Annotated in this window: 72 protein-coding genes (1 of these 72 cut by a window edge); 36 read left to right on the forward strand and 36 right to left on the reverse strand. The window is 40.8% G+C overall.

From position 1 onward, the window contains the following. The 3 genes from V7783_RS10340 to V7783_RS10350 form a co-directional block, all read right to left on the reverse strand. Positions 1-476 carry the 5' portion of an acyltransferase family protein gene (locus V7783_RS10340; RefSeq protein ID WP_335678635.1) on the reverse strand. The gene continues 565 nt to the left of window position 1, outside the view, so 476 of the gene's 1,041 nt are visible here — the first part of the coding sequence; it begins with the start codon at positions 474-476; its stop codon lies beyond the left edge, outside the window. Positions 477-605: 129 nt separating this feature from the next. Beyond that, entirely contained in the window at positions 606-1,817 is a 1,212-nt protein-coding gene (gene dapE, locus V7783_RS10345) for a succinyl-diaminopimelate desuccinylase (protein ID WP_335678636.1), read from the reverse strand. Positions 1,818-1,873: 56 nt separating this feature from the next. After that, on the reverse strand, positions 1,874-3,292 hold the full coding sequence (locus V7783_RS10350) for an MATE family efflux transporter (RefSeq protein WP_335678637.1): 1,419 nt from the start codon (positions 3,290-3,292) through the stop codon (positions 1,874-1,876). Between the two features lie 240 nt (positions 3,293-3,532). Between V7783_RS10350 and V7783_RS10355 the strand changes: the two genes are divergently transcribed. Next, entirely contained in the window at positions 3,533-4,186 is a 654-nt protein-coding gene (locus V7783_RS10355; RefSeq protein WP_335678638.1) for an OmpW/AlkL family protein, read from the forward strand. 37 nt (positions 4,187-4,223) lie between these two features. On the opposite strand, the gene V7783_RS10360 is transcribed toward V7783_RS10355, so the two are convergent. Continuing rightward, a complete protein-coding gene (locus tag V7783_RS10360) occupies positions 4,224-4,760 on the reverse strand; it encodes a thioesterase family protein (protein WP_064665825.1) in 537 nt (178 codons plus the stop codon). A 109-nt stretch (positions 4,761-4,869) separates the two neighbouring features. Here V7783_RS10360 and V7783_RS10365 point away from each other — a divergent pair, with 109 nt between their 5' ends. Next, positions 4,870-5,364, forward strand: coding sequence for a hypothetical protein (locus V7783_RS10365; protein ID WP_335678639.1), 495 nt, complete (start codon positions 4,870-4,872; stop codon positions 5,362-5,364). Between the two features lie 26 nt (positions 5,365-5,390). Here V7783_RS10365 and tyrR read toward each other — a convergent pair whose 3' ends face one another. The 3 genes from tyrR to bcsE all read right to left on the reverse strand — a co-directional run bounded on the left by tyrR (position 5,391) and on the right by bcsE (position 10,427). Continuing rightward, the gene (gene tyrR, locus V7783_RS10370; protein ID WP_335678640.1) at positions 5,391-6,947 is read right to left on the reverse strand and encodes a transcriptional regulator TyrR; all 1,557 of its coding nucleotides are present in this window, start codon (positions 6,945-6,947) and stop codon (positions 5,391-5,393) included. Positions 6,948-7,042: 95 nt separating this feature from the next. Further along, on the reverse strand, positions 7,043-8,626 hold the full coding sequence (gene bcsG / locus V7783_RS10375; protein WP_335678641.1) for a cellulose biosynthesis protein BcsG: 1,584 nt from the start codon (positions 8,624-8,626) through the stop codon (positions 7,043-7,045). Positions 8,627-8,795: 169 nt separating this feature from the next. Beyond that, the gene (bcsE, locus tag V7783_RS10380; RefSeq protein ID WP_335678642.1) at positions 8,796-10,427 is read right to left on the reverse strand and encodes a cellulose biosynthesis protein BcsE; all 1,632 of its coding nucleotides are present in this window, start codon (positions 10,425-10,427) and stop codon (positions 8,796-8,798) included. Between the two features lie 119 nt (positions 10,428-10,546). Here bcsE and bcsR point away from each other — a divergent pair, with 119 nt between their 5' ends. The 12 genes from bcsR to V7783_RS10440 all read left to right on the forward strand — a co-directional run bounded on the left by bcsR (position 10,547) and on the right by V7783_RS10440 (position 30,685). After that, entirely contained in the window at positions 10,547-10,762 is a 216-nt protein-coding gene (bcsR, locus tag V7783_RS10385; protein ID WP_301561929.1) for a BcsR/BcsP family cellulose biosynthesis protein, read from the forward strand. Positions 10,763-10,765: 3 nt separating this feature from the next. Next, complete coding sequence (gene bcsQ, locus V7783_RS10390) at positions 10,766-11,488, forward strand: cellulose biosynthesis protein BcsQ (protein WP_304185717.1); 723 nt, start codon at positions 10,766-10,768, stop codon at positions 11,486-11,488. Further along, complete coding sequence (bcsA, locus tag V7783_RS10395) at positions 11,478-14,141, forward strand: UDP-forming cellulose synthase catalytic subunit (protein WP_335678643.1); 2,664 nt, start codon at positions 11,478-11,480, stop codon at positions 14,139-14,141. The genes bcsQ and bcsA overlap by 11 nt, the downstream gene beginning before the upstream one ends. Next, complete coding sequence (bcsB, locus tag V7783_RS10400; RefSeq protein ID WP_335678644.1) at positions 14,138-16,387, forward strand: cellulose biosynthesis cyclic di-GMP-binding regulatory protein BcsB; 2,250 nt, start codon at positions 14,138-14,140, stop codon at positions 16,385-16,387. Before bcsA ends, bcsB begins: the two co-directional genes overlap by 4 nt. Beyond that, on the forward strand, positions 16,387-17,508 hold the full coding sequence (gene bcsZ, locus V7783_RS10405) for a cellulose synthase complex periplasmic endoglucanase BcsZ (RefSeq protein ID WP_335678645.1): 1,122 nt from the start codon (positions 16,387-16,389) through the stop codon (positions 17,506-17,508). The genes bcsB and bcsZ overlap by 1 nt, the downstream gene beginning before the upstream one ends. Then, complete coding sequence (locus tag V7783_RS10410) at positions 17,499-21,311, forward strand: cellulose synthase subunit BcsC-related outer membrane protein (RefSeq protein WP_335678646.1); 3,813 nt, start codon at positions 17,499-17,501, stop codon at positions 21,309-21,311. The genes bcsZ and V7783_RS10410 overlap by 10 nt, the downstream gene beginning before the upstream one ends. A gap of 259 nt (positions 21,312-21,570) precedes the next feature. Continuing rightward, on the forward strand, positions 21,571-23,070 hold the full coding sequence (locus V7783_RS10415; protein WP_335678647.1) for a peptide MFS transporter: 1,500 nt from the start codon (positions 21,571-21,573) through the stop codon (positions 23,068-23,070). 284 nt (positions 23,071-23,354) lie between these two features. Then, positions 23,355-26,090 (forward strand): metallophosphoesterase, encoded by a 2,736-nt coding sequence (locus V7783_RS10420; RefSeq protein ID WP_442961363.1) that lies wholly within the window; start codon positions 23,355-23,357, stop codon positions 26,088-26,090. Positions 26,091-26,397: 307 nt separating this feature from the next. Further along, positions 26,398-27,444: a 4-hydroxyphenylpyruvate dioxygenase gene (gene hppD, locus V7783_RS10425; RefSeq protein WP_335678649.1), complete on the forward strand. Its 1,047-nt coding sequence runs from the start codon at positions 26,398-26,400 to the stop codon at positions 27,442-27,444. Positions 27,445-27,596: 152 nt separating this feature from the next. Beyond that, entirely contained in the window at positions 27,597-28,910 is a 1,314-nt protein-coding gene (gene fahA, locus V7783_RS10430; protein ID WP_335678650.1) for a fumarylacetoacetase, read from the forward strand. A gap of 142 nt (positions 28,911-29,052) precedes the next feature. Then, on the forward strand, positions 29,053-30,204 hold the full coding sequence (locus V7783_RS10435; RefSeq protein WP_335678651.1) for a M23 family metallopeptidase: 1,152 nt from the start codon (positions 29,053-29,055) through the stop codon (positions 30,202-30,204). Continuing rightward, positions 30,194-30,685 carry a bactofilin family protein gene (locus tag V7783_RS10440; RefSeq protein WP_335678652.1) on the forward strand — a complete coding sequence of 164 codons (492 nt, stop codon included), beginning with the start codon at positions 30,194-30,196 and terminating at the stop codon, positions 30,683-30,685. The genes V7783_RS10435 and V7783_RS10440 overlap by 11 nt, the downstream gene beginning before the upstream one ends. Before the next feature lie 9 nt (positions 30,686-30,694). Here the strand turns inward: V7783_RS10440 and V7783_RS10445 are convergent, their stop codons facing one another. Further along, positions 30,695-31,180 (reverse strand): hotdog fold domain-containing protein, encoded by a 486-nt coding sequence (locus tag V7783_RS10445; protein WP_335678653.1) that lies wholly within the window; start codon positions 31,178-31,180, stop codon positions 30,695-30,697. Positions 31,181-31,340: 160 nt separating this feature from the next. Between V7783_RS10445 and V7783_RS10450 the strand changes: the two genes are divergently transcribed. The 4 genes from V7783_RS10450 to V7783_RS10465 all read left to right on the forward strand — a co-directional run bounded on the left by V7783_RS10450 (position 31,341) and on the right by V7783_RS10465 (position 35,793). Next, entirely contained in the window at positions 31,341-32,516 is a 1,176-nt protein-coding gene (locus V7783_RS10450; RefSeq protein WP_335678654.1) for a multidrug effflux MFS transporter, read from the forward strand. Positions 32,517-32,740: 224 nt separating this feature from the next. Beyond that, complete coding sequence (locus V7783_RS10455) at positions 32,741-34,579, forward strand: S8 family serine peptidase (protein WP_335678655.1); 1,839 nt, start codon at positions 32,741-32,743, stop codon at positions 34,577-34,579. Positions 34,580-34,675: 96 nt separating this feature from the next. Next, a complete protein-coding gene (locus V7783_RS10460; protein ID WP_335678656.1) occupies positions 34,676-35,311 on the forward strand; it encodes a LysE family translocator in 636 nt (211 codons plus the stop codon). Positions 35,312-35,328: 17 nt separating this feature from the next. Further along, positions 35,329-35,793, forward strand: coding sequence for a methylglyoxal synthase (locus V7783_RS10465; RefSeq protein WP_335678657.1), 465 nt, complete (start codon positions 35,329-35,331; stop codon positions 35,791-35,793). Between the two features lie 13 nt (positions 35,794-35,806). On the opposite strand, the gene yegD is transcribed toward V7783_RS10465, so the two are convergent. The 6 genes from yegD to V7783_RS10495 form a co-directional block, all read right to left on the reverse strand. Further along, a complete protein-coding gene (yegD, locus tag V7783_RS10470) occupies positions 35,807-37,174 on the reverse strand; it encodes a molecular chaperone (RefSeq protein WP_335678658.1) in 1,368 nt (455 codons plus the stop codon). A 62-nt stretch (positions 37,175-37,236) separates the two neighbouring features. After that, complete coding sequence (locus tag V7783_RS10475) at positions 37,237-38,085, reverse strand: DNA ligase (protein WP_335678659.1); 849 nt, start codon at positions 38,083-38,085, stop codon at positions 37,237-37,239. A gap of 34 nt (positions 38,086-38,119) precedes the next feature. Then, complete coding sequence (locus V7783_RS10480) at positions 38,120-38,776, reverse strand: HAD family hydrolase (protein ID WP_335678660.1); 657 nt, start codon at positions 38,774-38,776, stop codon at positions 38,120-38,122. A 60-nt stretch (positions 38,777-38,836) separates the two neighbouring features. After that, positions 38,837-39,136, reverse strand: a complete 300-nt coding sequence (locus V7783_RS10485; protein ID WP_335678661.1) for a hypothetical protein — start codon at positions 39,134-39,136, stop codon at positions 38,837-38,839. Between the two features lie 114 nt (positions 39,137-39,250). Then, on the reverse strand, positions 39,251-41,533 hold the full coding sequence (locus V7783_RS10490) for a TonB-dependent receptor (RefSeq protein ID WP_335678662.1): 2,283 nt from the start codon (positions 41,531-41,533) through the stop codon (positions 39,251-39,253). Between the two features lie 379 nt (positions 41,534-41,912). Continuing rightward, on the reverse strand, positions 41,913-43,616 hold the full coding sequence (locus V7783_RS10495) for a mechanosensitive ion channel family protein (RefSeq protein WP_335678663.1): 1,704 nt from the start codon (positions 43,614-43,616) through the stop codon (positions 41,913-41,915). A gap of 195 nt (positions 43,617-43,811) precedes the next feature. Here V7783_RS10495 and V7783_RS10500 point away from each other — a divergent pair, with 195 nt between their 5' ends. Then, a complete protein-coding gene (locus tag V7783_RS10500; RefSeq protein WP_335678664.1) occupies positions 43,812-44,360 on the forward strand; it encodes an HdeD family acid-resistance protein in 549 nt (182 codons plus the stop codon). A gap of 50 nt (positions 44,361-44,410) precedes the next feature. Here the strand turns inward: V7783_RS10500 and V7783_RS10505 are convergent, their stop codons facing one another. After that, positions 44,411-45,280: a mechanosensitive ion channel family protein gene (locus V7783_RS10505; RefSeq protein ID WP_335678665.1), complete on the reverse strand. Its 870-nt coding sequence runs from the start codon at positions 45,278-45,280 to the stop codon at positions 44,411-44,413. A 180-nt stretch (positions 45,281-45,460) separates the two neighbouring features. Between V7783_RS10505 and V7783_RS10510 the strand changes: the two genes are divergently transcribed. The 6 genes from V7783_RS10510 to V7783_RS10535 all read left to right on the forward strand — a co-directional run bounded on the left by V7783_RS10510 (position 45,461) and on the right by V7783_RS10535 (position 52,790). Continuing rightward, positions 45,461-45,670, forward strand: coding sequence for a hypothetical protein (locus tag V7783_RS10510; RefSeq protein ID WP_064665796.1), 210 nt, complete (start codon positions 45,461-45,463; stop codon positions 45,668-45,670). A gap of 259 nt (positions 45,671-45,929) precedes the next feature. Further along, positions 45,930-48,062 (forward strand): M3 family metallopeptidase, encoded by a 2,133-nt coding sequence (locus V7783_RS10515; protein WP_335678666.1) that lies wholly within the window; start codon positions 45,930-45,932, stop codon positions 48,060-48,062. Between the two features lie 159 nt (positions 48,063-48,221). After that, the gene (locus tag V7783_RS10520) at positions 48,222-49,649 is read left to right on the forward strand and encodes an amidohydrolase family protein (RefSeq protein ID WP_335678667.1); all 1,428 of its coding nucleotides are present in this window, start codon (positions 48,222-48,224) and stop codon (positions 49,647-49,649) included. A gap of 94 nt (positions 49,650-49,743) precedes the next feature. Continuing rightward, a complete protein-coding gene (locus V7783_RS10525; RefSeq protein ID WP_335678668.1) occupies positions 49,744-50,589 on the forward strand; it encodes a carboxylate/amino acid/amine transporter in 846 nt (281 codons plus the stop codon). Positions 50,590-50,658: 69 nt separating this feature from the next. Further along, the gene (locus V7783_RS10530) at positions 50,659-51,984 is read left to right on the forward strand and encodes a glycerophosphodiester phosphodiesterase family protein (protein WP_335678669.1); all 1,326 of its coding nucleotides are present in this window, start codon (positions 50,659-50,661) and stop codon (positions 51,982-51,984) included. A gap of 71 nt (positions 51,985-52,055) precedes the next feature. Further along, positions 52,056-52,790 (forward strand): dienelactone hydrolase family protein, encoded by a 735-nt coding sequence (locus V7783_RS10535; protein WP_335678670.1) that lies wholly within the window; start codon positions 52,056-52,058, stop codon positions 52,788-52,790. A gap of 26 nt (positions 52,791-52,816) precedes the next feature. On the opposite strand, the gene V7783_RS10540 is transcribed toward V7783_RS10535, so the two are convergent. Beyond that, on the reverse strand, positions 52,817-53,740 hold the full coding sequence (locus V7783_RS10540; RefSeq protein WP_335678671.1) for a LysR family transcriptional regulator: 924 nt from the start codon (positions 53,738-53,740) through the stop codon (positions 52,817-52,819). A 143-nt stretch (positions 53,741-53,883) separates the two neighbouring features. Here V7783_RS10540 and V7783_RS10545 point away from each other — a divergent pair, with 143 nt between their 5' ends. Then, the gene (locus tag V7783_RS10545) at positions 53,884-54,567 is read left to right on the forward strand and encodes a type 1 glutamine amidotransferase domain-containing protein (protein WP_335678672.1); all 684 of its coding nucleotides are present in this window, start codon (positions 53,884-53,886) and stop codon (positions 54,565-54,567) included. A 105-nt stretch (positions 54,568-54,672) separates the two neighbouring features. Further along, a complete protein-coding gene (locus V7783_RS10550; RefSeq protein ID WP_064665788.1) occupies positions 54,673-55,257 on the forward strand; it encodes a rhomboid family intramembrane serine protease in 585 nt (194 codons plus the stop codon). Between the two features lies 1 nt (position 55,258). On the opposite strand, the gene V7783_RS10555 is transcribed toward V7783_RS10550, so the two are convergent. The 5 genes from V7783_RS10555 to V7783_RS10575 all read right to left on the reverse strand — a co-directional run bounded on the left by V7783_RS10555 (position 55,259) and on the right by V7783_RS10575 (position 58,237). After that, complete coding sequence (locus V7783_RS10555) at positions 55,259-56,296, reverse strand: endonuclease/exonuclease/phosphatase family protein (protein ID WP_335678673.1); 1,038 nt, start codon at positions 56,294-56,296, stop codon at positions 55,259-55,261. 10 nt (positions 56,297-56,306) lie between these two features. Further along, a complete protein-coding gene (locus V7783_RS10560) occupies positions 56,307-56,759 on the reverse strand; it encodes a low molecular weight protein-tyrosine-phosphatase (RefSeq protein ID WP_064665787.1) in 453 nt (150 codons plus the stop codon). Positions 56,760-56,808: 49 nt separating this feature from the next. Then, positions 56,809-57,024, reverse strand: coding sequence for a TIGR02450 family Trp-rich protein (locus V7783_RS10565; RefSeq protein ID WP_064665786.1), 216 nt, complete (start codon positions 57,022-57,024; stop codon positions 56,809-56,811). A gap of 105 nt (positions 57,025-57,129) precedes the next feature. Next, positions 57,130-57,648: a hypothetical protein gene (locus tag V7783_RS10570; protein ID WP_335678674.1), complete on the reverse strand. Its 519-nt coding sequence runs from the start codon at positions 57,646-57,648 to the stop codon at positions 57,130-57,132. Between the two features lie 82 nt (positions 57,649-57,730). Then, on the reverse strand, positions 57,731-58,237 hold the full coding sequence (locus V7783_RS10575; RefSeq protein ID WP_335678675.1) for a DUF3087 domain-containing protein: 507 nt from the start codon (positions 58,235-58,237) through the stop codon (positions 57,731-57,733). A gap of 152 nt (positions 58,238-58,389) precedes the next feature. Between V7783_RS10575 and V7783_RS10580 the strand changes: the two genes are divergently transcribed. From V7783_RS10580 to V7783_RS10590, 3 genes are read left to right on the forward strand one after another with little or no spacing between them, the layout of a single operon-like run. Next, positions 58,390-59,028 carry an energy transducer TonB gene (locus tag V7783_RS10580; protein WP_335678676.1) on the forward strand — a complete coding sequence of 213 codons (639 nt, stop codon included), beginning with the start codon at positions 58,390-58,392 and terminating at the stop codon, positions 59,026-59,028. A gap of 25 nt (positions 59,029-59,053) precedes the next feature. Next, positions 59,054-59,605 carry an RNA polymerase sigma factor gene (locus tag V7783_RS10585; RefSeq protein WP_335678677.1) on the forward strand — a complete coding sequence of 184 codons (552 nt, stop codon included), beginning with the start codon at positions 59,054-59,056 and terminating at the stop codon, positions 59,603-59,605. After that, positions 59,592-60,218 carry a hypothetical protein gene (locus V7783_RS10590; RefSeq protein WP_335678678.1) on the forward strand — a complete coding sequence of 209 codons (627 nt, stop codon included), beginning with the start codon at positions 59,592-59,594 and terminating at the stop codon, positions 60,216-60,218. The genes V7783_RS10585 and V7783_RS10590 overlap by 14 nt, the downstream gene beginning before the upstream one ends. 251 nt (positions 60,219-60,469) lie before the next feature. On the opposite strand, the gene V7783_RS10595 is transcribed toward V7783_RS10590, so the two are convergent. Next, positions 60,470-61,306, reverse strand: coding sequence for a hypothetical protein (locus V7783_RS10595; RefSeq protein ID WP_335678679.1), 837 nt, complete (start codon positions 61,304-61,306; stop codon positions 60,470-60,472). A 668-nt stretch (positions 61,307-61,974) separates the two neighbouring features. Between V7783_RS10595 and V7783_RS10600 the strand changes: the two genes are divergently transcribed. After that, complete coding sequence (locus V7783_RS10600) at positions 61,975-63,120, forward strand: PQQ-dependent sugar dehydrogenase (protein ID WP_335678680.1); 1,146 nt, start codon at positions 61,975-61,977, stop codon at positions 63,118-63,120. Positions 63,121-63,191: 71 nt separating this feature from the next. Here the strand turns inward: V7783_RS10600 and V7783_RS10605 are convergent, their stop codons facing one another. After that, on the reverse strand, positions 63,192-64,781 hold the full coding sequence (locus tag V7783_RS10605) for an RICIN domain-containing protein (RefSeq protein ID WP_335678681.1): 1,590 nt from the start codon (positions 64,779-64,781) through the stop codon (positions 63,192-63,194). Between the two features lie 403 nt (positions 64,782-65,184). On the opposite strand from V7783_RS10605, the gene V7783_RS10610 reads away from it, so the two are divergent. Beyond that, positions 65,185-65,646, forward strand: a complete 462-nt coding sequence (locus tag V7783_RS10610; RefSeq protein WP_335678682.1) for a carboxymuconolactone decarboxylase family protein — start codon at positions 65,185-65,187, stop codon at positions 65,644-65,646. Continuing rightward, a complete protein-coding gene (locus V7783_RS10615) occupies positions 65,624-66,097 on the forward strand; it encodes a hypothetical protein (RefSeq protein ID WP_335678683.1) in 474 nt (157 codons plus the stop codon). Before V7783_RS10610 ends, V7783_RS10615 begins: the two co-directional genes overlap by 23 nt. Before the next feature lie 135 nt (positions 66,098-66,232). On the opposite strand, the gene V7783_RS10620 is transcribed toward V7783_RS10615, so the two are convergent. Next, positions 66,233-67,609, reverse strand: coding sequence for a Na+/H+ antiporter NhaC family protein (locus V7783_RS10620; protein WP_335678684.1), 1,377 nt, complete (start codon positions 67,607-67,609; stop codon positions 66,233-66,235). A gap of 128 nt (positions 67,610-67,737) precedes the next feature. After that, the gene (gene pbp4b, locus V7783_RS10625) at positions 67,738-70,182 is read right to left on the reverse strand and encodes a penicillin binding protein PBP4B (RefSeq protein WP_335678685.1); all 2,445 of its coding nucleotides are present in this window, start codon (positions 70,180-70,182) and stop codon (positions 67,738-67,740) included. Positions 70,183-70,653: 471 nt separating this feature from the next. On the opposite strand from pbp4b, the gene V7783_RS10630 reads away from it, so the two are divergent. Both V7783_RS10630 and V7783_RS10635 read left to right on the forward strand, forming a co-directional pair. Continuing rightward, positions 70,654-71,499: a MurR/RpiR family transcriptional regulator gene (locus V7783_RS10630; protein ID WP_335678686.1), complete on the forward strand. Its 846-nt coding sequence runs from the start codon at positions 70,654-70,656 to the stop codon at positions 71,497-71,499. A gap of 480 nt (positions 71,500-71,979) precedes the next feature. Then, positions 71,980-75,003 (forward strand): carboxypeptidase regulatory-like domain-containing protein, encoded by a 3,024-nt coding sequence (locus tag V7783_RS10635; RefSeq protein WP_335678687.1) that lies wholly within the window; start codon positions 71,980-71,982, stop codon positions 75,001-75,003. A gap of 94 nt (positions 75,004-75,097) precedes the next feature. Here the strand turns inward: V7783_RS10635 and V7783_RS10640 are convergent, their stop codons facing one another. The 9 genes from V7783_RS10640 to V7783_RS10680 form a co-directional block, all read right to left on the reverse strand. Next, a complete protein-coding gene (locus V7783_RS10640; RefSeq protein ID WP_335678688.1) occupies positions 75,098-75,622 on the reverse strand; it encodes a hypothetical protein in 525 nt (174 codons plus the stop codon). Between the two features lie 127 nt (positions 75,623-75,749). After that, positions 75,750-76,895 (reverse strand): exo-beta-N-acetylmuramidase NamZ family protein, encoded by a 1,146-nt coding sequence (locus V7783_RS10645; RefSeq protein WP_335678701.1) that lies wholly within the window; start codon positions 76,893-76,895, stop codon positions 75,750-75,752. A gap of 36 nt (positions 76,896-76,931) precedes the next feature. Further along, positions 76,932-77,867, reverse strand: a complete 936-nt coding sequence (gene murQ / locus V7783_RS10650) for an N-acetylmuramic acid 6-phosphate etherase (RefSeq protein ID WP_335678689.1) — start codon at positions 77,865-77,867, stop codon at positions 76,932-76,934. Continuing rightward, positions 77,857-78,768, reverse strand: a complete 912-nt coding sequence (locus V7783_RS10655; RefSeq protein WP_335678690.1) for a BadF/BadG/BcrA/BcrD ATPase family protein — start codon at positions 78,766-78,768, stop codon at positions 77,857-77,859. The genes murQ and V7783_RS10655 overlap by 11 nt, the downstream gene beginning before the upstream one ends. Next, positions 78,765-80,357: a sodium:solute symporter gene (locus V7783_RS10660; RefSeq protein WP_335678691.1), complete on the reverse strand. Its 1,593-nt coding sequence runs from the start codon at positions 80,355-80,357 to the stop codon at positions 78,765-78,767. The genes V7783_RS10655 and V7783_RS10660 overlap by 4 nt, the downstream gene beginning before the upstream one ends. 116 nt (positions 80,358-80,473) lie before the next feature. Then, positions 80,474-81,244: a lipoprotein gene (locus V7783_RS10665; RefSeq protein WP_335678692.1), complete on the reverse strand. Its 771-nt coding sequence runs from the start codon at positions 81,242-81,244 to the stop codon at positions 80,474-80,476. Continuing rightward, on the reverse strand, positions 81,241-82,353 hold the full coding sequence (locus V7783_RS10670) for a mandelate racemase/muconate lactonizing enzyme family protein (protein WP_335678693.1): 1,113 nt from the start codon (positions 82,351-82,353) through the stop codon (positions 81,241-81,243). The genes V7783_RS10665 and V7783_RS10670 overlap by 4 nt, the downstream gene beginning before the upstream one ends. Positions 82,354-82,362: 9 nt before the next feature. Beyond that, a complete protein-coding gene (locus V7783_RS10675; protein WP_335678694.1) occupies positions 82,363-83,745 on the reverse strand; it encodes an NlpC/P60 family protein in 1,383 nt (460 codons plus the stop codon). A gap of 50 nt (positions 83,746-83,795) precedes the next feature. Next, complete coding sequence (locus V7783_RS10680; RefSeq protein ID WP_335678695.1) at positions 83,796-85,133, reverse strand: hypothetical protein; 1,338 nt, start codon at positions 85,131-85,133, stop codon at positions 83,796-83,798. 148 nt (positions 85,134-85,281) lie between these two features. Between V7783_RS10680 and V7783_RS10685 the strand changes: the two genes are divergently transcribed. Further along, positions 85,282-87,297 carry a TonB-dependent receptor gene (locus V7783_RS10685; protein ID WP_335678696.1) on the forward strand — a complete coding sequence of 672 codons (2,016 nt, stop codon included), beginning with the start codon at positions 85,282-85,284 and terminating at the stop codon, positions 87,295-87,297. Between the two features lie 163 nt (positions 87,298-87,460). On the opposite strand, the gene V7783_RS10690 is transcribed toward V7783_RS10685, so the two are convergent. Continuing rightward, complete coding sequence (locus tag V7783_RS10690; protein WP_335678697.1) at positions 87,461-88,333, reverse strand: hypothetical protein; 873 nt, start codon at positions 88,331-88,333, stop codon at positions 87,461-87,463. Then, the gene (locus V7783_RS10695; RefSeq protein ID WP_335678698.1) at positions 88,308-89,642 is read right to left on the reverse strand and encodes an alpha/beta fold hydrolase; all 1,335 of its coding nucleotides are present in this window, start codon (positions 89,640-89,642) and stop codon (positions 88,308-88,310) included. Before V7783_RS10695 ends, V7783_RS10690 begins: the two co-directional genes overlap by 26 nt. Between the last annotated feature and the right edge of the window lie 568 nt (positions 89,643-90,210).

Raw genomic sequence — 90,210 nt, forward strand, 5'->3', positions numbered from 1 at the left:
CGACTTAAAGTAAGTCTTATGTATTTCATATGCAAAGGAGACAATAAAAAAGTAATCATAATGAAAGGGATATACCAATAGGCCTCTAAAAATCGACCAGACAAGTAGTATTTAAATGTCGGCACTAAATACTCGTTAAATACACCACTGCCATTTGGTAAAAAGTAAGCCCCAAAAACGTCTTTCTTCATCGAAACATAAAGAAAAATGGGAACAAAACTAAGTAGTAAATAAGGTAAAAATACGTTTAAGAATTTAGCAGTTAAGAATTTTTTATATTTATAGCGAGGATAAAAAATATGGTGGAATAAAAAACCAGATATAAACACAAACAAGCTTGTTCCACCTGCAATCAAGTTTCTTAACGTTATATCGAACGTATTATCAAACTCCATTCCAATAGTACCAAAAGAATGACCAGCGATAATTAAAATGATTGCAATCGCTCTAAAGTGATTAAACGAGTTAATTTTCATAAATATCCATTTCTAAATCACCTTTTAGGTGCTAAGCGTCATTTTTATCCTATATTAGAATATAAAGCAGAGGAAATTTTCACTTTAAAAATAAACAAAACTATACAAGTTTAATATTGTTTATAAGGTTTAATCTGGCTTTTCAGAGCCATTATTAAATGAACCAATAAATAACTTCTTTAGTAAGCGCGTGTATATTTGCTCTATTTTCAATAAATCATTAATAGGCACATGCTCGTTAACTTGGTGGATGGTATTATTTCGTACCCCACATTCAATCACTTGGGTGTGGCTATTAGCAAAAAAGCGGCCATCGGACGTACCACCGCTGGTGCTTAGTAGTGGGTAGCTTCCAGTTACATCAAAAACTGCTTGTTCTACTTTTTCTAATAAGCAATTGTTAGTTTGATGACTGGTATAAAATGATTCACAGGGACGCTGCCACTCAATATCTATGTATTGCTGTAAGTCAGCTAACGCGAATTGAATGTCATTTTTTATATCACTGCTTTTATAACCATGGCTATAACGAATATTAAATGTCATTTCGCACCATGCTGGCACCATATTATCGACCACATTTGCAACATTAATTCCAGTGATTTGCACACTGGTTTTAGAGCTAGGCTCATCACGTTGCCACATAATATTAGTCAACCGCTTCACCACATCGGCACTTAAGTGGGCTGCATTTAAGGTGTTTTCTGGGTATGCAACATGACCTGCCTTACCTTTAATTGTTAGTTGTGCAGAAAGTGCACCTCGACGGCCATTCTTAATCGTATCACCCACCTGCAAATGACTGGTGGGCTCGCCAACAATACAGCCGTCAAGTTGGATGCCCTGTTGCGCTAAACGCTCAGCAATAAGCAGTGAACCATATTCCGCTTCACCTTCCTCATCTGAGGTGATCAACCAATAAAAAGTACCTTGCTTATTCACCGTATGGCTTACTAAAGCGCGACAGGCGGCTAACATAGCTGCAACGCCCCCTTTCATATCAGCGCTACCACGACCATATATAGCACCGTCAATGATCTCCCCAGAGAATGGCTCTGCTCGCCACGCTCCTCCTGACGCTGGCACAACATCAATATGACCTGAAAAAGCATAGTTAGGCCCATCGCCAAAGCTAATTTTGGCAATCAAGTTAGTTACGTTATTAAAGGTAAATTGCTCACAGTCAAAACCAAGTGCTCTTAACTGTGTATTAAGCCAATCTATTGCGCCAGCTTGTTGGGGCGTAACAGATTTAAATTTGATCAGCGTTTGTAAATCATCGATCACAGCATGGCGTTGGCTTGCTTGCTGTTGAATGTTAGTTTGGGCAGCAAAGGTCATAATAAACACACCTATTTCTATAGAATGTATTCATTACAACCTGTATTTATGACCGCTTAATGACTGCCTTCTTCGATAAAGGCTTCTTGGGTAACTTGAGCGATGTCTTTGTCATCCTTAGTAAGTTTTGTTTGCTGCCAACGACCACGCACAAACCACAGATATGACACCACAGCAACGAGCACATTGGTTACTGCAAACGAGTACCAAATCCCTTGATCGCCAAGTGCCGTGTGTTTTGACAAAATATACGCCGCAGGGAATTGCACCACACATTGAGAAAACAATGCCAATAGCATCGCATTAAGCATATTGCCCGATGCTCTAAATGCAGCAACGACACATAACTGCACCCCAATACCACCCCAAGTTAAGCACATAACCCGAATAAACTCGGCTCCTTTACTGATCACGGCTTGATCATCAGGGATAAAAAATGCCACTAAGTGAGGCGCAAATAGATAAGCAAGTACACCAATGAAAGAGAGCCCACATAAGCCCCACAGCACTGCCAGTTTAGTGATTTGTTCAGCTCTGTGTGGATTGCCAGCCCCCATGTTTTGCCCAACTAAGGTAGATACAGCCATCGAAAGCCCCATTGCTGGGATCATCACCATCTGCAAAATATTAGACCCCACACCATAAGATGCAATGGTTTGAGTGCCAAAACTGGCCACCAAGAAAGACATGATTATAAGGCCAAACGCGCGTGCAGAAAGCTCAACGGAGCCTGGTGCACCTAAATAAAACGCTTGTTTTATATAGCTATAATCAGGAGCGAAACTTGAAAGCTTAAGTTTAATGCCATGACGACCACGTAAAAATATAACAATCCCAGCGATGGCAGCTAAGCTTTGCGTCACTAAGGTCGCTAATGCGGCTCCCATTACACCTAGACCTTCAAAACTACCATACCCAAAGATAAATAGCGGATCGAGCACAAAATTCAACAGCACAGTCACTGTTACTATTATCAGAGGCACTTTTGTTTGCCCAATCCCGCGCATTAAAGCCTGAAACATGGCATAAATAAACACAAACACTACACCGGCAAACGACACATGCATAAATTTTAAAGCATCGTTATATACCGCATCCTCAACCCCTAGCAAATGCAAAAAGTAAGGTGAAAGTAGATACCCTATTATCCCTAATATAATCGCTGTCACCGTCACCATCAGCACGGTTTGCGCAGCCACATGGTTTACTTTATCTTGTTGGCCTGCGCCCATATATTGCGCTGATAAAATTGCCCCTGCCATGGCAAGCCCAGAGCCAATCGCAATCACTAAAAATGTCACAGGCATACTCACAGACACTGCCGCGACTTGCGCTGCGCCTAAGCGGCCAACCCAAAAAGCATCGGTTAATTGATAAGCTGATTGCAAGATATTGATAAGAATAATAGGAACGGCAAGTTTTAACAGCGCTTTGCTGATAGAACCGGATAGAAAAAGGTGATTAGTATCGTTCATTGCATACCCTTGTGTTGAGCTACAAGTATACCTTATTTCTATGACCTATTGATGAATAGCGCAAAAAAATGGCTCCCATGTCAATAAGTTTCAGTGCTCAAATAAGCAAACCTTAATCTACATCAAACAAACGCCAAAGCACCAAATACAAGGTTATAAAGCTTGATCTAGAACAGCTTTTTATTCCTCGAATAATTGATAATAGCGTCAATTCAAAAATTAAAGTTCTCGGAGAACAGCATGAAAAAACAACTTAGCGCAGCGTTATTCACTTCACTTTTAATCGCCTCTCCTTTTGCTAGTGCAAACTTTAGCGTTAATGTAGGTGCTATTAGTGTTGACCCTGACAACAGTAGCTCAGCAATAAATGAAGCGCCTACTCTTGGCTTAAAAGGCGGTGCTGATACGCAACTGGGTGTCACTATAGACTACGCTTTTAATGATAAGTGGGTACTTGAGCTAGTTACAGCCACACCTTTTGACCACAACGTTAATGGTACTGGCGGTTTAGCCGGCAATAAAATTGCAGATATTAAACAATTACCACCGACATTGTTTGCCCAGTATCACTTTTTCGATAACAGCTATGCGTTTCGCCCATTCGTTGGTGTAGGTGTTAACTACACAGTGTTTTTTGATGAGCAACCAACAGATGCACTCAAAGCAACATTAGGCACTGATGACGTAGAAGTTAAATTAGACAATTCTTTTGGCTTTGCAGCACAGGCAGGCTTTAACTATATGATGAATGAAAATTGGGGCTTACATGCCATGGTATCAATTATCGATATCGAAACTGATGCAACTGTTTACGCAGATGGTGCACAAGCTTTAACGTCAACAGTGAAAATTGACCCTGTTGTTGCAATGTTAGGGGTAAAATACGCTTTTTAATTAGTCACTAAAAAGGCCTAACGGCCTTTTTATATTATTAGCTGGGAAGATTTGTTATTTTTTTCTGCTCTAACATTTCTTTCCAGTGCATGATCTCTGGCGGCAGAATTGGCGCAACACCATCAAAGTTAACCGCCTCTAACATTTCTTCGACACTGACTACACCGCGCTTACGCTTAAATACCCCTCTTACATACGCAATCGCATGTAAACCTCGCGCTGAGTGAAACTTTTGCTCAATATAAAAATATTTATGATCCCAGCCAACTAAACGGGTGCTGATGGTGTAACGCTGCATTGGCTTAATATCACGGATATAAGTAATCGCAGTCGCGTTCACAATAGGAAACCAACGCTTTTTCATTATGGTGTTAAGCAGCCCTACGCGTTCTGTCATCCATGTACGCGCTAAATCCATCATCGCTAAGTAACGTGAATTGGTCAGGTGCAAATTGATATCACAATCACTAGGCAGCGCTTTGTATTCTATATCTACTGTCTCTAACAATGATTGGTAATCACGGTTGCGTTTGATTTTGAAAAACAATAATAAAAGGCGAAAATATAAGTTCACAATGAAGGTCTTACCAGTTAACAATTGACTGAGTGTAGCATAGCGTATTGCATTGGAGAATATTCTGCTCTAATCTCACGGTTCATAATCATAAAAAGTAGCAACAATAATGAACAAAGTTATTTTTTCCTGTGGTTTTTTACTTATGCTGTGCTGCAACAGTGCGTGGGCTGACTTTAACTACCCAGGAACAGGCACCATAAGCTACCCAACAGGGGCTGAGAAACCATTTCAGTTTGGCTTTAATTGGCAACAAGCTGATGAGCAATTTACCATTGGTAGCAAAACATACTCAATGGCGTTACCAGAATCGTATTCCATCGCGATAACGCTTGCCAAAGATGATCAACAAGTGTGGGTGCAAGAGTTTAATAATGGCTTTTTTGAAGGCTTTACTTGGCAAATTGGTGAACACACCATCAAACTAGAGAAACGCCAATTTAAAGAGCCAGTAAAAGGAAATTATGTTATTAGCCTTGATAATAAAGACTATTTTTTTGCCCGTAATAACATCAGTATTATCATTAAGTTTAACCCTGATGGTGATGGTATTGATAATATTGCTATTGATGGAGTCACTAAAGACATGGGCACCAAACAGTAACCCATGTGTTGAATTTAACCTATAAGTTAGACTTTTACCGTTTTGCGATTAATGCCATAGTCACGAAGCTTATTCGCCACGGCAGTATGACTTAAGCCTAACCGCTTAGCTAACTGCCGAGAGCTTGGATACGCAGGATAGAGCTTTCGCAATAAAGTCGCTTCAAAGCGTTTTACCGCTTGATCTAACGAACCTTCAAAATCAGATTCTAAATAACCTAAATCATGAGTAAAGGTAGGTAATTGTAAATGCTCAACGCGCAGCTCATTATCATCTAATAATGATACAGCACGATAAATCGCATTTTCTAACTGGCGAACATTACCAGGCCACGGATATTCTTGCAGAAAAGACAAACACTCAGCTGATAGTTCCGGAATAGCATGACCATTTTGTTGCGCATATTTTTGAATGAAGTGCTCAGCTAATGGACCCACATCTGCTTTTCTATCTCGTAAAGGAGCGATTTCCAATGTGAGCACATTAATACGGTAGTATAAATCTTCCCTAAAAACGCCCTCTTGTACCATTGCTGGCAAGTCTTTTTGTGTGGCAGCAATAATTCGCACATTCACTTTTACTTCGTTTTCATCACCCACTTTACGAAATGTACCGTCTTGCAAAAAGCGTAGTAACTTAGTTTGTAGCTGGGTAGACATCTCGCCTACTTCATCTAAAAATACCGTACCGCCATCTGCTTGCTCAAGTACACCGCGTTTTGGCGCGGCATTTTCTTCATAGCCAGCGTAACCAAATAACTCAGATTCAGCGACATCATCAGGTAATGACGCACACGATAACGCAATAAACGGTTTTACTGAACGGTTAGACGCATAATGACAAGCGCGCGCTAATAACTCTTTGCCTGTGCCTGTTTCACCTGTTATTAAAATCGGCGCTTCAAGTTGTGCCATTTTTCTCGCTTCACGTACCACACGACGCATCGCAGTACTGAAGTTATGAATGGTTGCAAAGCTTTCTTGTCCATAGCGGCGAAACGCACTGACTTGTTGACCTAATCGGCTTTGTGATTTGATATTGATCACCGCACCAGCGAGTACATCACCTTCATTTCCTTGTGGTACTGCAATTGGCAGTATGTCAGCAATAAAATCTTCACCGGCAACTTCAACTCGGGTTGTTTGCCCTAACACTTCTTTGCTTTCTAACCAACGCGTAAAGTTAAAGCCTTTGAGTAGATTGTTTATGTTGGAGCCTATTATTTCTTTTTCGCTCATCTGCAAGTCTTTACACGCAGCATCGTTACATAATCTTACCCAACCTTTAGCATCAATAGAAATAACGCCATCAGGTAATGCCCGTAATAACGTATTAAGCTCATTATGCTCACGCTCAGAAGGTAAAAATGCAGTGGTACGCACATCCTGCACACCATCGATTAGCCGAATTGAAGGCATGATTTTTTGAAATTGCTCAAACTCAATCGGTGGAAAACTCACATACATACGACAGTTTACAGAATCTACTTCAATACCTTTAAGATCAACTTGGTAGTTCACCAAGATATTGAGTATTTCTTGTGCAATACCAATACGATCTGCACAATGGATATCTAAACGCATTACACCCTCAAGAAAGAGAAACTTATATGTCGCGAATAATACGCGAACTCCACTACTGAGGATAGTCTATTGTAAAGATTTTTGGACAATAGCGTCTAATTACTAGGGTATCGGGTCCATTCTCCGCCATCAAGTTGAATATAAGGTTCACCTTTAATGTACATCATAACGGTGTCCTGGTTTTCAGCGACTTTGGTGATGCTGCGAGTATTACCAAGTAATCTATCAACTGCTGTTGCTCCAGAGAAAACATCACTTTTCACTGCGTTATTTATTAGCTCAGATAATGAAAAATAACTCACAGTGTCAGTTACTTCTATAAGTTCACGGCTTTTCACATTAGGCCCAATAAACTTAACAGCGGTTGGTACTGATACAATTGACGGGCTTGGAATTTCTCTTAGGCCTGCAAATTGTAACTTGTCGCCCGCTAATGCCGCGCCATGTTCAGGCACAACCACTAACAATACATTGCGTCCTTGGTTTTCAAGCTCATCAATAAAGCGATTAATATCATTGAATAATTGTTGCTGTCGGGTTGGGTAGCTTTGTAAGCTATTCATTCGACCACGTCCTGCTAACTGATTACCATCGTGTAAACTGATTGAATTGTAATACAAGGCCCTAGGCTGAGAGTTATTTGGTTGTTTATTAAGCCAATCCAGCAATACTTCTGAATCAGAATAAATTGGCTTGCCGTCAAACCCATATTGCATCGGTGATAACCCAGAAAAATCAAACTTAGGAGCTGACACACCACCGTGTTGGTTAAGCAAGCCAATAAAATCATCAAAATGGCCATCATGATTCATTGCTACACTGTTGCTATAACCTAACTTAGTTAAGTTATTAAACAGGTGACATTGTTCATCGACTGGTTTAAATAATGAGTCTTGATCTGTTTGCCCGCAACTTGCTCTGAGCAAACGAATTGCAGCAGGGCCACTGTAGGAGGTGGCCGAATTAAAATCACTAAACAAAATGTCAAAGTTTTTAAACAGCTCATTTGCTTTAACACCAATTGCGTTTAGATCTGCATTAGCTAATGAACATATATTCAACACAACCACATCAAACTGTTCACCTTGAAACGTATCAGCGAATTGTGTTTTTAATCTTGCTTGCTGTTGATAAAACATTGTTAATTGTTGGTCTGGGGTACCAGCAAGTTCAGACTGAGTGATATTAACTGGCACCACTTGCGATGTTACTTTATTACTTGCCACTGTAGGTAAACTAGCATCTACAGCTGCTACCGGTGTCGTTGAAAACCAGTAAACATACGCAAAGCCAAGGACTGTGATACTGGTATAACGTAACCATTTTACGCTGTACCAATAAATTAAACTTAATACAAACACGCCTAGCAACAAATCAATACTCACCATGCGTGCTACAATCTCTAAAAAATAATCAAAACTAAACTCTTGTAAGTTTGTAGCTTGCTTTAATAGCCTAGAAATAGGGGGTAACCAAGAATCATGATATAAAAGCGCTATTGCTAAAACGACAGAAAGCCCATTTTTAATGCGCATAACTATGCGAGAGTCGCTTGATAACAAAAGAAACGCAAAAAAAGCAGCATTAGATAACCAATCAAATGAAATATCACCTCGCAGATACAAAGCAAATTTTGCTAAAAAGTATAAATTCCAAACACCTAATCCTGAAAGCTTCACTTGCCGTCCTTTTTCTGTTTTTTGGGAGTATATGGGATTAATAAAACATGGCGAAATGTTAGTTTTCGATACACTTTTATAAGTTTACTTAGCACCGCCTTACCTATATTACCAAGGATAATCCCCAGCAATAAAGCAATTACAAAGGTTATAAAAAACTGATTTAAGCTCATTTTGACTCCCCTTTGAGAATAACTTTAATGGGCATAGAAACTGGTCTCACGACTTTTCTAAATTCAGCCGTTTCAGCACTCAAAGTAGCAACATCCGGTGTTTGTCCATCAAAAATATAACTTATATTTTCCTGTAACTGCTCTGTGTAATCAGGCACTTGTGTTGCTTGATACTCCCGAGCTAAACGGCGACACTCTTGCTGAATGTAAAAATGATCAGCAATCACATTTTTCGAAATGAAAAAGTCAGCAATATCTAACTTAAATAAATGTTTAATAGCACTGTCCACATCATGTTCTCTACAGGCATGTAGATAGAGATATACCTGGCCGTCAACATAGCTAAAAATATCGCCCTCTCGCTTTACATGAAATAAATGTAACGGGTGAATTGCATCAATACGTGGTAATAATTCCAATACCACTAACACACCACTAACGCCTAAATTAGCAGCTGAATCACTGTGTTTAGTGACCTGCTTAGCAAAATCGCTGAGTGGCAAATAACCTTTGTGAAGTACGCTATCGCTGTATTTTAACACATCGTCGATTGAGCTTGGCAACGGTCTAGAAAATTGGAAACCTTGAATCGACTGGATCTGCGACAATAACCGTGAAGGCTCAGAAAAACTATATAAGATAAGGTTAACGCCTAAGGTTAAAAATAAACACTCATCTTGATGTCGAATAACGCCATCAACGTTCTGAATTACTAGTTTTAACTTTCTGCCGCACTGTTTACGCAAGGAAAAACATTCTCTAGCCAGTAAAGACAAGTCGGTATAGCGCGTTACAGCAAAAACCAGCGTGGCAGCCTTCATTTTAAATGCATGTTCATACAGAGCATCATTATCTTCAATAACTTTGTAATACGCAGGTAGTTTTGTCCCCGCTGGTACAGCACTTTTCACAAGCCAAACGTCATCTTCATCAAAGTCTTGGTTAGTTGCACTGCTACCGTAAGCTTGTGAGGTATCTTTGTCAGCAGTTAACACTATGAGTTGGTTATTTTTACGTTGATAATTAATGGTCTCTGCCGCAATAACGCCTTCACTATGATGCCAGAAATCATATTCTAAGCTGTAAACTGATGCTTCTTGGGTCATATTTACCACACCATCAATCACATCATTAAACATTAAGAGCTGGCGACGCAAGTCACTATTATTTGCTCCTGAAATTAAAAACACCACGGTCGCATTTTCTGCAATTGAAAAATTTTTGTAAAGTGTGAGCTGACCTTTAAGCTCTTCGGTTTTATAGTCAACAAACATATCAGAGCTCAAATGAACCATCACACAACTATTTTTTATTACTGTGTATTCTTTGAGTTCATTGAGGATCCCTTTAGAAAACCATCGCTTTTTTGCAAAGCTAATATCGTTACTTAAATTAAATGGATGCAGCTTACCTTCGTCATACAGGGTGTGTAAGTGGCCTGAATGGTCACTTTCAAAAAAAATATCGACTTGCTTTGACAGCAAAAATATATGTTCACTAGTATTAGAAAGCATGTTTTGAGTTAATTCTATTAACTGATTGTCTAAAGGCGCAATCAGTGCATAATTCGCACTACACTTTAGTTCAGAAAATGTTGGATTTAATCCTGAAATATTTAATTTAGGCAACTTAACCCCTCTAAAGGATACTTTAGTACTAGTTTTAAGCTGTATTCTATATATAATACAGCTTATGTACACAAACAAATCACAAATTTAAACGACTTTTATCATTTAGGGTGCTTTAAATGAGCCACTTTGCAGTAAAAAAATCAAATATTCTAACGGATTATGATATTGATAACTTGTATCGGAAGTTTGGCAGCGCCAACCAAAATTACATTGAAATAGTCAATGTGGCGAAAAATAAATCGACAATTGAAAAATACCCATTGCTTAAAGATATATCTATATCTATTACAGAAACAGAGCAAGATCATAAAATTAACAAAAGCACAGACTAAATAATGAAAAGAATCTTCATAAAGGGAATTAAAGGAGGAACCGGCGCAACGTCAGTGGTGGCAAATTTAGCGTGCACATTGAAAAAGTCAAAAGAACAAGTCTATGTAATAGATTTAGATCCAAAATCTGATGTTGGTCTACACTTAGGGCTAGCATGGGCACATGAGCAGGGGTGGAGCAACTACCCAACTTTTAACGAAGCGAGTAGTCAATTCCATCAAGACAGTGATGGTGTCGTGTTTTTACCGTTTGGCTCAAATAGCCAAGCGCAGTTTTCGTCAGCTCATATCATCGAAGGCTGTAATCAAATCGACAATAGCGATAATGCATGGGTATTATTTGATTGCCCAGCCCACATTGACGTAACTCAGTACTCATTAAATAAAAATGATGTATTTTTAGAAGTCGTTAATTGTGACCCCATATGCCATAGTTTAATCTACAAAAGATTACAAACCCTCTCTCAAGCACAGGGACAGTGGCAGCATTATTTTTTAGCTAACCGTTATAACAGTGCATCTGAGCTAGAATTCGATTTACTACAACTTTGGCAATCAGACATTCCCCTTTTAGCTTCTTTATACATAAATAAAGATGAAGTTATTAAAGAAGCAACAGCCTTTAGAAATGTTGCGATTAACTGTGCGCCATATAGTGTAGCAAATGACGATTTTGAGACTTTAGCCGGATGGTTAGTTAGCAGAGTTAATCAAGATGAAAGCTAATTCACGTATGTCTTTTACTGAAAAAGCGTTTCGGCTTTTACTTAGCTTGTTTTTTAGCAAGCTACTCGTACGGTTTATTTTTTTAAAATTCCATAGTTATTTCAACCAGCACAAAATGAGTGTGATAGCCGCATTTTGTTTACCTTTTTTATTATTATTTTTATCGCTGTTCGTTAAATTAGATAACAATAAAAAACGCAAAATAAAATCAAGACTTAGCTATTTCTATCCGCATGTTACTTTACCTGTATGTACAATCAGTAATTGCGTTCGGATTATTTTACAAACAGTATACTTAGCTTTCTTTAAAACAAATAAAGCCAGCCTTGCTTACTTCAATACTGAAAGAACGAAAACGTGGCAAGATATTAAACGCTCAATTCGTATTCTCCGCCTTGTTGATATAAAACTCGTTAAAGCCTTTAAACATGTTTGGTTTATTAGCAAGAAAAGGTCACAACAAGCTAATTACAAACGCATCAGCGAAGCCAATATTTGGGAAAACCAAATATTAAAAGTTGCGTTTATTATGTTGTTATTTTTTGCAGTTGCGGTGTTTGTAACGGTGCCTTTTAGCGTCGAAGCACAAGCTGTATTTATTAGCTTAATTCTAATAGTTGCTTACACTTTGCGTCGTGTTGAAGGTCAGATTGCCACGATCACTATGATTACCTTATCGGTGACAACCTCGACTCGTTATTTATGGTGGCGTTATACCGAAACACTAAACTGGGCTGACCCTTTAGCGTTAGCTTTAGGTATTGGCCTGTTGCTCGCTGAAACTTACGCATGGCTGGTGCTTATATTAGGTTTTTTTCAAACTATCAACCCACTCAATCGTAAACCTGTACAATTGCCTGAAGAATCAACATCGTGGCCTACAGTTGATATTTATATTCCTACTTACAACGAACCTTTAAGCGTGGTAAAGCCAACAGCTATTGCTGCGCAAAGTATCGATTGGCCCGCTGACAAACTCAATATATATATTTTAGATGATGGCAAACGGCCAGAATTTGCCGAGTTTGCAAAACAAATCGGGGTTGGCTACATAGCACGTCCTGATAATAACCATGCTAAAGCAGGAAATATGAATCATGCCATGCGATATACTGATGGTGAGTATATTGCGATTTTTGACTGTGACCATATCCCTGCCCGCTCATTTTTACAAATGACCATGGGGCAATTTATCAAAGATGAAAAAGTATGTTTGGTGCAAACGCCTCACCATTTTTTTTCAGCCGATCCCTTTGAGCGAAACTTAAATAACCAAGGCAAAATACCAAATGAAAACATGCTGTTCTATGGCCTGATCCAAGACGGTAATGACATGTGGGATGCGACTTTCTTTTGTGGTTCTTGTGCTGTTTTAAAACGCGCAGCGCTTGATGAAATTGGTGGTTTTGCAGTAGAGACCGTTACCGAAGATGCTCATACAGCACTGCGTATGCAACGAGCTGGCTATAAGACAACTTATATAAATATTCCTCAAGCAGCAGGCCTTGCCACTGACAGTCTTTCTGCTCACGTAGGCCAACGGATCCGCTGGGCTAGGGGCATGGCACAAATATTCCGTCTTGATAACCCATTACTTGGTAAAGGATTAAATCTGGCACAGCGCATGTGTTACCTCAATGCTATGCTACACTTTTTATCAGGCATACCCCGCATCGTATTTTTAACTGCTCCACTAGCACTTATCTATTTTAATGCGGCGATTATTTATGCCCCTTTTCTCGCTATTTTCTTGTATATAGTGCCAACTTTACTGCAAGTAAAAATTACCAACTCACGTATTCAGGGCAAGTATCGTTATTCGTTTTGGGGCGAAGTCTATGAGTCAGTGCTTGCTTGGTATATTTTAAAACCGACGACTGTTGCCCTCATAAATCCTAATAAGGGCAAATTTAATGTAACCGAGAAAGGTGGGCTAAATAATATTGAACGGTATGACTGGATCATTTCTAAACCATATATCGTTTTATTGCTCATTAATGTTGTTGGCATGGGTTACGGTATTTTACGACTATTTTTTGGTGATACATCACAAATAGGTGTACTGCTGATCAGCATGCTCTGGGCAAGCTACAATATTATTATATTAGGTGCTGCGGTTGCGGTTGCCGCAGAAGCTAAACAAGTGAGAAGTTCACACCGTGTTAACGCAAATTTTCCCGCGGCAATTAGACTCGCCAATGGCCATACAATTAAAGTGAAAATAACCGATTACTCTGACAGCGGTGTGGGGATAGAAACACAACATATTGCAACCTGCCGAGTTAACGATAAGGTTGAGCTATTAATGAGTCGCGGTTTAAAACAATTTTCCTTTGCTACTTATATTTGTAATACACGTGATAAACAAATAGGTCTTACTTTAAGAGATCTTGATATTGAAAAACAAAAAGCGTTTATCCAATGTACATTTTCGCGAGCGGATGCATGGCTTGATTGGCAAGAAAACTTTAAGCATGATAAGCCTTCTTACAGCTTTTCCAATGTCTTACGAGTTAGTCTAAGAGGCTTTAAAAATTTAATTTTTCATGCTCCAAATGAATTAAAACCCTTGATCGAACTGTTATCGCGGTCAATTGCGTTTATTACGACACTTTTACCCACAAAACCTAAAAAAGTATTTGAAACATTATGATAAGATCGTTATTCACCGTGTTATTCGCTATAAGCACGCTCAGCATTAATTGCTTGGCTACAGCGGCAGAGCCACTTTCAGATAAGTCTATCTTTGATAATGGCTACCCAGAAGCACCTCCTCAAGAGCAGTTAACTTTGCGCTTTGAACGTTTAGGCATTAACAAGTTTCGGCTCGATGGTGTCAGCAATAATACGCGTGTTGATTTTACCAATCGCCTTGATAAACTCGGCACAAAGTTAATGCTCAATTTTTCCTTCACAAACTCGCCTGCGTTAATTGAACGTGTTTCTCATATTAAAGTGTTTTTTAACGAACATTTGGTAACCGTATTGCCTATAGACAATAAGCTTGCTGTTACTGGTTCAAAGTCACAGCACAATATTGAACTCAACGCTAAACTGATGAAAGACTTTAACCAAGTTCGTTTTGAACTGATTGGTTTTTATGATTTAGTCTGTCAGGATGATTTTAGTAAAACTATTTGGGCTGAAATAGATAAAGAGAGCGCGATAGAAATTGAACAGCAAAGCTTGGCTTTAGAAAGCCTATTAGAGTATTTCCCTGCTCCTTTTTACGATGAGCGGGATAATAACCAGTTAACTTTGCCATTCATTTTTGCTTCTCAACCAGATGAAACCACGCTTGAAGCAGCGTCCTCACTTGCTAGTTTCTTTGGTGGGCAAGCAAAATGGCGTAAAGCTGATTTCCCAGTAGCAATAAACAAAATACCGACCACTCATAGTGTGGTGTTTGCTACCAATAATGACAAACCAGACTTTTTGTTAAATTACCCTGATGTAGAAAAGCCGACTATAGAAATAATCAGTAGCCCAACACATCGCTATGCCAAAGTACTGCTTGTTTTAGGTAAAGATACAAAGCAGCTAAAAGATGCTGTGATTGGTTTATTATTTGGCCATAAAGTAATGACTGGTCGCACTGCAGTGATTGATGAAATTAGCAAGTTACCACTTCGTAAAGCCTATGATGCGCCTTTTTGGCTTCGCTCAGACCGTGCAGTAACATTTGATGAATTCATCGAGTACCCAACTCAATTACAGTCACAAGGGTTTCGAGGTCAACCTGTGAATCTTGATTTACGCTTTGCACCGGATTTATTTACGTGGCGTGAAAATGGTATCCCTATCACCCTTAATTACCGTAATACACCGGTAGAAAAAAACTTAATTTCTCGCTTGAACATGCTGATCAACGGTAAATTCATTGATGGCTTTGTACTTGATGATGACGGTGGAAAAACCATCACAACCAATACTTTCTTACCTTTACTGTCTGATATTAATCCAAATCAGACACGTCAGGACTTTGAGTTAACTGGTTTAGATTTGACCATGAAAAACCAACTTACTTATGATTTTAACTTTTCGGTGGCTAAATCTGGTGCATGTAACGCCATACCTGCCGGCGGTGAGTTTGGCGCTATCGATGGTAGTTCTTCAATTGATGTGAGTGCGTTTAATCATTATATGGCATTACCGAATCTACATGCTTTTGCAAACAGTGGCTTTCCATTTACTAAATTTGCCGATTTACATCAAACAGTGTTAATTATGGAACCAAACAGTTCAGTAGAGGGCATTCGTCTATTGCTTAACTTTACAGGCCATTTAGGGGCAATAACGGGTTACCCATCACATCGACTGGCTATTAAATTCCCGGCACAAGATATTAACTTTGACGACAAAGATATTATTATTATCGGTAAACCTGACTCTCTTCATCATGACATGAGCAAAGACAGTGCGCTCAGTGTTTTGATAAATGATAACAATAGAGTGGTTAACCAGGCTATTTATAATGGTGCATTTAATACAAGCGATCCTGAAAGAGTTCAAGTTAATATCCGAAGTATAGGCAAACTTGGCATCATCTCTGGCTTTCAATCTCCGTTTGATTCTGAGCGCTCGGTTGTGTCTTTAATCGCAACAAACAATGCAGCCTATCCACTGTTAAGTGATGCCCTACTGATAAATGAACAAACAGCAAAAATCACCGGCAGCTCGGCAATTATCAATAGCCAAGGTATAAAAACGATAAAAACTGACGAACAATATTTTGTTGGTCATGTTCCTATTCATACTTTAATTTGGTTCCACTTTTCAGACCGTCCAGTTTTGCTCGCCGTGCTGTCGATTATTACTCTGTTGCTGATATCATTTTTGTTATGGCGATTATTAATGTTACTGACGCAAAAACGATTATCTGAAGGAGAAAATAAATAATGAAAAACATTGTGTTATTCGTCAGTATGCTACTTATTTGGCCATTAAACTCTGTAGCCCAAAGCTGCGCTGATTGGTCTCAGTGGGATACCTTTAAAAAGCATTTTATTTCCGATCAAGGTCGGGTCATTGATCTTGGTAGTAAACAAAGTATTACGACCTCTGAAGGTCAATCCTATGCGCTATTTTTTGCTCTACTTGCAAACGATCAAGCAAGCTTTGAGCTACTTTTACAGTGGACGCAAACCCATCTCGCTGAAGGCGACTTAAGCACTCGCCTGCCAGCTTGGCAATGGGGGATTGATGGTAATGGAAAAGGTAAAATTCTCGACTCAAACCCTGCATCCGACTCAGACTTATGGATAGCTTATACACTTTCACAAGCAGCAATTCTTTGGCAAGAACGGCGTTACGCTGTGCTAAGTAGTGTTATGGCAGAGCGTATTATACGTGAAGAAACCGCTTATTTACCTAACTTAGGGTTAACATTACTTCCTGCACCCAATGGTTTTGAGCCGAGTGAACAAACCTGGAAATTAAATCCAAGTTATGCCCCATTGTTTATTTTGCAGCAGTTTGCACAGCGTTATCCACACTCTGCATGGCAAGCACTTCATGACAGTTCAGCCAAGTTAATACTTGAAACCAGCAAAAATGGCTTCAGCCCTGATTGGGTTATGTATAACCCCGAAAAAGGTTTTTACCACACAGATAAAGCCCCCGCTATTGGTAGCTATAATGCAATTCGCGTCTACCTGTGGGCAAGTATGATGGCTGATGAAGCAGCATACAAAAAAGAGCTAATAGCACAGTTCGATCCTATGCTGCAGTACCTAGTAAACAATAATAGAGCGCCACTTGAAAGCCGAGTCGATACAGGTAAAGCGTCAGGTTCTGGCCCTGCGGGCTTTATCGCTGCATTACTACCATTGCTTGCTGATAAAGGCCAAACCCAAACGTTAGCAGCTCTACAACAAAAATTGATGATAGACACTCGCTTTATTACAAATCGTTATTACGACAGCGTGCTATATTTGTTTGGAACGAGTACCACAAATAAACGTTTTACTATTGATAAGCAAGGTGCGCTACTTCCAAATTGGAGCAATGAATGCCGATAAAGTGGCTGCTTGCTGTACTGTTATTTAGCTCATTTGTATCGGTGTCTAAACAGCAAGACTTAGATACAGAATCAGTTCATTGGCTCATAAGCCAAGTTCAGCTTGGTGAGATCGAACAAGATCTACAGTTAATGACTGATAGCTTAGATAAGCTATTAAGTATTGCACCTAACAATATTGAGGTGCAATGTGCCCAAGCGCATGTGTATTTTGCACTCGCTCAAAACAGTAAAGCAACTAATCTACTTAGTAAATTAAAGGGTGAACACCATCCTTGTATTAAGCAAATAAGCTTATTAGCTCGGGTTAACGACCAAGACAGGGCATCAGTTCAAGAAGCCAAATTGTTAGCGCGAGCTGGACAGTACAGTGCTGCAATCGCACTTTATGATAATTTATTCAAATTGACCTACCCTAGTATCGAGTATGAGTTTGAGTATATAAACTGGTTAGCGCAAAGTGACGATAACTGGCAGCAAGCATTACGAGGCTATCGCTCATTACTTAAACGTTACCCTGAATCTAGTCGTATTGAACTTACTTACGCAAAACACTTACTAGAGCAAAATCCACAAAACAATGATGCATTGCGTATATTAAATCACTATGCACATAGTAAATTTCTTGCTGTTGAGGCTGAATCTGCATGGTTGTCCGCGCTTGAAGAAATGCCTATTAGTAAACAAACAGACAATGCTTACCAAAGCTATTTTTTAGCTTATCCAAAAAGTAATAAAGGCAAGCTGCAATATAATGACTTTGCAAAACAATTAGAAGAAGAGCTCATTAAACAAGCCGATCCTGCATATCAAGCGTGGCAAAAAGGGGTTATTGCGCTTGAAAATGAAAAATATAATCAAGCCAATCGATACTTTACAACAGCTCTGGCTGGTCGACCTAAAGATCCTGAAGTACTCAGTAGCATAGGACTATTAAAGCTACGCCAAGGAGATAATGCCGCAGCCTACCGTTATTTCAAAAAAGCCGAGCAGCTTAGTGACAATGTTAATCGGATTGCGGTCCTTAAAGGTTTAGCAACCACTGCCAAGTTTTGGCAATACATAAACTTGGCAGAATTAGCGATAGATGACAACAATCTAGGTCGCGCTAAATTGCAACTTGATTTAGCACACACGCTCGATGAAGACCCACTGACCGTGTTATTTTATCGTGCTCAACTGGCAGAAAAAGCAGGCCAAGCTCAGCAAGCTATGGTTTATTATCAGCAAATTTTGGCTCAAGAGCCGCTACAAGCTCGTACCTTAGGGGCAATGTTAACCCTAACAAGTAGCGATGATAACTTTTCCCGAAGTCATCAATTTTATAACCAGTTAACAGCAAAACAACAGGCTTTAATAACTGAACAGTATACTCGAATTCAAAGTCGCCAATTACGCGCGCGTGCCGATGAGCTCACCGCTGCAGGAAAATTAGATCAGGCCGTTAATTTGCTTCTCTTAGCGATAAAACAAACGCCTAGAGAAAATTGGCTTTATTATGATCTGGCTAACTTATATCAACAACAAGGCTTACTAAACCACGCTAAAGCTTTATATAATAAGACCTTATGGCAATTTCCCCTCGATGCTGAGTTGCGATACAGCCACGCACTGTTTTTACGATCTTTGAACGACTACCAAGGCGCTCTTGATACCCTTAGCTACGTGCCTAATAATGCCCGTACCGCAGACGTTGCTCAACTCGCCCAGCAACTTTCAATCAATGCCAAGATGAGCAAACTTGCTAATAACGGCGAAGATAATAAAAGTACGATTATTTATAATCTAACAGAGCTCGAAGCCCAACCTTTAACGCCTTTAATGCAGGCAGAACTGGCAACACAATGGCAGCAGATTAATGAATACAATTACGCACTAAGTCAATTACGCACAGCCTTAGAACGGGATGACAGCTTAAGTCCTTATTGGCATATGACATATGGTCAATGGCTTTTAAACAGTGATAAGGAACAACAAACACAGCAATGGTTTGCACGCTATCAACTACCGAAAGTGGCCACTGAAGAACAACAAATACGTTGGCTATCTCTGCAAACTGATTACATCAATAAGTTTAACCAGGGTGAGCAGCGCCTTGAAAAATTAGCGTTACTTGCTCAACAAAATCCTAACAACCCAGTAGTATATAATGCGCTTATCACTGCTAATATTGAGTTAAATAGACCCCAAGCTGCTATTGATCTATACCAGCTGCAAGTTCAACAAGGCCAAAAATTAGCACCCGATACCGAACTTGCCGTAGCAAGGGTTAGCCGCGAGCTAAATCACCATGCTCTGGCAGATCGCATTGTTACTACATTAATAAATGACGTAGATAAAGATCAAACATACCAGCAACAGTTATTAATGACCGCCCTTGTTGATTTTCAAGATGAAGATAATCTTATTCGCTTAACCAATGAGTTACTCGTTAAATCAGGCTATAGCCAAGAAATGTATTATCAAGCTGCGCAAGTTGCAGAAACTCATAATAAAAATGCTTACGCAGAAACTTGGTATAAAGAGGCAATTGAACCAAATAGCAGTATAAAAGCACAAAGCGATGCCACTCTTAACTACGAATTATATGCCTTAAATGACGAGGCACCTTGGTATGTAAATAATGCGAAAAGAGAGCTTGCTCGAATTCAACAGCGAGAGCAAGCCTATATAACGGCCGGTATTAACTTTAGCAGTCAAACTAGTACTCAAAACGATGCCAGCCTAGGTGCCGGCTCTATGCCTATTGAGGTCGGCTTGCCACTTTGGCATGGCACCGGGATTATTAAACTTGACCCAATGACTATCTCCAGTCAGGAGACCCGCTTTGATGAAACCTTTTCAGGCAGTCGCTACGGCCAAGGGGCTCTGTGTATTTTTGATTGTCCATTAAATAGTATAGAGCCACAACAAGAAGGCATTGATATTGGTTTTGCCTGGCTAAACGATACTTGGCGTTTTGATATTGGCACTACACCACTTGGCTTTTTGGTTGAAGATATTGTCTGGGGAGTTAATTACAATGGCGACTTAGGTGATTTTGGTTATGGTATAACACTTAATAAACGCCCAGTAACTAGCTCAGTTTTATCGTATGCCGGTCTTGAAGATGTGTTTACAAATGAAGTTTGGGGTGGCGTTAGAGCAACCAGCTTACGGTTTAATTTATCCCATGATCTTGGCCTTGATTGGGGTTTTTGGGGCTCTGCTGACTTGCAGTTATTACAAGGTCAAAACGTTAAAGACAATCAACGTTACAGTCTAATGGGCGGCGCCTATAATCGCTATATCCGCGAAAAAAACACCGAATTGACACTCGGCGCAAACCTTTTGCACTGGTCTTATCAATATAATCTAAGTGAAGAAACTTTTGGCCATGGCGGCTATTATAGTCCACAAAACTACCTTGGCGTATCTCTACCGATCATTTATGACCGCCGTGTTAATAACGATTTTATTTACCGCCTGCGGGGCGGTATCTCATGGTCAACGACCACAAATGACGACAGCGATTTTTTCCCAAATGATCCAAAGCTTCAAGCTCAGGCACAACAAAGAACCTCAATCACTGGTGTTAATCCAGTCTTTGAAGGCAGTACAACCTCTGGTATGTCATATAACTTGGCTGCTAGTTTTGAGTATCGTTATACGCCGCACTGGTTTTTTGGTGGCTTTTTTAGCTTAGATCGCGCTGATTTTTATGAACCTAACTATGCCCAGCTTTATTTTCGCTATTACTTTAAACCTGTTTATAGCGAAATGATTTTCCCTGGAACCCCCGTAGTACCTTACGCTGACTATTAGGGCCTGTTTTAAAACCACGACATAGCTAACTATCGCAAGCACTTCCCCTGAACATAAGGTGTATGTATACTTAGCCGCAATTGTAGCTAGGATAAGGGTGTGACTCTTACCCGCTAAGCAAACAACTTAGTTAGCAAACCATTACCTTAGCTGCATTAAAAACAATTCATGGCCACCCGTTCAATCAGTGCAATTAGCACGAACGACCAAAGCAAAAAATATAAGGCCGCTATAACAAACTTTGAGTTAGGAAGTAAATATGAGTTCAAATTCTGACAGTGGCTGGTTTGGTCACCCTAAAGGACTTTCAACCCTGTTTTTCACAGAAATGTGGGAACGAATGAGTTACTACGGTATGCGAGCGATGCTCGTATTATTTATGACAGCAAGTTTACAACAAGAAGGCTTAGGATTTACCGTTGCATCTGCAGCTGCAATTTATGGTTTATACACAGGTTCTGTATACTTTTTAGGTTTACCAGGTGGCTGGCTAGCAGATAGGTTATTTGGTGGTCAAAAAGCAGTATGGTATGGCGGTATCATCATTATGTGTGGCCATATTATTTTAGCCGTTCCACATGAATATTCTTTTTTCATTGGTTTAATCTTTGTCGCAACCGGTACTGGTTTACTTAAACCTAATATTAGTGCCATGGTTGGTCAGCTTTATACTGACGAAGATGAACGTCGTGACGGTGGTTACGCTATTTACTACATGGGTATTAACTTAGGCTCTTTAATTGGTTACTACGTTTGTGGTTACTTTATGGAAAACGTAGGTTGGCACTGGGCATTTGGTGCAGCTGCTGTAGGTATGGCAATTGGTTTAATACAATACAAACGTACACTTAATAACTTACCAGATCATAGCGCATTACCTGCAAACCCATTGAGCCCTAAAGGTGCTTCACGCGCATGGGGCGGTATTGCTGCGTTTGTAATCGTTGTTGCCGCCGTAACTGCTGCTGCGATGACAGGTGCTATAGTCATTAACCCAACTATTGTTGCAGGTTACACAGCAGTTATATTTACTGTTATCTTTTTCATTTATTTTGGTCTTGTTTACTTCAAAGGCAAACTAACTGATGCTGAAAAACAAAGAATGTGGGCACTATTTTTAGTATGTATTGCCTCCGCCTGTTTTTGGTCTGGCTTTGAACAAGCAGGTTCTTCATTAAACCTGTTTGCTCGCGACTACACTGATCGCCTTGTTGGCACATTTGAAATCCCAACCACTTGGTTTCAATCTTTAAACTCGCTGTTTATTATTGCCCTATCGCCGTTTTTTGCCGCTCTTTGGATTAATTTATCTAAGAAAATGGTATCGCCTACTTACAGCGTAAAATGTGCGTTAGGCTTAGTTATTATGGCTTCAGGCTTTTTAGTTATGTTTATGGCAGCGCATTACGCAGCTGAAGGCTTAAAAGTAGCTCCTTACTGGCTGGTTACTACGTATTTCTTACATACAGTAGGCGAACTTTGTTTAAGCCCTGTTGCCTTGAGTGCGGTAAGTAAATTATCTCCTCGTCGCTATACTGGTCAAATGATGGGGGTATTCGTACTAACATACTCAATTGGTAACGTAATTTCAGGGTTACTTGCTGGTAACTTTGATCCTAACAATGTTGCAGAAATCCCTAACCTTTACTTACAAATTGCCTTATTTAGTATCGGCGTAGGTATCATCTTAGTACTGATGAGCTTCAAAGCTAAAGTATGGGAAAAACAAGGTTTGACTGAGACTAGCGTCCACCAATAGCCTGTCTTTAAACTGAGCTTGATTACAGTATCAGCTCAGTTTTATCCCAATAAGGCAAGATAGCAATATCTTGCCTTTTTATTTGTGTAAAATTGACCCGAGGTAACAATACCTCACTTTACTTTATTTAATCACTCGCATTAATACTTGAAATAAAAGATCAAAAAACGACAGTATTTTAACATCTATCTGTTATTTCTATTTTTTTCTATATAAGCAATCTGTAAACCAATCCTAAATACTGGTATTCTAATCACATTATAATAAGTGGCAGTATGGCTATTATGGCTTTTTATTACGGTATCAGGTTTTCAATGCTCGTTGCTGTGTTTACTTTGTTATGTGCTTGTGGCGATAGCACTGAGAAAGATACTAACTTCGTTGTAGACGAATCAAAATTAATTATTAGCACCAAGGATGGTTTATCAAAAAGCTTTGATGATGCGCTTGTTCTACTAACAGCTCCAGTCAATGCGGTAACAACCGATACAAGCTTTATTTTTAGCAAAGCTGAGCTTGATGATGAGAATAAAGCTCTTAATATTGTCTCCGCGTTATATACCTTTAGCCCTCAAGATCTAACATTCGATACGCCTTTAAATCTCACAATAACATTAGCTAATTCAGCAGAAATTGGGCAACAGCTCTCGATCGTGAAATTAATTGATGGGCAATGGCAACCATTAGCAAGCTCAAACTCTTCTGCAAATACTGTTAGTGGACAAATAAACAGCTTTGGTACATTTGCTGTACATGCTCGTACAATACAGCAAATCAGCAAAACTATAGGCTCTGAGTGTAAAGCAAACCAAGCAACACAAAAAATGCGCTTTATCCATGTAGCAGATTTACATGCAAGGTTTGGTTTTAAAGAACGCTTATTCAGCCGGATCAAAGGCCACTATCAACAAGCTGTGACTGAGCAACCTTATACCTTGTTTACTAATGGTGGCGATGACTATGAAAAAGGCACCGTGGCAGAGCAAACCTCCAAAGGCGTCGCAACGGTTGAGGCGATAAAAGCCATGGCGTTCGATGTCCGTGTGGTGGGTAATCATGATTATGCATGGGGGCCAGCACAATTACTCGACTACGCCAATGATGATAATGCCATCGTGCTTGCCAGTAACACGCGTTATACCGGCGATAGCACACGAGATTTTGCTGCAGTTGATTTTTCAATTGTGCAAGTTGGTTGCCTCAAAGTCGGTTTTTTTGGTATGACCTCAGTGCCATGGAATGAACTTGATCGACCAGTAGAAACGGCACCCATTCCTGATTTTATCGCTAATTTTAAAATGAACTGGCAATGGCAAGATATTGCACAAACGATTGTTGGGCAACACCGCCAAGATGTCGACTACATGGTGATGTTGAGTCATTTAGGAGAAGGCGCCGATCTGCAAATTGCACAAAACGTTGCTGGTATTGATCTGGTGCTCGGTGGTCATACCCATGGTGGTGAAAGCTTTCAGCAGCTTGATAATGGCAGTGTAGTGATCCAACCCAACTTTTTTGCTCAAGGTTTAACTGACCTAGAATTAACGTTTGATTTAGCAACAAAAACAGTTGCTGACATCAATTACTCAACCCTAGCTACAGCACAAATAAATACTTTTGATGAAGCATTGCAAACACATATAGATTTTTTAATGGGCAAATACGCGCCTGATGCCAATACTGAAATCGCTATTTCAGAAAACTACCCAACGACCATCGATATAATGAACATTGTAGCGCTTGCCAGCAAACAACTGCATCAGCTTGATGCTGCCTTATTTGATGCAAGCCAAGTACAAACACGTTGGACCCCTGGTACACTCACCCAAGAAGATTTTCATAATGCCTTTAAAGTTGAAAGACAACCTTCAAATACTCCTGGCTTCAGTGCTATATATCAAGTCACGGTCAGTGGTAGAGATTTAAAAGCTATGGCCGCAAGCCAACCAGATTGGCTACTATTAGCGCCTGATAATATCAATGACAATCAAAGCTATAGCTTGGCACTGCAAAAAGGCCCCGCTTTCAATGCTGAATTATTTTTTAATGGAATTACTTTTGCTGAGCCACAACTGCTTGCGGAGACATGGCAACTGCTCGATCAATATGCTCGCCAGCGTACCAGCCAATGTTTGTATATTGACACCAATACGCAACTTAATGCATGCCAAAACCAAGCTAATGTCACCGTTTGGAATTTCAATGATCCAAGCGATCCATTAAAAGCTGATTATGGGCCATCAATGTTAAGCTATTTTGATCCTGAAAATAGTGGCTGGGGCGCGCAAGACACAATATATAAAACTACCACACAATTACAGATTGCAGATCTAAACGACGGTGCTTCAGGGGTGATGGCCTTTACCGACCACTCTCCAACAGAAGGATTAAAGATCACACTTAACACGCCGCCCAACGGAGATTTTGAAAATGAAGGGCTGGTATCTGATTACACCTTAGTTATGGATATTTACTGGCCGCTGGCAGCCAAAGATATTTACCGTGCTCTAATACAAACGGATGCTAAAAACTACTTAACAGATGATGCAGATATTTTTATTAACCCTGAAGGTGGTTTAGGGAAATCAACCAGCGAAAGTGGTTATTTTGGCAACACCCAATCTAATACTTGGCATCGCATCGCCTTTGTATTCTATACCGCTCCTAACAATGGCGTGTTTGAAGTGTATATAGATGGCGAATTAGCAGGAGTAAAAAAAGAAGGCGAAATCAATCGTCGCTGGGCATTAGATAAAGCCGTACTGCTGTTAACTGATAATAACTATGAGACTGAGCCTGGTTATTTAAACGCACTACTTTATGCAGGGCGGGCACTGACTCGCGATGAAATAAAAACTATGGCTGGCGCACAACAAACTCTCAGCTTTGCGCCAAGCACACGAACGCTAAACCAAGCTGTAGAACGCCATTATCAAAGTGCACCAGCTATAAAAGCGAACCTATGGTTAGAGCAACGCAGCAAGTTTTTTAACAAACGCGGCTCTACCGTAAACAATTAATTACAATGCATCTATTAAATTGAGGGAGTAAACTCCCTTAATTTCGTTAATTTACATCCCCAATTAAAACAAATTAATCATTAATATCAATCAACTAAGCAATACATTATTGCATTAACATTGGATTGTTAAACACACAGTGCTAAACCGCCCTCTGCTCTACGCGCACTTTCAAATGATCGTCCCATTTAATTTACAAATAGCCTGCTAGCTAAATAGATGCGAGCTCTTCCCCTTTGTCTAGTTATAGTTAATTATCTGCGCATCAGACACAACAAGACGCAGTGTTTATTGCGGGAGAATTATTATGAGTGAAGTAACTAACCCTTTAGGTTTGGTAGGGATCGAGTTTACTGAATACGCTACACCTGATGCAGATTATATGGATAAAGTATTTACCGATTTTGGTTTCTCAAAACTAAAAACATTTAAAGGTAAAGACATTGTTTACTACAACCAAAACGATATTCACTTTTTACTAAATAATGAGCGTGATGGTTTTTCAGCTGAATTTGCTAAAAGCCATGGCCCTGCAATTTGCTCTATGGGCTGGCGTGTTGAAAATGCACAACTAGCATTTGATACAGCGGTAGCGCGTGGTGCAAAAGCTGCGACAGATTCAACCCACAAAGACTTACCTTACCCTGCAATTTACGGTATTGGCGACAGCTTAATTTACTTCATCGAGCAGTCAGCTGACAAAGGTTCAATCTACGACACTGATTTTGAAGACTTAAGTGAGCAAAACATTGTTGAAGATAAAGGCTTTATTCGCATCGACCATTTAACTAATAATGTTTATAAAGGCACCATGGAAACATGGGCAAACTTTTATAAAGACGTATTTGGTTTTACTGAAGTTCGTTATTTTGATATCAAAGGCCAAAAAACAGCCTTGATCTCATACGCACTTAAATCACCGTGCGGCACCTTCTCGATTCCAATCAATGAAGGTAAAGGCAACGATAACAACCAAATCGATGAATACCTTGGTGAATACAACGGTCCAGGTGTACAGCACTTAGCATTCTTAACAGATGACCTAGTAAGCTCACTTGATAAGCTGGATAAATCAACCATTGCCACACTTGATATTATCCCTGAGTACTACGACACAATTTTCGACCGTGTACCTTGGGTTGCAGAAGATAAAGAAAAGATCCGTGAACATCAGATCTTAGTAGATAGCCAAAGTGAAAATTGCTACTTATTACAAATTTTCTCGAAAAACTTATTTGGCCCAATCTTTATCGAGATGATCCAACGCGTTGATGACGGTGGTTTTGGTGAAGGTAACTTCCAAGCACTGTTTGAATCAATCGAGCGTGACCAAGAGCGCCGCGGCGTTTTATAACACCCGCGTATAGATTTAAAAAGCAGCGTACTTCGCTGCTTTTTGTCGTTTCACCTATTTTATAAATGACAATCTGATTTTCACTGTTTAAATCGCGCCATTCATCACCATATCCACTGTAAAGCGCGACTGACTAAACCAAAGGAAATGTAATGAGTTTAATTAACGAAACCCATGATATAAATTTAACCAGCTGGGTAGCCTCAGCAAACGTTGCAAACTGTGACTTCCCAATTCAAAATCTACCATTTGCAGAAGTACGTCGTAAAAATTCTGACGAAGCTTTTCGTGGTGCCGTTGCTATTGGCGACCAAGTTATCGACCTTGCCAAAGTAAACGAACTAGCAATTTTCTCAGGCGATGCACAAGCAGCCGTAGCTGCAGCAAGCCAAGCGACATTAAATGAATTTATGGGTCTTGGTCAGCAATATTGGTCAGCACTACGTTTAGCATTATCTAAAGCGTTACGCGAAGGCGCCGCTGAACAAGCTAAGTTAAGCGACGCATTAATTGCCCAGGCAGACATTGAGTTTGCATTGCCGTGTCGCATTGGCGATTACACTGATTTTTACACCTCTATTTACCATGCAACAGCAGTCGGTAGCTTATTCCGCCCTGACAACCCGTTACTACCTAACTACAAATGGGTACCTATTGGTTACCATGGTCGTTCTTCATCTATTGATGTATCAGGACAAACATTCCACCGCCCGAACGGTCAAACTAAAGCGCCAGATGCAGAAGTACCATCGCTTGGCCCATGTAAACGCTTAGATTATGAATTAGAGCTAGGCATTTACTTAGGTAAAGGTAACGAGTTGGGTGATGCTATTGCTATCGAAAACGCTGAAAACCATGTATTTGGTTTTTGTGTATTCAATGACTGGTCAGCACGTGATTTACAAGCATGGGAATACCAACCATTAGGTCCATTCCTTGCAAAAAACTTTGCTTCAACGGTATCACCTTGGATTGTCACCACCGAAGCGTTAGCACCTTACAAAACATCGTGGACACGTGATGAAAATGACCCTCAGCCATTAGATTATCTAGAATCAAGCCAAAACCGTGAGCTGGGCGCCTTTGATATAAAAATGGACGTGCAAATTGAAACCGCAAAAATGCGTGAGCAAGGTGCAGCTCCTTCATTAGTATCAAAATCAAGTTTTAAACACTCATACTGGACAGTTGCGCAAATGGTTACTCACCATACTGTAAATGGCTGTAACTTTATGCCAGGTGATATGCTAGGTTCAGGTACGCAATCAGGTCCTACTCACGAAGAAGCGGGGTCATTACTCGAACTTTCTCGTGGTGGTAAAGAGAAAATCACTCTTAATAATGGTGAGCAACGTAGCTTTTTAGAAGATGGTGACAACGTTATTATGCGTGGTTGGTGTGAAAAAGCAGGCTTTGCTCGTATCGGTTTCGGCAGCGTTGAAGGAACTGTTCTTCCTGCTAAGTAACTAAATTGTAAACATTTATTAAATGTATTTTTTATAAGGAGGCGACCAACGCCTCCTTTTTTGAGATTAATTACAATTTTTTACTGGCTTTTTCAGCTCAGATTGCTATCTTGATTCGGTTAATAGCAAGTATTTATAAGCCATGTCAGCATTTATTAAGTCTTTTTATCACAAATTATTCCCAGCTAGACAGCTGTTGATCCGCCAAAATGGTGAGGTTAAACATGTGATATTAGCACCTTGGTTACAAGTTTCAGCTGTAGCGGTTGTTTTAATTGCTTTAGGCTGGTTAACGGTATCTACCTTACAAATTTATTCGCAAACCAACAAAATCTCCGATATTGAGCAAAGCCAACTATCAAAACAACAACAGTGGCAACTGCAAAAGAAACAGCAACAACAGCAATATGATAAACAACTAGCACAGCTTGCTGAACTGGAACAAAAACAAGCTTTATTACAAAGCATGATCGATTCTTTACCTGAGTCGATGAGCAACCCAATTGAAGATGCCGCAACAATTGAAAATATCGATGCCAAAGAACAGCAAGGTGATTTTCATGAGCCGCTCGTTGATGAAAAAAATCCAGATAGCGCTCAAGCCAATTTACTATCAGTTGAACAACGCTTTGCTCAACTCGACGCTCACTACTTGCAAAGTTTTTTACAAATTGAACAACAAATTGAGCGACGCCACCAAGCTATTTTAACCATGCTCAAAGGGGCTGGGCTCGATAACGCCTTAGCACTGCAGCTTAATGGTCAAATATCAGAAACCGCGCAAGGTGGTCCGCTGGATTTATTTGACGAGTCAAAAATACCTACTGAGTTTTTACTGATCGCCGACAAACTTCTAGCATTAAATAATCTTGAAAATTTACTTAGCGAACTACCACAAACTCTACCAGCGGCTAATTATTATATTTCGAGTAGTTTTGGCTTGCGTAAAGACCCTGTAAATAATCGTCATGCTTATCACAAAGGTGTCGATTTAGCCGGTTGGCATAAAACCGAAATCTTTGCTCCTGCTGACGGCACTGTACTGCGTGCAGGACGTAATGGTGGCTATGGTAACTTTATTGAACTACAACATAAAAATGGCTTTGTAACGCGCTTTGGTCACTTAAATAAAATCAACGTAAAAAAAGGCCAAGCAGTAGCTAAAAATGATGTTATTGGCTTAATGGGTAGCACTGGCAGAAGTACCGGTACTCACCTACACTATGAAGTATTACTTAACGACAAACATGTCAATCCTGTCAAAATAACAAAGGCGCTTTCTCGTGTTCGGTAAAAAAAAATCAACAGTAAGTAACTCTTCTGATTCACAATTAAAAAGAACCAACCACACGCCGTCGATCATTTCTGAAGATGTTCGCTTAACAGGCAGCTTGGTCAGCCAAGGCGAAGTACAACTTGATGGACGTATTGATGGTGATGTGCGCGTCAATCACTTAGTTATTGGTAACACGGGCTGTGTAGAGGGCTCTGTGGTTGCTGAAAGCGTGATTGTAAAAGGAAAAATCATTGGCTCACTCAATGCCAGTAAAGTGGTTATTGAACGCTCAGCGCAAGTACATGGTGATGTTTACCAAGATACACTCAGTATTGATGCAGGTGCGATTATTGAAGGTAACTTAAAACAACGTCATGAAGCAGAAACCGTTGAGTTAGTTACGCACAATACAGACGCAAAAGCCGAGCTTACCTCAGTATTGAGTGAAGGCGATAACGACTTGTCATTCTTTAATAAACAAGCCGCAGAAAAAGAGTAAGTTACTTTTTTATTTTTTCTGTTCTTTTTTCTTAGTAATGTACATCGTAATATCAGCAGTGAATACCAATTCACTGCGGGTATTATAAAGCTTAACCGGCACCAACAAATCTTCTTTATCCTGCCATTGTCTTGGCATAGCAATCTCAGCTACCGCGGTGACATCCGTATCCACTTTTGCTAAATACTGCACTGTCATACCTTTGGGTATCCAACGATGAGTTTTATAAGGCACCGTTGCATCAACCATCACGCCAGCACACAACTCAGCTAAATTACATTGCGCAATGGCATGAATAGTACCAATATGATTATGCACACTGCGGCGGTTTTTCACTACAGCGCTACAATGCCCTTCTTTTACATCTAAAATAGTAGGCTTGATTGAGCCAAAATAAGGCGCTTTAAAACACACGACTTTGCTAAATAACCGGTTGCCTAGTGGTAAATTTTTTAATTTTAACCATGTTTTTAAAACCACTGATTTATCGCTCATAACGTTTCTTAATTAAAAGGCATAGAGATTAAAATTAACACATCAGACCAGATAGCAAAAGCGTCTTTATTTATCTTACTAAGAATATTCCCTCAGGTCGGCCATATGGCCTTTCTTTTTTATTTCTGCAGCCTTAAAATACGCGCCAAAAGGAGCCTTCATGTCAACAACCGATCACCGCAGTCATCTTAGTGTTATTTCAATTCTTGCCCTGCTGGTTATATTCTGCCCATTAGCAATTGATATTTACCTACCAGCGTTTCCAACTATTGCCGAGCAATTTCAAGTTGGCGAAAAACAGGTGCAACAAACTGTTGCGATTTTTATGCTCACGGTTGGCTTAGGGCAATTAATTGCAGGCCCTTTAGCAGATAAATTTGGCCGTAAACCTGTCGCTCTAATTGGTATCATACTATATGCCATAGCTTCCCTTGGTGCTTTTTACGCTGCAAACTTTAACGCTATGTTATTAGCGCGCGCAGTACAAGGTCTCGGCGCCTGCGCAACATTTGTGGTTGCTTTTGCCATTGTACGAGACCGGTTTGGCAGTGAGCGTAGCGCACAAATGATCACTTACTTAAACGGTATTGTTTGCTTTATTCCTGCCTTAGCGCCCATTTTAGGTGCTTGGTTAACTGTACAGTTTGGTTGGCGAATGAATTTCCTATTTTTAGCTGGTTTTGCATTTTTGGCCTTATTGGTTACTTTATTGATGTTCAAAGAAACCCGCCCCAGCGACAGCGTATATCATGGCCACATCCTCGATTTAAGGCGCTTTATCCCCATCATTAGCACGCCACTATTTTTATTTAATAGCTTAATTTGCATGGTCGCAATGTCAGCAATATTAGTGTTTGTAACCCTAGCGCCGGGTTGGATTATCACTAAATTAGGTGGCTCTGTGGGGAGCTTCACGTTTTGGTTTACTGTAAATGCAGTGCTGAGCATTGTCGCAAGTTTTATCACACCGATTTATATTAAACACCAGCCAAAACGCGCACTTAAGTTAGGCCTACTAATGCTAGTGTTCTCAGGAGTACTGATGCTTAGTTTAAGCCACATTGAAACGCCACTGGCGTTGATGGCTCCGATGTTTATTGCCGCCTTTGGTTTTGCATTAACCTTAGGCTCTGCAGCAGGTAGAGCTTTGAGCTTATTTCCAAAACAAGCTGGTACAGCTTCAGCATTGATTGGTGTTATGCAAATGAGTGGAGCAAGCTTACTGGTTTTTATTACCCAATCTCTAAATTTAACCACACCTTTGTTGATCGGTGTTCATTTCCTATTGCTAGTCCCTTTTGCTTATTTTGCAGTTATAAATCATCGCATATCATAAAAAATAATTATGGTACTTTTTTACTGTTTTTTAAGTAGTGAGAATCATTATATTTTATTTAACCGCTTAGACATCCACTTATAATAATTCGCTATAAAAAAGTAATAACAAGATTATTTTATTACTTTTTTATGAATAATCCCCCCTTGCATCCCATTTAGAATTAAACTAATGTAAACCAAGTTAACATCAAGTTAACATCATAACATTTAGGGATACATAATATGAACACAAATAAACTCGCATTGGCGCTTATCATTAGTGGCTTGTGTGCAACTGGCAGCGTTGCTGCAGCAAACGATCGCTATATAATCCAAGTTGATAATAATAAAAAGGGTGTCGTGAAAGCACTCACTAAAAAACTCGGTGGCGATATCAAAGTTGATGGTGATGGCTTTATTGCTGCGCAATTTACTGGGTATGACTTAGCTTCAGTTAAAGGCTTATTAAACAATCCTCATATCAAGCTAGTTGAAGAAGATCAAAAGCGTGTACCAATGTCTATTTACAATGACGACGCTGGTAATGCTATGACGCAACAACTTACACCATACGCTGTATATCAATCGCAAGCAGATCAACTTACCTTTGATGCCAACGCGGGCATGAAAGTTTGCGTAATAGACTCAGGTTTAGACAGCACAAATCCTGACTTTATTTGGGGCAATATTACAGGCGACAATAACAGTGGTACGGGTAATTGGTTTGATAATGGCGGCCCACATGGAACGCATGTAGCAGGTACAATTGGCGCCGCTGATAATAATGTAGGTGTCATTGGTATGGCACCGGGTGTTGCCATGCATATTATCAAAGTATTTAATGCTGATGGCTGGGGTTACTCATCTGATTTAGCTCACGCTGCAAATCTTTGTTCACAAGCCGGTGCTAACATTATCAACATGAGTTTAGGCGGTGGCGGCGCTAATAATACTGAGTCAAATGCATTTGCTAACTTTACTCAGGCTGGCGGTTTAGTCATTGCCGCTGCGGGTAATGATGGTAATAGTGTACGCTCTTACCCTGCAGGCTACCCTTCTGTAATGATGGTTGGTGCAAATGATGCTAATAACCAAATTGCTGACTTTTCACAATTTCCAAGCTGTACAACAGGCCGTGGCAAACGAGCAACCACTGACGAAACAATTTGTGTTGAAGTCACAGCCGGTGGCGTAGATACGTTATCTACCTATCCAGCAGGTATGGCTACAGCCGCATCTCTATTAGTAGACAACACAGTTTTTGCATCCTCTGCGATGGAAAATTCAGGCCAAGTATCTGCCAGCACATATTACATGGGCACTGCAGAAAGTATTGATTCTGGTGCAGCTGGAAAAGTATGCATGATTGACCGTGGCAACATCTCATTTTATGACAAAGTTACAAACTGTGAGAACTCCGGTGGTACGGGCGCGGTTATTATCAATAACGAAGCAGGTATGTTATACGCTACATTAGGTGAAACAAACGATACGACTATCCCAGCTGTAGGCGCTGCATTTGAAGATCGCAGTGCTTTACTTGCCAGCTCCAACGTAAGTATTAATATTGGTACCAGCGATTATGGTTATATGAGCGGCACATCAATGGCAACACCTGCTGTATCTGGTATTGCCGCGTTAGTATGGTCATTACACCCTGAGTGTACAGGAACAGAGATCCGCGATGCTCTCAAAGCAACTGCACAAGATCAAGGTGCTGCTGGGCATGACGTTTACTTTGGTCACGGTATAGTTAAAGCGGTTGATGCTGAAGCTTACCTCAGTGCCAACGGTTGTGCAGGTAATAATGGAGGTGGCACGCCTACACCAGGTAATGACGATATCAGTCTTGATGCAACAGGTTACAAATCAAAAGGCGCAAGTTTTGCTGATTTAAACTGGAGCGGCGCAACAACCAGCCAAGTTGATATCTATCGTAATGGTAGCAAAGTATCAACAGTTGCAAATACTAATAGCTACACCGATGCAATTTCTACAAAAGGTGGCGGCTCTTATACATATCAAGTGTGTGAAGCACAAAGCACAACAGTATGCTCAAACAACAGTACTGTTAATTTCTAGTTGTTTAATCCAACCAAATTAAGCGGGTAAATGCCCGCTTTTTCTTTGCCTGCAAGCTTGTTAAGATCAACCATCTATTATTTATAAACTGCACAAATGATCAATCCAGAATTTTTACTGTCATTTTTAGCGGCCAGCTTTTTAATCGCTGTGGCACCGGGGCCATCCAACGCCTTTTTAATGGCGCAAACCTTTGCTAATGGCCGTGCTGCTGGCTTGCAAAGTGCCTTTGGTTTTGCCTTAGGTGGTGTAGTACATACTTTGTTTGCTGTGGTTGGTTTAACTGCAATCCTAAAAGCCTCTGACGTTGCTTACACCGCAGTACAATATGCTGGCGCCGCTTATTTATGTTACTTAGGGATAATGATGCTAAAAAGCACCTTTGTAACAATAAATGACGACTGCGATAACAAGCCCCATGTCAGTACCAGTAAAAAGAAAAATGTTATGTTCCAAGCGATGATGACGGAAGTGCTCAATCCAAAAGTTGCGCTGTTCTTTATTGCCTTTATACCGCAGTTTGTGGATCCGAGTTTATCCAGCTCGACAACCTTCCAGCTGGCTTTTTTTGGCTTGCTCTACCCTATTTTCGCCTTTCCAATTGATTGCACATATATTTATTTTGGCGATAAAATTGCCAGTTATTTCAGGGACAACCCAAATACGCAATTGTGGATAGACCGAATTACAGGTATTGTGTTTATAGCACTTGCTATCAACCTTTTAGTGTAAAAATAATAAGAGTCAGCATGGAACAAAAACAGCAAACATTACCTGCTAAAAAAAACATCGCGCTAGTCGCACATGATGGAAAGAAAACCGCATTACAAGCATGGTGTAATAAGCACCGAGACAATTTAAGTCAGCATACCTTGTATGGCACCGGCACCACAGGCCATCTAATTGAGAAAAATACCGGGCTCGATGTGATCAAACTGCTTAGTGGCCCAATGGGCGGTGATCAACAATTAGGTGCAAAAATAGCCGAACACGAAATTCATATGTTGATTTTCTTTTGGGATCCCCTCGCCTCTCAGCCTCATGACCCTGATGTAAAAGCATTATTACGCTTAGCGGCAGTGTGGAATATTCCTGTGGCATGTAACGAAGTCAGTGCTGATATGTTATTAAGTTCATCATTAATGCATGTAGAGCTTGAGCGCAGCTTGCCTGATTACGAGAAGTACCTCGCAACCCGGCAAATTACGCTATAAAGGCAGCTCTGCTTTAACGATAAAGCATGCTTGCCCATTTAGTGAGCCCTGCGGTGACACTACCAAAGTGATCACCGTTCACCATTTTTATGTCCCCTAAATGCTCAACTAATGCCGCTTTGATCAGCGGTGATTGGGCGCTACCACCAGTAAGATAAATTACATCAGGTACGGCGCCAGCATCTTTAATCGCTTGCTTGGCTAAACTAACAATTTGCATAATAGAATCATCGACCGCCAATGCTAAATCATCGCGTGATAACGCTTTGTGTAATTGTGGCGCTAAAAATTCGAGCTCACAATTAAACTCAGAGGCTGATGATAAAGCAATTTTTGCCGCCTCCCCTTGCTGAACTAGCTGATGGCCCTGCTTATTTTGTTGTAAATCGAGCAACCGTTGAAATAACTCGGGCGCTTGCACTTCTCGTAGTTGAGTAAGTAACTCGCGAGTATGCTGCTGACTATAAAACTGGCTTTGTAAATTCACATCATTGATTTTACAGGCTTGCCAAAATGGCTGATTAGGTAAAGGCAAACCCGATTTAAACTTACTGCCTAACCCGAGCAAAGGCATAAGCGCATGATAGCTCAGGGCAATATCGAGATCATTACCGCCAATACGTTTACCCGTATGAGCCAAAAAGTCATGATCACGCTCACTGCTGTTACGAAAGCTGGGGCCCATTTGTACAAACGAGCAATCACTAGTACCTCCACCAATATCGATAACTAACACTTTTTGATCGTGCTGTAAGTAACTTTCATAATCAATTCCCGCTGCAAGCGGCTCATATAAAAACGCGACTTCTTTAAAGCCAGCACGCTTTGCTGCACGCTCTAAAATGCCTAAAGCTTGTTGGTTTGACTCTTCACCGCCAACGGCCTGAAAATTCACTGGGCGACCAATCACAGTATGCGTTAATGCATATTGTAAAGAGGCTTCTGCGCGTTGTTTGATCTTTAAAATCATCGCGGTAGCAATATCTTCAAAAAAGTTGATTTGCCCTTGCTTTAAACCTGTGGCACCAAAAAAAGATTTAGGCGATTTAACAAAATAACCTTCTTCAGGAAACTGCACATACTGGCTGATGGCTTCACGGCCAATAAAGAGGTTTTCTTCACCGGGAGCAAGGTCTAAATCCGACTTTATCCGCACCATAGTATTAAGCAATGCTTGGCGCTGGCTTTTAAAATCATGTTCATAGCTACTACCCGTTAAATGTTGAGCAACAAAATCAACCACTAACGCACTGTGATGAGTATAAAGTGTGGAAGGTAAATAGTGCTTGCCTTGTTCTAACGGTACTAACTCGACAGCATTTTGTGCATTTATTACACCCATTGCACAATTTGAACTACCATAATCAAAACCAACAAACATCTCGCCACCACTACTTATCAAAAGGCCGCGCAATTTAGCATACTTACGGCTTTTTTTAAATGTTAATCAGGATCGCGTTGACGTAAAAAACTGGCAAACCGTGGTAAACCGTTTTTAGTAAAACCATGATATCGGTATGTCACCGTCGCTCCTATTGCGGGTGGATTTTGGCGCTGTGCGTTACTAAAGCCAGTACCAATTGAAAACTCTTTTCCTTGTGGTGTAACTACTTTTAACGCCCCTAGCATGCCAGTAAATTTGCCTTTTCCTGGAAGATGAGCAATGACGACCGCTTCACTATCAAAATAAGGTTTTAACTTTAACAGCGCATCAGAACGGCCACTTTTATGCATTGCCGAGGCTAAATGCAGCATTACACCTTCACCACCTTGCTGAGTTACTTTATCAAAGTACGCAGATAATGCCTGCTCTGTAGTAAATTGATACTGCTGTACTGCTTGGATGTGAGGCTTATTTAATGTTTTTACTAAACGTAGATAATTTTCATAGCGTACTGCAAAGGGATTATGTTGATCTGGCATGTCAAATATCTGATAGGTGACTTTTTGCCAGTCACTATCCAACGGCTGTAAAGTGCGCACAATACCACTGAGGTCTGCAAAATCGCCGCGTTTAGTCCACAGCTCTCCGTCTAATCGCAGATTGGGTAAGTCAGCCACAAACCATGCTGGAGCATGTATCACATTATCGTTACGGGTTATAAACTCAGTGCCAGTCCAAATTGCCCGCACTCCATCAAATTTTTCACTGACTAAATAGTTGTCGATTGCAGCTGCTTGGTGTTGCTGATAAACCTTGGCAAGCTGTGCATTTGCAATTAGTTGTGGTTCAATTGCCCAACAATTAAAAGCGGTGAGCAACAACCATATTGTGATTAGTCCGTTACGCATGTCAGTCCCTTGTTTATATCCAAGTAGACTAAAACTATAGCTTAGTTTGTACCCATTGCCATAGTTGCTGTAAATTATCCATTCGCGAAAATGCCAAACTTAAATCATGCTCTAAAGTATGTTTATTCGGTATTGCCACCACCGCGACCTTTGCATTTGTGGCAGCAGTCACGCCGGTATGAGTATCTTCTACCGCAATCGCTTCCTCGGCTGAAATACCTAACGTTGATAACGCAAGTAAATAAGGGTCGCCTGCAGGCTTTGGATTTTGCACATCATCTTTAGTGACAACGCAATCAAACAATTCATAAAAGCCATGCCCTTGCAAAATAGGTAACGCTTCAAGACGAGCACTGCCTGTCACTAATGCCATTTTTAAACCGCTTTGTTTAACCTTGTGTAAAATCTCTTTAGCAAAGGGCATCAGGGCTGGCAGTTGTGTTAGTACAAATTCTTCAAAGGCATCATATTTAGCTTGTGCTAACCACTGCGGCGTTACTGATAAGTTGTATTGCTCAACCACTTCAATTGCGGCTTCTAAAGTTGGTCGACCTGAAAAGCGTTGGCAAAACTCATCTTCATTATAACTTACGCCAAACGGGGCTAAAATATCATTCCAGCAGGTAAAATGGACACTTTCGGAATCGACCAAGGTGCCATCCATATCAAATAGTACTGCTTTTAAAGTCATCCTCATTCCTTTATTTTAACAATCAAAAAAGGCACACAAGGCACCTTTACACTATATCAATTACTCAGTTAATCCCGCAGGCGGCTCGGCAAAAGCCTCTTCGCCCGTTGCAACGTCAACCAGTTCATAACCGCGCTCTTTTCTAACCACTTTTAGTACTGGCTTGGCAAATGCTGTTTTAAGACGTTCAGCATCATCTTGCAGTGCATCTAGCGTATTACCAAAAGGCGCGGCACCTGTTTCTGACCAATTCGTAACTTTACCATTTAGGTTATATTCAACTTCATGAATTTGATATTGCGCCGCTTCATCTTTAGTTGCTTCACAAAAAATCACTCGGTAGTTCCAAAATCCAGCCATTGCTACTCTCTTTTAAATATAATTAGCGTTACTTTAGCAGTTATAAATCCGGTTTAACAATACAAAAGCCCGCAACATGTGCGGGCTTTTAATATTAGCAATTATAAAGTCTACTTAGAAAAAGTTAACTTTAAATTCAGCGCCAATAAAGCGAGGCTCATTAACAATTGCAGAGTTATTGCTAAAATCTACACCACCGATGAATACTTGCTCATTGGTTATATTACGTGCAAATGCCGCAACTTCGTATTCGTAGTTATTATCAAACCACTTATAACCCGCGCGTAAGCCACCTTCTAATAATGCTTCACCAGTAAACTCCACTGATTCATATAAAAAGAAATCAATTTCACTACGGTATGACCAATCTGTAAACGCATAAAACTCACCATCGCCAAGCTCTTTAGTATAGCGTAGAGTAAAGTTAGCAATCCACTCCGGCGCATGTGGCAGGCTATTACCGTCTAAACTATAACCTTGGTTTGTTAGCGGATCAGTAATCGTACAAGCAAAACAGCCTTGCGAATATAAATCATCATCTTGCAGCTCAGTATTGTTATAACTGAAGTTAAAAGTTGCATCAAATTCATCAGTCAATACCCATTGAGTATCAACTTCAAAACCGTAGCCAACAGTTTTATCAGCATTCAACAAACGAGCTGAATTTCCCGAGTCACCACCAACAGCTGTTAACTGTTGGTCATCCATTTGATAATAGAAAACAGTAGCATTGACACGTCCACGACCGTCAAGCACGTCTGATTTAATACCCGTTTCAATTGAGTTAATTGTTTCAGAATCAGCAACCGTTACATCATCACTAAATAAGATACGACCTTGAACGCTCGGTGCACGAAAACCATTTGCAGCACGAACGAATAAGTTTATATCATCAGAATATTTATACGCAGCAGCTAAATCCCATGATACATGGCTATCTTCTGGTGCAACTGACTTAGTTAAATTAGCAACTGCCGACTCTGGAGATGCGTAACGTGACGCTGTAAAGTCACGTTTATCATCTGAGTAACGTAAACCAGCAGTGATTTCTAACTTCTCAGTTAATTGATATTCACTCGATGCAAATACAGCCCATGCTGTTGTGTCTTGATCTTGGCGAACATAGCCAGTTAAGAAGTTTGCACCTAACCCATCGTAACCGTAAGTCTCAATCACTTGCTCTTCATTATAATAAAAAGCACCAACTTGGTAATTAAAGTCACCAGCAAAATCACTTGCTAAACGTAGTTCTTGTGTATATTGATTGTGATCTGGAAGGGCATCAGCGGTTTCAGACGCTAAGAAAATAAAACCAGGTCCCATTTCTGGTGTTGGGCAACCAGGAACAAAAGTATTCCCACAACCAAAACCACCATCTACATCAGCACGAGAGAAAATTTCTGCACTTTCCCAGCCACTGATCGATGTCAACGTGTAATCAGCAAAACTGTACTCTAGCTTTAAGCTAGCACCTTGGCTATTTACATTCTGTGTAGCAAATTGCACAGTATCTTGATATATCACTTCAGGATCAAAGCCCGGGCGCGGGTTATTTGTGCCTGTTTCAATTGCATTTGCATGAAATACAATTGGCTTACCATTTAAGTCACGAGTGTGGTAATTCAATAATGCACTGAAATCATCTTTCTCATATAAGAATTGGATACGCGCGGCAGTTTCTTGATAACCTCCTGTTACGTCATCAATCTCATTGCCTGCTAAGCGATTATCAATATAATCATCGCGCTCTTGACGTAATAGAGAAACACGTGCTGATAAGTTATCAGTTAAGCCACCACTTACAGCCCCTTCGAAGTCAATTGAATTGAACGAACCATATGATAAGGCTGCATAACCTTCAAAATCTTGACTTGGGCGAGCTGAATCAATTTTAACTAAACCAGCTGGGGTATTACGACCGAATAAGGTGCCTTGTGGTCCACGGAGAACTTCTACGCGGCCCGTGTCAAATATAGGAAAACCTTTTAAAATAGGGCTTTCTTGAACAATTTCATCAACCACTAGGGATACTGGTTGTGATGAATTCAAATCGAAATCTGAATTACCAAGACCACGAACATAAAAACGTGGGAATGAGCGACCAAATGAAGATTCTACAGTTAAGCTTGGAATTTTTGCATTTAAAAAACGAATATCCATGCCGGCAGAACTGGCAGCATCAAGGCTATCACCTTGTAAAGCAGAAGCAGCGACAGGTACTTCCTGTGCGTTTTCTACACGTTTACGTGCAGTGATTTGAATAACTTCTAATTGTTTGCTTTTTGCAACTGGAACTTGCTCATCAGCTGCAAGAGTAGAAAATGAAGTACCTGCTACGGCAGTGAACAACGTTGCATTGATTAGGGTTGCTAACGTAGATCTTTTCATTGCTTTCATGTCGGGGATTAACCTTTTTAGTGCACTCTTGTTCAACGGTTGGTGTGTTGCGCCAAATTCACTCGGCGGGCTCAATCAATTTTTCGCGCCTTGCAGTAAGCTGCGCGGACCTCTTTGTCGAGAGTGCAAAACAAAGTAAAGAGGCTGAATGAACGCTGAAGATTATAGCATTGTGTGACAGTTTTGCTGCATAAATATGTACAATAAAACAAACTTTTTACAACAAATGGCGACATGATAAGCGAACTTTGCAGTGTTTATGCAAATATATTTATTTTATGCGGACATTTGTCCTGTTAATTATTGTGGTGTAAATGTAGGCAAGCAACATAAGTGAGGTTGATACGCATTTATATATCAACCTCACTTTATCTGTAGACTAACTAGTTAACTGAGCTAACTCTGGCTTTGCCAACTCACAGTTATGCTCATTAAGTAATCCAAGGATTGCCATATTTAATTCCTCGATTACTTCCATATACAATGCAAAATCGGTGGTATTTACATAACTTAATACATCTATCTGTAATGCCCATGGCGTAAAGCCTTTAAACTTCACTCTACATGGATCTGTACAAATGTGCTCATGGTCATCTAATAACTGCTTGCACGCATTTATAAAGGATTGTAAATCTACTTGCTTAGTTTGTGCGCTGAGCATTAAATTAGGTCTAAAAGCAATACGCTCGCGTTCTGAAATATTTTCTAAATGCATATCGACAAACTTTGCATTAGCAACATAGATAACTGAACGATCTAAAGTACGTATCCGAGTAGCACGTAAACCTATTTCTTCAATCGTCCCGACATTTGCACCAAACTTACATAAACTACCAATACGCACAGGGGCAGATACATATAAGGTAATTGCGCCAATTATGTTCTCAACTGTTTTTTGTGCAGCTAATGCAATCGCTAACCCACCAATGCCTAAACCAGCGAGTAAGGTTGTGGCACTAAAACCTAAGTTTTCAAACCACAGCAAAGCAGCAATGATCACAATCAGCATTTTAATTACATTACTTGCCGGACGTAATAAAAAGACAGCTTGTGGCTTTTCTTGTGCAATAAATCGCTCTGATAGACGGTGCTTTGCAATATCAACACTACGTAAAAATACCCAAGTCCATGCAATCAGCAATACGGTACTGCCTTGGGCAAGCGCCACGACCGCAATTGTTACATTCGATACGTCATGCAATGATCGCGCTAATAATACTGCCAACAGTAAACAAATTGGTCCTTTAATAAAGGATAATACGTCATCAGGGGTTTTCGCTCTAAAGCGATGTAAAATGGCCGCAAAAATACGTGTAATCAATACCGATATCAAAAAGAAGGCGGCAAATGAGCCAGCAAAGTAAACCCACTGCCATACCATTACACCAAGTAACTCTGCTTTAGGGAGATGGTTATACAACCACTCACCCACCGCGTTATAACCAAACTCTTCAACTAGAAATGGAATTTTACTGACTGTTGCATTAGATATTTTCCAAACTTTATTTTCGCCTTTCTCATCAGGTACACGTTGTAATAAAACTTGTACCGGTCCTCGTGATGTGGTGATCTCTGCCACTAAATCTCGATAGCTGGGTACTGACTCATTCTTTTTACCCTCAGGCTTTTTACTCAATGTATCAATATCAATCCACAGTGTCCGATCAAATACCAAAGAAAGCTGCTCAGCTAAAAGCTCAGGAGCAATGGCTTTCACTTCAGGTGGCAAATTTCGGAAGTCTAAATAATTTGTAGCAAGGGCATAATCTCGTTGTCGTGCCGCACGTAAATACGCTTGCATAGCAGAACTTGGGGTGATGCGGTGGAACTCATCAAATGGCAAGGAGTCAATATCAAGCTCACCTCCCTGTTCTTTTACAGCTGTGGTGATTGCCGTTGTTTTTAAGGCTTGCTTTACCTCGGCTCCTTTCTCTTGCGCTGCTGCATGTTGCTCTTGCTCTTTGCTTTCTTTATCGATCAGAGACTTTACTGTCACTTCTGGCTCTGCAAATGAACTGAGGCTAAAACTAAATAAAATGGCCAAGCCAATTAGTTTTAATATTGAAATAAAGTGCTTACCCATTATTAATTCCTTGGTGTGTTTTGATCTAAGTGCCTATCTATTATTAACTATAAAAGCGATATCTCGTATTTAAAAGTTAATAACATTAATTTTACTGATAATTTTCCCCATCTCAGCAATCTGTTTGACCTCATTGCCAACACACGCTAACTTATAAACACCTAAGCGAGCTCTACGCTACCACTAAGGAATAAGATGGATCTCACCTCAACACTTTCAAAAAATTGGTCGGTACTTTTTATACGCGGCTTAATCGCGATTATTTTTGGCGTGATCACTTGGTTTGCACCAAGCGCTTCACTGAGCATTATGTTGTTATTTTTTGCCGGCTATTTCTTGTTCGATGGCATCCTGAGAGTCTGGGTTGCTTGGAACTCTAAGCAAAATAATCCTTACTGGCGCTGGTTGTTAGTAGGTGGTGTGTTATCCGTGTTCGCAGGACTTGTTACCCTGTTTGCGCCAAACGTTACCACAATACTATTACTTTATTATGTTGCTGCATGGGCTATTGCTATTGGTGCAGTTGAAATTTTTGTTGCGCTAAAATTACGAGCTGAAATTTCAGGTGAATGGCTTTTGATTATTACCGGCGCTCTGTCGGTACTATTTGGTTTATATTTAATTTTTAACCCAAGTGCAGGGATCCATACCCTGCTTTGGTTAGTTGCTACTTACGCAGTAATTTTTGGCGCTTTAATAGTATTGTTCTCGTTAAAGCTTAAAAAACTAGCACAGCGACAATAACTCAAACTAAAAAGTCGTTTACTGCACTTGGCAATAAACGACTTTTATAGTTATTTTAATGATCGTCGCGTTAAGGCAATTTCACCATCAATATGAATATCGCGCTGCGGGAAGGAAATCGTGACGTTATGTTCTGCAAACACTTTATAAATACTAAAGCGAATATCACTGCGCACTTGGCGTAACATGGTTTCTGATTCAGCACAGACCCAAAATATAGCATTGAACACTAATGAACTGTCAGCAAAGTCATCAAATAATACTGAATATGCTGGAGTCGGTAAGATTGCTGAGTGTTCACTTAATACTTGTTTAATTAGCTTTTCAACTAGCAGTACATCCGAGCCATAGGCAACACCAACACTGACCGAAGAACGCGCATTACGATCTATCAAGGTCCAATTAGTTACTGTGTTCTCAAGTAATTGACTGTTTGGGATCAACATATGTACACCATCGTTACGGCGAATACGCGTAGAGCGAGTGTTTATTGTTTCGACCACACCTTTTGCAGTCCCCACTTCTAAAAAATCTCCAATACGAATAGGCCGCTCCCACATTAAGATCCAGCCACTGATGAAGTTATTAATAATATTTTGCGCACCAAAACCCACCCCAATAGCGATGGCACCAGATACAAAAGCAAATGCTGTCAGTGGAATATTTAGCACTTCTAAAGAAGTAAAAACTAATATCGCAATACTTAATACTAAATAGATACGGGTAAATAACAACACCGCATCAGGGTTCATTTTGCGCGCCAGCAATGTTTTACGAATTAAACGGCCAATGCGAGTAACCACAAACCACATTGCAAAAAGTATCAAAGGGACTTGAATAACTTTAGCTACGGTAATTTCAATGTTGTTATAACTAAAAATTACATACGATAAATACTGAAAGACTAACTCTAACGTCATACTTTTTCCAAAATAAATAAAACGGGACACCTATTCAGGGTTAAGTAAGTTTAGCACGCCATAATGGCATTTACGGAGAAGTTAAAGTTCAATATGTTTTTTATGAATAAATTATTAACAATTCCTTACAACTGATGCTATAAATATATTGTAAGGTAAATAAAGCGTGAGGAGAGATCGATGTCACAACTAACCTTAAATCAAAAGTTAGCTACTTTGCAGCCTTTAGTTGATCTAGAACTATTTGAGTCTAGCTTAGATTACCGAAATAAAATTTTGTCTGTTCTTGCAGAGCAAGAGCAAACTTTAAATTTAATTAACAAAGAGTTCGGCCACCAGCAGCCAGCAAGCTTTGGTAGTGAAAAGAAGTTTGTATTAGGTTACAACTAATTTTGCTGGGCATGATTAACTATTTAGTAAATTACCCATTAAGTAATATGACAACAACCAAACAGTAGCTTTTATATTAATAATTATATTTTAGCTACTATTTTCAAGTTTTCCGATATTTTATCCGAAAAGCCTGCCTTTTGCGCTCAATCCCCTCATTAAACCGATAAACTTTATTGTATATAATCTAAAATTTGCTAAGTTAAGATGCTTAATGCCTTACCTGTCTTAAAAGGCTTATTTTTTTATTGGAGCTCTTATGCGCAAATCTCTCATCGCTAGCACTATTGCTAGTGTTTTACTATTATCTGCTTGTAGTTCACAACAAGCAGAAGACTCATCTGCACAAGCATCTCAAGTACAAACAGTTAATGTTGATAATGTATTAATGAAACCAAGCCCACTTCAGTACATGGCACCAGAATTTGATAAATTTGGCACTAAAGATTACGAGCCAGTTTTTGACGCCGGTATTGCACAGCAAAAAGCACAGATTGAAGCAATTGCTAACAACCCTGCTGCTGCAACATTTAAAAACACCTTAGTTGAGCTTGAGCTATCTGGCGAATTACTTGACCGTGTATCAACAGCGTTTTATAACTTATCTGGTTTGATTTCAGACAGCGAATACCAACGTATTGCCGCTAAAATGGCACCGGTACTATCGGCTCATTCAGATGATATCTACTTAAATAAAGCGTTATTCGCACGTGTTGAAAGCATTTATAACAACAAAGCAAGCCTAAACGCTGAAGACCAACGTCTGGTTGAGTTTTACTACACTAAGTTTGTCAACGCTGGTGCAAAACTTAACGAAGCGCAAAAAACCAAAATGCGCGAGATCAACGCAGAGCTTGCTAAGTTATCAACTGAGTTTTCGCAAAACATTCTAAAATCATTTAAAGAAGATGTGATCTTAGTCACTGATAAAAGCGAGTTAGCGGGTTTATCAGAGGGTGAAATTGACAGCCTAGCCGCTGCAGCTAAAAAAGCAGGTAAAGAAGGCTACATGATCACCCTTGTGAACACCACGCAACAGCCAATTTTAAGCAGCCTTGAAAACCGTAAATTACGTGAGCGTATTTTTAAAGCGTCAGCAACCCGCGCACAAAATACTAACGGCCCGATCATTATTAAAGAAACTAATTTACGTGCGCAAAAAGCAGAGTTACTTGGTTATAAAGACTGGGCATCGTATGTAATGACCACGCGTATGGCTAAAACCACTGACAACGTGTACGGCATTTTGGATGACCTTGCACCAAAAGCTGTAAACAAAGCCAAAGCTGAAGCCGCTGAAATCCAAAAAGTAATTGATGCATCGGGTGAAACCTTTGCAGTGCAACCGTGGGACTGGGCGTTCTATTCAGAAAAAGTTCGTCAAGCTAAGTACGACTTAGACCCAGCACTTGTTAAGCCTTATTTTGAAATGCAATCAGTGATCCACGACGGCATGTTCTTCGCGATGGAGAAACTTTACGGTATCACCTTTAAAGAGCGTAAAGATTTACCGGTTTATCACGAAGACGTCATGGCATTTGAAGTATTTAACGCCGATGGTAGCGCAATTGGTTTATTCTACATGGACCCGTATGCGCGTGAAGGTAAACGTGGCGGTGCTTGGATGAGCTCATACGTGGGTCAAAGTGGCCTCAAAGGCACAAAACCTGTAATTTACAACGCACAGAATATTCCAAAGCCTGCAGATGGCCAACCTACATTAATGACCTTCTCTGAAGTAACGACTATGTTCCATGAGTTTGGTCATGCGGCGCACGGTTTGTTCTCAGACGTTAAATACCCTAGCCTTGCTGGTACTGCAACAGCGCGCGACTTTGTTGAGTTCCCTTCACAAGCAAACGAAGATTGGAACATAGAACCAACAGTACTTGCTAACTACGCTAAGCACTACAAAACCGGTGAGCCTATTCCAAAAGAGCTACTAGCAAAAGTACTTGAGTCACAAAACTTCAACCAAGGTTTTGGTACAACAGAATACTTAGCAGCGGCATTGCTTGATATGGAGTGGCACTCATTTGGCTCTGATACTGAAATTACCGACGTACAAAAATTTGAGCACGAAGCGCTTGAAAAACACGGTATCGCCTATTACCCAGTACCACCACGTTATAAGTCTTGCTACTTTAGCCATACTTTTGCCGGTGGTTACTCAGCAGGTTACTACGCGTACCTTTGGACTGAAGTATTTGCAGCCGATGCCTTTGCGCACATGACCGAGCAAGGTGGTTTAACCCGTGAAAACGGCGATAGCTTCCGTAAAGAAATTTTATCAAAAGGCAACAGCCGCGACTTAATGCAAAGCTACATTGAGTTCCGTGGTCAAAAGCCAACTACAGACGCATTACTTAAGCGCCGTGGTCTAGTTGAATAAAATATACTGATTTTACCTATAATGAGAGCCCGCAATAGGCTCTCATTTTTTATCGCAATCAACCTGTGTTTTTGACCTTCTAACTCAAATTAACTCCCTATCATTTTCTCTGTGCTAGTCTGAATAAAAAATTCAGATCGACTAATTCAGAGCTTCTATATGAAACATACACTTTTATTTTCAACCTGCTTAGCACTAGCTGCATGCACGACTCAACCAACAGAGTACGCCGATATAGTGATCGCTAATGCCACGATTATTGATGTAAAAACAGGGCAATTGAGTACAGACCAATCCCTTGCTATTCGTGATGGTGTGATCATTGGGCGCAGTAACCAATCACTTAAAAATAACTATATTGTTGAAAACTACATTGATGCCAATGATCAATTCCTGATGCCTGGTCTTTGGGATATGCACGTACATTTTGGTGGCGGTGAAGAGCTGATAGAAGAAAACAAACAACTGCTACCGTTATATTTAGCATACGGTATTACCACTGTGCGTGATGCAGCAGCCGATTTGAGTGGATCAGTACTAAGTTGGCGAGCGCAAATAAATAGTAATCAATTAGTTGGCCCAACAATTTATACCTCAGGACCAAAACTTGAAGGTAAAGACTCAATTTGGCCTGGCGATTTAGAAGTTGAAACCGTTGCGGAAATGAATGCTGCGATAGATAGCCTAGATGCTATGAATGTCGACTTTATCAAAATCACCGATAGCGCATTAACACCTGAGCTGTATTTAAAAGCCGTGAAAGAAGTGAAAAAACGTGGTTATCAAATATCGGGGCATATTCCATTTTCGTTATCGGTTACAGATGTATCTAATGCAGGCTTGGATGCTATAGAGCACATGACCTACTTATTAAAAGCGGCCGCGAGCAACGAGTCTGAAATATCTGCAAAAGTGGCCTCTAAAGAATTAAGCTATCGCAGCGCGTTACCTATTATCACCGCACATATTGATACTCAAACGGCTTTAAATAAATACGCCGTATTAGCTAAAAATAACACCGCCGTCGTGCCTACTTTAATTGGCGGGCAAATTACCGCCTATATTGATGAAAATAACCATCAAGATGATGAGTTTTTAAATTACCTTGGTAAAGGGCTTAAAGCCACTTACCAATGGCGTGTCGATAGAGCTAATAAAGACACACCAGCACAAATTAAGCAACGTAAAGAGCGCTTTGTAAAAACCGCACAGTTATTACCACTGGCACAACAAGCCGGTGTGCCAATTATTGCCGGAACCGATGCAGGCTTTTTAAATTCATATATTTACCCTGGCTTATCGCTGCATCAAGAGTTGGCTATTTTTAGTGACTACGGCCTTACGCCGCTGCAAACACTGCAATCAGCAACCCTTGCTGGGCCAGAGTTTTTAGGAAAAAGTGAGCAATTTGGTGAGCTGACAAAAGGTAAAACTGCCGATATTATTTTCTTAACTGCCAATCCATTGCTTGATGTGCGTAACACGCAAAAGCTAACTGGGGTTATTTCACATAGTCGTTATTATAACAAGCACGCGCTTGAGCAGCTAAAAGCCGATGCCAAACAATTTGTTAGTTCACAACAATAAATTAATCAACGGGCTCAGGTTACTTCACTGAGCCACTCCCTTTAATGCTCGTTGTAGTATACACTCGCGTTTTTAGTTTGGAGTTAGCAACACTATGGGCTACTTATTTGCCGTCACTCTATTATGGGCGTTTTCATTTAGTTTAATTGGCGTATATTTAGCAGGTCAAGTTGATGCTTGGTTTAGTGTATTAATTCGCGTAGCCCTAGCCACACTGCTATTTTTACCGTTTTTAAAACGAACACCTCCCCCACTTGCGTGCAAACTCATGCTGATAGGTGCAGTACAACTCGGGCTTATGTATAGCTTTTACTACCACTCATTTTTGTTCTTAAGTGTGCCTGAAGTACTGCTATTTACCGTAATGACCCCGCTTTACATCACGTTATTAAACGATGCATTTAACAAACAATTTAACCCACAATTTTTTATCGTCGCATTTATTGCCGTCTTAGGTGCCATTACTATTCGCTATGAAAACTTAGACAGCAACTTCTTAGTCGGGTTATTACTGGTACAAGGCGCGAATATTAGTTTTGCTACAGGGCAAGTAACCTATAAACGCTTAATGCTGGATAAGCAGCTTGATGATAAAACTGTATTTGGCTGGTTTTTTATTGGCGCACTCATTGTTGCAAGTAGCTGCTATGTCTTATTTGGTGATTCAAACAAATTGCCTAGCACGTCAACACAATGGGGCATACTGATTTATTTAGGAATTGTGGCATCCGGTATTGGCTATTTTATGTGGAATAAAGGCGCAACTATTGTCAATGTGGGCGCACTGGCGGTGATGAACAACTTGCTTATTCCTGCGGGCATTGTTGTTAATGTGCTTATTTGGAATAGAAATGCAGACCTACTTAGATTAAGTATTGGCGCGGGAGTGATACTTTTTGCATTAGTGGTAAACCAAATAATGGCGAAAAGAGTAAATTAATTACTCTGTAGTGAAACTGTCACTAATAATTAGTAAGGTAGCGTCCACTTTGATTTTTAGGGACAAACAATGAAACACACACCTATACTAGCTAGTTGTTTATTATTAATTACACTCACTGGCTGCGCTGACGATACAGAAATAGTCGAAAAAGAAGTGGTTGTCACCAACACTGAAGTTGAAATTGTTAAAGTTCCTACCCCTGTTATTGTTGAAGTAGCGCAAGGTACAAATATTCAACTCGGTGCTCGTCCTGACTACTTAATTGACGATATGACTACCAGCGCTCTAAAAACAAAATTAGAATCATGCAAAGACGGCCCTTTTTATCGTACTGATTTTTCAATTGGTCATCGCGGTGCACCGATGCAATACCCTGAGCATACTCAAGAATCTTACATTGCAGCAGCTCGAATGGGCGCGGGCATTGTTGAGTGCGATGTGACGTTTACAAATGATAAAGAGCTGGTATGTCGCCATTCACAATGTGATTTACATACCACCACTAATATTTTAGCGATCCCAGAACTTGCCGCTAAATGCAGCGTGCCATTTACGCCAGCGGATCCTAACAGTGGTACACCTGCTACAGCTAAATGTTGCACTAGCGATATTAGCCTGGCTGAATTTTTAACCCTTGAGGGTAAAATGGATGGCGCGAACACCAATGCAACGAATGTTAGCGATTATATGAAGGGTACACCGAGTTGGCGCACTGATTTATACGCTACCTCAGGTACACTCATGACTCACAAACAAAGTATTGCACTATTTAAAGAATTGGGTGTAAAAATGACCCCTGAGCTTAAATCTCCTCAAGTGAGCATGCCTTTTAATGGCATGACCCAAACACAATACGCGCAAAAAATGCTGGATGAATACACACAAATGGAGGTACCCGCAAACCATGTTTATCCGCAATCATTTAACCTAGCCGACGTAGAATATTGGATTAACACTAATCCTGAATTTGCAGCACAAAGTGTTTATTTAGATGGTCGCGACAGTAATGCAGGGTTTGATCCTAATAACGCAGCAACATGGCAGCCAAGCATGGCAGAGCTCGCAACTGATGGCGTTAAAATTATAGCGCCCCCTATTTGGGTGCTACTGACTATAGATAACGACAACAATATAGTGCCCTCGCAGTACGCCATAGATGCTAAAGCCGCAGGGCTTAATATTATTGCATGGAGCCTTGAACGCTCTGGCCCTCTAAATGAAGGTGGCGGTTATTATTATCAGTCTATTAGTGATGTTATAGATAACGATGGCGATATGTTCACTGTGGTTGATGTTTTAGCACAAGAGGTTGGTGTAATGGGCATATTTTCCGATTGGCCAGCAACCGTAAGTTACTATGCTAGCTGTAATAAAATGCCTGCAAGTATTTAAACTTTAGGACGTGTTTATTTTATCGCGCTCAGTTACCATATATTTTATATACTATTTAATTGAGCGCTTTTATGATCATCCAACACCATAACGCTGACTTGCCTACCCCAACAGGCACTATGCGCACCACTGTTTACCGCCCACAAGCCGACGGGCAATTTCCGGCAATAATTTTTTACTCTGAAATTTTCCAACAAACCGCGCCAATAGCACGTAGTGCGGCACTTTTAGCCGGCCATGGCTTTGTGGTACTGGTACCTGAGGTGTTTCATGAGCTAAACCCAATTGGCACTGTGCTGGCCTACGATGACGCGGGTAAAGACAAAGGCAACGCTGATAAATGGGCAAAACCGCTTGAGTCCCACGACAGCGACACGCAAGCCTTAATCGACTTTGCCCAAACGCAAGAGTATTGCACTGGCTCTGTGGGGTCTATGGGGGTTTGTATTGGTGGTCACTTAGCTTATCGCGCAGCGTTAAACCCAGCGATTAAAGCCGCATTTTGTTTATACGCAACCGATATTCATAGCGATACACTGCCTGCACAAGCCGGTAATAACTCGTTTGAACGCATGGCTGATATTCAAGGTGAAATTCACTTTATTTGGGGTAAGCAAGACCCTCATGTACCACAAGAAGGCCGCGCTAAAATCTATCAGCAGGTTGTTGCAACGGGCATTAACTACCAATGGCAAGAAGTAAACGCGCAACATGCGTTTATGCGCGATGAAGGGGAGCGTTACGACCCCGCCCTTGCTATTGCCATGTATCAGCAAGCGGTAGCGTTATTTAGCCGTACTTTGTAAGCGAGTTTTAAGCTCGCGCGACTAAGTTAGTTACTTTTAAGCATACCCAAAGCGGTATGCTTTTTTATAAAATAATCTTTTAAGTAATCAATAAATAAACGCAGCTTTTTAGATCCCGCACCGCCTGGTGGAAACACCCCGTATAGTTCGATGTCTTTACTTTTGTAATCATCTAATACCGTTGCTAACAACCCGGCTTGCACTTTTGGCCAAGCATCATAAAGTGGAATGCGCCCTATTCCATGCCCGGCTTCAACAAAGGCTGTGCGTGCCGCGGCGTTATTAGTACTTAACCCACCCTGCATAGTTAAACTGTGTTTTTTACCGTCTTTTTGTAGGGTTAGTGTTTTACTGCCTAATTGATACACCACCCACTTATGTTCACTTAACTGCTCTGGTATTTTAGGTTTGCCAAAATGTGCAAAGTAATCAGGCGAGCCACAAATACAGGTGCTCATGGTAGTCAGTTTAGTGGCTTGTAAATTTGAGTCTGTAAGGGCAACACCACGGATCGCAAAGTCAAAACCATTTTTAATAATATCAATCACTTCATCACTGAGCTGTAAGTCAATGTCTATTTTAGGGTATTGACGTTTAAAATCATTGATTGCAGGCACTATCAATTGCATACCGACATTCACTGGGCAGCTAATTTTTAACAAACCTTGCGGCTCATTCTTAATGTTCTCAATGTGTTGATTTGCAGCATTTGCTTGCTCAGTGATCACGCGACAACGTTCATAGTAGGCAATTCCCGCCTCTGTTAACGCCATGGTACGGGTTGAGCGATTTAATAAGGTTACTTCAAGCTGGGTTTCTAGCTTTTTTAAATGATAACTTGCCACAGCACGGGTCAAGCCAAGCTGTTTTGCAGCCGCTGTTAAACTGCCTTGCTCAACAATTTGTGCAAAAACTACCATGCTTTTTAGCTGTTCAAACGATACCTTCATGCCACCTCCTTAATTCAACCGCGCAATTGTATCAATTTTTAAATCAATAAAGTTAAATTTATCATCGTTGTTTAAAGTTAGCTTAATGCATATAGTAATTACAGACCCGCTTAAAAATTTAATTCATCAGAAGGAATACGGTTATGGCTAAAAAAATACTTATGGTTCTTACCTCACATGCAGAGCTTGGCGATACAGGTCATAAAACGGGCTTTTGGGTAGAAGAATTTGCCGCCCCATATTATGCATTTATTGATGCCGGTGCCGAAGTTACACTCGCATCAGTAAAAGGCGGGCAACCACCGATTGATCCAAACAGCGCGGCACCTGATGCAGCAACCGATGCCACAAAACGTTTTGATAACGACAGCGCAGCTCAAACCCTGATGGCCAACACCAAAGTACTTAGTGAGGTAAATGCCAGCGATTTTGACGGCGTATTTTACCCAGGCGGCCACGGACCACTGTGGGATTTAGTTGACAATACTGCCTCAATTGCACTGATTGAAGACTTTATCAAAACAGAAAAGCCTGTTGCGGGTGTTTGCCACGCAAGCGCTGTATTTTTAAATGCGAAAAACCCAGATGGCACAGCGCTGGTTGCAGGTAAAAAAGTAACCGGTTTTAGCAATAGTGAAGAAGATGCCGTACAACTGACTGACATCGTGCCTTTACTGGTTGAAGATGAGCTCATTAAAAAAGGTGGCGATTATCAAAAAACCGATGATTGGGGTGTCCTTGCTTTAGAAGATGGCTTACTGATCACCGGTCAAAACCCTGCCAGCTCTGAACTTGCAGCTAAAAAACTATTAACTAAGTTAGGTTAAACTCAATTTAGCGTGTAGCAAAGCCTTGCCCTCTGGGTAAGGCTTTTCATTTTGGTAGCAAGATAGGTATACTCTGGCAACCCCATTTTCAATTTAAGCTTATGTATGGCAAACCAAAAAAGTTCTTTAAGCATTCCTCCTCTGGCCAGTAAACGCTTTACAATAATTGGCATTATTTTACTGTGTACCTTACTACAAGTAATTAATAGCTTACCGGGCATAAACTTAAATGGCTTAGGTATTTATCCGCGCAGCTTAAGTGGCTTAAGCGGTATTTTCTTCGCGCCTTTTTTACATGGCGGCTGGGCACATTTGATCAGTAATTTAATACCATTTGCAATACTCGCCTGGCTAGTCTGCCAATACAGTGTAAAGCGCTTTTGGGTCGTATTTATTTTCACCGCTCTGGTTGGCGGCTTGCTAGTTTGGCTATTTGGCCGCGGCAATATTCACGTTGGTTTAAGCGGCGTATTGTATGGCTTATGGGGATTTTTAATTTGCTACGGTATTATGCATCGCTCATTTAAAGCCATCGCGATTAGTGTTGTGGTGTTGTTTTTATATAGCGGTTTGATTTGGGGTGTACTACCTCAGCGCCCCCATGTATCGTTTGAAAGCCACTTTTTTGGCGCACTAGCAGGCATTCTTATTGGCTACTATTTAGCGAAAAAAGATAAGAAAATATCATAATTCAACAGCGCAGCGTTAAAGTGATCATCACCACGCCATGGTCGGTACTTTGGTCGTCACGCTCAAATTCAGGGTTGATCAAGTGACGATCATACGTGTGATAGTCACTGACCTCATAAAAGCTGTCGTCGTATTCTGTATCAAACTCACAAGATAACAAAATATAATCAAGGACAGAGCTGCTAGCACCAAAATAATGGGTAGGCGTAGGGATTAAATTTTGTGTTGCTGGTTCTTGCATACTAGTTTGCAATTTTACAAACAGCTGCCACGCATCATTTAAACAATATTTTGCAAGGTAAGTTTTACTATCAAACGCAGGGGCAAAGCGCAATGAGTCGGTGAGTAAATGGCTCAGTACACCATCGGTTAGATTGTTATTAAAATCCCCCATTAGCAGCATAGGGTTTTGTGACGTTTCACGGCGTTTAATCATTTCCAGCATCAATAGCGCTGCTTCACTGCCGCGCTGAATAGTCGATCCCCAGCCACCCGCAATCTCTGCTTTTAAGTGCGCAATAATATTCTGCTCTGGCGCTAACTGGCTGGTTTGTTCAACTTCGAGCATCGGCCGCTTAGATTTAAAATGCACCACATAACAATCTACATCGCCAATGTGCGGCATTGCGATAGTGGCTCTGAGTACTTTACGGCTAAACGTAAAGTCAGCACCAAGGCCTATTACTTGTGCAAGCTCCGCATCATGTTGCACGGCAACCACCTCATTGATTGCAAAGCGAGCAGCAATCGCCACCACAGGGCGTTTATAAATAAACTCGTCAATCACTTGCGGTTCATCAACCACAGCAAAGTAGTGATAACCGGCTTTATGTAATAGTGCTTTTAGTGACTCAATGCTGAATACTTCTTGAAAGCCAATCACATCAGGCTGATATTCCGTGAGGTAATCAACAATCCAGCGCTGTTTTTTAGCCCACTGCTGCGCGCTATAAATACGCTCAAATTCATAAAATGCATTTGGCGGCTCAAGGTAATTAAACAGGTTAAATGTGGCTATTTTTAATTGGCTATTTTGCATCAATTTAAGTTCAGTGCTGGCTCTTTATTATTTCATCACAGGCATCTTCAATTAAATCGAGTACCTGCTCAAAACCTTGCTCGCCGCCATAGTAAGGATCGGGAATTTCATCAATTGCAGATGAGCCATAACTTAGAAACAGCGATAGTTTGTACTGTAAATGCGCAGGACATTGCGCCATTAAGTCTGCAAGGTTTTGTTTGTCGGCCGCTAAAATCAAGTCAAAATATTCAAAGTCATGTTGCTGTACTTGTCGAGCTTGGATCCCTTTAAAACTGTAATTACGTTTTAACGCAGCAGCTTGAGAGCGTTTATCCGGTGGATTGCCACAGTGGTAAGCCGCCGTACCGGCGGAGTCAACTTCAAGGGTAACCCCTTGTTGCAATGCTTTAGCACGAAGCACAGCTTCAGCCGTTGGTGAACGACAAATATTACCTAAACACACCACCAATATTTTTTTCATTGTTAAATCCTAGTTAGGCTCATGCCTCAAGCTTTACTGAAAACGCTCGTTATTGCCAGCCTTGTAACCAACGTTGCTGATCTTTTAAATCCTGCCAATTAATTGCAACTTGGCGCTTAGACATCACGGCTTCAATCACACAGCTTATCACAACGCCCTCTTCATCAAAGTCCATTTCTATAATGATAAAATGCTTTTCTTTATTAACGGGTGAAACAGCAGTCCATTTACTGTTGAGCAGTTTTTTTGGCGTTATTTTATTCATCAGCAGCACTATAAATGTAGTTAAAGTTAGTTGACTGTATTATACGTTTATAGTGCTGGTTAAGTTTATGTTAGATAGGATTATTTTATAAATCTAAGCGAGGGATTAAAATTCGTAGCTTACGCTTATCCCCCCATCAGCGCGTTTTTCATTACTATCAATGCCTTCGCCATAGCCTAATTCAAAACGAACGCGCCAACCACCTTCATTTAAACCACGAAAAAGGTAGCTATAACTCACGCCTGCACCATTAGTAGTTTCATAATCAAACGCATCTGTTATTGCGCAGCCTATAATATTACCCACCTCGCCACTAATACTGTCATCATCAGTTTTGACGCATTCACGCTCATCATCCCTTATACCTATAGCACCTATGACCAAACCTAGTGCATGCTTTTTATTAGCTGTTAATGCGTGCTCAAAACCGAGCGAAAAACCATCATTTAAACCGAGTTTATAATTGGCATACCATCTTTGAGTGCCTTCATTAGCCGATAACGAGACTTCAGGTATAACAAAGTAGGGATAGCCTCCGCCGATTGAAAAACTCACATCATTGGCACTAACAGAAAATGTACATAACGTTAATAAGCTTGCTAAGCAAAACGAGTTTACTTTCATGAAATTTCCTTTTCTTTTTTATTTCAGTTTTTTAAGTAATATAAATGTACACATATAAGAGCCAAATGTAATCAAAATTATTTTAGTACTGCTTTAAAATTGACTCATCGTAATCATCAGCATTTAGCGTGACATTAAACTGCGCCGCCACACTATCAAGCTCCGCTTGTTTAACTGCTAATTCATCCATAGTGATGGTGTTATCATCTAGCTGCCACAATAATCGCGAACCTGCATAACTGTAATGAATAGCCAGTAATGCTTGTGGGTCGCCCTCGCGCCCTGCGGCTTTTAGCTTAGCCATTTTCCGGGTGATTTTATTCAATGCTTGTTTAAGCTCCCACACATACACCACCTCTGTCATGTAATCATGCGTGCGGTATTTATTCAGCGCCCAGCCGATGCTGATACTAGTGACTATTACCCCAAACAAATTCCAATGAAAATGGCTGCCACTTTCATCAGGGAACAGCGCAATTAAGGTTTGCGAAATAGCTAAACTGCCCGCTGCTAATGCTAAACCACAGCCGATAATAACGCGGTTTAAATGCTTACGATAACGAGCTTTATCAATTTGAATAAGTTGCATAACTGCCTAATAAAATAAAAACCAAAATTCACAGCCGCCATTGTAACCAATGCCCATAAGCAAACACGAAACTTTTTAAAAATATTTCACCCCTTTTTAATTTACCGCACGTTTTAGTGATAAATACACCACAAATGACAGAGGATTTGCTTATGCAAACAGTAGCTTTACCACACACCAATCATGCTTTAAAAACATCAACAGCTATTATTGGTGGTGCCGCCATGACATTTGCTGCATTTGCATTTATGCAGTATTTAATAAGCGGCGAGCAACGCGCGCCAAGCTTCAATGGTGACAACATCGTTGTAGAGATATTCCAAGCACCTGAAGACTCGAAAGTGCAACAAAAGCAAACGCTGCCGCCGCCACCTAAAATGCAAACACCACCCAAAGTGCCGCCGCGTACACCGCCAAGCACTGATACCGATATAGTAAAAACCGCAATAACGCCTGACATAAGCATTGATAAAATAGGTGGCGATATACAAGCTAACTTACAGCGCCCTACAGGTGATGCGACCCCAATCGTTCGTATTAACCCTAAATACCCGCCGATTGCCGCACGAGATGGTATTGAAGGCTGGGTGCAATTGAGCTTTAATGTATCTCAAACCGGTGAAGTAATTGATGCACAAGTCACTAACGCAGAACCAAAACGGATATTCGACCGTGAAGCACTGCGGGCAATAAAGCGCTGGAAATACCGCCCAAAAGTGATTGATGGCGTAGCACAAATGCAAACGGGGCAAAGTGTACAACTTGATTTTAAGTTAGACCAAATGCAATAAAAGTTCACTAACGCTAAGGGCGCCTATGCTTACAAGCTTAAAATCATGGTTTATTAGTCAGCCAAGTGACGATCACTTAGCTGACTACGCAAAAAGTGGCGACAACCGCCACTTAACCAAGCTCGTCACCATGTTCGGTAACGACTTATATCATTATTTAGTGACGCAAAGTAATGAGCAACTCGCCTATGACATAAGCCAACAAACGTGGTTAAAAGTGATGGAAAAACGCCATTACTATCAACCACAAGACAACCCAAAAGCCTGGCTGTTTCGCTTAGCTCGCAATGCGTTGATTGATGAATATCGCAAACAACAGCGTTTTGTAGAATTAGAAGACGATACTGCAATTGCAGCACCTAATACACAACAAGGCTTTGATTACGACAGCTTTAACCACGCTTTAATGCAACTGAGCTTTGTACAACGCGAAGCCCTTACCTTGCAGCAAGAAGGCTTTTCGCTTGAAGACATACAGCAGATCACGCAAAGCAATCATGAAACCGTAAAAACACGGCTACGTTATGCAAAACAAAACTTAAAAACATTATTAGGAGGCTACCATGAAAAAGCATAACGAGCAGTTTGAGCAACAACTTAACCAGCACTTTAGCGAGCGCAAAAAACGCCACACACTCAGTGCAGAGCAACGCGCAGAGCTGACGCAAGCACAACGTACAGAGCCAAATAAAAAGCCAACCCGCTTTTTATTACCCCTACAAATGACCGGCCTCGCCTGCGCTTTAGCGGTACTGGGCTTTACCGTGTTTACCACAACAGATATCACCACAGAGCAGCACGACACACTGAACAACACCTTTGCCGCACAGCAAGGCAATTACCACTTTATTGAGGTTCACCAAGTAGATAATGCGGGCAGTTATACAAGTGAAATCACTAGCCAAAAACAACAACTGGATGACAAACTCGCCGCCGACCTGCGCCTACATCAACAGCGCTATATTGAATACGGGCAATTGGTAAAAGTTGATAACGACTGGTTCATCGCTAGCTGCCACAGCGAAGTACTCATTCAAATAAAAGACTCATTATTGAATGACTTAAAAACCAAACACGCCGTAGAGAGCAATATTGTAAAAGGCGACATGCTCGCCATGGCCCACAACAGCCAAGGCCAGATCATCGCGCTTAAACATGCTGGGGGTGGGGTTAAGGTGTGTAGGGGGTGATCAGCTGCCTCTTAATACTTTGTAAAATCCTCAGTATCAATGACTATAATAGGTACATGCTCAGCTAAATAGAATTATGTAGCAAGGTATTTGAACCTTTTCCTTACTTACGTAGCATGTATTTTTTTGTAAAATAAAACAGTACCGACAAAAACAAAAGGTATTCCCGCTTGATTGTTAAGTCTTTTTTAAGCGAAGGTTAAAACAGAAAAGCCGGATCTACCGAGCTCATCTCAATAACTTATTAAAACTTAATCGCCTTCGTTTTTAACGATTCTTCCTTCTTGGTAAAGTACATAATTGTAGCGTCTTAACGCGTTTATAGATTCTTCGTAATCGAATGTAGCACCTGCAAAGAAAGCAAGCTCTTTTATGATGTCGAAGTAAAGCTCCCAAGTCTGTGTTATTGAACCATTAACTAATTTCAACGGCATGTAATGCTTAATCCCAATATCTGCCATTTCATCTTTTAGATACAACTTGTTGACTGAGCCTGATAGCTGAAGCTTTATACCTGAAGTACTATCTATCCTATTTAGCTCATGAAGCAAGCCTATTGCATCTGAAGTATCAACCTTAGCATTCATTTCTGAAAGTCTGTTGAATAGCTTTAAACAATTTTCGCCCAAAGAAAAATAATCTGATAGAGATGAGTCATAACTCAAATTTACTTTTTCATCATTGATATTATTAAAGAATATTCTGTTGTATATTTCCTGCCAATTTACAGTTACAGGGTATTTCTCTTCTATTTTTTTACATAATTCAGCAAACTCTCTCCTATGCATGAAAAAATTAGCTGTTTTATTTTGATTTGATGATTGAATTATCTGAATTTTAGTTTGCTGCGATTTATGTAAAGTAAGAAAAATAGCACAAATAGGAAGTGTAGCAGCTAAGGATGTTAAAGGAACTAACATCACTTCTGAAAAAAAGAAATTTAAGCACTGATAAGAAAAGCAAATTTCATGTGATTTTATTGAACTTATAGCTGTAGTGCTTAATGTAAGAAAAGCGAAAATAGATATTATAACTGTGCCCCAAAAAAGTTTTTCATAAGGGTCTTTATTTAATTTTTGACTATTCATGGGCGTGTTAAATAATTAAATTTTTTACATGCTAGCATTATTTAAAAGAAGACTGTAATTAATACCTTATAGTTTAAACTCTTTTTAATTTCGTCACATGTTTAGAATCAGGTCTTGTGTTTTTCCAGCGCAGCATCAGGTCTTGCATCTTGCCAAGACCAAACATAAATCTCACGTTTAACACCATTCCCCGTCATCACGCCCTGAAAATAAGTAATTGATGAGTAATATCGCGCATGGATGCGCGATAAGGCGAAACTAGGCCATGGATGGCCTATCTTCGCCGTTTACGTTCACATCAATTATTATTTGAAGGATATAGCGTGATGCTCGGGTGGCGCTGGGAGAGTCCAGAGAGGGGCCAGCGGCAGCCCCTCTTTGGCTGCCGTCGCCAGTGCGACAAAACCTTGAATAAGGTTTCTAATGTAGGTCCAGGATTTATCCCGACAAGAGTTAGCAAGATTGTGCCGTAGCTCGTCGCCCGCCGCACGAAGCCATCATTTTTTATTCGTAGCTTAAGCTATCTCCTACGACGAAACTTAAAACAGCAATAACTCGACTTTTATCCCACTTTTTCTACTAATAGTCGCACTTTAGTAAATGTTCATAACAATTTAACCTTGAACACGCTACTCTAAATACATCGTGTTTAATAAATTGGAGTCACCATGAAAAAGTCCTTTTGTAGCAGCTTAATCATCAGTCTTATTAATTTAACCAGCTTACAAGCCTGTGCGCAGCAAACTGAGCAAGAAATTCCTGTCGCTAAAAGTGCTGATAAGTATCAGCTTGAATTAATCGCCAAAGGTATCCAAATTCCTTGGGGAATGGCGTGGCTTAACGAGCAAGATTTATTAGTGACTGACCGCTCTGGCGAACTTAGACTTATTCGTGATGGCAAACTGCTAGAGCAAACTATTAAAGGTGTGCCTAAAGTGCATGCTGAGGGTCAAGGCGGCTTATTAGACATTGAGCTTGATCCTAACTTTAAAGACAATGGCTGGATCTACTTTTCTTACTCAGGCTATGAAGGTGATGAAGAGGGTTATAATACCTCAATCATGCGTGCTAAGTTAAAAGACATGACGCTAACCGATACACAGTTGTTGTTTGATGGTGCGCCAAACACTACAACCACCAAACATTACGGCTCACGGATTGAATTTGATAAAGACGGTTACTTATATTTTTCGATTGGTGATCGCGGCGCGCGTGATGTTCACCCACAAAGCCTAGAGTACGATGCGGGTAAAATTCACCGTATTAATAGCGATGGCTCAATCCCTGAATCAAATCCATTTGTAAACCAGCCAAATGCACGTAAGAGCATTTACTCTTACGGCCACAGGAATCCACAAGGCATGGCAATGCACCCAGAAACGGGCATAATTTGGAGTCATGAACACGGTCCTCGCGGTGGTGATGAAATCAATATTATTAAAGCGGGTGCAAACTACGGCTGGCCAGAAGTAACTCATGGCATCAATTACATTGGTACCAAAATTACTGATGAAACAAGCCGCGAAGGTATGCAACAACCCGATTGGGTGTGGGTGCCGTCTATCGCCCCTTCAGGGATGGAGTTTGTTACAAGCAGCAAATACCCGCAATGGCGAGGCCATGTACTTGTTGGCGCTATGAAGTTTGCGCATTTGGTATTAGTTGAACTTGATGGTAATAAAGTAACGGGTCACAGCAAGCTATTTGAAGGTGTTGGCCGCGTGCGCAGTATTGCAACCCACCCTAATGGCGATTTATATCTGGGTATTGATGGTATGGGAATTTACCGCATCGTACCCAATAGTAAAATCTAACGATTAATACACGCAATGTGATGAAGCCCTCTAATTGAGGGCTTTTTGCATTTTAAGGTGGTTTGGGCGTATTACTGCGGCCCTGTACCGCCATCAACTTGGCTGCCTAAGCTATTGGCATTGTCTAAACTGTATGGGTATAACTGGATATCGTTAAAGATGTTTGCTCCGCTATCGCGATACTGATCAGTTGCTGACACGCCCGTATAAACATTACCTGAGGCGCTAAAGTAACCTGAGCCTTGATTCCAATGTGGTTTTGCGCTGTTTTCAAAATAGTTATTTTCAACTAATACTTCAGCGCCATTACCTGCACTTATTGCAAAATAAGTAATGTTTTTCCAATAGTTATTAAACATGTGCACGCGTGAATTATAACCATCTATTTTTGGATTACGCCCTGCTGCGGTATCCCAAAAGTTGTGGTGTGCTGTCACTTGTGAGTTTTGGAATAAATGCGTATACCAATGCTGATTAGCGCATACTTGTGGGTTATAGCCATAAAAACGATTCCAGCTTAAAGTAACATTTTGACTGTTACCAATATCAATATAACCATCACTGATTTTATTAAATGCCATGTGATCAATCCAAATATGGCTACTGTCATCAACAGAAATAGCATCACCGGCTTCAACTAACGCAGGGTTTATATCTTCAAGTAAAATGTTACGAATAATGATATTACGGTCATTACTGATCACTAGGCTTGCGCCGATAATTTTTGAGTTTGGCCCTAACCCCTCAAGAGTTTTATTTGAGCGAACACGAAGGCGAGAGTCATTGCGTGTAACGTTAACCGTGTTATTTGAGCTGCTGCCTAATTCACTACAACTTTGGTTGCCAACCGGTAAGCGATACCAGGTTTTACCGTAATCGCCCCATGTACCACAATCAAGCGGGCACGCTGCAACAGTGCGATTAGCCGTATGGCAGTTAATCGTTGTATTGTTCGGCACTTGAATAACCGCCGTTGATGTTGAATTTAATGCGGCTGTTAACGCACTACAGCTAGTGACAACTGTTGGCGATACATTACCGCCACCGGTGGTGGTTGCAAGGCCATCACTGCCTGGTTGTGCTGCAAAACCAATTAAACCAGATGCTGTTTGACCACCACCACTGCTGCTACCACAACTACCTGAAACAGGGTTGATATACCAGCGCTGCGAACTGCCACCTGCGTCATCATTTTGATACACATTGGCACCGTTTTGCGAACCTGCCACAGTTAATGACTTTTGCGTAAGTTTATTTACAATGTTAAAACCACCTGATGAAGACGCCTTCAACTGCCAACGTTGATTGTCACCTTGCCAGTCGTCATACACTACAATGTTTGCGCCGTTAGACTGCGACGAGTTGAGTACATCGAGTACTTGGTTATTATGCTGTGCACGAATTGTCCAATAACCATCACTACCTTTAGTGAAAGCAAACTTCTGGTTTGTACCCCCCCAATATTGATAGCTAATTACATCCGGTGCGCCACTAGTATCAGACGTATTTACATCTAATGCCAAGCCAGAGCCACGGTTAATTACAGAGTAAACCCCGCCTGAGCTGGGCATAGTTGTACAGTTTTCTGCCAATGTAGCAAAGCTACAGGTAGATAACAGAAGTAAAAACAAACTCTTTTTCCGTTGTATCAGTGTTGCCATAACGCTCATTCTTTTGCTCCAATTTATGCCATTCCTTGAATGGTGTTGTGTAAAATGCAAATCCTGCACTTAGGTACAAACAGTTAATAATTATCGTTTGCGCACTCATACTAGGATCATTTGTACTACAAATAAAGTTAATTGTTAAATTAACGTAAACTAAAGTCGTTTGGATGTGAGCTTTTTTATAGCTTAAGAACTAAATTAGTATTGATATTCACTAATTTAAGGGTGAAATTAATATATCAGCGACTTATATCGCTTTTATATTGTGTAATAGTATGACAAAAACTTAGCGCAGTACGACTACACTAATAACAAATCACAAAGTCGCTTTTTTACAATTCTTTTTATTTATTCGTCACTAAACTAGGTAGCAGTTATTTATCTATTAGGAACGATTATGCAAAGAGCAAATTACTATAAAGTTGAACCCGAGTTAATGACCTACTTGATTGATCAAGAAGCACTGATCAAACAGAAAGTCGAAGCAAGCTTTGGACTGACAATTTGGGAGCTGGTGAAATTAAGAGCGTCCCAATTAAACCAATGTGCATATTGCTTGGCAATGCATAGCAAGCAAGCGCTGGAGTATGGTGAGAGCATTAACCGCATTATTGCCCTCAATGCGTGGCAAGACGCGCTGCTTTATAACGACAAAGAGCGCGCTGCGTTAGCGCATTGCGAGAAGTTGACTTTGTCACAGAGCATTGATGATGACTTTTATCTTGCTCTTGCCGAGTTATTTGATCAACAAAGTTTAGTGACCCTTACCGTAGCAATTAATGCTATAAATAGCTGGAATCGTATGGTCAAAATGTTTAAACCGATAGCCGAGTTTAATGAACGACAAACTATTACTTGAGCTTTACAGCCCAACAGGCGATATCGCTGATTATGTACAAGCAATTTGGTTTGCTCGCGCCCAATTTTCAGGGGATAGTTGGCTCCCCTGTGATGGCGCGAAAGGCGTTATATTTTTGGTATCTGGGCAGCTTAACTTAGCTGGCAAACCATTAAATTCACCTTACTTAATGCAAACCATATCAACACAGTCAGAAAAAATAACGTTTACAGCTGGCTCCGTTTTTTGTGGGATCCGGTTGAGGCCCGCAGGGCTTGCTCACTTAGAAAAGATTAATCATTCCTTTGTTGCCCCAGCCACTTTAACGGGTATTTCACAAGCGTTTGATCTACATGATAATTTAGATTCGTTTATAGCTTTATTATCGGCGCATCTTAATGCACCAAAAATTTACCACCAGGCGATTGAGCACACACAAAAACTGATCGATAAGATAATCAATCTCACCTAAACAACGAGTTCAACGCTATTTTACAAATAACCCCAGCCAAATATAAAAAGTTAATTCAGCAATAAATGCTGATCTAAAAACAAAAAAGCCTGCAAATTTGCAGGCTTTCTCGCTAACTTTACTCTCGTTAACTCTCTATAAAACAATAATGCTTGTAATGAGGTAAGCTACAAACGTTAAGCCACCAGCGAATAATGCATACGGCATTTGCGTTTTAACGTGAGTAAGTAAGTCACAGCCTGAGGCAATTGCCGACACCGCACTGGTGTCGGATATTGGCGAGCAATGATCGCCAAATACGCCGCCACCTAAAATAGCTGCAATCACTAATGATGGTGGTAGGCCGAGCGCTTGAATAAGTGGCACACCAATTGGAATAAGTATGGCAAACGTGCCCCACGAAGTACCTGTGGTAAAAGAAATCACCGCGCCAGTTACAAACAATACCGGAACCACTAGGTAGATAGGTAAGTAATCACCCACTAAGCCTGCAACAAATGTACCCGTGCCTAAGTCTTTTAAGCTTGCACCTAAAGTAAGCGATAGCAAAACAATGGCAACTAAAGGGAGCAGCTCGCCCATACCTTTAAAGCCAATATCAACTAGTTTATGATGCGTAAATTCACGTGAGGTTACCATTAAAAAGTAGGCGACAACACAGGCTAAAATAGTGGCGTACAGTACTGACTTAGAGCCGCTGCCGCTGGCAATATCACCATCGCCCGACCAATACATAAAACCGACCATGCTGCCAATTAGAGTAATCAGCGGCACTAACATATAACGTGCTTTGGTGCCTTTTACTTCTTCTTGTAACTCGGTTTTTTGGTGTTCTAGTTGTTCTTCTGCTTTTTTAAGTGGGCCATGAACCTTATCGAATGAGATGGTATAAAACACAATGAGTAAAGTGATGATGGCGTAGAAATTATAACCGATACTGCCCCATAACACCGACACTGCCGATTCTGACATTTCATAGTTACCTAATAAGCCAAGTACGTACGCACCCCAGCCATTGAGTAATATTAATATACACACTGGCGCACTGGTACTATCGATAATATAAGCTAGCCGAGCTCGGCTCATTTTAAATTTATCAAATAAACCTCGGGATAAAATACCTGCGGTAAGCACACTTAAGTTAGATTCAATAAATACGGCAATACCGGAGAACATGGTTAAGTAACCCACTTGGCGTTTACTTTTAGCGACGCCTTTGTTCATCAACATATTAACCGTCGCGGCAACACCACCAGACTCACGGATGTAGGCAAGCAATGCACCAATCAAGATACTAAAAATGAGGATACGACTATTCCCCGGTGAGCTTGCAACACTCACTACCCGTTCAATGGTATTTATAAACGTATTAAAAAGCGTGTTGCCATCACCTTGCAGTGCTAACAAAAACTCAGAAGAAGCAACCGCGACAAGTAGCGCCATTATTACTTCTTTACGCCAAAATACGATTAAAATCGCAATTAGCGGCGGTAAAATTGAATACCAAGACATACAGTAACCTTTTATGTAGCGACCATGCCGCTGTTATAATTATTTTACCTTCACATGAAGGTTAGAACAAACCCACTAGCTTAATCTGTTGCGCAATAAACTCAACTTAATTCGACTAGTGATATTCATCAATGGTTTAAGAGGGCTTCATAAACGAGTGAAATCACAGAGCCATATTTTCCGGTTTCGAATTTTTTGCCCACAAACTCATAGCGTTTTTCACTGCCTTCAATAGGTGTGTGGCGCGTATTGGTTAGTAAAACAATGGCTAAATCATAGGCAGGATCAATCACAGTTACCGTGCCCGTCCAACCAGTATGACCATAAGCTTGCTCACTAGCATAAGGGCCAAAATGCCACTTTAACGCACCGTGACCGGCACGACGCCAACCTAAACCATAGCTTTCATCACTGGCTTGTGGTGCAATAAATTGCTCAAGCACTTGCGGGGTAAATAGTTGCTTATCGCCATAACCTCCGCGATTTAATAACAATTGTGCAAGCACACTTAAATCTTGCCCGGTACTAAATAAGCCTGCATGACCTGCCACACCACCTAGCGCATAAAACGCTTTTTCGTCGTGTACTTGGCCTTGCAAAACATCTGTACGTACGTTGTCAAAATTTATTCGTCCACCGCGGGTGTTTCCTTGCAGCTCTGTGGCGGCAATTTGATTTTTAGTAAAGCCTTTTTGCAACGGGTTATACAGTGTATGGGTTAAACCAAGCGGCTGGTAAATTTGCCCCTCAACGTAACTATCTAATGGTTGCCCAGCTAATCGCTCAACTAATACGCCAAGCAACATATAGTCAATATCAGAATATAGGTGCTTTACGTTACGACCTGCTACAAACGGTACGCCTGTCAGTAGTAGGTTTTTTGTACGTAGACTGTTTTGTGAAAAAAACCGCTCGCCAAACTTATTGTCTTTACGATGAAAATCAACCACTGCTGGGTAACCTGCGCTGTGGGTCAATAAATCTTTAACCAAACGCTGCTCACGCCCTGCCCCTCTAAATTCAGGTAAGTAATAAAAGAGTGGTTTTTCTACATCAACTTTACCTTCACTGGCTAATTTCATTAGCGCTAAGTTAGTGGCAAACATTTTTGAATTTGAGGCAATATCAAATAGCGTATCGCTTTTCATCTGCTGCGGCTGGGATAATAATGAGCCATCTGCGTGGTATTTTTTTGCATCGCCATAGTGGCTTAATTTGATCAATTTACCGTCTTTTATTACCGCCAGTACGGCACCTGGGAAACCTTCAGCGACTTCTTGGTTAATTAACTCATCGACCTGTTTAAATTTATTCGATGTAACTGGCTGAGTGGCTAAAGTAGGATACGGGAAACGAATCGTTAAGCTTGCCCCTTTAGGTTGCACATTCTCAACTTTAAAGGTATTTGTGCCATTGTGGGTGCGTTTAGATAAGTTATATTCATACACTTTATTAGCAATAAGTATTTGAGCAATATTTATTTTTTCACCATTAATGAAGATATCAGCACTGCTTGCAGTGCTATTCTCAATAATAATTTGGCCTCGGCCTTTGTAAGCTTTAAACGTACCACGGTCATTCACTAAGGTGCGAGAGCTTGGATTTGGGTTGGGTATTTCAAGCACAACCTGCGCGTTCGCAAGCGGTTTTTCCTTTGGTTCAGGTGCAGTTTGCTGTTGTTGGTATTGCTGCATTAGCTTTGCGGCTTTTTTAGGAAAGTACTTTTCCATCAAAGCAAACAATACCGCGGCACTGCGCGCATCTGCATTACCGCTAACATGCCAAGGTAAAAAGTGCATTTGAAACGCACTTAACGTATCAAGTGTTTGTGGGTCAAGTTGATTAGTCGCTTGCACATCATAGCCATAACCACGTAACGCTTTTTGTATTAAACCAACTGACGGTTTTACTAAGCTAAATTGCTGCCAATATTTATCAACGGTGTCACTTTCATACCATGCACCAATACCGGCCTGATACAATTGATACCAGGGAAAACGCGGACCCGGGTCATTCTTACGCGACGGCGCTATATCTGAGTGACCAACAACCTGAGTTGGCCCAATATCAGGATTACGCTCTAAAATACCTTTACTTAGCTCTATCAGTAATGCCATTTGTTTAGCGTCATAATCAGGGAAAATACACAATTTGGTGCTGTCATTTTCCAGCTGTACATCGGCTTTAACTTCAGGGTAATGGCATGTTGGTACATTGACAATTTCAATACCAATTGATTGATCGTTTAAATCCTCTCGGCCTTGCCAATAGCTACGCCCTGCATGCCATGCTCTGTCGTGTTCATCCACTAACTGAATGATTTTAAGTTCGTCTTCTGGGTAGCTGGCATCATTCGACTCTGGTAATAAGTAATGAGCGCTCAAGCCACCGTCCTCCACCAGCACGCGCATTGATTTTTCATAATCAATAGCGGTGTAATGCATCACCAAGAATTTAACACGATGGCTATAATTTGCCGATTGTGTAAATTCATATGGGGTCGAAGCACAACTGACCAACAGCGTTGTGGTAATAGCGATACTAAGCTTTTTAAACCAAGATAAAAACGTCATAACCTTCTCATTACTGATTGCTGAGCGTAAACACCGATAAGAGGATCACTAGAGTGAAAAGTGTATTACATAAGCAAATAAATATAGTCGTAGTGTTGCCATTTGGGTATGCGCAACAAAATGTAGTCTAAACATTATCATAGTGAAACGGTTTGTAAATAATTTATTTCACAAGAAAGTCAAGCAAAGGATATTTTATCTCAGAATGAAACACAGCAAATCCACTACCTTTAAACAAATCTATTACTTAGTGGTATTGGTTGTTGTAAATTTAGCTAATTATAATTATATTATTCCAATTATTCTTGAAGAATATTCCAAAACATAATATCGTTCATTACGAATAATTTATTTGTTTTGTACGCATAGGCATAAGAGTATAGCAAAGACAGTTACACTGAACCCAAATTGAGTACAAATTTATTTCGATTAATGCTATAAATACGCCAAATATAAAAATAAGCGAGTAGTATGTCTACATTTGTAAAAATTAAAGCCTTACGTCAGTCTCTATCGAGCAGCGAAGCCAAACTAGCAGATTTCACCTTGAACTCAGCTAACGCTATTCGTAACCTCTCATCAGTAGAGCTGGCTAAAGTGGTGGGTGTAAGCCAGTCAAGTGTTGTGAAATTTTCGCAAAAGCTGGGTTACAAAGGTTTTCCTGCTTTTAAATTGGCCGTTATTGATGCACTCAATGATGAAACGTCAGAACCAAAGCTACACGGAAAAATCACTTTAACTGACTCTTTAGAGCAAATTGCTGAAAAGCTACTTAGCAGTAAGCTGGCCGTGCTAACTGAAACAAAAAATCTCAATGAAGCTGCAGCAATCGAACAAGCAGTCAGTTTACTAAAGTCAGCCAAGCGAATTTTGATTTGTGGTTTAGGGGGCTCTGCTCTTGTAGCTAAAGACTTCTCTTATAAACTACAAAAATTAGGTATGCCTGCGATCGCAGAACCTGACGGCCATGCGCAACTAGCCTATGTATCAACCTTTGCTAAAGGCGATTTAGTTATTGCGATCAGTGAATCAGGTGTCACCAGAGAAATAGCTGAAGTAGTAAAACAAGCTAAAAAGAACGATAGCTCTGTGATTTCAGTCACTAAGTTTGGTAGCAACCCAGTTGCTGATCAAGCCAATGTGAGGTTGTATTCTGTGGCAGAAGAAGAGTCAGTACGGTTATCGTCGATTCTTGCCCGTACCGCGCAAGATTTCGTTATTGATATTCTATTTATCGCCCTAACGCAATCGAGCCGCCAAGGACGTAAATTATTAGAACATTCAAACGATGTGGTTGGTGAGTTCAGAAACCACTAAGGCATCGTTTAACCAAACAGGTATGACTCATACCTGTTTGGTTTATTCCACTCCTATCCTGTACATGTTGTTAAACGCTGTTCCTTTCTCAAAAAATATAAATTATTTTAACAATGAAGATTTTAATGTAATTTTTTAGTTCCTATAAAAACACCTGATTCGAATTAAATTTATACAACAAAAAGTACCCTCTCCATATACACCACAAACCACCAACAATTAAATTAATACTATAAAACAAAAGCTTAAAGCTATTTTACAGACCTAACACCCGGAGCATTACGCATAACAGCTAGATATAGAGCATCATTCCCGGTTATTTTTATATATTTTATTTCTATGCAAGCCAATTAATAGAAAAAAATATTCTTGACCATCACTTGCAACAGCTGTTTAATATATTGGCAACAAGTTTATGACTCTAGAGTGGGAAATTAGTCCGGAGCGATAGACAAATTATAATAAAAGGACGGGGAAACAATGAAAAAACATGCACCAACCTTCAATATTAGCTCTTTAGCGCATGCGACACACCGCGCTTTGAAAGTACCTAAAACTGCAATAGCCACCGCACTTATAGCAGCTTCACTGGCAAGTGCTCCCGCATTTGCAAATTTAAACGGTAGCATCAAAGGTAAAGTAGCCACCGAGCAGGCAAATCAATCTCTGGCTGGTATTACTATTACAGCTAGCAGTAACGTAATGCCAAAAGCACGTACCGTGGTTACTCGCGAAGATGGTAGTTACGATTTACCACAACTAAAGCCTGGCACTTACGAGCTTACTTTCACTGATCATAATGGCGTTACACAAACCATGACAGTGGATGTTTTATTAGAGCAAACATCAAATGTAAACGTCACGCTGAGCGGCAAAAAAGATAATGTTGAAGTGATCACGGTGACAGGCAGTAAGCTTTTTCGCCAAGGTAACTCATCACTGAGTAACTCTCTAGGTAAAAAAGCCATTGAAGGTGTGCCTGTTGGTCAAGATTACCGTGATCTGTTAAAGCTGGTTCCTGGTGTTGAGCTATCGCAAAACGCGACGCTTGGTCCATCCGCGGGTGGTTCAGGGGTTGATAACTCCTATGGTTTTGATGGTGTGGATGTATCTTTACCGATGTTTGGTAACTTAGCCTCAGAGCCATCAACACACGATGTAGAGTTTGTTACTATGGACCGCGGTGGTGCAAAAGCCGTTGGCTTTAACCGCTCTGGTGGTTTATCTATCAACACAGTGTCAAAGTCAGGTACTGACGAATTCCATGGCAATGTTGAGTACAAATCACAGCCTAAAACATTTGTTGCAACACCTGTCGGTGAAGAAAGCTATGAGCTAGATAAAAGTTGGTTAACTGCCAGCTTAAGTGGCCCACTGATTGAAGACACATTATATTTTTATACTTCGTACTACCGTCCAGAAGAAACTAAAGAAAATAAAAATACCGCTTATGGCGAAGTAAAAGATTACAATAGTGTTCGTGATGAATACTTTGGTAAATTAACCTGGGCACCTACTGACGATATTTTATTAAATATTTCACAGCGTACATCTGAAAAAGTCATTGAAGGACGCTCAATCGGTGCTTATGAAACCGATAGCGTATCTGTTGGTGATACATCTGATCAAGATATCTTCACATTAGATGGTTCATGGATTTTAGGCTCAGCGACTACGCTTTCATTCCAATACAGTAAATTTGAGCTTGAAACCGCGGGTATACCTGATACTCCACTGTCTGTAGTGCCATCACTAACAGGGCAACTTGATTTAGCAAATTTAGATCAAATGGGCTATTTTGCTGTACCGAGCTCACTTGATGCTGATGATAATTACACCGCAGCACAAATAGCCGCATTTAACGCTGGTGCTGCGCCGCTTATAAATCAATATGGTTATACTGAAAACGGCCAAATGAAAGGTGGCGGCGGCGTTGGTGCTTATTCGCAATACGATAATATCGACTTCTACCGTGACTCACTTGAAATCAACCTAGATCATGAATTTGATTGGGGTGATACTTACCACACGTTGCATATTGGCGCCGAGTGGAAAGAAGGTAAAGAAGTCCTGTCGCGCCTATCAAACGGCTGGGGCAGTATCTCGTATGTGGGTGGCTTAGATGAAAGTTTAGAAGAAGGTAGCAGCGCGCCGGTTATTTATCGTGCCAAAGTACAACAAATGAGTTTAGTTGGCGGAAACAGTGCTGTTTCGGCCATCAACTCAGAAAGTGAATCTATCAACTTTGAGATCAATGACTCAATTGAGGTAGGCGATTGGACCTACAACATCGGCGTACTTGTTAGCCGTGATACTTGGTATGGCCAAGGCTTACGTGAAAAGTCCGGCACTATTTCAGGTTATGAAACAGCCCCCGGTAATAAATACAAAATGTACCAAACTGATTGGTCTGACATGATCCAACCGCGCTTAGGTGCAACTTGGACGTACTCTGAAGAAGATTCAATCTTTGCTAATTTCTCTATGTATAACCCTGAAGCGAGCTCACTTTCACGTGCGGCATCGTGGGATCGTAACACTCGAGCTGAAATTGAGGTTGAGTTCGATGCTGCCGGTAATGTTATTTACGCAGAGCCTCGTCAAGGTTCATCAGGTAAAATCTTTGCCGATGATTTAACCCCACGTCGTATTACTGAATTTACGCTTGGTACAACCAAATACGTTGGTAGTGACTTAGTGTTACGTGCTCACGTGCGTCACCGTAAAGGCAACCATTTTTGGGAAGATATGCCTAATGACGCTCGCTTAACTGATTACTCTGGCGTTGAAGCTGATGGCGTACCACAACATATTGCTGATCAAGGCTTATATGTAGATAATCTTGCTGATATTCGTGACGAAATTGGCGGTTCATCTTATGTAATTGCTGAAGTTGATGGCGGCGAAACTAAATATTGGGAAGCCAGTATTGAAGCTGAATACTTAGGTGAAAACAGCTATGTAAACGCTTCATATGTGTGGAGTCACTACTACGGTAACTTTGACCAAGATAACACTGCTGCAAGCAATGATGCGAATACCTTTATCGGTTCATCAAACTATGGTGATGGCCGCGGCCGCTACTCATGGGATAATAAGTACGGTACGCTATCTGGTGATAAACCACATCTATTAAAAGTATACGGTTACTATACAGTGCCATGGCAAGCTAATGTTGGTGCCTATTTTGTATTTCAATCAGGTAAACCATGGGAAGCATGGGATGGTACACGCTATGGCTACCCAACTAGTAGTACTAGCCGCTATAGCGAACCTGCTGGTAGCCGTCGTAGCGCGAGTCATTGGCAGTTAGACTTAAACTACACACAAGACTTTAAACTTACGGGTGATTTTGAAATGCAGTTCCGCGCTGATCTATTCAACGTATTTAATCGTCAAACAGGGTATAACAATAACCCATACGTTACCGATGAAAACTTTACTGAAGCACGCAGCTACTACAACCCACGTAGCTTACAGCTATCTGTAAACTTTAAGTTTTAATCTTAAAGCGATAAGTAAGCATTTTATCAATGCTTACTTATTCCCCTCCAGGGTAAGGCCACTTTTGTGGCCTTTTTTATTTAAGAAATGTACATTACTGAATAAATCGCTGCTCGTCACTGATCTCACACTCTGCGATTTCTTTTGACTGGTTACTTCTATCTGCAAGCCAACATTCATCATAAATAGAGCAATAGCAAAGTTCGATAGTAACCTGCTTATCAATTTCGAGCATATCAGCTAAATAAGCTTTATTCGCTATGTTAACCACACTGACATTAGCTTGGCTTGGTAGAATACGTGTGCCAATGTGGGATTGCACTAAACTAGTCTCAACTATAAAGTCCGACCATTTTTTAACAGGTTTATCTTTGTAAGTAACTTTGGCATATTTAATAATTGCCGGCCCAGTGCCGTTATTCATAACCCCGTAGCTAAAGTGCCCTTTTTCTACCGAATGGCTTCTATAAATTTCCACTCTTGGCCAAACCGACGCTCTTGCATAGGATCGATCAATCATAGTGGAGTAGAGCCCTATTATTGTTGTCACAACACTTATGAGTAATGCAGACAGAGCAACGATCATTTCAGGCTTTTTATACCATGCTATTTTTGTCATTGTTATATTCCTTTAAGTTTATATAGCTTTTGGTTTATATAACTAAACCATACAGTTAGCTTTTTTTAAAGGCAATAAAAAACGCAGCCTAAGCTGCGTTTTGAAATTCATTGAATTATCAATAACCTTATTGATATAACAGATATGGCGCACGTTGCTGTTTAAAACGGGCTAAGTCTTGCTGCCAGCTTTGTTTGATTTGCTGCTCTGTTTGGCCTGCTTCAATCGCTAAACGCAGTTTGTCTGTGCCGGCGAGCTTATCCATAAAACCTGCTCGTTCAAAAAACGTTTGCTGATGCTCTGTTAAGGTGTTGTATGCGCTAATAAATAAGCTTAAATCGAGCCCTTTAATTGCACTATCACGTAAATCTAAACCTTGCACCGCAACCCCTTTAAATTTTGGGTTCATAGATGCACCTTTAATCGCACGGGGGGTGAAACTAAATTCCCCTAGCGGCGTTGGTGAATAGCCGACTACTTGAAATGGAAAGTCTGTGCCACGACCAATGGTTATTGGCGTTGCTTCAAAAAAGCATAATGACGGATAAAGCGCAATTGATTGATCGTTAGGTAAGTTTGGACTCGGCTTGACTGGTAAGCTGTATGTCATATCGCGGCTATAATTAGCTACTGGCACAACCGTTAAGCTAAGTGCCTGAGCTTGATCTATCCAGCCTTCGCCCTTAATCATTTTAGCCAGCTCGCCCACCGTCATGCCATGCAGCACAGGAATTTCATGCATGCCCACAAAAGACTGAAATTTTAAATCCAAAACGGGGCCGTCAACGTAGGCAATATTTGGGTTTGGTCTATCAAGTACGATAAATTCAAGGTTGTTTTGCGCCGCGGCTTCCATCATATAATGCATAGAGCTGATATAAGTATAAAAACGTACGCCAACATCTTGAATATCAAAAATGATCACGTCTAATTCACTTAACACTGCCGCATCAGGCTTTTTATTACTGCCGTAAATAGACACCACATCAATGCCCGTTTTTGCATCAACCGTGCTTTTTACGTGAGCGCCGGCATCATGATCGCCACGAAAGCCATGCTCAGGGGCAAATATCTTTGTTACATTAACCCCTTTATCACGTAATAAATCAACAATGTGGGTTCCAGCAACTCGTGAGGTTTGATTAACCACTAAACCAACGCGTTTGCCCTCAAGTTGGGGCAAGTACTGCTGGAACTGTAATGCGCCCACACTCATTGTAGTATCTACAGAAGTACTCTTTTCAGCGCTCTGCTGAGCACAGGCGCTCAACATCAAACACTGCAAAATAACTAATATTCTGATCAACATTTACAGCTCCACCGCTTTACGTAAAAAACCATCTGCTTGATTTAACATTTGTTCGGCTTGCGCTGCATCTTTACCCGTCAATATGATCAAAATAGCTAGCTTGGCACTTTGCTTAGCTTGCGCAAGTGCATCAACACCTTGTTGATGAGTGCAATCGGTTGCTTGCATCACAATACGAATAGCACGAGCATGCAGCTTCTCATTGCTGGCGTTCACATCAACCATTAAGTTTTTATATACTTTACCGGTGCGGATCATGCTGGCAGTACTGAGCATATTAAGTACCAGCTTTTGCGCTGTGCCTGATTTCATTCGCGTAGAACCGGTTACCGCTTCAGCGCCTACCACTGGGCAAATACCAATATCAGGCTGTTTCATTACCGCTGAGTCTGGGTTGCATGTTACTCCTACCGTGGTACAACCTACCGATTTAGCGTAGTCAATGGCGGCGCGTACATAGGGCGTACGACCACTGGCGGCTATGCCAACTACAACATCTTTTGCTTGTAGGTTTATTGCCTTAAGATCTTCTACACCGAGTGTTAAGCTATCTTCAGCACCTTCCACCGCTTTTTTAAAAGCCGTTTCGCCACCAGCAATAATGCCCATCACTTGCTGATCGCTTACGCTGTAGGTGGGCGCGCATTCAACCGCATCTAAGATCCCAAGTCGGCCACTAGTACCTGCACCAATATAAATCAGTCGGCCGCCTTGCTTAAACGCTGTCACTATATGGTCAACTGCTTTGGCGATTTCTGGGATCACTAGCCTTACAGCTTCTGCAACCTTTTGATCTTCAGTATTAATTTTCGTTAATATCTCAGTACTATCAAGTAAATCAATATCTAAGGTATCTAGATTTTGTCCTTCTGAGACAATCCCATTCAGTTCTTCTAAAAGCGCGCGCTGCTGGTTAAAAACATACTCAGGGCTCATCGCGTAATCCTTTTGTGGTCAATTTTTTAACTTGGTCGGTGGCTAAAATCACCGCACCAACTAACGAATCCCCTCGACGGGGAGATAAATTCTGTTGTATGTGCTCATTTAATAACGCAGTGGTTACATCTGCTAAGCCGCCAATAATAATGACTGGCAATTGACTGTTACCGCGGCATTTTTCAATCAGTCGCTCTACTTGACGTGCATGCTCGCTAAGTACCGCATCGGCAATATCGCATTGCTCTTTTAAACTAAAAATTAACGGGCTAAAACGTGCATAATCCACCGTTTTAGCATGCAATAGCCAGCTGGAAATATGTTCACGGTCACGGCCAATTTGCTCACTTAGTTGCTTTGTTAACTGGCTCTGTGGCTGATCAAAGCGATCAATCTCATCTAACAAGCGTTGTACTGCATTTAATCCTAAACGCGCGCCACCGCCAAAATCATCGACTGAAAAACCCCAACCACCAATTAATTTAGTATCGCCTTGTGCTGTTAATCTCGCACCTACTGCACCGGTGCCTAACGCAAGTACAGCAACCGGCTGACCAAGGTTAGCACCATATAATGACGTAATTGCATCACTGACTATCATCAGCTGTGCAAACTCAATATCGCAGCCTAAATGTAACGTAGCTGTGACTCGCTCAACTAAAGCTTTTGATGAACCACCCGCTAAACCCATGACCGCTAATATCTGACTATGCTGCGCACCACTTTGTTCACACACACGGTTGATCACCTGTTCTAAGCTAGTTATTGCCGTATTAAAATCATTGTAAATTGATGCCTCACCTGCGTGAGCGGTATATTCTTGACCACTGTGCAAATGAATTAATTTGGCGACTGTTTTTGTGCCCCCGCCATCAATTGCAAGGATGTAATCTATGTTCATGCTTGCTCAGCTCCAACTGTCGCTTGGCCGCGTTGAGCCAACTGCGCTTTACCTAAACAGCATACTAAGGTCGACAACGCAGTACCAATACACAGCTGCCACGTAAAACCTAAGTAAAAACGTGATGCTTCAGGCAATAGCCAGTCAATCATGTAAGGCTGCATTAATAGCGTTACCATAAAGCCGACAATTAACGCCGCCAATACTGAGCCTTCACTGCCACGATTAGTAAATAACGTGGTAAAGTACACACCTAATAAACCACTGTACGAAAATACCATCACACTGAGCGCAAATTTAAGCAGCGGCATATCACTGTATTGCTGCCAGAAGTAACAAATAATCGCCATCAGAGCTAATGCTAAACTGACCACAGCCATCCCAACACGCCCTGCTTTAACAAAATGAGTATCAGCAACGTGTTTATTTTTAGCCGCTAAATATGGGCGATATAAATCCTGCACAATAACCGATGACATAGAGCTTAGCCCTGAATTTAGGGTTGAAATAGCTGCGGCTATAATACCCACGCTCACTAAGCCTTTAACGCCAGCTGGCGCTTCATTTAATACGTAATACATAAAGATAGTGATTTTTTCACCGTTGAACTCTTGCACCACTTGCGCGCCATCACTGTTCATTAATGTTGGTTGTTGGTACACGATGTACAGCAATAAGCCAATAAAGATAAACACCAGCATCACGGGAATAACCATTACGATAGAAAGTAGCAATGCTTTACTGCCTTCTTTGTCACTTTTGCAGGTAAGTAAGCGTTGCGTCATGTCCTGATCAAGGCCAAAAGCCGCGATATTAAGCAGTACAAAACCAGTTAATACCGACGCCATGTTAAATACACCACTTGGGCCAAAGTCTAAATCAAACTTAAAAATAGCCAGTTTAGAATCAGCGCCTGGCGTTGGCTCATTTAAGGTTGCTAAAATAGTCGAAAAATCAGCAGGAATAAGTGTTAATAAACACCAAATAACTGCGATGGCGGCACTGACATACACCACACTTTGCAATACATCAGAATAAATTACACTGCGAATACCACCAAATACGGTGTACAACAAACCTGCTAGCGCGAGCAGTAACGTCGCAATAATGACGCTGTCGGCATTTATATTGCCATATAAAATCATCGCCACTGCAATGGCTGCCATGTATAAGCGGGCGCCACTGGCGAACACTCGACCAAATAAGTACATAAGACCGCTGCGACGCTTTGCTTTAGGACCAATACGCTTTTCGAGCAACTCATAAACTGTGTACACTTTTTGCTGATAAAACTTCGGGATCAGAAAAATAGACACAATAAACGCGGCGATAAATGCGCCAATATTGGTTGCTAAATACGACAAGTCACCTTGGTAACCTTGATCTGGCCCGCCAATAAAAGTAGCCGCTGATTGCGATGTTGCTAACACTGAAATAGCAACCATCCAGGTCGGCATGCTATTGCCGCCTAAAAAGAAGTCTTTACTTGAATTAGCGCGCTTGCGGTTAAACCACCAACCACTGAGTAATAAAATTGCTCCGTAGCTTGCGAACACGAGCCAATCTAGCAAGGTGTATTGTGCACTCATTTATTATCCCAACTTCAAACCTGTTAATGGAATATATTATTCCATTAATTTAGTAAAAAGAAAACAGTTTTATTATTTACTTTATAAAGCCACGTAACAAACGGGCTTCATAGCTATTATTTAATGGTAGGCAGTTCCCAAAGCACTTGTTTTTGTTGATATTGTGAAGCAGGTAAACTAACAAGCAATGGCTTTTTCTGCTCATCTAACCAGGCTAATAAGGTATCCATGTTTTGCTCTGTCATTGCCGTACAACCTGCGGTTGGTTTATTTTCTGCACGCCATAAATGCATAAAAATACAACTGCCTGCGCCATCAATATTTTCACTATTGTGCTTAACAACTAAACCTTTTTTATACAGGTTATCTTGGCTATAAATATCACGACGCATCCACTCCGACGAACCTTTAACCGCAGCCTCACCGACTACCGATTTATCAACCATTTGGTTGTAAAATGGTGAGCCTTTTACGTCAATACAGTAATCATCTGCTGTCATGCCTTGATAGGTCATATTGGTGGTTAATGAATCTAAATAGCCAAATGCGGTGCCGAGTTCAAAAATTCCTGCGGGCGCCTTACCATCACCTTCTTGTTTTTGGACACCTGGTTGCTCTGGGTGTAAGCCAATTCCCCATGCTAAACCGGTGCGGCCAAGAACCACACTGTGATTTTGGCCTTGTTGTTGCCACTGCCCTGCAACCCGTTCAAATCGATATAACTGCGCGCCAATTGCTTGCCAGTCATCGGCAACGACCACCACTAATTGCCGGCTTTGCGACGGGATCACAGCGTCACTTTTAACCGCTGAGCTTGTGCTAATTTCACTATTAGCGCAGCCACTAAGCACGGTTGTGGCAAGCAGTGTTATTATTATTTTTTTCATAACGGCCAAACTCCATCGTTGATCGGTTGTAATGTATCGATATTTTTAATGCCCAAACCGGGGCCATCACTTAAGGTGATCGCGGGGCCATTAAACTCAACACCGCCTTGTACCGGATCGTACTGCCCTAATGCTGGGCCATCTAAATCTATTTTACTGATCTGCTGTGCTTTTGCCGACGCTAAATGCGCCGCTCCAGCAACGGCAATACTACCTTCTAACATGCAACCAATCATACACTGGGCTTGGTATTGGGCAGTGATGTTGGCAATTTCGATGGCGCGGCTTAAACCACCCGTTTTCATCACTTTAATATTAATAATATCAACAGCATTTTGTTCTAATAATTGAATAACCTGCTTTGGCGAAAACGCACTTTCGTCAGCCATGATCGGTGTATTAACCCGCTCAGTAATATATTTTAAGCCTTTAAAGTCATCACTTTTTACTGGTTGCTCAACAAGTTCTAATTCGACATTGTGGCTTTCTAGTTTCTGTAATGCAAACACCGTTTGTTTGGCATTCCAACCTTGGTTTACATCCAAACGAATTTGCGTTTGCTGACCAAAGCCCTGATAAATCGCTTTCACTCGTTCGATATCTTGCTGTAGGTCATTGCCTATTTTCACTTTCAAAATATCAAAGCCTTGCGACACTGCCAAAGCACAGTCACTGAGCATTTTATCTATATTATCAACACTAATTGTAATGTCAGTACGTAAGGTTTTACTGCCACCACCGAGTAATTTATACAGCGGTGCTTGGTGTAATTTCCCCCAAAGATCATACACGGCCAGCTCGAGCGCAGCTTTTGCGCTGTAGTTGGCCACCACACTTGATTGGATCAGCTGGCATATTTGGTTGAGATTTTCGATTTCCATACCTAGCAATTTTGGTGCTATAAATTGCTTGATCACACTGAGTATACTTTGATGTGTATCCCCTGTAATAACTGGAGTTGATGCCGCAGCACCGTAACCAATTTCACCTTTATCGGTTTCAATGATCACCACTAAATCTTCAATAAAGCTCACTTCACGCAGTGCGGTCTTAAATGGTGTGACTAAGGGCACTTTTAGTTTGGCAAAACGTATTGCGGTAATTTTCATTGTTTGCTCCTAACGAATACGTTTAATGTTATAAGTGCGGTCTAAATAGCTCTTTGTTTGCGATAAACGCAGTGGCAGTAATGGCGTTACTGATACGCCGTTTAGCGAGCTGGAATAAAAGCTGCCATCAGGCTTATTATAACCAAGCCCTTTCACATCATGGATGATGTAAGGCTGGCCATCTTGTTCTCCTAAATACATCATCACATGGCCTGGTATATAAATAAGGTCGCCCACCTGCATTTGCTTTACTGTGGCAAGTTTATCTTGCTCTGAGCTTTCGTTATCAAAGCGATGATTTATGCCATACTCGCCTTTACCCTGCTGGCCTGAATTACGCGGCATTAATAAACCAAAGGTTTTATATATTTCCCCTACAAAACCGGTGCAATCACGGCCATTGTAATCATGCCCCCAGCCATAACGTTCACCTAAAAACTTAAACCCTTGCTTGACTAAATGCTGTTGGGTGTAAGGTAAATAGCCAAGATTTACATCGCTACTGCGGCTAATAAGTGCACTCTTTAATATTAACTGGCCTTGCTGATCGCGGGTTGGCAGTTGCACAACATAGCTTGCATAAGTATTTTGCCCGTGTAATAAATTGGGTACTTTCTGTGGATCAACTAAAGGCAGTCTTACGCCCATATCAAGCTGCACTTGCGATGTGGTTTCATCACCAGGTACATAAGCAGTATTAACTTTAGCGCCCGTTACCAATAAAAAATCTTCATTATTTTTAAACTCACGTAATGTAGTTTTATCTGCCTCGGCAATATCCGCTTTTGGCGCCCAAGCTAGGTAATTGTAAGCACGCACAAGTAGCCACTTTTTATCGGCGCTTTGATGCAAAATAGCCACTGTGTCACCGGGGAATAATCCGCTTTCTTGAAAACGATCGAGGTCTTTATCTAAACCACTGTTTAATACTCGATCCCAGGTTGGAAATGTACGCAGAGCTGTACGCTTTACCACCATGCCATAAGCAACTTGGTTGTTATCTGCCAGTTCGTCTAAATTCAAATTAGCTTGATACTTTGCAAAATGCTTAGCGGTTAACGGGCTGCCATTAGGGTAAAAACGCGGACTTTTTGGTACCGCACTAATACTTAAAATATGCGCTTTTAGCTGCTCTTTGTTCAACTGAGAGGCAAAATCTAACGGATCAACAATATGTTCATTCTCAGCAATCAATTGTTTATTAAATGCTGCAATTTGCGCTGCACTCATCATGGTTTTATCAGTCACTTGGCTAAGCCAGTGCTGCGGTGTTAATTGCGATTGATTGACCCCTATAACATCTGATTGCCACGTATTAGCCGTTGCCACGGCAGGGGCAATAGTAGCAATACTGGCTAATGAAATACTCAGGGCGATAAGTGTTTGTCGCATTAAGGTGATCCTCTATTATCAATTTTTTTATAAATTGTGTGCCATTGTTTTTATTTACTTGGCGGTATCAGTAATTGTTTAAATGCATGAGTAAAATTAGCCTGCATTTGTATTCCTGTCGCGGCTAAATTCTCTTCACTTGCACCTAGCACACTATTTTGGGCTGCGAGGGTAAACTCTCGCCCACCTTGAATAAAGGGCAAATAAACATGAGCTAACATCACCGTTTCTGTGGTTGAACGCGTTTCGCTCGGGCCCCAGCCAATTTTTTGCCATACTCGCCATTGTCCCTGCGTTAACTCATCCAAGATTTGCTTTGCAGGACGAGTATCATGAGGAGCTAAAGCTTGTGCTAATGACTCGGTGATCATTTGACTGATCCCTTGCATCATACCACCCACCTCAGCGGTTTTATCTGTGTGTCCTGTGCCATTAAAAAGCACATCAATATCCTGTGCTTGTAAGAAAGGTTGTTGCGTTAAAGGCTCTCTTGTATGGCTCGCCAAACGCTTTAACCATTCTGCTTGCGCTAACGTTGTCATTGCTTTATTTCCGGTTAAATCACAGCCATCACAGCGATAACCTAAATAAGCAGGATCATCGCTATTAGCAGTAAAATAAGCGATATCACTACTAATAGTGTCACTGTCAATACTTTGCCAATAAGTCGTGCTAGGGGTAAAAACGTCTGTCGCATACGCACCTTTAAACATAATCCGAGAATCATTAAGCTTTAGCCAACTATCTGCAAATAAATTAGTTAAATATTCACGCCCAGCAACGTTAATGAAATAGCTGGCAATCGCATTCGAGTTACCATCAGCACTGCCAAAAGGTGCGTAACTATTAATGCTGGTGATCAAATCAGCGACATTACTATTGCCTACAGTAGCGTGTGCGCCCAACTGAAAATTAGTTGCTCTTACTTTTGCGATTGCGCCACTAAATGCTTGAATTTTAGATGAACTCCACGGTTCATATAATTCATTCTGGCTACCATTTGCTAAATAACGATAGGCCAACTGACTACCTTGCTGTTGGTAATCAATTATTAGTAACTTACCTTTTGCTGCGGGAATATCAAAATATTGCCAATCAGCAGCAACACGTTGTTGCCAACCGGCTTTGCTGTAATCAACGTCACGCGCCGTTTTATAGCTTGATTGCGCAGTGTTATTAGCAACCGAGTGCTCTCGCATTGCGATATTTGTAAGATCGGCCGGTAAAATTGGCGCGGCTAGCATCACCTGCTGATAAAATTGCTGGGGTTGCTGTTTAACCGTTTGTTGCGCTTCTTGCTGCGACTGATTTTGACAGCCAACAAGCACTACAAAAGCACTAAAAATGGTTAGTTTCAGGCTGACTTTTTTCAGTTTAGCTAGAATCAATTTAAATTCCTTAAAGTTATTATTTTTGGAATATTTTATTAAAAATAACATATTTTCAATTACAAGCAAATATTTGCATCCAATTAACTTTATAAAACGTATTAAGAACTACAATAAACACATTAACTTAAATTATAAGGAAGTGATTATGCGCAGCTTTTTAGTTCTTTCAGGAAGCTTACTCTGCTCCACACAGGCATTTGCCAATATAGAAGAAATAACAATTTATGGTCATCGTACAGGCCTTATTGGTGATGCGATCAGTGCTTCAAGTGGCGTTATTGGCCAAGGTGAAATAGAAAACCGCCCCATGCTGCGCAGCGCTGAAATGTTGGAGCTTATCCCTGGCATGGCTGTTACTCAGCACAGTGGTTCAGGTAAGGCTAATCAATATTTTATTCGCGGTTTTAACCTTGATCACGGCACCGACTTTGCGACCAGCATTGATGGTATGCCTATTAATATGCGCAGTCATGGCCATGGCCAAGGCTATACTGACCTTAATTTTATTATTCCAGAAACGATTGCAACCATTGACTATCAAAAAGGCGCTTACGGGGCGGCGCAAGGTGACTTTTCAACGGCTGGCAGCGCCGAATTTAACTTAGCCGACAACCCTAAACACCAACAACTCGACATCACACTTGGCGAAGACAACTATCAACGGTTGATGGCATTGGGCACCCTTGGCGTTGCTAACGGTAAAATAATTATTGCCGGTGAGTGGCAAGGTTACGACGGTCCCTGGCAAGATATCAATGAAGATGTCGATAAAAAAAATGCCATGATCCGTTATGTCGGCAAAGCATGGAATGGTGATTTATCTGTTACAGCAATGGCCTATGATAATAGCTGGAACTCAGCGGATCAAATTCCGCAGCGTGCTGTAGATCAAGGTATTATCAGCGAACTTGGTTCACTCGATACAACCGTAGGCGGCAGCTCTAGTCGTTATAGTTTATCGGCGAATTGGCAAGGTCAGCATATTAAAGCCAATGCCTATGTGATCAATTATGATATGGACTTGTTTTCTAACTTCTCTTACTTTTTAAATGACCCTGTTAATGGCGATCAGTTTCAACAAGTCGATAGCCGCACAATTAGCGGTGGCGCATTAAGTTATCAATTTGCTGACACCCTCGCACAAATGCCGATCCAGCATACTTTAGGAGTTGAATATCGTCGCGATAATATTGATCAAGTCGGTTTATATAATACCAAACAGCGCCAGCGTTTAAGTACTGTGCGTGAAGATGCCGTAGACGAAGCCAGTTACTCAGCTTATTGGCAGTCAAAAATGAACCTAAGCCAAGCGCTCGAAGCCTCGTTTGGGGTGCGTTATGATTACTTTGACGCTGATGTTGATAGTAATAACAGTGTTAATTCAGGCAGTGCAGATGATGACTTGGTCAGCTTTAAAGCCAGCTTAAATTATCTGTTCACTGATAACTTAGCCGGTTATGCCAACTGGGGGCAATCATATCATTCAAATGATGCTCGAGGAGCCACTATCCGCCAAGATCCTGTTACCTTAGATGCCGCAGAAAAAGTTGATTTACTAGTACAAAGCAATGGTGCTGAGCTGGGCCTGCGCTATTTTGATCAGCAACAATTTAATTTATCTGCCGCCTTGTGGTGGCTAAGCTTAGATTCTGAATTACTTTTTGTCGGTGATGCCGGTAATACTGAAGCCAGTGATGCATCAAAACGTTACGGTTTAGAACTCAGTGCTTATTATTGGCTTAATGATGCCTTGAGCTTCGACGCTGAAGCCTCATTCACTCACTCTCGCTTAGATATCGATTCAAGTGACGATAGAATTGAAGGTGCGGTGCCGGTGGTCGCCAGTACAGGTGTAAACTGGCATATTACGCAGCAATGGCAGTCTTCACTGCGCGTACGTCATATTGGTAAGCGCATACTTAGTAGCGATGGTGATAAACGCTCAGAGCCACTTACAGTGGTAAATGGTTTAGTAAGTTATCAACAAACGCATTGGAAAGTGGGACTTGAGGTACTAAATATATTTGATAGTACTGATCACGATATTGACTACTTCTATGCATCACGCTTAGCGGGTGAGCCTGCAGATGGGGTTGAAGATAATCACTTTCACCCGATTGAGCCGCGCACCCTGCGCCTAAACTTCAGCCTGCTATTTTAATTTTTTGAGGTTTTAAACATAAAGAACATCTCAGACCCCGCTGTTACAAGAGTAATAAGCTGGAGCTGAGATTTTTCATTTTACGATACTTGCGATTGGCGTATTCGCGAGTTTGTTCGGTATGATTTCAATGATCGCCAGTAACACCTGTGGCAACCACTAGCTAAATAATACCTTTAGTGTAGCTTTGCAAATCAGTTAAATATTGCTGATATAAGCCACTACTACCACTTTTTATTTTTTCAAACACAAAGTTATCAGCAAGATTAGCCATAGCCTGTTGTTTTTGCGTTGTTGATAAATTACTTTGCGCTATTGATTTAAGTTCATCCAATTTTGCACGCTCATATTGCGTTAAACTAGGGTCACTGAGTAACCCCTGCAACATATCAACAGTGTTAAAAAATGAGCCATTAAACGCAAACGTTACCGCTTTGGCCACCGACGGTAGCCACGGCTTATCAATCTGCTCACCAATAATAGTAAACATTTCATTCGCTGTAGTTAAATCGCCGTTATGCACAGCACTGCTACCTAAAATCAAATAGGCAATTAATTGATTTTTTGGGTAACTGCTCTTCACTGCACTAAACATAGGGTCATGTTTAATAATATCAGCCCGTTGTTTTGCTAAATCACGCCACCCCTGACTATAAAATGCCAATGACTGCGCCGAGTAGGCTAAATATTTAGCTCTGGGATTATCTGCTTTTTTATAGGCCAAATCACTTTCTGCAACGGCAAAATCAGCACTGACTCCCAAGCCGATAAGAAAACTTAACGTGGCATGAGTTATAGCAGGATCAATACTATCAAGCAGTTCATTATCGCTTTTGTTTAACACTTGCGCAGTATTATAAGTGTAAGCTAGGGTATCAACGCTTACAGTAGAGACACCAGAATAAGCACCGTAAAATATGCCATCTTGAAGTTCAAGATAATGCGCTTGTTCGGTTTTGGTTGAACGACAACCAATTAAAGCAATGCTCAAACCTGCAAATACGGCAATTTTAGTTAGCTTGTTGAAGGTACTCATCTACGCTCCTATTTTGAAGTTCAAATGCTTGATGAACATTGCCTTGAAAGTGGGCACTGGTGATTTTACTTAATGAAAAAATGATATTACTTTGCGTTTTTACCGTCATTGCCAATGCAGTTGCGTTTATTTCCACACCTGCACCATCAAAACGGGCGCCCACAAGCTCTACGCCATTTCGCGCATTAATAGTTACATTGGTTGCTTCTACTACGGAATCAACAATTTCTAATCCAAGATCACTAGCAGTGATGGTTATATTTTCCAAGCGCACCAGTGAATCAGTGATCGCTATTGATTGTGCGGTCATATCTTTGAGTAAAATATTATTACAGCCCGATATAAGCACTCTTTTATAGTGCCCAGAGAACGTTTGGCTGTGTCGATCTTTACAGCTTAAGTGTGATTGCATTACCACTTCATGTGATTGTTCTTTGCGAACCACTACTGGCGTTTCAAGGGCATGATTAAGTAATGCTAAAAACTCAGCAGTTGCGCTTTTCATTGGTACGTGACCGGCTTGCGCTATTGTCATCAGCTCACTGTTGGCTAGTCGGTGCTGCAACACCTTAGCTGTTCTAAGCGGCGCGATGTTATCTCGCTCACCCCAGATGATGTACGTTTGGGTATTTAAGTTTGCAACAATATTGCTATAGTCTTGCTCTACTAAACTCAGCGCTGCATTCATGTTTGGTTGCTCTCCCATTAATGCATTCCAAGCACTATCGCTGCGCTGGAGTAAATCACTAAAATAAGAGTCAATTGTACCCAGCTCAATTAAGCCTGTTGTAAAATCATTGAGTTGAGCGAGCTTAGTACGGACAAATTTTGGCAGCCACGAATCTTTAATAACGATATTCGTGATCGGCTTTAAAAAAGCAACCTTTTGCAATACTCCAGCAGCATCAACAAGCACTAACTTATTAAGTTGTTGTGGATATAAACCAGCAAAAGACAAACTTACTGCACCGCCCATAGAATGACCAATCACAGTGACTGGTCGCGCGCTATAAAGCTCAACAACTTGAGCCAAAACTGCAGCATAATTATGAGGTGAATAACGCCCTTGTGGTGACTCTGAATTACCAAAGCCTGGTAGGTCTACAGCAATTACATAATGATTCTCGGCAAGTGTCGGGATCACCGAGAACCAATCTTGCATCGCAAGCTCACCGAGCCCATGTACTAACAATAATGGTGGATTAGCTTTGTTGCCGGCTTCTAAAACCACCATCTTTGAATTAAATACGGTTTCATTAAAATAACTAAATCGCCAGTTTTGTGCTGGTTCGAGCTTAAATTTTAGCAATTGCCGTTGCTTGTCACTCAAAGGTTGGATAAGAGCAGATTTAACTGCTGAGAGCTGAGAACTCTGTGGTGAATTTTGAGCAGATACCGATAGTGGCAAGATGTAGCTCAACAATAAGAACAAATATATATGGCGCAAGAGGTCAATAATTTTATAAATAACAATAAGTAAAGTGTATCGTTTTCGCTAACATAGGTAAATTAATAGTTGAGCGACAAACCTAATGATTTAAATTGTTCAGTAAGTTCTTACCACCGTTCGATTGGTAATTTTATAGTTAAAAGCGTGGGATAAACCCGAGCCTACGGTAAATTTTAGGCATAAAAAAACCGACTGTCGTCGGTTGATACTTTCTTACATCGTTCTGTAAATGTATAGAAAGTGGTGGGCGCAGGACGTATCTTCTAAGAGTGAACCTTCGACCGCTAGGTTGGTGGTTCCATTTTAACAAGCGCGGGATAAACCCGCGCCTACAGCAAATTTTAGGCATAAAAAACCGACTGTCGTCGGTTGATACTTTCTTACATCGTTCTGTAAATGTATAGAAAGTGGTGGGCGCAGGACGTAT

The organism is Pseudoalteromonas sp. (assembly GCF_036960685.1).
In the GTDB taxonomy this organism is placed as follows: domain Bacteria; phylum Pseudomonadota; class Gammaproteobacteria; order Enterobacterales; family Alteromonadaceae; genus Pseudoalteromonas.

Bases quoted from the DNA above. Each gene is read 5' to 3' on its own strand.
- V7783_RS10615 (WP_335678683.1), top strand. From the start codon at position 65,624: ATGAACGACAAACTATTACTTGAGCTTTACAGCCCAACAGGCGATATC.
- V7783_RS10515 (WP_335678666.1), top strand. From the start codon at position 45,930: ATGCGCAAATCTCTCATCGCTAGCACTATTGCTAGTGTTTTACTATTA.
- V7783_RS10535 (WP_335678670.1), top strand. From the start codon at position 52,056: ATGATCATCCAACACCATAACGCTGACTTGCCTACCCCAACAGGCACT.
- bcsB (WP_335678644.1), top strand. From the start codon at position 14,138: ATGATAAGATCGTTATTCACCGTGTTATTCGCTATAAGCACGCTCAGC.
- V7783_RS10420 (WP_442961363.1), top strand. From the start codon at position 23,355: ATGGCTTTTTATTACGGTATCAGGTTTTCAATGCTCGTTGCTGTGTTT.
- V7783_RS10485 (WP_335678661.1), bottom strand. From the start codon at position 39,136: ATGGCTGGATTTTGGAACTACCGAGTGATTTTTTGTGAAGCAACTAAA.
- V7783_RS10580 (WP_335678676.1), top strand. From the start codon at position 58,390: ATGCAAACAGTAGCTTTACCACACACCAATCATGCTTTAAAAACATCA.
- V7783_RS10510 (WP_064665796.1), top strand. From the start codon at position 45,461: ATGTCACAACTAACCTTAAATCAAAAGTTAGCTACTTTGCAGCCTTTA.
- bcsA (WP_335678643.1), top strand. From the start codon at position 11,478: ATGAAAGCTAATTCACGTATGTCTTTTACTGAAAAAGCGTTTCGGCTT.
- V7783_RS10600 (WP_335678680.1), top strand. From the start codon at position 61,975: ATGAAAAAGTCCTTTTGTAGCAGCTTAATCATCAGTCTTATTAATTTA.
- V7783_RS10460 (WP_335678656.1), top strand. From the start codon at position 34,676: ATGATCAATCCAGAATTTTTACTGTCATTTTTAGCGGCCAGCTTTTTA.
- V7783_RS10475 (WP_335678659.1), bottom strand. From the start codon at position 38,085: ATGCGTAACGGACTAATCACAATATGGTTGTTGCTCACCGCTTTTAAT.
- V7783_RS10550 (WP_064665788.1), top strand. From the start codon at position 54,673: ATGGCAAACCAAAAAAGTTCTTTAAGCATTCCTCCTCTGGCCAGTAAA.
- bcsZ (WP_335678645.1), top strand. From the start codon at position 16,387: ATGAAAAACATTGTGTTATTCGTCAGTATGCTACTTATTTGGCCATTA.
- V7783_RS10465 (WP_335678657.1), top strand. From the start codon at position 35,329: ATGGAACAAAAACAGCAAACATTACCTGCTAAAAAAAACATCGCGCTA.
- V7783_RS10675 (WP_335678694.1), bottom strand. From the start codon at position 83,745: ATGCGACAAACACTTATCGCCCTGAGTATTTCATTAGCCAGTATTGCT.
- V7783_RS10490 (WP_335678662.1), bottom strand. From the start codon at position 41,533: ATGAAAGCAATGAAAAGATCTACGTTAGCAACCCTAATCAATGCAACG.
- V7783_RS10545 (WP_335678672.1), top strand. From the start codon at position 53,884: ATGGCTAAAAAAATACTTATGGTTCTTACCTCACATGCAGAGCTTGGC.
- V7783_RS10560 (WP_064665787.1), bottom strand. From the start codon at position 56,759: ATGAAAAAAATATTGGTGGTGTGTTTAGGTAATATTTGTCGTTCACCA.
- V7783_RS10565 (WP_064665786.1), bottom strand. From the start codon at position 57,024: ATGAATAAAATAACGCCAAAAAAACTGCTCAACAGTAAATGGACTGCT.
- V7783_RS10365 (WP_335678639.1), top strand. From the start codon at position 4,870: ATGAACAAAGTTATTTTTTCCTGTGGTTTTTTACTTATGCTGTGCTGC.
- V7783_RS10655 (WP_335678690.1), bottom strand. From the start codon at position 78,768: ATGAACATAGATTACATCCTTGCAATTGATGGCGGGGGCACAAAAACA.
- V7783_RS10500 (WP_335678664.1), top strand. From the start codon at position 43,812: ATGGATCTCACCTCAACACTTTCAAAAAATTGGTCGGTACTTTTTATA.
- bcsR (WP_301561929.1), top strand. From the start codon at position 10,547: ATGAGCCACTTTGCAGTAAAAAAATCAAATATTCTAACGGATTATGAT.
- V7783_RS10520 (WP_335678667.1), top strand. From the start codon at position 48,222: ATGAAACATACACTTTTATTTTCAACCTGCTTAGCACTAGCTGCATGC.
- V7783_RS10620 (WP_335678684.1), bottom strand. From the start codon at position 67,609: ATGTCTTGGTATTCAATTTTACCGCCGCTAATTGCGATTTTAATCGTA.
- V7783_RS10660 (WP_335678691.1), bottom strand. From the start codon at position 80,357: ATGAGTGCACAATACACCTTGCTAGATTGGCTCGTGTTCGCAAGCTAC.
- V7783_RS10495 (WP_335678663.1), bottom strand. From the start codon at position 43,616: ATGGGTAAGCACTTTATTTCAATATTAAAACTAATTGGCTTGGCCATT.
- V7783_RS10690 (WP_335678697.1), bottom strand. From the start codon at position 88,333: ATGAGTACCTTCAACAAGCTAACTAAAATTGCCGTATTTGCAGGTTTG.
- V7783_RS10685 (WP_335678696.1), top strand. From the start codon at position 85,282: ATGCGCAGCTTTTTAGTTCTTTCAGGAAGCTTACTCTGCTCCACACAG.
- V7783_RS10630 (WP_335678686.1), top strand. From the start codon at position 70,654: ATGTCTACATTTGTAAAAATTAAAGCCTTACGTCAGTCTCTATCGAGC.
- V7783_RS10665 (WP_335678692.1), bottom strand. From the start codon at position 81,244: ATGAAAAAAATAATAATAACACTGCTTGCCACAACCGTGCTTAGTGGC.
- V7783_RS10585 (WP_335678677.1), top strand. From the start codon at position 59,054: ATGCTTACAAGCTTAAAATCATGGTTTATTAGTCAGCCAAGTGACGAT.
- V7783_RS10640 (WP_335678688.1), bottom strand. From the start codon at position 75,622: ATGACAAAAATAGCATGGTATAAAAAGCCTGAAATGATCGTTGCTCTG.
- V7783_RS10355 (WP_335678638.1), top strand. From the start codon at position 3,533: ATGAAAAAACAACTTAGCGCAGCGTTATTCACTTCACTTTTAATCGCC.
- V7783_RS10590 (WP_335678678.1), top strand. From the start codon at position 59,592: ATGAAAAAGCATAACGAGCAGTTTGAGCAACAACTTAACCAGCACTTT.
- V7783_RS10450 (WP_335678654.1), top strand. From the start codon at position 31,341: ATGTCAACAACCGATCACCGCAGTCATCTTAGTGTTATTTCAATTCTT.
- V7783_RS10455 (WP_335678655.1), top strand. From the start codon at position 32,741: ATGAACACAAATAAACTCGCATTGGCGCTTATCATTAGTGGCTTGTGT.
- V7783_RS10435 (WP_335678651.1), top strand. From the start codon at position 29,053: ATGTCAGCATTTATTAAGTCTTTTTATCACAAATTATTCCCAGCTAGA.
- V7783_RS10480 (WP_335678660.1), bottom strand. From the start codon at position 38,776: ATGACTTTAAAAGCAGTACTATTTGATATGGATGGCACCTTGGTCGAT.
- V7783_RS10445 (WP_335678653.1), bottom strand. From the start codon at position 31,180: ATGAGCGATAAATCAGTGGTTTTAAAAACATGGTTAAAATTAAAAAAT.
- V7783_RS10595 (WP_335678679.1), bottom strand. From the start codon at position 61,306: ATGAATAGTCAAAAATTAAATAAAGACCCTTATGAAAAACTTTTTTGG.
- V7783_RS10570 (WP_335678674.1), bottom strand. From the start codon at position 57,648: ATGAAAGTAAACTCGTTTTGCTTAGCAAGCTTATTAACGTTATGTACA.
- V7783_RS10555 (WP_335678673.1), bottom strand. From the start codon at position 56,296: ATGCAAAATAGCCAATTAAAAATAGCCACATTTAACCTGTTTAATTAC.
- pbp4b (WP_335678685.1), bottom strand. From the start codon at position 70,182: ATGACGTTTTTATCTTGGTTTAAAAAGCTTAGTATCGCTATTACCACA.
- V7783_RS10525 (WP_335678668.1), top strand. From the start codon at position 49,744: ATGGGCTACTTATTTGCCGTCACTCTATTATGGGCGTTTTCATTTAGT.
- yegD (WP_335678658.1), bottom strand. From the start codon at position 37,174: ATGTTTGTTGGTTTTGATTATGGTAGTTCAAATTGTGCAATGGGTGTA.
- V7783_RS10410 (WP_335678646.1), top strand. From the start codon at position 17,499: ATGCCGATAAAGTGGCTGCTTGCTGTACTGTTATTTAGCTCATTTGTA.
- V7783_RS10605 (WP_335678681.1), bottom strand. From the start codon at position 64,781: ATGGCAACACTGATACAACGGAAAAAGAGTTTGTTTTTACTTCTGTTA.
- hppD (WP_335678649.1), top strand. From the start codon at position 26,398: ATGAGTGAAGTAACTAACCCTTTAGGTTTGGTAGGGATCGAGTTTACT.
- V7783_RS10415 (WP_335678647.1), top strand. From the start codon at position 21,571: ATGAGTTCAAATTCTGACAGTGGCTGGTTTGGTCACCCTAAAGGACTT.
- murQ (WP_335678689.1), bottom strand. From the start codon at position 77,867: ATGAGCCCTGAGTATGTTTTTAACCAGCAGCGCGCGCTTTTAGAAGAA.
- V7783_RS10645 (WP_335678701.1), bottom strand. From the start codon at position 76,895: ATGTTGAGCGCCTGTGCTCAGCAGAGCGCTGAAAAGAGTACTTCTGTA.
- tyrR (WP_335678640.1), bottom strand. From the start codon at position 6,947: ATGCGTTTAGATATCCATTGTGCAGATCGTATTGGTATTGCACAAGAA.
- bcsQ (WP_304185717.1), top strand. From the start codon at position 10,766: ATGAAAAGAATCTTCATAAAGGGAATTAAAGGAGGAACCGGCGCAACG.
- dapE (WP_335678636.1), bottom strand. From the start codon at position 1,817: ATGACCTTTGCTGCCCAAACTAACATTCAACAGCAAGCAAGCCAACGC.
- V7783_RS10530 (WP_335678669.1), top strand. From the start codon at position 50,659: ATGAAACACACACCTATACTAGCTAGTTGTTTATTATTAATTACACTC.
- fahA (WP_335678650.1), top strand. From the start codon at position 27,597: ATGAGTTTAATTAACGAAACCCATGATATAAATTTAACCAGCTGGGTA.
- V7783_RS10575 (WP_335678675.1), bottom strand. From the start codon at position 58,237: ATGCAACTTATTCAAATTGATAAAGCTCGTTATCGTAAGCATTTAAAC.
- V7783_RS10670 (WP_335678693.1), bottom strand. From the start codon at position 82,353: ATGAAAATTACCGCAATACGTTTTGCCAAACTAAAAGTGCCCTTAGTC.
- V7783_RS10540 (WP_335678671.1), bottom strand. From the start codon at position 53,740: ATGAAGGTATCGTTTGAACAGCTAAAAAGCATGGTAGTTTTTGCACAA.
- V7783_RS10635 (WP_335678687.1), top strand. From the start codon at position 71,980: ATGAAAAAACATGCACCAACCTTCAATATTAGCTCTTTAGCGCATGCG.
- V7783_RS10505 (WP_335678665.1), bottom strand. From the start codon at position 45,280: ATGACGTTAGAGTTAGTCTTTCAGTATTTATCGTATGTAATTTTTAGT.
- V7783_RS10350 (WP_335678637.1), bottom strand. From the start codon at position 3,292: ATGAACGATACTAATCACCTTTTTCTATCCGGTTCTATCAGCAAAGCG.
- V7783_RS10610 (WP_335678682.1), top strand. From the start codon at position 65,185: ATGCAAAGAGCAAATTACTATAAAGTTGAACCCGAGTTAATGACCTAC.